This window comes from Phyllobacterium pellucidum (genome assembly GCF_013327855.1).
GTDB classification, from domain to species: domain Bacteria; phylum Pseudomonadota; class Alphaproteobacteria; order Rhizobiales; family Rhizobiaceae; genus Phyllobacterium; species Phyllobacterium pellucidum.
Genome location: NZ_JABUMX010000001.1, coordinates 619906 through 735248 on the forward strand (window position 1 = coordinate 619906; position 115343 = coordinate 735248).

At 59.6% G+C, this 115343-nt stretch carries 96 protein-coding genes, 2 tRNA genes and 1 riboswitch (2 of these 99 only partly in view); of the genes, 37 read left to right on the forward strand and 61 right to left on the reverse strand.

Going from position 1 to position 115343, the window contains the following annotated elements:
- Positions 1-441, forward strand: partial view of an ATP-binding protein gene (locus HQ945_RS03070; RefSeq protein WP_113282048.1) — the 3' portion only. Its footprint begins 801 nt before the window's first position; 441 of the gene's 1242 nt are visible here — the last part of the coding sequence; its start codon lies beyond the left edge, outside the window; the stop codon is at positions 439-441.
- Between the two features lie 128 nt (positions 442-569).
- Here the strand turns inward: HQ945_RS03070 and HQ945_RS03075 are convergent, their stop codons facing one another.
- Positions 570-1169, reverse strand: coding sequence for a superoxide dismutase (locus HQ945_RS03075; RefSeq protein ID WP_027229990.1), 600 nt, complete (start codon positions 1167-1169; stop codon positions 570-572).
- 165 nt (positions 1170-1334) lie between these two features.
- Positions 1335-2213, reverse strand: a complete 879-nt coding sequence (locus HQ945_RS03080) for a branched-chain amino acid aminotransferase (RefSeq protein ID WP_153667904.1) — start codon at positions 2211-2213, stop codon at positions 1335-1337.
- A gap of 481 nt (positions 2214-2694) precedes the next feature.
- On the opposite strand from HQ945_RS03080, the gene HQ945_RS03085 reads away from it, so the two are divergent.
- A complete protein-coding gene (locus HQ945_RS03085; RefSeq protein ID WP_027229992.1) occupies positions 2695-3408 on the forward strand; it encodes a L,D-transpeptidase in 714 nt (237 codons plus the stop codon).
- Positions 3409-3480: 72 nt separating this feature from the next.
- On the opposite strand, the gene HQ945_RS03090 is transcribed toward HQ945_RS03085, so the two are convergent.
- Positions 3481-5013 (reverse strand): helicase HerA-like C-terminal domain-containing protein, encoded by a 1533-nt coding sequence (locus tag HQ945_RS03090; RefSeq protein ID WP_113282050.1) that lies wholly within the window; start codon positions 5011-5013, stop codon positions 3481-3483.
- A gap of 307 nt (positions 5014-5320) precedes the next feature.
- Here HQ945_RS03090 and HQ945_RS03095 point away from each other — a divergent pair, with 307 nt between their 5' ends.
- Positions 5321-5686: a DUF2267 domain-containing protein gene (locus tag HQ945_RS03095; protein ID WP_174207642.1), complete on the forward strand. Its 366-nt coding sequence runs from the start codon at positions 5321-5323 to the stop codon at positions 5684-5686.
- A 53-nt stretch (positions 5687-5739) separates the two neighbouring features.
- Here HQ945_RS03095 and HQ945_RS03100 read toward each other — a convergent pair whose 3' ends face one another.
- Positions 5740-6504, reverse strand: coding sequence for an SDR family oxidoreductase (locus HQ945_RS03100; RefSeq protein ID WP_113282051.1), 765 nt, complete (start codon positions 6502-6504; stop codon positions 5740-5742).
- A gap of 211 nt (positions 6505-6715) precedes the next feature.
- Here HQ945_RS03100 and HQ945_RS03105 point away from each other — a divergent pair, with 211 nt between their 5' ends.
- The 5 genes from HQ945_RS03105 to HQ945_RS03125 all read left to right on the forward strand — a co-directional run bounded on the left by HQ945_RS03105 (position 6716) and on the right by HQ945_RS03125 (position 11970).
- Positions 6716-8158 (forward strand): methylmalonyl-CoA mutase subunit beta, encoded by a 1443-nt coding sequence (locus HQ945_RS03105; RefSeq protein WP_113282052.1) that lies wholly within the window; start codon positions 6716-6718, stop codon positions 8156-8158.
- Position 8159: 1 nt separating this feature from the next.
- A complete protein-coding gene (gene scpA / locus HQ945_RS03110) occupies positions 8160-10292 on the forward strand; it encodes a methylmalonyl-CoA mutase (RefSeq protein WP_174207643.1) in 2133 nt (710 codons plus the stop codon).
- A 1-nt stretch (position 10293) separates the two neighbouring features.
- The gene (locus tag HQ945_RS03115) at positions 10294-11286 is read left to right on the forward strand and encodes a magnesium transporter CorA family protein (protein ID WP_113282054.1); all 993 of its coding nucleotides are present in this window, start codon (positions 10294-10296) and stop codon (positions 11284-11286) included.
- 76 nt (positions 11287-11362) lie between these two features.
- Positions 11363-11593: an AbrB/MazE/SpoVT family DNA-binding domain-containing protein gene (locus HQ945_RS03120; RefSeq protein WP_027229999.1), complete on the forward strand. Its 231-nt coding sequence runs from the start codon at positions 11363-11365 to the stop codon at positions 11591-11593.
- Positions 11590-11970, forward strand: coding sequence for a type II toxin-antitoxin system death-on-curing family toxin (locus tag HQ945_RS03125; RefSeq protein ID WP_113282055.1), 381 nt, complete (start codon positions 11590-11592; stop codon positions 11968-11970). The genes HQ945_RS03120 and HQ945_RS03125 overlap by 4 nt, the downstream gene beginning before the upstream one ends.
- A 52-nt stretch (positions 11971-12022) precedes the next feature.
- Here HQ945_RS03125 and HQ945_RS03130 read toward each other — a convergent pair whose 3' ends face one another.
- Positions 12023-12496, reverse strand: coding sequence for a GreA/GreB family elongation factor (locus HQ945_RS03130; protein ID WP_027230001.1), 474 nt, complete (start codon positions 12494-12496; stop codon positions 12023-12025).
- 97 nt (positions 12497-12593) lie between these two features.
- Between HQ945_RS03130 and HQ945_RS03135 the strand changes: the two genes are divergently transcribed.
- Positions 12594-13937, forward strand: coding sequence for a TIGR03808 family TAT-translocated repetitive protein (locus HQ945_RS03135; RefSeq protein WP_174207644.1), 1344 nt, complete (start codon positions 12594-12596; stop codon positions 13935-13937).
- On the opposite strand, the gene HQ945_RS03140 is transcribed toward HQ945_RS03135, so the two are convergent.
- Positions 13930-14949: an asparaginase gene (locus tag HQ945_RS03140; RefSeq protein ID WP_174207645.1), complete on the reverse strand. Its 1020-nt coding sequence runs from the start codon at positions 14947-14949 to the stop codon at positions 13930-13932. The two genes, HQ945_RS03135 and HQ945_RS03140, sit on opposite strands and share 8 nt — an antisense overlap.
- A 165-nt stretch (positions 14950-15114) precedes the next feature.
- The gene (locus tag HQ945_RS03145; protein ID WP_174207646.1) at positions 15115-16281 is read right to left on the reverse strand and encodes an acetyl-CoA acetyltransferase; all 1167 of its coding nucleotides are present in this window, start codon (positions 16279-16281) and stop codon (positions 15115-15117) included.
- A 197-nt stretch (positions 16282-16478) separates the two neighbouring features.
- Here HQ945_RS03145 and betI point away from each other — a divergent pair, with 197 nt between their 5' ends.
- Genes betI through betB form a run of 4 tightly spaced genes read left to right on the forward strand, consistent with a single transcriptional unit; the run spans position 16479 to position 21748 of the window.
- The gene (gene betI / locus HQ945_RS03150; RefSeq protein WP_174207647.1) at positions 16479-17072 is read left to right on the forward strand and encodes a transcriptional regulator BetI; all 594 of its coding nucleotides are present in this window, start codon (positions 16479-16481) and stop codon (positions 17070-17072) included.
- On the forward strand, positions 17069-18595 hold the full coding sequence (gene betC, locus HQ945_RS03155) for a choline-sulfatase (RefSeq protein ID WP_174207648.1): 1527 nt from the start codon (positions 17069-17071) through the stop codon (positions 18593-18595). The genes betI and betC overlap by 4 nt, the downstream gene beginning before the upstream one ends.
- 8 nt (positions 18596-18603) lie before the next feature.
- A complete protein-coding gene (gene betA / locus HQ945_RS03160) occupies positions 18604-20253 on the forward strand; it encodes a choline dehydrogenase (protein WP_113282063.1) in 1650 nt (549 codons plus the stop codon).
- A 31-nt stretch (positions 20254-20284) separates the two neighbouring features.
- Entirely contained in the window at positions 20285-21748 is a 1464-nt protein-coding gene (betB, locus tag HQ945_RS03165) for a betaine-aldehyde dehydrogenase (protein WP_113282064.1), read from the forward strand.
- 15 nt (positions 21749-21763) lie between these two features.
- On the opposite strand, the gene HQ945_RS03170 is transcribed toward betB, so the two are convergent.
- Positions 21764-24007 carry an AGE family epimerase/isomerase gene (locus HQ945_RS03170; RefSeq protein WP_246272477.1) on the reverse strand — a complete coding sequence of 748 codons (2244 nt, stop codon included), beginning with the start codon at positions 24005-24007 and terminating at the stop codon, positions 21764-21766.
- Positions 24008-24197: 190 nt separating this feature from the next.
- Here HQ945_RS03170 and HQ945_RS03175 point away from each other — a divergent pair.
- Positions 24198-24274, forward strand: a tRNA-Pro gene (locus HQ945_RS03175).
- A 37-nt stretch (positions 24275-24311) separates the two neighbouring features.
- Here the strand turns inward: HQ945_RS03175 and HQ945_RS03180 are convergent.
- The 7 genes from HQ945_RS03180 to ppaT all read right to left on the reverse strand — a co-directional run bounded on the left by HQ945_RS03180 (position 24312) and on the right by ppaT (position 31672).
- Positions 24312-25151: a hypothetical protein gene (locus tag HQ945_RS03180; protein ID WP_174207649.1), complete on the reverse strand. Its 840-nt coding sequence runs from the start codon at positions 25149-25151 to the stop codon at positions 24312-24314.
- A gap of 322 nt (positions 25152-25473) precedes the next feature.
- On the reverse strand, positions 25474-26247 hold the full coding sequence (locus tag HQ945_RS03185; RefSeq protein WP_228018895.1) for an ABC transporter ATP-binding protein: 774 nt from the start codon (positions 26245-26247) through the stop codon (positions 25474-25476).
- Positions 26244-27044 (reverse strand): ABC transporter ATP-binding protein, encoded by an 801-nt coding sequence (locus tag HQ945_RS03190; protein WP_174207650.1) that lies wholly within the window; start codon positions 27042-27044, stop codon positions 26244-26246. Before HQ945_RS03190 ends, HQ945_RS03185 begins: the two co-directional genes overlap by 4 nt.
- Entirely contained in the window at positions 27041-27856 is an 816-nt protein-coding gene (locus tag HQ945_RS03195; RefSeq protein ID WP_174207651.1) for an ABC transporter permease, read from the reverse strand. The genes HQ945_RS03190 and HQ945_RS03195 overlap by 4 nt, the downstream gene beginning before the upstream one ends.
- The gene (locus HQ945_RS03200; RefSeq protein WP_174207652.1) at positions 27853-28833 is read right to left on the reverse strand and encodes an ABC transporter permease; all 981 of its coding nucleotides are present in this window, start codon (positions 28831-28833) and stop codon (positions 27853-27855) included. The genes HQ945_RS03195 and HQ945_RS03200 overlap by 4 nt, the downstream gene beginning before the upstream one ends.
- Before the next feature lie 87 nt (positions 28834-28920).
- Entirely contained in the window at positions 28921-30534 is a 1614-nt protein-coding gene (locus HQ945_RS03205) for an ABC transporter substrate-binding protein (protein WP_174207653.1), read from the reverse strand.
- A 16-nt stretch (positions 30535-30550) separates the two neighbouring features.
- The gene (gene ppaT, locus HQ945_RS03210; protein WP_343051167.1) at positions 30551-31672 is read right to left on the reverse strand and encodes a pyridoxamine--pyruvate transaminase; all 1122 of its coding nucleotides are present in this window, start codon (positions 31670-31672) and stop codon (positions 30551-30553) included.
- Between the two features lie 222 nt (positions 31673-31894).
- On the opposite strand from ppaT, the gene HQ945_RS03215 reads away from it, so the two are divergent.
- Positions 31895-32527, forward strand: a complete 633-nt coding sequence (locus HQ945_RS03215; RefSeq protein ID WP_113280940.1) for a glutathione S-transferase family protein — start codon at positions 31895-31897, stop codon at positions 32525-32527.
- A gap of 12 nt (positions 32528-32539) precedes the next feature.
- Here HQ945_RS03215 and xth read toward each other — a convergent pair whose 3' ends face one another.
- Positions 32540-33313, reverse strand: coding sequence for an exodeoxyribonuclease III (gene xth, locus HQ945_RS03220; protein WP_027230017.1), 774 nt, complete (start codon positions 33311-33313; stop codon positions 32540-32542).
- A 235-nt stretch (positions 33314-33548) separates the two neighbouring features.
- On the opposite strand from xth, the gene HQ945_RS03225 reads away from it, so the two are divergent.
- The 3 genes from HQ945_RS03225 (at position 33549) to HQ945_RS03235 (ending at position 40265) form a co-directional block, all read left to right on the forward strand.
- On the forward strand, positions 33549-36887 hold the full coding sequence (locus tag HQ945_RS03225; RefSeq protein ID WP_113280941.1) for a transglutaminase family protein: 3339 nt from the start codon (positions 33549-33551) through the stop codon (positions 36885-36887).
- Positions 36888-36978: 91 nt separating this feature from the next.
- Complete coding sequence (locus tag HQ945_RS03230) at positions 36979-39375, forward strand: circularly permuted type 2 ATP-grasp protein (RefSeq protein ID WP_113280942.1); 2397 nt, start codon at positions 36979-36981, stop codon at positions 39373-39375.
- An 8-nt stretch (positions 39376-39383) separates the two neighbouring features.
- The gene (locus HQ945_RS03235) at positions 39384-40265 is read left to right on the forward strand and encodes a transglutaminase family protein (RefSeq protein ID WP_027230021.1); all 882 of its coding nucleotides are present in this window, start codon (positions 39384-39386) and stop codon (positions 40263-40265) included.
- 3 nt (positions 40266-40268) lie between these two features.
- Here the strand turns inward: HQ945_RS03235 and HQ945_RS03240 are convergent, their stop codons facing one another.
- The 3 genes from HQ945_RS03240 to HQ945_RS03250 form a co-directional block, all read right to left on the reverse strand.
- Positions 40269-40976, reverse strand: a complete 708-nt coding sequence (locus HQ945_RS03240) for an MgtC/SapB family protein (RefSeq protein WP_174207654.1) — start codon at positions 40974-40976, stop codon at positions 40269-40271.
- A gap of 238 nt (positions 40977-41214) precedes the next feature.
- Positions 41215-43311, reverse strand: a complete 2097-nt coding sequence (locus HQ945_RS03245) for a catalase (RefSeq protein ID WP_174207655.1) — start codon at positions 43309-43311, stop codon at positions 41215-41217.
- Positions 43312-43380: 69 nt separating this feature from the next.
- Positions 43381-43716: a DUF427 domain-containing protein gene (locus HQ945_RS03250; protein WP_091919366.1), complete on the reverse strand. Its 336-nt coding sequence runs from the start codon at positions 43714-43716 to the stop codon at positions 43381-43383.
- A 63-nt stretch (positions 43717-43779) separates the two neighbouring features.
- A riboswitch (cobalamin riboswitch) is annotated at positions 43780-43983 on the forward strand.
- 285 nt (positions 43984-44268) lie between these two features.
- Between HQ945_RS03250 and HQ945_RS03255 the strand changes: the two genes are divergently transcribed.
- From HQ945_RS03255 to HQ945_RS03265, 3 genes are all read left to right on the forward strand, one after another.
- A complete protein-coding gene (locus HQ945_RS03255) occupies positions 44269-45072 on the forward strand; it encodes an ABC transporter ATP-binding protein (protein ID WP_113280945.1) in 804 nt (267 codons plus the stop codon).
- Positions 45069-46016 (forward strand): ABC transporter substrate-binding protein, encoded by a 948-nt coding sequence (locus tag HQ945_RS03260; RefSeq protein WP_113280946.1) that lies wholly within the window; start codon positions 45069-45071, stop codon positions 46014-46016. Before HQ945_RS03255 ends, HQ945_RS03260 begins: the two co-directional genes overlap by 4 nt.
- Before the next feature lie 1045 nt (positions 46017-47061).
- A complete protein-coding gene (locus HQ945_RS03265) occupies positions 47062-48081 on the forward strand; it encodes a FecCD family ABC transporter permease (RefSeq protein ID WP_246272480.1) in 1020 nt (339 codons plus the stop codon).
- Here HQ945_RS03265 and cysQ read toward each other — a convergent pair.
- The 9 genes from cysQ to HQ945_RS03310 all read right to left on the reverse strand — a co-directional run bounded on the left by cysQ (position 48078) and on the right by HQ945_RS03310 (position 58199).
- On the reverse strand, positions 48078-48872 hold the full coding sequence (cysQ, locus tag HQ945_RS03270; RefSeq protein ID WP_113281685.1) for a 3'(2'),5'-bisphosphate nucleotidase CysQ: 795 nt from the start codon (positions 48870-48872) through the stop codon (positions 48078-48080). The genes HQ945_RS03265 and cysQ overlap by 4 nt on opposite strands.
- A gap of 173 nt (positions 48873-49045) precedes the next feature.
- A complete protein-coding gene (gene nodQ, locus HQ945_RS03275; protein ID WP_174207656.1) occupies positions 49046-50995 on the reverse strand; it encodes a bifunctional sulfate adenylyltransferase/adenylyl-sulfate kinase NodQ in 1950 nt (649 codons plus the stop codon).
- A complete protein-coding gene (gene cysD, locus HQ945_RS03280; protein WP_113281689.1) occupies positions 50995-51900 on the reverse strand; it encodes a sulfate adenylyltransferase subunit CysD in 906 nt (301 codons plus the stop codon). The genes nodQ and cysD overlap by 1 nt, the downstream gene beginning before the upstream one ends.
- Before the next feature lie 252 nt (positions 51901-52152).
- The gene (gene rbsK, locus HQ945_RS03285; RefSeq protein ID WP_113281691.1) at positions 52153-53094 is read right to left on the reverse strand and encodes a ribokinase; all 942 of its coding nucleotides are present in this window, start codon (positions 53092-53094) and stop codon (positions 52153-52155) included.
- A gap of 73 nt (positions 53095-53167) precedes the next feature.
- Positions 53168-54166: an ABC transporter permease gene (locus tag HQ945_RS03290; protein WP_174207657.1), complete on the reverse strand. Its 999-nt coding sequence runs from the start codon at positions 54164-54166 to the stop codon at positions 53168-53170.
- 8 nt (positions 54167-54174) lie between these two features.
- Positions 54175-55152 (reverse strand): ABC transporter permease, encoded by a 978-nt coding sequence (locus tag HQ945_RS03295; protein WP_027230032.1) that lies wholly within the window; start codon positions 55150-55152, stop codon positions 54175-54177.
- Positions 55149-56648: a sugar ABC transporter ATP-binding protein gene (locus tag HQ945_RS03300; protein ID WP_113281693.1), complete on the reverse strand. Its 1500-nt coding sequence runs from the start codon at positions 56646-56648 to the stop codon at positions 55149-55151. Before HQ945_RS03300 ends, HQ945_RS03295 begins: the two co-directional genes overlap by 4 nt.
- Positions 56649-56712: 64 nt before the next feature.
- Entirely contained in the window at positions 56713-57756 is a 1044-nt protein-coding gene (locus tag HQ945_RS03305; RefSeq protein ID WP_027230034.1) for an autoinducer 2 ABC transporter substrate-binding protein, read from the reverse strand.
- Positions 57757-58124: 368 nt separating this feature from the next.
- Positions 58125-58199, reverse strand: a tRNA-Gln gene (locus HQ945_RS03310).
- Positions 58200-58369: 170 nt separating this feature from the next.
- Between HQ945_RS03310 and HQ945_RS03315 the strand changes: the two genes are divergently transcribed.
- Positions 58370-59377, forward strand: coding sequence for an MraY family glycosyltransferase (locus HQ945_RS03315; RefSeq protein ID WP_174207658.1), 1008 nt, complete (start codon positions 58370-58372; stop codon positions 59375-59377).
- Here HQ945_RS03315 and HQ945_RS03320 read toward each other — a convergent pair.
- Positions 59374-61242 carry a polysaccharide biosynthesis protein gene (locus HQ945_RS03320; protein WP_113281697.1) on the reverse strand — a complete coding sequence of 623 codons (1869 nt, stop codon included), beginning with the start codon at positions 61240-61242 and terminating at the stop codon, positions 59374-59376. The genes HQ945_RS03315 and HQ945_RS03320 overlap by 4 nt on opposite strands.
- A 260-nt stretch (positions 61243-61502) precedes the next feature.
- On the opposite strand from HQ945_RS03320, the gene HQ945_RS03325 reads away from it, so the two are divergent.
- Complete coding sequence (locus tag HQ945_RS03325; RefSeq protein ID WP_162737260.1) at positions 61503-62705, forward strand: DUF2793 domain-containing protein; 1203 nt, start codon at positions 61503-61505, stop codon at positions 62703-62705.
- On the opposite strand, the gene uraH is transcribed toward HQ945_RS03325, so the two are convergent.
- From uraH to HQ945_RS03360, 7 genes are all read right to left on the reverse strand, one after another.
- Positions 62706-63059, reverse strand: coding sequence for a hydroxyisourate hydrolase (gene uraH / locus HQ945_RS22765; RefSeq protein ID WP_113281701.1), 354 nt, complete (start codon positions 63057-63059; stop codon positions 62706-62708).
- Between the two features lie 9 nt (positions 63060-63068).
- The gene (uraD, locus tag HQ945_RS22770) at positions 63069-63572 is read right to left on the reverse strand and encodes a 2-oxo-4-hydroxy-4-carboxy-5-ureidoimidazoline decarboxylase (RefSeq protein ID WP_027230038.1); all 504 of its coding nucleotides are present in this window, start codon (positions 63570-63572) and stop codon (positions 63069-63071) included.
- Positions 63573-63584: 12 nt separating this feature from the next.
- Complete coding sequence (gene xdhB / locus HQ945_RS03340; RefSeq protein ID WP_174207659.1) at positions 63585-65903, reverse strand: xanthine dehydrogenase molybdopterin binding subunit; 2319 nt, start codon at positions 65901-65903, stop codon at positions 63585-63587.
- Positions 65900-67327: a xanthine dehydrogenase small subunit gene (xdhA, locus tag HQ945_RS03345; protein WP_113281705.1), complete on the reverse strand. Its 1428-nt coding sequence runs from the start codon at positions 67325-67327 to the stop codon at positions 65900-65902. The genes xdhB and xdhA overlap by 4 nt, the downstream gene beginning before the upstream one ends.
- 67 nt (positions 67328-67394) lie before the next feature.
- Positions 67395-67895 (reverse strand): ureidoglycolate lyase, encoded by a 501-nt coding sequence (locus HQ945_RS03350; protein WP_113281707.1) that lies wholly within the window; start codon positions 67893-67895, stop codon positions 67395-67397.
- A 1-nt stretch (position 67896) separates the two neighbouring features.
- Complete coding sequence (puuE, locus tag HQ945_RS03355; RefSeq protein WP_113281709.1) at positions 67897-68814, reverse strand: allantoinase PuuE; 918 nt, start codon at positions 68812-68814, stop codon at positions 67897-67899.
- A gap of 126 nt (positions 68815-68940) precedes the next feature.
- Entirely contained in the window at positions 68941-69528 is a 588-nt protein-coding gene (locus HQ945_RS03360; protein WP_113281867.1) for a biotin transporter BioY, read from the reverse strand.
- A gap of 122 nt (positions 69529-69650) precedes the next feature.
- Between HQ945_RS03360 and HQ945_RS03365 the strand changes: the two genes are divergently transcribed.
- Positions 69651-70550: an MBL fold metallo-hydrolase gene (locus HQ945_RS03365; protein ID WP_113281868.1), complete on the forward strand. Its 900-nt coding sequence runs from the start codon at positions 69651-69653 to the stop codon at positions 70548-70550.
- Between the two features lie 7 nt (positions 70551-70557).
- On the opposite strand, the gene HQ945_RS03370 is transcribed toward HQ945_RS03365, so the two are convergent.
- The 4 genes from HQ945_RS03370 to HQ945_RS03385 form a co-directional block, all read right to left on the reverse strand.
- Positions 70558-71358 (reverse strand): DUF1499 domain-containing protein, encoded by an 801-nt coding sequence (locus tag HQ945_RS03370; RefSeq protein WP_113281711.1) that lies wholly within the window; start codon positions 71356-71358, stop codon positions 70558-70560.
- 189 nt (positions 71359-71547) lie between these two features.
- Entirely contained in the window at positions 71548-73818 is a 2271-nt protein-coding gene (locus HQ945_RS03375) for a phosphocholine-specific phospholipase C (RefSeq protein WP_113281713.1), read from the reverse strand.
- 95 nt (positions 73819-73913) lie between these two features.
- Entirely contained in the window at positions 73914-76253 is a 2340-nt protein-coding gene (locus HQ945_RS03380; protein ID WP_113281714.1) for an alkaline phosphatase family protein, read from the reverse strand.
- Between the two features lie 57 nt (positions 76254-76310).
- A complete protein-coding gene (locus HQ945_RS03385) occupies positions 76311-77558 on the reverse strand; it encodes a coiled-coil domain-containing protein (protein ID WP_091919410.1) in 1248 nt (415 codons plus the stop codon).
- Positions 77559-77923: 365 nt separating this feature from the next.
- Here HQ945_RS03385 and HQ945_RS03390 point away from each other — a divergent pair, with 365 nt between their 5' ends.
- Both HQ945_RS03390 and HQ945_RS03395 read left to right on the forward strand, forming a co-directional pair.
- Positions 77924-78265: a hypothetical protein gene (locus tag HQ945_RS03390; protein ID WP_051614512.1), complete on the forward strand. Its 342-nt coding sequence runs from the start codon at positions 77924-77926 to the stop codon at positions 78263-78265.
- Between the two features lie 80 nt (positions 78266-78345).
- Positions 78346-79743: an aminotransferase gene (locus HQ945_RS03395; RefSeq protein WP_174207660.1), complete on the forward strand. Its 1398-nt coding sequence runs from the start codon at positions 78346-78348 to the stop codon at positions 79741-79743.
- A 49-nt stretch (positions 79744-79792) separates the two neighbouring features.
- Here the strand turns inward: HQ945_RS03395 and HQ945_RS03400 are convergent, their stop codons facing one another.
- The 7 genes from HQ945_RS03400 to HQ945_RS03430 form a co-directional block, all read right to left on the reverse strand.
- The gene (locus HQ945_RS03400) at positions 79793-80494 is read right to left on the reverse strand and encodes a polysaccharide deacetylase family protein (protein WP_113281869.1); all 702 of its coding nucleotides are present in this window, start codon (positions 80492-80494) and stop codon (positions 79793-79795) included.
- A 122-nt stretch (positions 80495-80616) separates the two neighbouring features.
- A complete protein-coding gene (gene ppdK, locus HQ945_RS03405) occupies positions 80617-83283 on the reverse strand; it encodes a pyruvate, phosphate dikinase (RefSeq protein WP_113281718.1) in 2667 nt (888 codons plus the stop codon).
- Between the two features lie 147 nt (positions 83284-83430).
- Positions 83431-86889, reverse strand: coding sequence for a chromosome segregation SMC family protein (locus tag HQ945_RS03410; protein WP_113281720.1), 3459 nt, complete (start codon positions 86887-86889; stop codon positions 83431-83433).
- An 81-nt stretch (positions 86890-86970) separates the two neighbouring features.
- Positions 86971-87666: a DsbA family protein gene (locus HQ945_RS03415; protein ID WP_113281722.1), complete on the reverse strand. Its 696-nt coding sequence runs from the start codon at positions 87664-87666 to the stop codon at positions 86971-86973.
- Between the two features lie 129 nt (positions 87667-87795).
- Positions 87796-88296: a DUF721 domain-containing protein gene (locus HQ945_RS03420; protein WP_113281724.1), complete on the reverse strand. Its 501-nt coding sequence runs from the start codon at positions 88294-88296 to the stop codon at positions 87796-87798.
- 18 nt (positions 88297-88314) lie between these two features.
- Positions 88315-89289, reverse strand: coding sequence for an SDR family NAD(P)-dependent oxidoreductase (locus HQ945_RS03425; RefSeq protein ID WP_113281726.1), 975 nt, complete (start codon positions 89287-89289; stop codon positions 88315-88317).
- Between the two features lie 34 nt (positions 89290-89323).
- Positions 89324-90640 carry an O-antigen ligase family protein gene (locus HQ945_RS03430; RefSeq protein ID WP_113281728.1) on the reverse strand — a complete coding sequence of 439 codons (1317 nt, stop codon included), beginning with the start codon at positions 90638-90640 and terminating at the stop codon, positions 89324-89326.
- A gap of 82 nt (positions 90641-90722) precedes the next feature.
- On the opposite strand from HQ945_RS03430, the gene mutY reads away from it, so the two are divergent.
- Together mutY and HQ945_RS03440 are read left to right on the forward strand one after the other, a co-directional pair.
- Positions 90723-91802, forward strand: coding sequence for an A/G-specific adenine glycosylase (gene mutY, locus HQ945_RS03435; RefSeq protein WP_113281730.1), 1080 nt, complete (start codon positions 90723-90725; stop codon positions 91800-91802).
- Complete coding sequence (locus HQ945_RS03440; protein ID WP_027230056.1) at positions 91799-92410, forward strand: HAD family hydrolase; 612 nt, start codon at positions 91799-91801, stop codon at positions 92408-92410. Before mutY ends, HQ945_RS03440 begins: the two co-directional genes overlap by 4 nt.
- Positions 92411-92491: 81 nt before the next feature.
- On the opposite strand, the gene HQ945_RS03445 is transcribed toward HQ945_RS03440, so the two are convergent.
- Positions 92492-93625: a site-specific DNA-methyltransferase gene (locus tag HQ945_RS03445; RefSeq protein WP_027230057.1), complete on the reverse strand. Its 1134-nt coding sequence runs from the start codon at positions 93623-93625 to the stop codon at positions 92492-92494.
- A gap of 281 nt (positions 93626-93906) precedes the next feature.
- Between HQ945_RS03445 and HQ945_RS03450 the strand changes: the two genes are divergently transcribed.
- Positions 93907-94593, forward strand: coding sequence for an HAD family hydrolase (locus HQ945_RS03450; RefSeq protein WP_027230058.1), 687 nt, complete (start codon positions 93907-93909; stop codon positions 94591-94593).
- A gap of 59 nt (positions 94594-94652) precedes the next feature.
- Here HQ945_RS03450 and HQ945_RS03455 read toward each other — a convergent pair whose 3' ends face one another.
- The gene (locus HQ945_RS03455) at positions 94653-95267 is read right to left on the reverse strand and encodes a hypothetical protein (protein WP_091949968.1); all 615 of its coding nucleotides are present in this window, start codon (positions 95265-95267) and stop codon (positions 94653-94655) included.
- Between the two features lie 135 nt (positions 95268-95402).
- Here HQ945_RS03455 and thrC point away from each other — a divergent pair, with 135 nt between their 5' ends.
- From thrC to HQ945_RS03475, 4 genes are read left to right on the forward strand one after another with little or no spacing between them, the layout of a single operon-like run.
- A complete protein-coding gene (gene thrC / locus HQ945_RS03460; protein ID WP_113281732.1) occupies positions 95403-96800 on the forward strand; it encodes a threonine synthase in 1398 nt (465 codons plus the stop codon).
- A gap of 10 nt (positions 96801-96810) precedes the next feature.
- Positions 96811-98106, forward strand: coding sequence for a M16 family metallopeptidase (locus HQ945_RS03465; protein ID WP_174207661.1), 1296 nt, complete (start codon positions 96811-96813; stop codon positions 98104-98106).
- An 18-nt stretch (positions 98107-98124) separates the two neighbouring features.
- The gene (locus tag HQ945_RS03470) at positions 98125-98712 is read left to right on the forward strand and encodes a GNAT family N-acetyltransferase (RefSeq protein WP_027230062.1); all 588 of its coding nucleotides are present in this window, start codon (positions 98125-98127) and stop codon (positions 98710-98712) included.
- A gap of 31 nt (positions 98713-98743) precedes the next feature.
- Complete coding sequence (locus HQ945_RS03475; protein WP_091919427.1) at positions 98744-101626, forward strand: EAL domain-containing protein; 2883 nt, start codon at positions 98744-98746, stop codon at positions 101624-101626.
- A 381-nt stretch (positions 101627-102007) separates the two neighbouring features.
- Here the strand turns inward: HQ945_RS03475 and HQ945_RS03480 are convergent, their stop codons facing one another.
- Complete coding sequence (locus HQ945_RS03480) at positions 102008-102610, reverse strand: YqgE/AlgH family protein (protein ID WP_027230064.1); 603 nt, start codon at positions 102608-102610, stop codon at positions 102008-102010.
- Positions 102611-102784: 174 nt separating this feature from the next.
- On the opposite strand from HQ945_RS03480, the gene HQ945_RS03485 reads away from it, so the two are divergent.
- Together HQ945_RS03485 and HQ945_RS03490 are read left to right on the forward strand one after the other, a co-directional pair.
- Positions 102785-103582 carry a protein-disulfide reductase DsbD domain-containing protein gene (locus HQ945_RS03485; protein WP_162737261.1) on the forward strand — a complete coding sequence of 266 codons (798 nt, stop codon included), beginning with the start codon at positions 102785-102787 and terminating at the stop codon, positions 103580-103582.
- 66 nt (positions 103583-103648) lie between these two features.
- Positions 103649-104134 carry a peroxiredoxin gene (locus HQ945_RS03490; protein WP_113281735.1) on the forward strand — a complete coding sequence of 162 codons (486 nt, stop codon included), beginning with the start codon at positions 103649-103651 and terminating at the stop codon, positions 104132-104134.
- Between the two features lie 19 nt (positions 104135-104153).
- Here the strand turns inward: HQ945_RS03490 and rnhA are convergent, their stop codons facing one another.
- The 11 genes from rnhA to coxB form a co-directional block, all read right to left on the reverse strand.
- Complete coding sequence (gene rnhA, locus HQ945_RS03495) at positions 104154-104621, reverse strand: ribonuclease HI (protein WP_027230067.1); 468 nt, start codon at positions 104619-104621, stop codon at positions 104154-104156.
- The gene (locus HQ945_RS03500; RefSeq protein ID WP_027230068.1) at positions 104618-105598 is read right to left on the reverse strand and encodes a homoserine kinase; all 981 of its coding nucleotides are present in this window, start codon (positions 105596-105598) and stop codon (positions 104618-104620) included. The genes rnhA and HQ945_RS03500 overlap by 4 nt, the downstream gene beginning before the upstream one ends.
- A 2-nt stretch (positions 105599-105600) precedes the next feature.
- Entirely contained in the window at positions 105601-106602 is a 1002-nt protein-coding gene (gene ispH, locus HQ945_RS03505; protein ID WP_113281737.1) for a 4-hydroxy-3-methylbut-2-enyl diphosphate reductase, read from the reverse strand.
- A 51-nt stretch (positions 106603-106653) separates the two neighbouring features.
- Complete coding sequence (locus tag HQ945_RS03510) at positions 106654-107454, reverse strand: SURF1 family protein (protein WP_113281739.1); 801 nt, start codon at positions 107452-107454, stop codon at positions 106654-106656.
- Complete coding sequence (locus HQ945_RS03515; protein WP_113281741.1) at positions 107447-107842, reverse strand: DUF983 domain-containing protein; 396 nt, start codon at positions 107840-107842, stop codon at positions 107447-107449. Before HQ945_RS03515 ends, HQ945_RS03510 begins: the two co-directional genes overlap by 8 nt.
- 184 nt (positions 107843-108026) lie before the next feature.
- On the reverse strand, positions 108027-108905 hold the full coding sequence (locus HQ945_RS03520; RefSeq protein ID WP_091949950.1) for a cytochrome c oxidase subunit 3: 879 nt from the start codon (positions 108903-108905) through the stop codon (positions 108027-108029).
- Between the two features lie 56 nt (positions 108906-108961).
- Positions 108962-109591 carry a cytochrome c oxidase assembly protein gene (locus HQ945_RS03525; RefSeq protein WP_228018977.1) on the reverse strand — a complete coding sequence of 210 codons (630 nt, stop codon included), beginning with the start codon at positions 109589-109591 and terminating at the stop codon, positions 108962-108964.
- A gap of 11 nt (positions 109592-109602) precedes the next feature.
- The gene (locus HQ945_RS03530) at positions 109603-109758 is read right to left on the reverse strand and encodes a hypothetical protein (RefSeq protein WP_027230073.1); all 156 of its coding nucleotides are present in this window, start codon (positions 109756-109758) and stop codon (positions 109603-109605) included.
- Positions 109755-110702, reverse strand: a complete 948-nt coding sequence (locus tag HQ945_RS03535; RefSeq protein WP_113281870.1) for a heme o synthase — start codon at positions 110700-110702, stop codon at positions 109755-109757. Before HQ945_RS03535 ends, HQ945_RS03530 begins: the two co-directional genes overlap by 4 nt.
- Before the next feature lie 82 nt (positions 110703-110784).
- A complete protein-coding gene (gene ctaD, locus HQ945_RS03540; protein ID WP_027230075.1) occupies positions 110785-112437 on the reverse strand; it encodes a cytochrome c oxidase subunit I in 1653 nt (550 codons plus the stop codon).
- A 38-nt stretch (positions 112438-112475) separates the two neighbouring features.
- A complete protein-coding gene (coxB, locus tag HQ945_RS03545) occupies positions 112476-113324 on the reverse strand; it encodes a cytochrome c oxidase subunit II (protein ID WP_036813808.1) in 849 nt (282 codons plus the stop codon).
- 382 nt (positions 113325-113706) lie between these two features.
- On the opposite strand from coxB, the gene HQ945_RS03550 reads away from it, so the two are divergent.
- Both HQ945_RS03550 and tldD read left to right on the forward strand, forming a co-directional pair.
- Positions 113707-114225, forward strand: a complete 519-nt coding sequence (locus HQ945_RS03550) for an invasion associated locus B family protein (RefSeq protein WP_027230076.1) — start codon at positions 113707-113709, stop codon at positions 114223-114225.
- A 95-nt stretch (positions 114226-114320) separates the two neighbouring features.
- Positions 114321-115343 carry the 5' portion of a metalloprotease TldD gene (gene tldD / locus HQ945_RS03555; RefSeq protein WP_091919438.1) on the forward strand. Its footprint extends 390 nt past the window's final position, so only the first 1023 of its 1413 coding nucleotides appear in the window; its start codon is at positions 114321-114323; its stop codon lies beyond the right edge, outside the window.

The window sequence follows — 115343 nt, forward strand, 5'->3', positions numbered from 1 at the left end:
GCGCGCTCAATGCCGCTTGGCGATGTCGTTGCCGAGATCGCCGGCAAAAACAAGCAGACTCTGATAATTCGAGCCAGCGAAGAAGCCTTAGCCATCCGCGTTCCTGCAGCGCAATTTCATCTGCTTATCGATGAGCTGGTTCGCAACGCTATCAACGCGATACCAGCATCCAAGCAGCCTCAGATCACGATAGGGGCCGATATCCATCGCACCTTCATGGGAGCGGCTCGCCTTGTCCTTGCTGTCAAGGACAACGGCAAGGGTATGAGCGCCGGCCTGCTTGCCAAAGCGCGCGAACCATTCTTCTCGACCAAGGCTGGGGTCCATGTCGGGCTTGGGCTGACCAATTCAGTTGAATTGGTCAAGTCAATGGGTGGGAAGCTTCAGATACAATCGACGCCGTGTGTCGGAACGGAAGTTCGTATATTCTACCCGATCTGAGCGCCGGGCGAGATCATTGCTATTATGCGAGGGGGCGAAATGTCGGCGTGGCGGGCATTGCTTGGGGCTAAGCTCCAAACAAAAACGGCCCCGCAAGGACGAGGCCGCTTTACTTCGAGAAACAGCCCCTACTTGGCCTTTTCGTAGAGCTCGAGCACATAATCCCAGTTGATGAGATTGTCGACGAACGCTTCGAGGTACTTGGGACGGGCGTTACGATAGTCGATGTAATAGGAGTGCTCCCACACGTCGACGCCGAGGATCGGCGTGCCGCCGTGAACGAGCGGATTCTCGCCATTCGGCGTCTTCGTGATTTCGAGTTTGCCGTCCTTTACAGACAACCAGGCCCAGCCTGAACCGAACTGCGTGGTGCCGGCGTTGATGAAATCCGTGCGGAACTTGTCGTAGCCGCCAAGATCGGATTCCACGGCCTTTTCGAGCGCGCCCGGCAGTTTCTTGCCGCCGCCGCCCTTCTTGAGCCAGTGCCAGAAATGCAGATGGTTGTAATGCTGGCCGGCATTGTTGAAGAGGCCGGGATTCTTGCCGAAGGACTGCTTGACGATCTCTTCAAGCGAAAGATTTTCGAGACCAGCTTCGGCAGCCAGTTTGTTGCCGTTGTCAACGTAAGCCTTGTGGTGCTTGTCGTGATGGTATTCGAGCGTTTCACGCGACATAAAGGGCGCAAGCGCATCGTAATCATACGGCAGTGCGGGCAATTCGAAAGCCATGGAAGTCTCCTCTTCGATTAATTCTGTGACCGGATTGGCCGCCCGGCTGGGTACCGGTGCGTTGGTCGCCAATCCTGACAAAACCTGCCTTCGTTACATAGGTCCCAATTACTTCAGGAGCAATGCGAAACGGATCAATATTTCTGGCCATTACCTTTCGGCGGGTTAAATTTTCGGCGTGGAATGCGCAAACTCCCAATAAAGCTCCCGCGCCTTCTTGGCGATCGGACCCGGTTGAAGGTCGCGATCCTCGATGCGGGTAACGGGAACGACCTTCGAATGGTTCCCCGTCGAGAAAATCTCGTCGGCGCTGAGGAAATCATGAACGCTCAACGTCGCCTGCGTCGTGCGGAAACCGTAGTCGGCAAGCACATCGATCGTGCGGGCGCGCGTGATTCCGGAAAGGAACGTCCCGTTGGGCGCAGGCGTGAAGATATGACCGTCCTTGACGAGGAAGATATTGGAGGTGCCGGTTTCCGCGACGTTGCCGAGCATGTCGAGGACGAGCGCGTTGTCGAAGCCACGGGATTTCGCTTCCGTGATCGCCCGTGCATTGTTGGGATAAAGGCACCCTGCCTTGGCGTTGGTCGGCATCGTCTCGAAGGTCGGGCGCCGGAATGGCGAGACAGTGACCGAGAAACCGCTCGGCGCAATCATCGGCGCCTCATAGAGGCACAGGCAAAACCGCGTCGATTCCGGATCCGCGGGTACGCCCATATAGCCGCCATGCTCGGCCCAATACATCGGCCGGATATAAACGGCGGTATTGCCGTCGAACTTCTTTAATCCATCATGGGTCAGCCCGATGATTTCATCGACGCTCATCGTCGGATTGAGCCCGAGCGCAACCGCTGAGGCATTCACGCGCGCCGCATGACGGTCGAGATCGGGGGCAACGCCCTCGAACCAGCGCGCTCCATCGAAGACCGATGATCCCAGCCACATCACATGGCTGCGCGGACCGATGAGTGGCACATTTCCTTCATACCAGTCGCCATCGACATAGGTCCATGTCAATGTCTGGGCTTGCGTACTGACGGCCATGATGCTGCTTCCATTCCCTGTGATCTGCTTTTCCTATCGAACGGCCAATTGCCTTCAAAATCAATGGCAGTTTCGGCTTCAAACGCCAAGTACCTATTGGCTCTTCATGTTCTTAGACGAAGGTCTAATTGCCAAAATGCGCGGACTCCAGGATTATAAAATCACAGTGTTCCTGCTCCTCGCCGTTTCTCCCCTTTGGCGAGGGTATCTTAACAGACCCGCCAAGGGTCTGTTTTTTTATGTCGATCCGATCGAACAATTTGGCTCGTTGGCAGCGAGCAAAACGATCTTTCACGAAGTGTTTATCCGCCGGTGAACGCGCTTTCAGTCGTTCCCGCGCCGTTTTGTTGCTTGGCAGCAACAGTGGCGCCGCCGCCTTCATTGCGCCCTATTGTAATCGGCTCGCGGCCATAATCATTGTGCGTCTAGAGCAACCACAAGCGTTTGTTCAAACCCATCCTTCCACGAATTTGGTTCAATCATGCAAAATACAATATCACGTCGCGGCTTTCTTGCGGCGTTGACTGCGACGGCCGCCGCCGGCCTCTCCGGTTGCGCAACAATCCGCGACGATCTTCCCGTCATCCAAGTGGACGACGCCGGCAATCCGCTCATGCAACCGCAAATGGATGTGGACCCGGCATTTGCCTCGTACGCGGAAATGTACTCCGCCCGGGAAGACGGCGGACATTCTCTGCCGGCCATACCGATCGCCAAGATGGACAAGCGCTATCTGCGCCAGATCGTCCCCGATCCGACAGGTGAGCGCCCCGGAACGCTTGTTGTCGATACCAACGACAAGTTCCTCTATCTCGTACGCGAAGACGGCCAGGCTGTTCGCTACGGCGTCGGCATCGGCAAGCAGGGCTTTTCATGGTCCGGCCGCGCGGTGGTCCAGTGGAAGCGCCATTGGCCGACCTGGACGCCGCCAGACGAAATGATCGCCCGCCAGCCGGACCTCGTAAAGTACAGCGCCCGGAATGGCGGCATGGAGCCCGGTCTCAAGAACCCGCTCGGCGCACGCGCGCTTTACCTATTCCAGAACGGTGTCGATACGCTTTATCGAATACACGGCTCGCCGGAATGGTGGTCGATCGGCAAGGCGGTCTCGTCCGGCTGCGTCCGACTCATCAATCAGGATGTGATCGATCTGTACGATCGCGTTCCGAACAAGACGCCGGTGCTGGTGATCTAGCGAACTGACGAAAAGGGCCGGCAGCAACCCGCCGGCCTTTCGCAATGCTAATCAATGCTAAAATAACGGTGCCTATCGCCGGCTCAGGCTTCCGAGGATGCCCCGCACCAGGGCACGCCCGAGCGAGCTTCCGACCGAACGGACGACGGACTTCATCGCCGCCTCGGCTACCGTCTGCCGGCCGCGTGGCTGGCCACCGCGCGGGCCGGGCTTGCTGCTGCCGCCGAGGATATCCGGAAGCGTCCAGCCACTCGTGCTGTCCGCTTCCTCGACCTGTTTGGCTGCGTCGGCTTCGGTCTTGGCCTGTTCGGCCTTCTTTTGCAGGAGTTCGTAGGCGGATTCGCGATCGACCATCTCGTCATACTGACCCGCAACGGGGCTGGCATTGATCAGGCGCTGGCGTTCGTCGCTGGTCAGCGGTCCAATGCGGCCGGATGGCGGCCGGATCAGCGTGCGCTGAACCATGGATGGCACCCCCTTGTCAGCGAGCGTCGAAACCAGCGCCTCGCCCGTGGCGAGGTTGGTGATTGCCGCGAATGTATTGAAGTCGGGGTTCGGCCGAAACGTATCGGCGGCCGTTTTCACCGCATTCTGCTCACGCGGCGTATAGGCGCGCAGTGCATGCTGCAGCCTGTTTCCGAGTTGCGAAAGTACGGTCTCCGGTACATCCAGCGGATTTTGCGAAATGAAGTAGACGCCAACGCCCTTCGAACGAATGAGGCGAACGACCTGCTCGACACGGGTGAGCAGCGCCTTCGGCGCTTCGTTGAAAAGCAGATGTGCCTCATCGAAAAAGAACACCAGACGCGGCTTTTCCGGATCGCCCACTTCCGGCAATTCCTCGAAAAGCTCCGACAGGAGCCAGAGCAGGAATGTCGAATAGAGGCGCGGATTGTTCATCAGCTTGTCAGCGGCAAGAACGCTGACAACGCCGCGCCCATCCGTGCCGGTGCGCATGATGTCGGAGATCTTCAGGGCCGGTTCGCCAAAGAACTTCGTGCCGCCTTGCTGCTCGAGGACGAGCAGCGAGCGCTGGATCGCTCCGACTGACGGCTTGGTGACGTTGCCATATTTGGTAGAAAGCTCTTCGGCCCGCTCGGCGACGTTGACCAGCAAGGCCTGCAGGTCCTTCATGTCAAGGAGCAGCAATCCGTCCTCGTCTGCAATCTTGAAGGCGATGTTCAGCACCCCCTCCTGAGCGTCGGTCAGGTTCATCAGGCGTGAGAGCAGCAAGGGGCCCATTTCCGAGATGGTGGCGCGAATGGGATGTCCCTGCTCGCCGAATATATCCCAGAATATAACCGGCGATGCGCTGAGCTCATAGGGATCGAGCTTCACATCGGCGGCGCGCTTGACGAGAAAATCCTTCGCCTCGCCTTTGGCTGCGATGCCGGAAAGATCGCCCTTGATGTCGGCGCAGAACACCGGGACGCCCGCCTGGGAGAAACCCTCTGCCAGCACCTGCAGTGTCACCGTTTTGCCGGTGCCTGTCGCGCCGGTGATGAGGCCGTGCCGGTTGCCGAATTTCAGCAGCAGCGATTCTGCCTGCTGGTAGCTGTCGTCGGGTTTGCGGCTTGCACCAAGAAAAATGCTGTCAGCGGCCATGTCGTTCGATCCTCGCAGGAAGTCACTCATTACACGGTATAGACAGCCAATCTGGATGCGACAATGGTTGCTTGGGAATAATGGCGAGGGCAAGCCAGCTTGAGCGTATGTGACGGGACCCGTTCACGCAGATTTGCGTGATTTTTATTGCCTGCGTCGCAAGGCCCAGCGGTAATTTTCCGCCCTTCTACGATAATTTGCCGAGGTGCGTTTTAGAGGTGTCATCCAAGCTGAAATAGACTTGTGCGGCGCGGATTTCGCGCATATTACGTAAACGTAATTCATAACGAGACGGGAGATTAGCCTCATGGAAGAACTCATCGCGCGGATTTCCGCCAATGTCGGAACCGATCCGGCAACCGCCACCAAGGCCGTCGGCCTGATCCTCGCTTTCCTGCAGAAAGAAGGTCCCGCGGACAAGGTCGGCGAACTCATTTCAGGCTTTCCCGGTGCCGAAGCCGCCATTGCTGAGGCGCAGTCAGGCGGCGGCCTACTTTCCGGCCTGATGCCGGGCGTTATGGGCCTCGGCTCGAAGCTCATGGGGATCGGGCTCGGCATGGGCGAAATCAGCGGCATTTCCAAGGAAACCATCGCTTTTGCCCGCGAAAAGGCCGGCAGCGGCCCGGTTGACGAAGTGGTCAATTCGATACCCGGCCTCAGCCAGTTCGTCTGATTTTATGCCATTTTTATAAAAGCGCGCGCCGCCTGGCGCGCGCTTTACCTTTTTCAGGTGCGATTGATCGAAACACCACCATCCACGAGCATGGCCGATCCTGTCGTGAAGCTTGCTTCATCCGAGGCGAGGTAGAGCACCGACTGGGCAATCTCGTCCGGGGTCGCAATCCGCTTCAGCGCGTGCATTCCCTCGACGAATGCGCGCTTCTCGGGAGTATCGGTCCAGGCATCCGCCAAGCGTGTCGCAGTACCGCCCGGCAGGATCGCATTCACTCTTATGCCGCTCGGCCCCAACTCGGCCGCGAGCGTTTTCATGAGGCCGATGATGCCCGCCTTGCTCGCTGCATAGGCAGCAGCGCCCGGCATTCCAGCCGTGTAGCCAACGAAAGTGGACGTAAATATCAGTGAACCACCACCGCGACGCTGCAAAGCCGGTATCTGATGTTTTGCACCCAGAAAAGCGCCCGTCAGATTGACATCGAGTGCGTTGCGCCAGCCTTCGAGTGATATTGCGGCGCTCGGCCCCATTTCGCCGTTTATCCCGGCGTTGTTGAAGGCGATGGCGAGCCCCCCGAAACGGCTCTCCGCCAATGCCACCGACGCAGCAGCAAATTCTTCGTCCGTGACATCTCCCGCAAGTGCGGCCGCCCTGCCCCCGTTGCTTTCGATGGCATCGACAAGATCGTCGAGTTCATCTTGACGCCGTGCCGTCACGACCACGTTTGCACCCTCGTTCGCAAATAGCAGCGCCGTTACACGACCTATCCCGGAACTTGCACCGACGATGAGTGCCGTCTTGCCTTTAAGTCTGTCCATTTTCGCTGCCTTTCAGCTTTCGATCCTGATGCAGAAATTTCACAACCGCGCAGCGCCAGCCACCCGAAACCTGCGCGTTGTCCAACACTTAGCAAACGTGGCAAAAAAGCCCGCTTTCTCAATATGTTGGCCAAACGGCACTTTGCTTTGTTGCGAAGCAGCATGAGTCCTCCTAAAGTCGCCGACAAAAATGCGCCGACCGGGAGTAAGCATGGACTCGTCACTGATCATGGAAACGGAATTTGCGGCAATTGACCGGGATATATGGGTCAAGCTTGCGCAAAAGGCCTTGAAAGGCGCCGATTTCGATGAATCCCTGACATCCAGGACCGACGATAACATCAAGATCGAGCCGCTTTACGAGCGCCGGCGCAAGGCGCAGCTCACGCCGCGCAAGAACCCTGCGCAGCCGTGGCGTATCGTCCAGCGCATCGACGATCCGGATCCGGCGCGCGCCAACAAACAGCTGCTTGAGGATCTTGAGAACGGCGCTACCGGCATCGCACTCGTCTTCGAAGGCGCGCCGAACGCCTTCGGCTACGGCCTTCCCTCGACCCGCGAGGCTGTCGACGAAGTGCTCTACGGCGTTCATCTCGACATGATCCACCTGCGCATGGATGTGCACCCGCGCAGCCGCGCCTGTGCCGACTGGTTCGTCGACTATATGCGCCCGCGCGACGTCAACCCCAAGACGCTGAGCTTTTCGCTCGGCATCGATCCGGCGGCGACGCTTGCCGGTACGGGCCGGCTTCGCATGACGCTTGCAGCGTTGAAAGCATCGCTGCCGCAGTCCCTCTCGGGTTTCTTTTCGCCTGACCTGCCCGGCATCGTTCTCGAAGCCGATGGCCGCGTCTATCACAACGCCGGCGCTACGGAGGCGCAGGAACTCGGCGCCATGCTGTCGATCGCCGCCGGGCATTTCCGGCTGTTTGAAGAAGCACGCCAGCCCATCGTCTATGCGGCGCCGCATCTCGGTTTTGCGCTTTCGCTCGACCAGGACCAGTTTCTGTCTATCGCCAAGATCAGGGCGTTGCGCCGACTGTGGGCGCGGCTCCAGCAGATCTGCGGCAGCGTTCGCCCTGCTCCCGCTGTGATCCATGCCGAAACTTCCATGCGCATGATGACGAAGCGCGACCCGGAAACCAACATCCTGCGCACGACGATTGCCGCTTTCGCCGGCGCTGTCGGCGGCGCCGACTCGATCGCAATCCTGCCGCATACGATCACCCATGGCCTGCCTGATCCGTTTGCCCGCCGCCTCGCCCGTAACACGCAGCTTATTCTCGCCGACGAAAGCAATCTCGCCTTCGTCGCCGATCCCGGGTGCGGGTCCGGGGCTGTCGAGGGGCTCACCGAAGCGCTGTGCAAGGCGGCATGGAAGGAGTTCCAGGCGCTTGAGTGCGACGGCGGTATTCTGCAAAGCCTCGTCGACGGCAAATTCCAGGCGCGCATCGTTGAGGCCCGCAACCGGCGCGCCGCCGAATATGCGACGGGCAAACGGGCCATCGTCGGCACCACCATCTTTCCGCCGAAAAAGGAAAGGCCGGTACAGGTAATCGACGCACCGCACATGCCGCTGCCGACCGACGGCGTTGTACATTGCGAACCGCTGAGCTTTCCGCGCATAGACGAAACCTTCCAGGCCGCCGAGTAAAATGAGAATTCCGGATTTCACCACCATCGATTGGCAAGAGCCGAAACCGCTGCCATCCAGGCTCGACAGGTCAAGTTGGAAGACGCCTGAAGGGATCAAGGTCAAGCGCAGCTATGGCGACGCCGCCGTGAAAAATCTTCCGCATCTCGACAGCTATCCCGGCGCAGCGCCCTTTATTCGCGGGCCCTACCCGACCATGTATGTGCAGCAGCCCTGGACGATTCGCCAATATGCGGGCTTCTCGACGGCCGAAGAATCCAATGCATTCTACCGGCGCAATCTTGGTGCTGGCCAGAAGGGCTTGTCCGTTGCGTTCGACCTTGCAACGCATCGCGGCTATGACAGCGACCATCCGCGCGTTGCCGGCGATGTCGGCATGGCCGGCGTCGCTATCGACTCCATTCTCGACATGCAGCAATTGTTCGACGGCATCCCGCTCGGCGAGATGACGGTTTCGATGACCATGAACGGCGCCGTCTTGCCGATCCTTGCGCTCTATATCGTTGCGGCCGAGGAGCAGGGGGTCGCGCAGAAGCAGCTGGCGGGAACCATTCAGAACGACATTCTGAAGGAGTTCATGGTTCGCAACACCTATATTTATCCGCCGCAACCATCGATGCGGATCGTCTCCGACATCTTCTCCTACACGTCGGAGAACATGCCGAAGTTCAACTCGATCTCGATCTCCGGCTATCATATGCAGGAGGCCGGTGCGACCGCCGATCTCGAACTTGCCTATACGATTGCCGATGGCATCGAATATGCCCGCGCCGGTGTTGCGGCTGGCCAGGACATCGACAGTTTTGCGCCCCGCCTCTCCTTCTTCTGGGCGATCGGCATGAACTTCTTCATGGAAGTCGCCAAGCTGCGCGCGGCACGCCTGCTCTGGGCGGCGCTGATGAAGAAGAACTTCAATCCGAAGGACGAGCGCTCCCTGTCGCTGCGCACCCATTCCCAGACGTCTGGGTGGTCGCTGACCGCGCAGGATCCGCACAATAACATCATGCGCACGATGATCGAGGCGATGGCGTCAACGCAGGGGCACACCCAGTCGTTGCACACCAACTCCTTCGATGAAGCGCTGGCCTTGCCGACCGATCACTCGGCCCGTATTGCACGCAATACGCAGCTGATCCTGCAAAAAGAATCCGGCACCACGCGGATCATCGATCCCTGGGGTGGATCGGCCTATGTCGAGCGCCTGACGCACGATCTTGCGGCGCGGGCCCTGGCGCATATCGAGGAAATCGAAGCGCTCGGCGGCATGGCGAAGGCAATCGAAAAAGGCATTCCGAAAATGCGCATTGAGGCTGCGGCGGCGCGCACGCAGGCCCGGATCGACAGCGGCCAGCAGCCCGTCGTCGGTGTCAATTCCTATCGCCCGACGCAGGACGTCGAAGTGGACGTCCTCAAGGTCGATAATGCGGAGGTCCGCGCTCGCCAGCTTGCCAAGCTCCAGCAACTCAAGGGCACGCGCGATGTTGCTGCGGTCGACGCCGCACTTTCCGCGCTGACAAGCGCCGCGAAGGCTGGAACCGGCAATCTCCTTGATTTTGCCATCAAGGCTGCGCGCGCCCGCGCGACGGTGGGCGAGATATCCCTGGCACTCGAAAAGGCTTACGGCCGTCACGTGGCGGAGATTCACACGATCTCCGGCGTCTATCGCAAGGAGATCGGCAAGAGCGATGCGGTCGACCGGGTGCAGGCGAAGGCAGCCGCCTTCGAGAAGCGCACCGGAGAGAAGCCGCGCATTCTCGTTGCCAAGATGGGTCAGGACGGCCATGACCGCGGCCAGAAGGTCATCGCAACTGCATTCGGCGATCTCGGCTTCGAGGTCATCGTTGGCGCCATGTTCCAGACACCTGAGGAGGTTGCCGATCTTGCCGTTGAAAGCAACGTGCGCATCGTCGGCGTATCATCGCTTGCGGCAGGCCACCTTACCCTGGTGCCGGAACTCAAGGCAGCTTTGAAACGTCACGGCCGCAATGCCATCCTGATCATCGTCGGCGGTGTCATCCCGCCGCAGGATTTCAACGCGGTTCTCGAGGCCGGCGCGACCGCGATCTTTCCGCCCGGCACCGTCATTGGTGAGGCCGCCGAAAAGTTGATCGATAAATTGCTGGATTCATTGTGACATGATCTTTGTCTATACGCTCGAAGAAGATTACCTGATGGCGAGCGCCGCACTTGCGGGCGCTGAACTGCCGGCAAACACCGTTTGGGTTGACCTCCTCAACCCGACGCACGAGGAAGATCATCACGTCGAAAGCTGGATGAAGGCGTCGATCCCGACCCGTGACGACATGCATGAGATCGAGGAATCGAGCCGCTTCTACGCCGAGAACGGTGCGCAATATCTGACAGCTCCAGTCCTGTACTCCACAGGCGAAAACAGCCATGGCATCGGCCCGATTTCCTTCATCCTGACGGGTCAGCGCCTGGTTACGGTACGGTATACCGAGCCGAAATCGTTCAACCTCTATATCAGCCGCGCGACGAAGCCCGGCAACGGCTTAATCAACAACAAATGCACGGGCGTCAGCATCCTTCTCGGTCTTATCGAAGCGGTGACCGATCGTCTCGCCGACATCCTCGAAGACGTTGCTGGCCGAATTGATCTGAACTCGCACGCAATCTTCCGGCGCTCGGAAACCGACAAGCCGATGACCACCAAGAATTTCAGGGACAGCCTCAACCAGATCGGCATAACGGGTGCGTTCCTTTCGAAAGTACGTGAAAGCATCACGGGCGTCAGCCGCCTTCTCGTCTATATGACTGCCTTCACCAACCAGGAGCCGTACAAGAAGGATACGCGCGGCTGGATCAAGTCCCTGGAGCGCGACACGCAATCGCTGAGCACCTATGTTGACTTCCTTTCAAACAAGGTGACGTTCCTGCTCGACACCGTGGTCGGCCTGATCTCGATCGAACAAAACGCCATCATCAAGATTTTCTCGGTCGCGGCCGTTGCCTTCATGCCACCCACCCTTGTCGCCTCGATCTACGGCATGAACTTCCATCTGATGCCGGAACTCGACTATCGCTGGGGCTATCCAATGGCCCTTTGCATTATGATTGCTTCGGCGGTGGTTCCGCTGCTGATCTTCCGCAAGAAGGGCTGGCTGTAGCGCACCCTACGAAGGTCTACTTGAAGATTGGCGATTTTCTGTGTTATAATTTTTGTTATAACATTGGAGCTGAGCCATGAATGTCACGTTAAGAAAGATCGGCAATTCCGAAGGCGTGATCCTGCCAAAGGACGTTCTCGACCGCCACAACCTCAAGGCAGGCGATCAACTCGTTCTGACTGAAGACGCCGATGGCCTTACTCTTCGGGCTTTGCACGATGATCCCGAAGCGTTTGAGAAAAAAATGCAGATCGCACGCGAGCGTATGAAAAAGTACGAGACCGCCTATCGCGCTCTCGCCAAATGATCGAGTTCCATTCTCGCGAGTTCGTGGAGTCGCTTCACGCGGAGCAACTGCGCCTGCACGGCGGCGCTCCGGGTGTACGCGAAGTCGGAATGCTTGAATCAGCTCTAAATCGGCCGCTGCAGAAGGAAGCTTACGGCGACCCCGATCTTTGCGAGCTTGCCGCAGCCTATCTCTATGGCATCGTCAAAAATCATCCGTTCATCGACGGCAACAAACGCACCGGATTTGCGGCAGCCGATCTTTTTCTCGTTTTTAATGGGTTCAGCATCGAAGCACCGGCTGAGGACATCATCCAACTGGTTTTAAGTGTCGCCGCCGGCGAAATCGACGAGACCGGCGCGGCAATGTTTTTCCGCGACCACATAGAAGCGATCTAAAGTCCAATGATTTGAGTCGGCTGGCTCAGTTGTCTTCAGTTGTGATTCAACTTCAAGGCGAGACGGCTATTTTCGTGATTTCCCATTCGTGACCGTTTAACTCGAACGTATCGCCGACTGACTTTCCGAACATCACCTTCGCCATCGGCGCCACGTGCGAGATCTTGCCGTGGCTGGCGTCGACCTCATCCTCACCGACAATCTGCCAGGTCTGGGTCTTTCCCGCATCATCGGCGATGGTTACGCTCATGCCGAAACGCACAACATCACTCTTCGGATCGGGATGCGAGACTTCGGCCGTTTCGCGGCGCGCCGTCCAATAGCGCAGGTCGCGCGACGCCCGGGCGATCAACTCGCGATCCGCCTCCGCGTTGCCCTTGGCCAATTCCTCGTGCAGCGCGGCGATCTCGGCATCGATCATGGCGAGCCCGCGTTCGGTTACGAGATTGCGATGCGGACTGATCGGACGTTCGCCAAAATCAATCGAGGCATTGCTGTCGTCCTGTTTGGTAAAAGCACTGCTCATTACTCCAAAGTAGGGATTGCCCGCCCCAACAGCAAGTGCAATCCTTTGATGTATCCAGACCCTCGCTCTATTCTGCCTGCAACGCCAAGGAACAATCATGATCAGCAGACGACTTGTCCTCGCCGGTCTGACCGGGGTCGCCTTCAACCACGACTTCCAGCAGGTTGCGCAAGCAGCATCCAACGCGTCTGAGCCGCTCAACGCCGTCGATTACGGTCTTCAACCGGGATCGACACAGGATCAAACGGCGAAATTCAACGCGCTTCTCGAGAGCGCCAGCGCCAAAGGCAATCAGGTTTTCCTCCCGGCCGGGAGCTATATCGTTTCCGCCATCCTATGCCCGTCCTATGTCAATATTCTCGGCGTGACCGGCCAAAGCCGCATCGTCTATGCGGGCACAAGCGGCTTTGTCCAGGCAAACGACTCCAAGCTGATCCAGTTCACCGGACTCGTTTTTGACGGCAACGGAAAAGAGCTCGGCGACAAGGCGAAGGGGCTCATCGAGGCCAACAATGTCAGGACCTTGTTGATCCGCGATTGCACAATCGTTGGATCGGCGCAGAACGGGCTTTCGCTCTTTCAATCGGGCGGCGCAATCGACGGCAACCGGATTTCGGGCGTAGCCGACGCCGCGATATTTGCCGCCAATTCTGCGGACCTTGCGATCACCCGCAACACGATCAGCGATTGCGGCAATGGCGGCATCCTTGTTCATCGTTACGACAAGGGCCGCGACGGAACCATCATCAGCGGCAATCGCGTGCAAAAGATCCGGGCCGATTCCGGCGGAACGGGCCAGAACGGCAATGGCATCAATATCTACAAGGCCGATAATGTCATCGTCGCAGACAATGTCGTCAGCAACTGCGCCTTCACGGCCGTGCGCGGCAACAGCGCTGGAAACATCCAGATCACCGGCAACAATTGCACGGGCAGCGGCGAGACGGCGATTTACTCCGAGTTTGCGTTCGAGGGCGCCATCATCGCCAACAATATCGTCGACGGCGCCGCCAATGGCATATCGATCGTGAACTTCGACGATGGCGGGCGCCTCGGTACCTGCACCGGCAATATCGTACGCAATCTGTCGGTGAAGGGCCCATATGCAGGCACATTCGGCATCGGGATTTCGGCGGAAGCGGATAGTACCATTACCGGAAATCTTGTTGAGGGCGCACCGACATACGGCCTCCAGCTCGGTTGGGGACCTTACATGCGCAATCTCGTTGCCAGCAGCAACATCATCCGCAATTCCGGCGAAGGCATCTATGTAACGGTCGTCGATGGGGTTGGACCGGCCATCATCACCGACAATATCATTCAGGGTGCAACCAAAGGCGCGATTGTCGGCCACAAGTGGGAAGAGGTTGCGATAAAGGATCTTACCCAGAAGGGCTCGGCCTATCCCAACCTCGTCGTCGAGCGAAATATCGTCAGTTGATTCCCGCCTCGGTCAGCTCTTCCGTCGGGCTGATAACCCCATAGGTGATGCCGTTCCAGTTGCGCATTTCGCGATCGGCAAACCTGTCGAGCTTCGACTCAAGCTCCGCTTCATTGCGGAAAATACGCGCCAAGACCGTCGCAATCATTGCCTCGGCAGCGCGCGTCGCGCCATCGTCGCACTTGACGGCGATGCCGAGCCCAAGCTCGGGGACGGCTCCGACAAAGACACCCTCGGCGCCCGTCTTCACGAATAGCCGGCCGGGAGCCATTTCCATGAGTTCGGTGCAGGCGCGGTGTGTGCCGGCCACATAGAAGGGAGCAGCCATCGCCGCGTCCATCAAGCGCCGCGCCGCCTTCGCGCGCGCTGGCGCAAGGTCGGTCCCCGTCGCCATGCGCGCAAAGCCATGCGCAAGGTTCTTGAGGGGAATAGCATAGGTCGGTATGGAGCAGCCGTCGGTGCCGCAATAGTCCAGCGTGTGGGGAGCGCCGGTAACGCTTTCCATCGCTTCGCGCACCATATCCTGTTCAGGCGAGCCCAGCGCCGAGTAGCCGCGCGTCTCGACGCCAAGGTGCCGGCAGGTGCAAAGAAACCCCGCATGCTTGCCCGAGCAATTGTTGTGGAGCGCCGTCGGCTCCTGCCCGCTCTTGGCCAGCGCAATGAGTACCGGCTGCTGTGTCGGCCAATGGGCGCCGCATTCGAGCGCCGAAACATCAAGGCCGGCTCGTGCCAACATGTCGGCTGCCCGGCTCACATGCTGGGGCTCGCCGGAATGCGATGCGCATGCCATAGCAAGCTCCTCATTGCCGAAACCATAAGCATCGGCTGCGCCGCTTTCGACAAGCGGCAGCGCCTGGATCGCCTTGATCGCAGAGCGCGGAAATGTCGGGCGCTCGATATCTCCGAGCGAATAGACGATTTTGCCGTCGCCATCGGTAACAACCACCGAGCCGCGATGACGGCTTTCGACCGTTTCACCGCGGAAAACCTCAACGAGAACCGGATTAGTCATGGGAGATCATCTTTCAATTGGGTCGAAAATCTTGCGCCTCGCCGATTTATAGGCCGTCCCGCCATTGATACCAAGCTCGGCCAATCGGAATCATTTCATGGGGTTGGCGCGCGAAGCTGAAAGGTTGAATCAGCGCCTTCAAGCCGATTCAACCTGTGGCCGAACCTATTTGATCCGTTCGAGAACGGAAACGTAGTTGGCGACCGCCGCGCCGCCCATGTTGAAGATGCCGCCAAGCTTTGCGCCGGGGACCTGGATGCCGCCTGCCTCACCGGTAAGCTGCATCGCCGACAAAACGTGCATCGACACCCCACTTGCACCAATCGGATGCCCCTTCGCCTTGAGTCCCCCTGACGGATTGACCGGAAGGCGACCATCCATGGCGGTCTGGCCCTCGAGCGCGACCTTGGCGCCCTCGCCCGGTTTCGCCAGACCCATCGCCTCATATTCGATAAGTTCGGCAATCGTGAAGCAGTCATGAGTCTCGACGAAGGAGAGATCGTCGATTGTAACCCCGGCCTGCGCCAAGGCGCGCTTCCACCCTAATGCGCATCCTTCAAATGAGAGGATGTCACGCTTCGAGATGGGCAGGAAATCCTGAACATGCTGGGCGGCACGGAATGCGACGGCGCGCTTCATTTTGAGCGCGGTTTCTGTATCGGTTAGGATAAGCGCCGCAGCGCCGTCGGAGACGAGGGAACAATCGGTGCGCTTGAGCGGGCCGGCCACGAATGGGTTCTTTTCGCTCTCCTGCCGGCAGAATTCATAGCCGAGATCCTTGCGCATCTGCGCATAGGGATTGCCGACGCCGTTCTTGTGATTCTTCGCGGCGATCATGGCCAGCGCATCGGACTGGTCGCCATATTTCTGGAAATAGGCGGCGGCGATCTGGCCGAAAACGCCGGCAAAACCCGCCGGAATATCGCCTTCCTCGGGAAGGTAAGATGCTTTCAGCAGATTCTTGCCGATCTCCGGGCCAGGTGTAGAGGTCATTTTCTCGACGCCGACGACGAGTACAACCTTGGCCGCGCCCGCCCGAATGGTCTTGATCCCCTGATGAACCGCCGCCGAACCCGTGGCGCAGGCATTCTCCACGCGGGTCGCGGGCTTGAAACGCAGCGCATCGCTGGCTTGGAGGACGAGGCTGGCCGTGAAATCCTGCGGCGAGAACCCCGCGTTGAAATGCCCGAGCACGATCTCGTCGACATCCTCGGGACCGATCCCCGCATGTTCGAGCGCTCCGATCGCGGCCTTGACGATCAGGCTTTCGACCGTTTCACCCTCGAGTTTTCCAAACGGCAAATGCGCCCATCCGACGATGCAGGCTGTCATCTTGTTTCCTCCACAAATGTCATGGCCATTGACCTAACCACGATCAGACTTTTGTTCAAGGTGCATGCCCGTCGTGGCGAACAAGACCGCCCAAACTCGTGCTCTTAATCCTACTCCTTTCCACACACCGGCGCAGAGATTTTTATTGATTGACCAGTCAATCAAGAATAGATTTGCGGGAAACAGGATGCCGGGCAATGCCGAAATTAGGAATGGAACCGTTGCGTAAACGCGAGTTGATCGATGCTGCGATCCGCACCATCGGCCAACGCGGCTCGCTTGATGTGACTGTTGCGGAGATCGCCCACGAAGCCGGTGTTTCGGCGGCGCTGGCGCATCACTATTTCGGCGGCAAGGAACAGTTGATCCTGGCAACCATGCGGCATCTCCTGAAGGAACTCGGCAACGATCTCCGCAATGCGCTGCACAAAGCGCCAACAGCCGCTGAGCGCGTTGCGGCGGTCATCGCAGTCAACTTTTCGGCCTCGCAATTCGCGCCGGAGACGGTGGCAGCGTGGCTGACATTCTATGTCCATGCACAAAAATCCGATGAAACGCGCCGTCTCCTGCGCATCTATGCGAGGCGCACCCATTCGAACCTGGCCTATGCGCTCGGACAAATGACCGATCGGGCGGCGGCAGCGCAGATCGCCGAAGGGGCAGGCGCAATGATCGACGGCCTCTATATCCGCCATGCGCTGCGCAATGGCGCACATGAGGCGGCGTCGGCTATCGCCCTCGTCGAAGACTACGTGAATATCAAACTCGCAGCCGCCGGAGCACTGCAATGACAAGGCCCAACATTCTCATCATCGTCGTCGATCAATTGAACGGCACGCTTTTTCCGGATGGCCCGGCGCCTTTCATCCACGCGCCGCATCTGAAGGCGCTTGCCAAGCGTTCAGCCCGATTTGCAAAAACCTATACGGCCTCGCCGCTCTGCGCCCCGGCGCGGGCATCGCTTATGTCGGGCCAATTGCCTTCGCGCACGCGGGTTTACGACAACGCTGCCGAATTCGCTTCGGACATTCCGACCTACGCGCATCATTTGCGCCGTGCCGGCTACTACACCGGCCTTTCCGGAAAGATGCATTTTGTTGGACCGGACCAACTCCACGGTTTCGAAGAGCGGCTGACAACCGATATTTATCCTGCCGATTTCGGCTGGACGCCTGACTATCGCAAGCCCGGCGAGCGGATCGACTGGTGGTATCACAATCTCGGATCGGTGACCGGCGCCGGCGTTGCCGAGATCACCAACCAGATGGAATATGACGACGAGGTTGCGTTTCACGCCCGGCAGAAGCTCTACCAGCTTTCGCGCGAAGCCGATGATCATGCACGGCGCCCCTGGTGCCTGACCGTTTCCTTCACGCATCCGCACGACCCCTATGTCGCCCGCCGCAAATATTGGGATCTCTACGAAGGTTCGGAAGCCCTCGACCCCGCTGTCGACGAGATTGGTTTTGCCGATCAGGATCCGCATTCGCAGCGTCTGCTCAAGGCCTGCGACTACGAGGCCTTCGACATTACGGCCGATCAGGTACGCAAGGCGCGCCAGGGCTACCTCGCCAACATTTCCTATATCGATGACAAGGTCGGCGAGATTCTCGATGTTCTTCAGACGACCCGGATGCTTGACGATACGATCATCGTCTTCACCTCGGATCACGGCGACATGCTCGGCGAGCGCGGCCTGTGGTTCAAGATGAACTTCTTCGAAGGCTCGGCACGCGTGCCGCTCATGATCGCTGGCAAGGGCATCGACGCGCAGCTTGTCGAGGCGCCCGTATCGACGCTGGATATCACGCCGACACTGGCAGCACTTGGCGGTGTGGATATTGCCGAAGTACTGCCATGGACCGATGGTGAGGACCTTGGCCCGCTCATGCGCGGCGATGTGGCGCGCAAATCACCCGTGCTTTTGGAATATGCGGCTGAAGGCTCCAATGCACCGCTCGTTGCGCTGCGCGACGGTAAATACAAGTTCGTGCACTGCGAGATCGACCCGCCGCAACTCTTTGATCTTGAATCGGATCCGCACGAACTCAACAATCTTGCGGGCGATCCCGGTCACGCGGGGGCAGTCGCGGATTTCACGGAAAAGGCTCGTGCGCGCTGGGATATGGCCGCCTTCGATGCAGCAGTGCGCGAGAGTCAGGCGCGGCGCTGGGTGGTCTACGAAGCATTGCGCAACGGTTCGTACTACCCCTGGGACTATCAGCCGCTGCAAAAAGCCTCCGAGCGCTACATGCGCAATCATATGGATTTGAACGTTCTGGAAGAGAATGCCCGCTATCCGCGTGGCGAGTGAGACCGGGCATGGAAGCAGATTTCGTCATTATCGGTTCGGGTTCCGCCGGCTCCGCCATGGCCTACCGCCTGTCGGAAGACGGCAAGCATTCGGTGATTGTCATCGAATATGGCGGCACCGATATCGGGCCCTTCATCCAGATGCCGGCCGCGCTTTCCTTCCCGATGAACATGAGCACCTATGATTGGGGTTTCAGCTCCGAACCCGAGCCGCACCTCGGCGGTCGCAGGCTGGTCACGCCGCGTGGCAAGGTCATCGGTGGATCGTCGTCGATCAACGGTATGGTCTATGTGCGCGGCCACGCCCACGACTTCGATCACTGGGCCGAGACCGGCGCCGCCGGCTGGTCCTATGCCGATGTGCTGCCCTATTTCAAGCGGATGGAAAATTCGCATGGCGGCGAGGCGGGATGGCGCGGCACGGACGGCCCGCTCAACGTGCAGCGCGGGCGCCGCGACAATCCCCTGTTTCACGCCTTCGTCGAGGCAGGCAAGGAAGCAGGCTTCGAAGTCACCGACGACTATAACGGCTCGAAGCAGGAAGGCTTCGGAGCGATGGAGCAGACCATCTACAAGGGGCGGCGCTGGTCGACGGCGAACGCCTATCTGCGCCCTGCCCTCAAGCGCCAGAATGTCAGCCTCGTCAATGGGTTCGCGCGCCGTGTGATCATCGAGAATCAGCGCGCGACCGGCGTCGAGATAGCGCGGCGCGGCAAAACCGAAATTGTCCGGGCGCGGCGCGAAGTGATCATTGCCGCCTCTTCCATCAACTCCCCCAAGCTGCTCATGCTGTCCGGCATCGGTCCGGCCGCGCACCTCAAGGCGCACGGCATCGATGTTGTCGCTGATCGGGCAGGTGTCGGCCAGAACCTGCAGGACCACCTCGAAGTCTATATTCAGCAGGAAAGCCTCAAGCCGATAACGCTCAATTCCAAACTCGGGCTTGTTTCCAAGGCGATGATCGGGGCCGAGTGGCTGTTCTTCAAAAGCGGGCATGGTGCCACAAACCATTTCGAATCCGCAGCCTTCGTGCGGTCGAAACCCGGTATCGATTATCCGGACATCCAGTACCATTTCCTGCCCGCCGCGATCCGCTACGACGGCAAGGCGGCTGCCAAGGGCCATGGCTTCCAGGCCCACGTCGGACCAATGCGCTCGAAGTCGCGCGGCAGCGTAACGCTGGCCTCATCGGATCCGTTCGAAAAGCCGAAGATCGTCTTCAACTACATGTCGCATCCGGACGACTGGAGCGACTTCCGCCATGCCGTGCGCCTGACCCGCGAGATTTTCGGCCAGTCCGCACTTACCCCTTATCGCGGCCGCGAAATTTCCCCGGGCTCGCACGTGCAATCGGATGATGAAATCGACGATTTCCTGCGCGAACATGCCGAGAGCGCCTTTCATCCCTGCGGTACCTGCAAGATGGGCGCGACCAGTGACCCGACCGCCGTGGTCGATCCGCAATGTCGTGTCATCGGGGTGGAGGGACTTCGCGTTGCCGATTCGTCGATTTTTCCGCGCGTGACCAACGGCAATCTCAACGGTCCATCGATCATGACCGGCGAAAAGGCTTCGGACCATATTCTCGGTCGCGATCCACTGCCGCGTTCCAACCAGGAGCCCTGGATCAATCCGCGCTGGCAGGTGAGTGACCGGTAAGGTATCCATACGCATTCAAAGGAGAGCACCCATGCGCGCGCAGCCGAAGGCATCGCATTTCATCAACGGCCGGTTTGTCGAGGACAAGGCGGGCAAGCCGCTTGATGTGATCTACCCGGCTACCGGCGAGACCATCGCCAGGCTTTTCGGCGCAACGCCTGCCCTCATCGACGAGGCGGTTCAGGCGGCAGCCGCGGCGCAACCCGCCTGGGCGGCGCTGAAACCGGTAGAGCGTGGCCGCATCCTGCGCCGCGCCGCCGATATCCTGCGCGCCCGCAATGCCGAGATCGCTGAACTTGAAACGCTCGATACCGGTAAGGCCATTCAGGAAACGCTCGTCGCCGATCCAGCCTCGGCCGCCGATGCACTCGAATTCTACGGCGGCATCATTGCCGGGTTTAATGGCGAGATGATCGAGCTTGGCGGCTCCTACGCCTATACGAGGCGCGAAGCTCTCGGCGTCTGCGTCGGCATCGGCGCCTGGAACTATCCGATCCAGGGCGCCGGCTGGAAATCGGCACCGGCTCTCGCAGCGGGCAATGCCATGATCTTCAAGCCTTCGGAAAACACGCCGCTTTCTGCTCTGGCGCTCGCGGAAATCTACAAGGAAGCCGGCCTGCCTGACGGCTTGTTCAACGTTGTCCAGGGTTTTGGCGATGTCGGCTCCCAGCTCGTCGACCATCCGCTCGTCGCCAAGGTATCGTTGACCGGCTCCGTGCCGACCGGCAAGCGGGTCCTTGCCCAGGCGGGCTCGCACATGAAGCATGCGACAATGGAACTCGGCGGCAAGTCCCCGCTCATCATCTTTGACGATGCCGACGTGGAGAATGCGGTCGGCGGTGCGCTTCTCGGCAATTTCTATTCGACCGGCCAGGTCTGCTCCAACGGTACACGTGTTTTCGTCCAGGGTGGTATCAAGGATCGCTTCCTGGAGCGCCTGACGACCCGCACGAAAGCCATCCGCCTCGGCGACCCGCTCGACCCTGACATCCACCTTGGACCGCTCGTCAACGCGGCGCAGCGCGACAAGGTCGTGTCCTACATCGAGAAGGGCAAGGAAGAGGGGGCGACTCTCCATTACGGCGGCGGCGTACCGCAGATGCAGGGATTTGAAGGCGGCTGCTTCGTCGAGCCGACCATCTTTACCAATGTGACCGACAATATGATCATTGCCCGTGAGGAGATATTCGGGCCGGTCATGGCCGTTCTCGATTTCAAGGACGAGGACGAGGTCATCGAGCGCGCCAACGACACGGAATTTGGACTGTCGGCTGGCGTGTTCACGCAGGATCTTGCGCGAGCGCATCGGGTCATCAGCCAGATGAAGGCCGGCACCTGCTGGATCAACACGTACAATCTTGCGCCGGTGGAAATGCCTTTCGGAGGGTTCAAACAGTCTGGCGTCGGGCGTGAGAATGGCCTCGCCGCGCTTTACCACTATAGCCAGATAAAATCGGTCTATGTGGAGACAGGGAAGGTCGAAAGCCCTTACTGATCGACCAAGTGCCCGTTACTTGCCGACATAATCCACGTATTGCGTGAGCGCGCAGACGAGGTGATAGAAGATCGAGGCGGGAACGTCTTCCGCCTTGGCGCGGCCGGTCTCGTCGATGAGATCGATCCACAGCCCCCTCGGCGCCGGTTCGATGTGCCAGCGAAACAGCCGGCCCACACGCGCCTCGATCTCCGGCTTCAAATTCGGGCCGCCATTGCCGTCAAGCGCGATAGCCGCCTTAACGGCTTCAGTCTGCGGCCAACTGCGTGAATTGGTGTCGAGCGGCAGGCCATGGCGCGACACGGCGCCATAGGCAAGGCCCGTCGCCCGGTTGAGGCCGTTGGCAATGGCCGAGGAATAGAGCTTGCGCGCAAAGCGGACGAGATCCTTTTGCCCGGATGCGGCGGCGAAATTGACGAGCAACGAAGCCCATTCGAAGTGATGGCCGGGTTCGGTCCACTCGCCTTCCTCGCCGGGCGCCCGCTCCCAATCATTGGTAAAGTACTCGCCCAGCGTCCAAGTTTCCGCATCGAACATGTGGTGGCGGAAAAGATCGACGATGCGCGCCGCCCGTTGCAGATAGTCGCGATTGCCGGTGGCGTTATACCAGGCCAGAAACGCTTCGAGCAGGTGCATGTGCGGGTTGGAGCGGCGCAGGCCCTTGCCGTCCGGGGTTTCCAGAAAGCCGGTCAGGCGCGCATCGGCGAGATACTCGTCGATGAAGGCAAATGTTTCGGTGCCGAGCGCGAGCGCTCCCGAATGGCCAGCCTTATGCGCATGGGCAAGCGCCAGCAGGACGAAGGACTGGTCATAAGCATCTTCCGTGGCGTCGAGCACGCTGCCGTCTGGGTTGAAGGTCTTGACCCAGCCGCCGCGGTCGGTACGGCCGTTCCTGGTGATAAAATCGATCCCGTGATCGATCAGCGCCGCTGCCGGGCCGTCCCAGCCCATTTCGTGGGCGACGGCAAAGGCATAGATCTGCCTGCCGATGGTGCGCATGCGTTTCGGCTTGGCAACCGGCGTCGACTCGAAGGACAGCGCCTCGTGAAATCCGCCGAAACGCTCATCAACGCCGACGGTCGACCACAGCGGCAGCGTCTCACTGAACAGCCAGTGGCGCACGCGGTTGGCATAGGCGCCGACCTGCGGGAGCCTGTCTTGCGAAGGGGTGAACTTGGTTTCGAGCCGTCCCGACTTTTCCAGTTGCTCGACGATCTTGCGCACGTTCTGGCTTTCGCTGACCGGGGCGACGAAGGTTGCATCCGCCGTCGCTACAACAGCGGTGTCGCGCAGGCCTACGACAGAAAGCAGCCCGCCTTCGCTGCGCAGATAGCTGTGCTCGCAGTCGATGGCGACGACATCGCCAACTATGACGTTGCCGTTGGCGTCGACCGAACCTACATCGAGCAGCGACTGCCAGGAGCCGAGGTCGTTCCAGCGGAAGGTCGCCGGGACGAGCGCGATACCCGAAGCCCGTTCCATGATGGCGTAGTCGACGGAAATCGAGGGCACTTCGGCATAAAGCTCATAGGGAAGATAGGTGCCGGAAACATTGGTGTCGGCAGCGTCGAGTGCGGCGACGGCCTTGTCCCATATTTCCGCAGCGTGCGTTTTGAAGGCTGCGCGCATGGCGCTGGCACGGAAAAGAAAAATGCCGGCATTCCACAAAAAATTGCCCGATTCCAGATAGTCCTTGGCCTTGGCTTCGTTCGGCTTTTCGACAAAGCGCACGACATCGCGCGTGCCCTCGCCCGTCGCCCCGACCTCGATATAGCCGAAGCCGGTCTCGGGACGGTCCGGCTTGATGCCAAAGACAACGATCCGCCCGGCCTTTGCCGCGGCAACGCCGGCTTCAACGGTGTTCCAGAAATCGCGATCGGTGGTGATCTCATGGTCGGAAGGCACGACGAGCACAAGGTCGTCGCCATGCTCCCGCAAGGTCACTTCGGTGGCAAGCACCACGGCCGAGGCAGTGTTGCGGCCCATCGGCTCGAGGATCGGCCGCCCACCCGCGAGGTCGACGCCGGCAAGATCATGCTGGATGCGCGCGGCGTGTCGTTCCGAGGCGAGAAGATAGACAGGTACAGCCGTGTCGTCTGCCCGCGCGCTCATGCGCCGGACCGTTCGTAACAACATCGAACCTTGACCGGAAAGATTGTGGAACTGCTTCGGAAAATCCTCGCGCGACAGCGGCCATAGCCGCGAACCAACACCGCCGCTCATGACGAAGCTGATGATCTTCTGCTTTTCCGCCGCCATCGAATGCAGCCCCGCACTTTCTAAGTATTGAAGACTTGATGCCAATCGATACAGGAGTTTGGAGGGCGATCACAGAGGAAAATAAGGCGTAGGACGCTCGGAAAAAGGTTTCCAGAGCATTATCAAAAAGTGGATAGAAACGACTTGCAGGTACCGAGACCGGACGGTATATACCGCGCGTCACTGGTTACGGAGTGTAGCGCAGCCTGGTAGCGCACCTGCTTCGGGAGCAGGGGGTCGGAGGTTCGAATCCTCTCACTCCGACCAGTTGAATCAGGCCAAGCCACGGCAATACGCTTTTTAGTCAGCAACGCTTGAAAATATCCTCAAGATATACAGCGGCCTTCGCTTGAGGCGTTGTCTTCATTCGTGTCGGCGCAAAAACAAAACGCCGATCGAAACGGGCTTGGTTTACGGGGCTCATGGCCAAGACGTCGATTTGCCGATCGAGTTCTGCTCCATCAGCGAAGCGCTTGTATGCCGTTCCAACATCCTCGCGGACATTGGCGTTTTGAACAGCAGGAACTCCGGGAATGGACAACCCTACGGTTCTGCAAAAATCGTCAATCGTATCATTCAAGGGATATGGCCGAATAATCGTCTCGATTTGCTTCTTTGAGAGGCCGTCGCTCACTCGCTCGTAATCGAACCAAAATATCCAAGACTCATATTGAAGAAACCCTAGGTCGAGTATCTCTTCAAGATATTCGGAAAAACTCCGCCGGAACCCGTGCTTTAGCAATTCCAGATAAAGACTTTCGGCGTAGTCAGCCGGCCTACGCAGATAGATTACGATCTTGGGCTTAATCGCAAGCCACTGAAGATCGTCAAGAAAATCGTAAAAACCATCATTCTCTACGAGACAGCCTTCGAAGTCTTCACTCGACAGCAGGATATTTCGAAGCGGCGTATCCAGCATTTCAGCGACGAGATCGGCCGGTCGAGAGGCCGTACCCACCGCACGGGGATCATTCATAAAGACCCATGCGGCCAGATGATGACCACTCATCGCGCGGCAAGCGCGAGGATAAAGAAATCCTGCGGCTTCGATGGCCGATTGCTGAAGCTGCAAGAAGTTTTGGAGCGCCGTAGTTCCCGTTTTATGCAATCCAACATGAACGTAGCAACTTTTCTCGATCAGCATCTTGCGTTCTCTCAGGGCCAGAAAACGTTTATACTGGGCTATCGAGTTTAGGCAACTTGTACGCGTATAAGATTGTAGTGAAAACACGCGCTTCAAGCGAAGATGGATTCTGACCATCGTCTTTAACCCCATGAGGTTAGCCCACAGTGGTGTAAATCCATTGCGGTGCAGCTTTGCTAGAATGGCGTGATCAATAAGGGGTTATTGATGTGAACGACGCTACACTTATCCTGCTTTCCATCTTTACGGTCATCGGTGCATATCTGTTCTACGTGCCTCCACTGTAGACCAAGCGGCCGGCATCCGCGAATGTTTGCGCGCTCTAAAATATGAGCCGCGGAACAGCCTCGATCAACGCACGCGTGGTCTCGGTTTTTGGCGCTTTGAGCACCGTCTCCGTATCGCCGCTTTCGACGATTCGCCCTTCGTCCAGCACGATCAAGCGCTCGGCGAAAGCGCGGACGACGGCAAGGTCGTGCGATATGAAGATGTAGGCAACGCCGGTTTGCTCCTTCAGATCGAGGAGCAGGTTAAGGATCTGGGCACGCACCGAAACATCGAGCGCGGATATGGGCTCGTCCAAAACGATCAGTTCCGGCTTGGTCATGATCGCCCTTGCTATCGCCACTCTTTGCCGCTGGCCGCCTGAAAGCTGACGTGGCGGACGATCGATCAAATCTGTGCCGAGTCCGACGCGCTCGAGTGCGGCACCGATCGTCGCGCCATAGTCGCCGGGGTTGGCAAGTCCATGCAGGCGCAACGGGTCCTCAAGAACATCGCGGACGGTGGCGCGTGGATTGAAAGCCGCGAGCGGATCCTGGAATACCATCTGGAATCGGCTGCGACGCCGGCGAAGACGCTCGCCGCTCAAGGCGGTGATATCCTGCCCGGCCAGATGGATGGACCCCTTGTCCGGCTCGGCAAGGCGCATGATCAGGCGCGCGAGCGTGGTCTTGCCTGAACCCGAAGCCCCAGCCACGGCCAGCGTTTCGCCCGGAGCGAGCACAAAACTGATATCCCGCAGGCCAGCCCCGCCCCGATCGCCGAAGCGTTTGCTGATATTTTTGACTTCGAGGATCGGAGTGGGCGACATCATTCGAGACCTGCCGTATCGATTTCGGCAAGGCGCTTTCTACGGGGTGTATCGAGCGAAATGTGCGTGTCGACAAGCGCACGCGTATAGGGGTGCCGGGGCGCGCCGAGCACGTCTGCCGCAGGACCGAACTCCACGAGCCTTCCCCGATAGAGCACGCCGATCTTGTCGGTGCGCTCCGATGCAAGCGCAATATCGTGCGTGACGAAGATGAGCGTCAGCCCATTGTCCCTGACGAGCCGATCGAGCAGATTGACAATGTGTCGCTGTACGACGGTATCAAGCGCGCTCGTCGGCTCATCGGCGATGAGCAGCGAAGGGTTGCCCGCAAGCGCGATTGCAAGGGCGATACGCTGCTTCTGGCCTCCAGAAAATTCGTGCGGATAGCTGTTAAGCCGAGTGAGAGGTCGTGGAATCTGGACCGCGCCCAGCAATTCGGCGGCGCGGACCCGGGCCGCAGTCCAGCCAATCCCCTGGTGGATCATCGCGACTTCAGCGATCTGGTCACCCACATTCATCACCGGGTCAAGACTGCCATTGGGATCCTGGAACAGAACACCAATATCCTTGCCCGGTCTTGGCTTGTAGCCAAGCGTGGGAAAATCAACCGACCCTGTCGCCTTTGCCCCCTCGGGTAGAAGCCCGGCGACCGCCATTGCCAGCGTGGATTTCCCGGAACCGCTTTCGCCGATGAGCGCGAGCCTTTCACCTTGGCCAACCTCAAGCGAGATATCTTCAAGAGCAACGGCCGCGCCATAACGCACGCCGAGGCCTGCTATATGCAAATAGGGCTTGCTCATGGCTGCAGCCTTTCTGAGCGCGACAAGCCACGACCGAGCAAATGAACGGCAAGAACAGTAACGACAAGCGCAATCCCCGGGACGATGGAAAGGTATGGCGCGGAGCGAAGAACGGTGCGCCCTTCCGCAATCATGCTCCCCCAGGTCACCCGATTGGGGTCGCCGAAGCCGAGGAATGACAGGGCCGCCTCGATGAGGATGGCGGCGGCGACGGAAATAGCGGCAAGCGATGCTGCCGGCCCGAATGCATTGGGCAGAATTTCACGAAAGGCAATCTCGAGCGGATGCATGCCAAGCGTGCGCGCCGCCGCGACAAAGTCGCGTTCGCGCAGCGACAGAACCTCGGCACGGGTGACGCGAGCCGCTTGCGTCCAGGTGCCGACGCTGATTGCAAAGATGAGCGTCGGCACGCTGGGCCCGGTAACACTGATGGCGGCAAGTGCCAGAAGAAAGCCGGGAACGGTCTGGAAAGCCTCGGTGATCCGCATCAGGATCGCATCGGCGATGCCGCCGAGAAAACCCGCCAGCGTGCCGACGACGCTGCCGACGATGAGTGCCGCGGCGGCCGAAAAGAACGCAACAAGCAGCGTGGTGCGGGTCCCGTGCAAGAGACCAGCGAGCACGTCGCGTCCGAGCCGATCGGTCCCGAGCGGATGCGCTGCGTCGGCGAAGGGGCGAAGCAATGGTTCGCCGCTGATCGCCAAGGGATCTCCTGGCGCGAGGATGGGGGCCAGCAGCGCCATGAGGATGAGCGCCGTCAGGATTACCGCGCCCATCCGCCCTTCGCCGTTAAGATTGCGCCAGGCATTCATCGGCCGGTTCTCACGCGCGGATCGAGCTTGCCATAGGCGAGATCGACGAGAAGATTGGCAACTATGACGGTTATGGCGCTGCAAAGAATAATCCCGAGGAGCAGCGGTGTATCGCGCCGCGCCACCGCTTCGGCGGCGAGGCGGCCAAAGCCTGGAATGGCGAAGACGCTTTCGACGACGACGCTGCCGCCGAGCATGGCCGCCGCCTGAAGCCCAAGCATGGTAACGACCGGCAGCACCGCGTTGCGCGCGACATGGCGCCAGACGATACGCCAATGGCCGATGCCGCGCGCCCGCAGCGACTGCACAAATGGCTCATGCCAGATTTCGCCCATGCGATCGCGCATGAGACGCAAATAGAGGGCGAGGTAGACCATGGCGAGCGAGGTGACGGGCAGGATCAGGTGCGCGCCAATATCGCCGAGACGGGCGAACCCCGACTTGCCGGAAGCAATCGACTCGATGCCGCCGACAGGCAACCAGCGTAGGTCGACCGCGAAAATTACGATCAGCACCAAGCCCAACCAGAAACCCGGAACGGCATAAATCGCCAGCGAGGTGACCGAAAGAAATCGGTCGCGTAGCGAACCGGGACTGGCGCCGGCAATCACGCCCAGCAAGGATCCAATGAAAAATGCCAGCGTCGTTGCAAGGGTCATCAACAGCAGCGTAATGGGCAGCCGCTCGGGGATCACCGCGCCGACCGGACGCTGATATGCGGTGGACCAGCCGAGATCTCCCTGGGCCAGTGCGGTGGCGTAGGCCTTGAAACGGTAGGCGGGGCCCTTGTCGAGCCCCCACTCCTGGCGCAATTGCGCCAACTGCTCGGCGTCGAGCGTGCCCGAGCGCGCGACGTAAGAATCAACCGCATCGCCCGATGCCGCTTCAAGCAGCAGGAAACTGCCGACGAGAACGATCGCCAGGACAGGAAGAGCGCCGAGCAGACGTTTCAGCAACAGGGAAACGAGAGGCGGCAAGATTACTCCGGTCGGGCGACGTGTGCGATTGATTCCAGCGCTAGGCTAGAGGGTTTCCCGTTGAAATTGAAGCGGTTCCTGTGGCTGTTATGGCTTCACCCAGACGTTCGACCAGTTGGAGACGGCCCAGCGCGGATTGTCCGACACGTTTTGCACCGAGTCGCGCGCAACCGTGATGAACGAGAATTCGGCGACATTGATCAACGGCAGATCGTGGGCAGCTTTCTTCTGCAGTTCCTTGTAGAGCCCTGCCCGCTTGTCTGCATCGATGGTCGAGGCAGCATCCTTGATCAGCTTGTCGATTTCGGCATTGGCATAGCCGTACTGGTTGGAAAAGGGAACGCCGGCCGGCAGACCGCTCTCAAACAGGATCGTCGTCGAGATTGCGGGATCTGAGCGGTAGACGGGCGTCGCCACCGTAATGTCGAAGTCATGGTCGGTATAGACCGCCTTCAGGTGGGCTGGCGTGTCGTTGCTGACAATCTGGGCGTCGATGCCGATCTTGGCCAAAGCCTGGCGAAGATAATTGCCGAACTGTTTGGTTTCATTGAAGAACGGCGCCGGCAACAGTTTGAGGGTGAAGCGGTTTCCGTCAGCGCCGCGCTTGTAGCCGGCTTCATCAAGCAGCGCCTCCGCCTTCGCCGGATCGAAAGCATATTTTGTGACATCGGGTTCAAAGAACGTCTTGTCATAGGCGGGTACGGGGCCCGATGACGATTTCGCATAGCCAAGAAAGATCGTCTTCACCACAAAGTCGTGGTCGATGGCATGGGCGATCGCCTGGCGTACCTTGAGGTCGGCGAGTTCCTTGCGGCGATGGTTTATTTCCACGATGAGCTGATAAGTCAGGCCTTCATAGCCGTTGGCATAGACCTTGAGGCCCGGCACCTTCGAAATCCGGTCGAGGTCGGCAAGCGGAACCGCGGAAAAAGCTGCAAGCTGAATCTGTTCCGCCTCGAGCGCATTGCCGGCGGCAGCGCGATCGGGAAGGAACTGATAGACGATTTCGTCGAGCAGCGGCTCGTCCTTCTGCCAATATGCGTCATTGCGCTTGAGGAGATAATACTCGCCCGGCTTGTACTCGCCGAACTTAAACGGTCCCGTGCCGACCAATTGCTGATTGGCGGGATTCTTGGCGATGTCAGTACCTTCATAGATGTGCTTCGGCACCACGGAGGTCACGACCGGCAAGGCATTGCGAATGAGCTGGAACGGTGTCGGCTGCGAAAACTTCAGTATGGCCGTGTGGTCATCAGGCGTATCGACGCTGTCGAGGTTCTTGAACACCACGCGGCCGAGATTCTGCAATTTCTTCCAGACTTCGAGCGCGGAGAATGCGACGTCGGCGGAGGTAAACGACTTGCCATCATGCCAGGTCACGCCTTCGCGCAGTTTGAATGTCGCCGACAATCCGTCGGGTGACCCCTCCCATGACGTCGCGAGGCGCGGCGAAAGCCCGTCCTTGCCCTCGTAGGATTGCTCGGCGAGCGGCTCGATGACCTTGCTGGCAACGAAGAACACGCCGTTCGACGCGACGATAGCCGGGTTGAGATTGGCCGGTTCGCTATCACCGGCGACGATCAGACGGCCGCCCTTGACCGGCTGCTCCGCCGCCCAGCCCTTGCCGCCAAGAGCGGCGATTGCACCGGCACTGGCGGTCGCAGCAAGAAATGCGCGTCGATTGAGGATGATACGGGACATTGGTAACCTCTCGGGCTCAAGTGGAAGTACGATTTGACAGGATTTCGTCGAGGGCCTTGACGGCGGCGCGGGCAAAAGAAGGTTCGGCGGAGGAGCCCATATGGCCGACGCGCAGCACCTTGCCGGCGGTTTCGCCGCGGCCGAGCGAAACTAGAATACCGTGATCATCGAGCAGCCGGTCGCGCAGGGCGGCATCGCTCCAGCCCTCGGGCACGCGAAATGCGGTCGTCGTCGGCGCGCACCATTCTTCGCGCTTAGGCCAAAGCTGGACACCAATTTGCCTTAAGCCATCGCGCATAATCGCCGCCGTTTGTGCGTGGCGGGCCCAGACATTTTCGGCGCCTTCGCTGAAATAGCGATCGAGCGCGGCGTCGAGGCCGTATATCTCCGAGATCGACGGCGTCACGGGGAAGCTTCGCCCGGGCTCCGACGCGTCCTTCCAGCCAAGGAGACTGAGGAACGAGCCGCGCGGCGCGTCCCCGTTAGCTTCGATCTTTTGCCAGGCACGCTCGCTTACTGAAATGAGGCTGAGGCCCGGCGAAGCGCCGAGACACTTCGACGGCGAGGTGATGAAAATATCCGCGTCTACGGCGTCGGGATGGACATCAAGGCCGGCAAAGGAAGAAACGGCATCGACAATGAGGTAAGCCCCGTGTTCAGCGACGACCTTGCCGATCTCGGCCAAGGGATTGAGCGTCCCGGATGGCGTATCGTGGTGACAGACCGAAACGACCGTGATCTCCGGCCGGCGCCGCAGTACCTGGCGAACCGCCTCCGTATCGATCACTTCGTCAAATGGAACGGCAAGCTCGACGACCTCCTTGCCATAACGCGCCGCCCAGGCGGCAAAGCCTTTGCCGTAGACGCCGGATACGAGGTTGAGGACGATGTCGCTCTTTCCGATCAGCGCCGCGGCGGCCGCCTCGATACCGAGGATCGCCTCGCCCTGCATGATGACCGGCGCGAGCCGGGTACGCATGGCCAAGCGCAGTTTATCGATGACATTGGCATAATAGGTCTGGAACGCGGGGTGATAATCGTAAATCACCGGCCGACCCATTGCCTGGAGCACTTCGGGGTAAACCGGGACCGGCCCGGTCGTCAGCATCATTGGCGGAAGGGGAAGCCTGGATTGCACTGCCGAACTCGTCCCGTCCTCATCGATGCTCTGTCGCCGACGCAGACCATATTCTGCCGAATGCCGGAAACCAAGGAAAACCCTTTCAATCCTTGGCCGTTCGGCAATGCGAATATTTCGAAGCTTCGAACCCGCGCCGCGGGTCTCAAGGAACTTTCTGGCGCAGGCTTCATTTGTTCGCCATAGTAAATCCCTGGCCCAGGCAAGAGACAGGACGGCATCATGAGCAAATATGTCTTGATCGGTTCGGAAGGATGTGGATCGGTGATCGTCGAACTCGCCATGCGCGAAGTCCAGGCAGAGTTCGAACTCGAAGAAATCCCCTACCTCGAACCTGGACCGGACCGGGACCGTCTGCTCGAACTCAACCCGCTGGGGCAGGTTCCGACGCTTATCATGCCAGATGGCAGCGTTATGACCGAGAGCGCGGCGATTATCCTCCACCTCGCGGATGCCTTCCCCGACCAGCGCTTCGTGCCCTCATCCAGCGATCCGCAACGTCCGGGGTTCCTCCGCTGGCTGCTTTATATCAACAGCGAGATTTATCCGACGACAACGTTCGCCGACGATCCCGACCGCTGGAAAATATCCGAGACAAGAAGCCAGGAATACAAGGATGCCATCGATCAATACCGGATGGAGTTGTGGGCAAATGTCGAGCAGGTCGCCGACGACCCCTATTTTCTTGGCGAGAGGCTTTCGGCTGTCGATTTTTACATTGCAGTCATGCGGCATTGGCGGCCGGGCAAGAAAGCCTTCGCCAAGGCGTTGCCCAAGCTCAACACCATTGCCGACAATGTCTCCCGCCTTCCCCAGTTCGAATCGATCCTGAAGCGGAATTTCCCTGATTCCTGACAAGGGAAAGTTTCAATCCTCGAATTCGGCCCAGGTAGGCGCGTGGTCGCTTGCATTGGCCAAGCTCCGCGCGTCGCGGTTGACGCCCGCATCCGTCACCCGTTCATAGGCCGCAGGCGATGCCATCAGCATATCCAGCCGCAGACCCGCATCGCGATCCCATGCATTGCGCATATAGTGCCAGAATGAGTACATTGGCTCGTCCGGATAAAGCGTGCGCACGACGTCGACCCACCCTTGCGCCGACAGCTTGGCGAATGCCTCCCTGCTCTCCGGTTGCAGCAAGGCATTGTCCATCCACGAGCGCGTATTGTAGATATCGAAATCGGTCGGTACCACGTTGAAGTCACCCGCGAGGATGACCGGTATGTCCATTTCGAGAAGTTCCGCCGCGTATTGGTGCAGCCGCTTGAACCAGGCGAGCTTGTACTGAAATTTCGGCCCGGGTTGCGGGTTCCCGTTCGGCAAATAGATCGACGCGATCAGAACGCCGTTCACCGCTGCCTCGATGTAGCGGCTTTGCACATCCTCGGGGTCACCCGGCAGCCTGTCGCGCGTGAGGATCGGCTTGGCGCCGCGCGCAAGGATCGCAACACCGTTCCATGATTTCTGGCCTTTCCAGACCGCTTCATATCCGGCATCGCGCAGCGCCTCTGCCGGGAAGCTCGCATCCTCGCACTTCAACTCCTGCAGGCAGACGACATCCGGCGCGGACGTTTCCAACCAATGCAGAAGATTCGACAGTCGCTTGTTGATATTGTTGATATTGTATGTGGCGATCTTCACTGGCGATCCTGGTTGCCCGCCGTGTTCCCTTTTCATCTCCGGTGTTGTCATCCCGGAGAAACCATCGGCGCGGATGCTATGCGGGGATTTCTCCGCTGGCAAGCACGTTTATACGGCAAAATTCTCAAGTGCTAAAATAATTGGCAACGGCACATTTTAGGACGTGCCCTATGAAAGAGAGTAGTTTAGGTTTCAGTTTGTTTCGCGCGATGCGCGGCTAGTTATTTGAGGCGATATGGCAATTCACGCTGCGGTCTACCATCTGACGCACTATAAATATGACCGTCCGATCATGCTCGGACCTCAGGTCATTCGCCTGCAGCCTGCGCCGCATTCGCGTACGAAGGTTCTCAGCCACTCCCTTAAAGTCAGTCCTTCCAATCACTTCGTCAACCTGCAGCAGGATCCCTACGGGAATTTTCTCGCCCGCTTTGTGTTTCCCGAGCCCGTCACCGAACTGAAGATCGAGGTCGACCTCGTTGCGGACATGACGGTCTACAATCCCTTCGATTTCTTCGTCGAGCCGATCGCGGAGACGTGGCCCTTCGCCTATCCTGAGGATATCCGGGACGACCTCTCGATCTATCTGAAGCCGGAGCCAACGGGTCCGCTGCTGAGCGAGTTTCTTGCAACGATCGACCGCAACCCGACCAATACGGTGAATTTCGTCGTCGACCTCAATGCGCGTATCCAGCGCGAGGTTGGCTATGTCATTCGCATGGAAACCGGCGTGCAGGACCCCGATACGACGCTCGGCGTCGCGACCGGTTCCTGCCGCGATTCCAGTTGGCTGCTTGTTCAGACGCTTCGCCATCTCGGCATCGCGGCCCGGTTCGTCTCCGGCTATCTGATCCAGTTGAAACCCGATCTCGTTGCTCTCGATGGCCCGGCGGGGACGAACAAGGATTTCACCGACCTTCACGCGTGGTGCGAGGTTTATCTGCCGGGTGCGGGCTGGATCGGACTTGATCCGACCTCGGGCCTTCTGACCGGCGAAAGCCATGTTCCGCTCGCCGCAACGCCGCACTACAGGAATGCCGCCCCGATTTCCGGCATGGCCGAACCCGCCAATGTCGAGTTCAATTTCGACATGCATGTGACACGGGTCTCCGAACACCCGCGCATAACCAAACCGTTCTCGGACGAATCCTGGGCAGCGCTCGATGCTTTGGGCGACAAGGTCGATGCGATGCTGCAGCAGCGCGACGTGCGGCTGACCATGGGCGGTGAGCCCACCTTCGTGTCGATCGACGATTTCGAATCCGGCGAATGGAATACCGATGCGGTCGGCCCGACCAAGCGCGAAAAGGCCGACATGCTGATCCGCCGACTGCGCGATCGCTTTGCGCCCGGCGGCTTCCTGCATTATGGGCAGGGCAAATGGTATCCGGGCGAAAGCCTGCCGCGCTGGACGTTCTCGCTCTACTGGCGCAAGGACGGCAAGCCGATCTGGGTCGATCCGAACCTCATCGCTGCCGAAAACAGCAAGGGCGAGATCAAGCCGGCGGACGCGGAAAAGCTCTTGACCGGCATGGCGAATGTTCTCGGCGTCGAAACGGAGATGGTCGCGCCGGCCTATGAGGATCCGGCCGAGTGGCTGGTCAAGGAAGGCAACCTGCCGGCCAATGTCGATCCCTCCAATTCGAAACTCAAAGACCCGGAAGAGCGCAGCCGCATGTCCCGCGTCTTCGAACGTGGCCTGACTGAACCGACGGGTTATGTGCTTCCGGTACAGCGCTGGAACAGCCAGGCTGTTGCCGGCCCGCGCTGGCGCAGCGAAAAGTGGACGACACGCCGTGGCAGGCTCTTTCTGGTGCCGGGAGATTCGCCGGTCGGATACCGCCTGCCGCTCGGAGCGCTGCCGCACGTCCCGCCTTCGGAATATCCTTATATCGTGCCCGTGGACCCCTCCGTGGAACGCGGACCGCTTGCCGACTCGATTGCTCAGGCAGATCCGGCGGGCCGGGACACGCCGCAGGCCGTCGCGTCATTCACAGCCGCCGAAGGGGGCCAGCAGGAGCGGGTCGAACAGGAACTCGGCGATATCAGCGGTGCCGTGCGCACCGCGATCTCGGTTGAGCCGCGCGAGGGCCGCCTCAGCGTATTCATGCCGCCGGTTGAAGCGCTGGAGGACTATCTCGAACTTGTCGGCGCCGCCGAGGCTGCCGCGGCGAAGCTCGGACTGCCGGTTCATATCGAGGGCTACAGTCCGCCGCAGGACCCGCGCATCAACGTCATTCGCGTAGCGCCGGACCCAGGTGTCATCGAGGTCAACGTCCATCCTGCCGCCAACTGGCGTGAGTGCGTCGAAACGACAACGGCGATCTATGAGGAAGCGCGCCAGTCGCGCCTCGGCGCCGACAAATTCATGGTCGACGGCAGGCACACCGGCACGGGCGGCGGCAATCATGTCGTTGTCGGCGGCGAAACGCCAAATGACAGCCCGTTTCTGCGGCGGCCGGATCTCTTGAAGAGCCTTGTTCTTCACTGGCAGCGGCATCCATCCTTGTCCTACCTGTTTTCCGGCCTCTTTATCGGCCCGACAAGCCAGGCCCCGCGCATCGACGAGGCGCGCCATGACAGTCTCTATGAGCTCGAAATCGCCATGGCGCAGGTGCCGATGCCGGGTCGCGGCGCACCGCCTCTGCCCTGGCTGGTCGACCGGCTTTTCCGCAACCTTTTGATCGACGTTACTGGAAACACCCACCGGGCGGAAATCTGCATAGACAAGCTGTTCTCGCCCGACGGACCAACGGGACGGCTTGGCCTCGTCGAGTTCCGCGGCTTTGAAATGCCGCCCAATGCCCGCATGAGCCTCGCGCAGCAATTGCTGGTTCGGGCGCTGGTAGCACGCTTCTGGAACAAGCCCATCGAGGGCGGGTTCGTCCGCTGGGGCACGTCGCTCCACGATCGCTTCATGCTGCCTGCCTTTGTCTGGGCGGATTTTCTCGATGTTCTCGCCGATCTGCGGGAGAACGGCTTCGAGTTCCGGCCGGAATGGTTCGAGGCACAACTCGAATTCCGCTTTCCGTTCTGCGGCGAGATCGAGCGCGAGGGGGTCAAGCTGGAACTGCGCCAGGCGCTGGAGCCATGGCATGTCATGGGCGAGCAGGGCGCAATCGGCGGGACGGTGCGCTTCGTCGACAGTTCGGTCGAAAGATTGCAAGTGAAGATGGAGAACTTCAATCCTGCGCGCCACAGCGTTGCCTGCAACGGGCGCGAAGTCCCGCTGCGGATGACCGAAACGCAGGGTACAGCCGTCGCAGGCGTGCGCTACAAGGCGTGGCAGCCGCGCAGCGGGCTCCATCCGATGATCCCGGTCAATACGCCGCTTGTCTTCGATATTTACGATCAATGGTCGGGCAGGGCGATCGGCGGCTGCGTCTATCATGTCGCACATCCGGGTGGGCGCAGCTATGATACTTTTCCCGTGAATTCGAACGAAGCGGAGGCGCGCCGCCTTGCCAGGTTCGAAGCGCGGGGACACACGGCGGGGGCCTATGAACTCAGGAAGGAGCAGCCTTCCGGCGAGTTTCCGATGACCCTCGACCTCAGGCGGCCACGGCCAAGTTGATGCGACGAATGCGAGATCGGATGGGTCTGAGTTTTACCCCGGCTCTGTCTGGCCAGATGCCCCGCCACCACGGCCCGGGGGGTGTGCAACCATGCCATCGCCCGTGAGAGCGCCAAATGTATCAGGGCTGCTCGCGGGTTATCAACCGCTGCCCAATGTTGCCGACGAGATGATCGACCCATCCGGCGCAGTGCGTCCGGGTTGGGAATCCCTCCTTCGCAAACTCGATCAAATCGGTCCTGAAAAGCTCGCGACCCGCTTTGCCAAGGCCAGCCAATATCTGCACGATGCGGGCGTTTATTACCGGGTCTACGACGAAACCGGCACACAGGAACGAGAATGGCCGCTGGCGCATATCCCGCTTCTGATTGACGAGCATGACTGGCAGTCTATCACGCGCGGTCTTGCCGAGCGCGCGGATCTCCTGGAAGACATCGTCGCCGACATTTATGGCGAGAACCGGCTGATCGGCCAGGGCCTGCTGCCCCCCGATCTGATTGCTTCGAATTCCGAATATTTGCATGCGGTGGCAGGCGTGAAGCCGGCGAGCGGGCATTTCCTGCATTTTTGCGCCTTCGAACTCGGCCGGGCACCCAACGGCAGGTGGTGGGTTCTCGGCGACCGCACGCAGGCGCCGTCGGGTGCAGGTTTTGCCCTTGAGAACCGCGTCGCAAGTACGCGGGCCCTCGCGGATGTTTCCGCGTCCATGAACGTTCACCGGCTTGCGGGGTTCTTCAAGGAGTTTCGCGATTCGCTTCAGGCGCAGGTCAAGAACCCGCAGGGACGTGCGGCAATTCTCACGCCCGGACCCAACAACGAAACCTATTTCGAACACGCCTATATCGCGCGCTATCTCGGCTTCATGCTGCTGGAGGGTGATGATCTCACCGTCAGCAAGGGCAAGGTCATGGTGCGCACCGTTTCGGGCCTCAAGCCCGTGGATGTGCTGTGGCGACGCATGGACGCCGCCTATATGGACCCGCTTGAACTGAAGGCGGATTCCTGGATCGGCACCCCCGGCATGGTGGGGGCTCTCCGGCAACGTTCTGTCTCGCTCGTCAACGCACTTGGCTCAGGCATCCTGGAGACGCGGGCCTTGCTGGCGTTTCTCCCGGCCATTTCCAACGCGATGCATGGGCGCGACCTTGCACTGCCCAGCATCGCCACATGGTGGTGCGGCCAGGACAAGGAGCGCCGGCACGTCATGGACCACCTTGACCAGATGATGGTCGGGCCGGCCATGTCGAGACAATTGCCGTTCGAGGACATGGGCGCGACCGCGCTCGGCGCCGGCCTTGACGATGGCGCACGCAGCGAACTGCTTGCACGGCTGAAGGATGACGGGCGCAGCCTTGTCGGGCAGGAGGCGGTCAAGCTTTCGACGACGCCGGTCTATGTCGACGGCAAGCTGGAACCGCGCCCCTTCGTATTGCGGGTCTTCGCCGCACGGACGAAGCATGGCTGGAGCTTTCTGCCCGGTGGCTTTGCGCGCGTGGGCCTTACCCTCGACACTGCTGCGATCGCCATGCAGCGTGGCGGGCAGGCCGCCGACGTGTGGATCACGAGCAGCGGACCGGTCGGCAAGGACACGCTGCTGCCGCGCGAGGATGACGCTTTCCGGCGCAACGTGCCGGGAACGCTCCCGAGCCGTGCCGCTGAAAATCTGATGTGGATGGGACGCTATATCGAGCGGGCGGAAGGAACCGCGCGCATCCTCCGGGCCTGCCACGCGCGTCATGCGGAGGCGGCCAACAGGGAACTGCCGCTGCTCGCGGAAATGCGCACCTATCTGAAGCCTCTCGGCGTCGATCTCGACAGCGCCATTCCAAAGGGCCTCTCGCGCTCGATCGACGGAGCAATGCTCAGCGCCAGCCGTATTCGCGATCGCTTTTCGCCGGATGGCTGGCTGGCGTTGCGTGACCTTTCAAAGACGATCCATCGTTTTCATGATGTGGTGGCTGCGGGCGACGACACAACCCGGGCAATGACAATCGTTCTGCGCAAGCTTGCGGGCTTTTCCGGCCTCGTGCACGAGAACATGTACCGGTTTACTGGCTGGCGCTTCCTTGAAATCGGACGCCGCATCGAACGCAGCATCGGCATGGCGCGCATCCTTGCGACGCTATCGCGTCCGGACGCAGCAGATGGGGCGCTCGAAATGCTGCTGGAGATCGGCGACAGCGTCATGACCCACCGGCGCCAATACAGCGTTTATTCCGGGCGCCTCAGCGTGCTCGATCTTCTGGCGCTCGATCCGCTCAACCCGCGCTCCATTCTTTTCCAGCTGGAGGCCCTGAAGACGGAGTTCGGGCTTCTGCCGGCGCGCGATTCGAGCACCGAGATGCCGGTACTTATGAAGAAGGTGCTTCGGCTCCACACCGACCTTGCCATTATGGAAGCGTCGGAGCTCACGCCGGACAAGCTCCATGGACTTGCCTATGAAATCGGAGTGCTCTCCGATACGATCTCCGACACCTATTTCGCCTGAGGCGACCGATGCTCTACAATATCCGCCTGCATCTCCACTATGATTATGAGCGCTCCGCCGCCGGTGGACGTCATCATATTCGCGTCATGCCGCAGACGATGCCGGGCATCCAGCGGGTGATCGCCTCAAGCCTGTCCTTCGACCCGTCTGCAGCCGAGCGATCCGAGTTTACCGATTTCTTCGCCAACACCGTAACATCGATAGCCTACCGCAATCCGCACGAGACGCTCGATGTGACAATGACGGCGCGGGTAAATGTCACGCGTCCGCCGACAATGCTCGATGTATCGCCGGACATGGCTGGCCTTCAGAAGGAAATACGCAGTGTTCGGTCGATAGCAGCGGACGCACCGCATCACTTTCTGAACTCCACCGATTATGCCGCAATCGATCCGCAGATCACCGCCTATGCGGCGGAGAGCCTTGCCCAGGCGCGCACGGTGATGGAGGTCGTGAACAGCCTCAACCACCGCATTTACAAGGACTTCACCTATGACGGCGAGGCGACAGACGTGCGCACGTCGGCGCGGCAGGCATTCGATCTCAAGGCCGGGGTCTGCCAGGATTTCAGCCATGTGATGATCGCCGGATTGCGCGGACTCGGCATCCCGGCCGGCTATGTCAGCGGTTTCTTGCGCACGATACCGGCACCGGGCGAGGAGCGGCTCGAGGGCGCCGACGCGATGCACGCTTGGGTACGGGCCTGGTGCGGCCGCGAAGCCGGCTGGCAGGAGTTCGACCCGACCAACAACATGGTTGCCGGCAATGACCACATCACCATCGGTTATGGTCGCGACTACGCCGATGTGTCGCCGATCGTCGGCATCTTGAAGACAAGCGGTTCACAGGAAGGGAAGCAGTCCGTCGATGTCATCCCGCTTGAGCCCTAGCGCTCAGCCGCGATCGGAGTCGAGGATCGTGTCGAACAGTTCGATCGTGTACTTTTTCTCGACGAACTCGATCAGATCGAGCGGCGGTCCGGCTATCTCCTGCCTGTGCCAGCGCACCTCATAGGTAACCGTCACGTGGTTACTGTCAGGCCGGCGATATTGTTTCATGAAGCGCGCCCGATAGCCGATGGATGCGAGTTCCTGCTCGAATGCGCGCGACGTTTCGCTGTCCTCGCGCACGATCGTAAGAAATGCCTTTCGCTCACGGGAAATCCGGATATCGATAAGTTTCATCGCCCAAAGAATCAAATAGACAAGGGTGGTCGCAACGCATGCCAGTTCGATGAGACCGCTGCCGAAAGCGAGCCCGATCGCCGTCATGATCCACAACGTCGCCGCCGTCGTCACCCCGCTGACGAGGTCGCCGCGCTTGAAGATCGCGCCGCCGCCGATGAAGCCGACGCCGGTGAGTATCCCGAGCGGCAAGCGCATCACGTCGATATTGACGAAGGAATCAGGCGGTTTGCCGACTGTTGTCAGAAGCAGGTTGGCCTGGATCATCGCGATGCAGGCGGCAAGGCCCACCAGGAGCGTCGTCCGCAGGCCGGCAGCGTGCCCACTCGCCTCCCGGTTGAACCCGATGATCGCACCCGCCACAACAGTCAGGCCGAGGCGAATGGCGATGTCTTCCCATGTCAGATAAAGGTCCACCGTTGCACCTTGAGGCTTGTTTCTCGCCACGGATAGGGGGACGTCAGCGCCATGGCCCCTATCCACCCCACCGTCATTCTTGGCCTATGTCCCGATTGACCCACAGGTAGGTGTGGCATGTACAACCAAGGAGCGCGCACGGGTAATCTATCCGGGACCTAGCCAGAGCATGACGGTGGAGAGGATCGTGCAGAGGGGAAACAATTGTCAATGCGCTTCCGTCTCCACTGGCTTTCGCCTAGGCGAGCATCCTCAGTTTCGTCTCCCGGTCCCAATAACGCTTGGTCGCGGCATCGGCGAAGCCTTTTTCAACTGGCACGACGCCTGCATCGTCCTTGATACCGGCGGCGTCGAGCAAAGCCCTGGACGAGGCCGTATAACCGATCGCCTTGAGATGGCCGAAGGCGTCCATTACCCACTGTTTTGCCGCTCCCTCATTTGCCAGCCTGCCGGCAGCATCGGCGGAGACGATAACCGCGACAGCGTCGAACAATTGCGACGGCGTACCGAGCAATTGACCATCGGCTTTCATTGTATCGCCATTGGCTAGTTTGGCGCCACCGATCTTTGGCGCGACGATGACGGGTTTGCCGCCTGCCTGCTTGACTGCATTGGTAAGCGCGCCGAGCGCCGCGGCATCGCTGCCGTCATCGATCAGGATACCGACCGAACGTCCGTCAAGCGTGGGTTTCATGTTTCCGTGGATGCTGAGAGCAGGTGAGGGCTCTATGTCGAGCGGCGCGCGCGCGGCCTCCGACTTTTCCGGCAATTCGATGCCAAGCCCGTTTGCCACGCGCTTGGCGAGATCTTCGTCAACGTTGCGCAAGTTTGCGACCATGCGGGGGGGCACCTGCGCAAGGGTTACTTTCGAGAGCTCGAACACGAAGGACGAGGCAATGTGCGCCTGTTCGGAAGGCTGCTGCGAGCGCCAGAACAATCTTGCCTGGCTGTAGTGATCGGCGAAGAGTTCAGCACGTATCCGCAATTTGCCCCCGGTTTCCGCTTGACCGGTCCGGCCTTCTGCAGTCGTGAACCCGGTGACCGGACATTCGCGCGGCCCTCCTTCCTCACCATGCGCGGCAAGGCTGTTTGGTTCGTAGTTAGCGCGTCCTTTCGGAACATTCATCTGCATCTGGCCGTCGCGCTGGAAATTCATCACCGGGCATTTCGGCGCATTGATCGGAAGCTGATGGAAGTTGGCTGTGCCAAGCCGTGATTTTTGCGTGTCGAGATAGCTGAAGAGCCTGCCCTGAAGCAGCGGATCGTTGGTAAAATCGACACCCGGGACGATGTTCGCCGGGCAATAGGCGACCTGTTCGGTCTCGGCGAAGAAGTTGTCAGGGTTGCGATCGAGGACGAGCCGTCCGACCCTGCGCACCGGAATGACTTCTTCGGGAATGATCTTGGTCGGGTCAAGCACATCGTAGGGCTGGGCATCGGCAAACTTCTCATCGAAAAGCTGCAGGCCAAGTTCCCATTCGGGGAAATTGCCGGATTCGATTGCTTCCCAGAGATCCCGCCGGTGATAGTCATTGTCCGCCGCTTGCAGCTTAAGCGCCTCGTCCCACACGGTCGATTGCAGACCAAGCTTGGGCTTCCAATGGAATTTGACAAAGGTGGATTCGCCCTTGGCATTGACGAGACGGAAGGTGTGGATGCCGAAGCCCTCGATGGTGCGGAAGGACCGGGGGATGGTCCGGTCAGACATGGCCCACATCAGCATGTGCGTCGTTTCGGGCATGAGCGAGGCCCAGTCCCAGAATGTATCGTGGGCGCTGCCTGCTTGCGGGAATGCGCGATCGGCTTCCATCTTCACCGCGTGAACGAGGTCGGGAAACTTGATCGCGTCCTGGATGAAGAAGATCGGGATGTTGTTGCCAACGAGGTCCCAGTTGCCTTCCTTGGTATAGAACTTGACCGCGAACCCGCGCACGTCACGCGGTGTATCGACCGATCCCGCACCTCCAGCCACAGTGGAGAAACGGGTAAACACCGGCGTCTTCTCGCCCTTGCGCTGAAAGAGGTCGGCTTTGGTGATGTCGGCAAGGGATTCGTAGAGCTCGAAATAGCCATGTGCCGCCGATCCGCGCGCGTGGACAATGCGCTCGGGGATGCGCTCGTGGTCGAAGTGGAAAATCTTCTCGCGCAGGACGAAGTCTTCGAGCAGGGTCGGTCCGCGTTCCCCGGATCGCAAGCTGTTCTGGTTGTCGCTGACGTGAATGCCCTGGTTGGTAGTGAGGTGCCCCTCGGCTCCATGCGGGCCTTTTTCGGGCACGTGCTGATGGGTTTCACCGCCATTACCCCGGTCGGTGACGAAATTGTTTTCCGTGGCCATGGTACCATCCTCGTTTTCGGTGGGAATACTTCCTAACGAAGGGTAGGCGCCAAGGTTCCAAACGGCGTCCTATTCGAACCTGACTTTCCTCTGATCGAACGCGCCATAACCGCGGATGGCCGCGACCTCCGGCTTCGGCTCCTCATAGGACCACATGGCATCGTCCGAGGCCTCGCCCTGACCGAGCACACGCCAATAGGACGCGGTGCCTTTCCATGGGCACTCCGTGTGCGTTTCGGTCTTTTCGAGATGGACGAAATAGATGTCGTCGAAGGGGAAATAGAGGACCGGCTCATGTCCGGGCTCGTGCAGTTCGACTGCGTGATCGCTCGACGCTATCACGACGTCGTGGAACCGGACCGTTACCGGCTCCGGATGCGGATTGATGGTGATGCCGCGATTCATATCCTGCTCCTCGGTTGATTTCGTCCACATCTTTCAATGCAAAAGCAAAAAGCTGCACTGAAGGTTCCGCATTCGCTTGGCGGCGCTCCGAAATGATGTAGAAATCATATGGGAGTGAGGCGTACCCAATAGGGACCGAGACCGTGGCTGCCCCCGCAACTGTAAGCGGCGAGCGTTGCCTGACGATGCCACTGATCGAACGATCGGGAAGGCCGGGCAAAGCTGAGACCCGCGAGCCAGGAGACCTGCCATCAAGCAAATGATTCGAACCGGACGGGGTGTGCCGGGAGCGATGCGATGTTGCCGTTTACGGATGACCTTGAGCAACTGCTGAGGCGTGCCGTGATCGGAATGTCCACGTTCCCTGTTCCTGTCCCCATGAAGGACAGGCATGCACATCGACCCTCATCATCATCATCGCTTGTGCGCGCACCCTGGCTGGGGCCTGCCGGTTGACATTGCTCCGAGTTTGTTGTCATACGATATAACATTACATCAGCTGATCGAAGTTTCCTGCGTGCGAAAATCTTCGATTGCCGGAAAACGCCAGCCATGAGTTCCATCCTTCTCAGCGCCGACATGGTCAGCTATCGAATCGGCGGCAAGTGCCTGGTTGAGGCTGCATCGCTGCAAATTTCACGCGGATCGCGGCTCGCCATCATCGGTCCGAACGGCGCCGGCAAATCCACGCTGCTGCGGATGCTGGCGGGGCTTGCGGCGCCGACAAGCGGGGCCATTCACATTGAAGGCGAGAATATTAACCGCTTGACCCCGCTGGATCGGGCACGCCGCTTCGCCCTCGTCGGCCAGACGGATACGCCGGACCGCCAGTTGCGCGCCATCGACTATGTAGCGCTTGGCCGTATTCCGCATGGCGGGCGCTACAGCGCCGCGACGGACCGCGAGATTGTTGGGGAAGCCATGGATCGTGCCGGCGTAGAGTCATTTGCGGCGCGGACGGTTGGTTCGCTGTCCGGCGGCGAGCGGCAGAGGCTGCAGCTGGCGCGCGCTCTCGCCCAGCAACCGGCGATCCTGTTTCTCGACGAGCCGACCAATCACCTCGATCCGAAGGCACGCAGCGCCCTGCTTTCGCTCGTTTCCGGGCTCGGCATCACCACCGTCGCCGTCCTGCACGACCTGCCGCTCGTCGCGCCGTTCGCCAGCCATGTCGCCGTCATGCATGCCGGCAAGATCGTCGCCACCGGCACGCCCAACGAGACATTGACCCCGCGGATCGTCAGCGACGTGTTCGACCTCGACGTCCTGCGCCTGCGCCACCCGCATCAGGACCGCGAACTCATGGTGTTCGACGTTCCCGGCCCCGTTCAATCTGATAAGTCACGGAGACTCCCATGAAAAAATCACTCATCGCGCTCGCGCTCACGCTGCTATCCGCGCCGGCATATGCCTTTCCGGTCACTGTCGACAATTGCGGCACGCCGCTGACCTTCGACGCAGCGCCGAATCGCGCCGTCATCCAGGATATCAACATGAGCGAGATGGCTTTTGCGCTCGGCCTCCAGCCCTCGATTGTCGGCGTGACCGGCATCACCGGCTGGTACAAGCTCGATGAGGCGTTCAAGAGGCAGCAAGGATCGATCCCCGAGCTTGCACCTAAATATCCGACCATCGAGAACCTCGTCGCCGCCAATCCCGATTTCTTCTTTGCCGGCTGGTACTACGGCATGAAGCCGGGCGGCGACGTTACACCGGACACGCTCGCCCCCTACGGTATCAAGACGCTCGTCCTGACGGAGAGCTGCGTTCATCTCGACAAGAATCGTCCCGCCGCCTCGATGGATCTGCTGTATGGCGATATTGAAAAGCTCGGCAAGATTTTCGGCAGGGACGCCGAGGCCGACAAGCTGGTGTCTGGCTGGAAGGCGGAGCTTGCCGCGATCAAGGGCAAGATCGGCGGGAACGGCGACACCCGCGTCTTCCTGTATGACTCCGGTGAGGACAAGCCGTTCACGGCCGGCAAGTTCGCCATGCCGTCGGCATTGATCCGCGAAGCCGGTGGCGTCAACATCATGGACGACATGGAGACGAGCTGGGGCACGACGTCGTGGGAAACGGTCGCCGCGCGCAACCCCCAATTCCTCGTCCTTCTCGATTATCAGGATGATGCCGGCTATCAGAAGCTTTTGAACTTCCTCAAATCACACCCGGCGATGAAGGAGACGGATGCGGTGAAGAACGAACGCTTCGTCGCTCTGCGCTACGCCGAGATCACGCCCGGCCCTGCCAATATCGAGGCTATCGGCAAGATAGCTCGTGCGATGCACCCGGAAGCGTTTTGAGGGGTGACCAGCAACGCCCCTCCCGGCTGCTGCGCAGCCACCCTCCCCACAAGGGGGAGGGAAAAGGCGGGCGCACATATCTGGTGGCTTTTTTGGATGATGAATGTTCCTAACCAACTGCGACCTCTGTGGGTTCGCGCCTTTTCCCCCCCTTGTGGGGAGGGTCGGACCGAGGTCCGGGGCGGGGTCTTTACGACCGCGAAGCCCTTCGAGGCATCACAGGCACGCCCCTCCCGGCTGCTGTGCAGCCGCCCTCCCCACAAGGGGGAGGGAAAGGCGGCAATGCATACGAAAGTCATCGACGAAATGATCCACTCACCCCCCTCTGCCCTGCCGGGCATCTCTCCCACAAGGGGGGAGATCGATTGGCGGTTTCGCACATTCGCTACTCGAAAGAGGCGTTGGCCTTTGCGGGCTGGCGCCTTTCCCTCCCCGTTGTGGGGAGGGTCGGACCGAAGGTCCGGGGCGGGGTTCTTGCAACCGCGACGCACTTCGAGGCATCCCAGGCACGCCCCTCCCGGCCGCTGCGCAGCCACCCTCCCCACAAGGGGGAGGGAAAGGCGGCGCGATCCATTCGAAAGTCATTGACGAAATGATCCACTTACCCCCCTCTGCCCTGCCGGGCATCTCCCCCACAAGGGGGAGACCGATTGGCGGCTTCGCACACTCGCTACTCGAACGAGGCGTTGGCCTGTGCGGGTTCGCGCCTTTCCCTCCCCCTTGTGGGGAGGGTCGGACCGAAGGTCCGGGGCGGGGTTCTTGCGACCGCGAAGCCCTTCGAGGCATCCCAGGCATGCCCCTCCCGGCTGCTGCGCAGCCACCCTCCCCACAAGGGGGAGGGAAAGGCGGCAACGCATTCGAAAATCATTGACGAAATGATCCACTCGCCCCCCTCTGCCCTGCCGGGCATCTCCCCCACAAGGGGGGAGATCGATTGGCTTCCGGCGATTAGTTCAGTCGCCACCGGCAGGGTATTGCGCCGAGATGACTGCAGGCTTTTCTCCCCCCTTGTGGGGGAGATGGGCGGCAGCCCAGAGGGGGGTGAATGAGCTTCGCCCCCGCGCAACGACGCATGCTTATCGGCGCAAGCGTGGCGATGCTCGCCCTTGCCCTTGCCTCAATTGCCTATGGCTCGACACTCATCCCGCTCGACGACGTCATGCGTGCACTTGCAAATGCCGCCGGTCTCAGCGACACGTCCGTCGCCGCGCCGGTGCAACGCATCATCATCGACCTTCGCCTGCCCCGCGTCATCCTTGCGCTCTGCGTCGGTGCAGGCCTTGGCGTCATCGGCGCGATGCTGCAGACCGTCACGCGCAACGACCTCGCCGACCCGTTCCTCTTCGGCCTCTCCTCGGGTGCGGCCGCCGGCGCCGTCTCGGTGATCAGCATCTTCGGCGATCGCTTCGGCATCTGGACCTTGCCGATTGCCGCGTTTTCGGGCGGCATGCTCGCGGCCCTGCTGGTGCTGGTGCTCGTTCGGCGCATCGAAGGCCAGGGACCCGAACGGCTGATCCTCGCGGGTCTTGCCGTCTCGTTCCTTTTTGCCGCACTCACCAACTATATCGTCTTCCTCGGCGACCAGCGCGCCGCCCACTCCGTGCTGTTCTGGACACTCGGCGGTCTCGGCCTAGCGCGGTGGGATAATCTGCCGCTGGCGATCACCGGCCTTGCCGCGATCCTCGCCTTTGCGCTCTTCAACCACCGCCGGCTCGATGCGTTTCTCGCCGGAGAAAGCACCGCCGAAAGCTTCGGCGTGCGTGTAGCGCGCACGCGCAGTGTCGTTTTTATCGTATGCGCCTTTTCGACCGCGATTTTCGTCTCGGTTGCCGGCGTCATCGGATTTGTCGGCTTGATGATCCCGCACATGGCCCGCCGCTTCGCCGGCCAGCTTCACGCCGGACTGATCGTTGCCAGCGCCATTTTCGGCGCCATCCTGATCCTGCTCAGCGACCTTGCCGCGCGCCTGCTGCTCGCGCCGCAGGAATTGCCGATCGGAATCGTGACGAGTTCGGTCGGGGCGTTCTTCGTGGTAACGATGCTCTTGCGAAAACCGCGAGGCTAAAGCCGGCCCCGAGCCACGAAATGCGGGTTGGCGAAATCCGCGTCATGCGCCTGGTTGCGCCGCCCGTAAGTCAGCGGCCGGCCGTCGAGCGTCAAGGTGATGCCGCCGGCGGCGCGCAATACGGCATCGCCCGCCGCCGTATCCCATTCCATGGTGCGGCTCAGCCGTGGATAGATGTCGGCCTCGCCGCGCGCGAGCAGGCCGAATTTCAGCGATGAACCAACCGAAACGCAATCGGCGATGGCGAACTGGTCGAGATAGGCGTCGGTTTCCGGCGTCCGGTGCGAGCGGCTCGCAACCGCGACCAGAACGTCGGGAGCCGAACGGCAGGCAATGGCCTGACGTTCGATCACGCTGCCGTTGCGATCGATCGTCACTTGTTGCGCCCTCTCGGGACTGCCGGTGAAGAGGAGGCCGCGCACGGGAGCGTAGACGAGGCCGAGCAACGGTACGCCGTTTTCGATGAGTGCGATGTTGACGGTGAAGTCGCCATTGCGGCTGACGAACTCCCGGGTACCATCGAGCGGGTCCACCAGATAAAAGCGGGTGCCAAGATCGCCGGGGATATGGCCGCCTGCGATCTCTTCCTCGGCAACAATGGGTATGCCCGGTGTCGCACCCCGCAACGCCTGAAGGATGATCGCCTCGGCGGCGTGGTCGGCTGCAGTCACGGGTGATTTGTCGTCCTTGAGTTCGACAGCGCAGCCTTCCTCGTAGATACGCAGGATCTCTTGACCGGCAACGATCGCGGCTTCTTCGAAGAGGGTGAGTAGATCAGTGTGGAATGTCATGCAACGCTCTCTGGTCTGCCGGGTATTTCATCCCAAGGGGGGGACCAATGCGAAGGTTCTGTCACGCTCAACGACATTCGAAGTGCCGGCGGACATGCCTATGCGACCTCCCCCATTGTGGGGGAGATGGGCGGCAACCCATAGGGACGTAAGTGCGAATTGCATGACTTGCTCTAGATGGACCACGAACTCTGGTCGTAATTAAAGATGATGCCACGCTCAGCAAGCAGGTTTTCGACCTCGGAGGCAAGCTCTTCCGTCGTTCGCCCGACGGTTTTCAGATGAAGTTCCGGGTTCTCCGGCGCCTCATAGGGCGAATCCACGCCGGTGAAGTTCTTGATCTCACCGCGCAGCGCCTTGGCGTAAAGACCCTTCGGATCGCGGCGGGCGCATTCCTCGAAGGGCGTATCGACGAAGATCTCCATGAACTCGCCGTCGCCAAGCAATTCACGCGCCATGCGCCGCTCGGAGCGGAAGGGCGAAATGAAGGAGACCAGCACGATCAGCCCCGCATCCACCATAAGCTTTGCCACCTCGCCGACGCGTCGGATATTCTCCACGCGATCTTCCTCGGTGAAACCGAGATCGCGATTGAGGCCGTGGCGGACATTGTCGCCGTCAAGGATATAGGTGTGCTTGCCCAGTGATGAGAGACGCTTTTCGACAAGGTTCGCAACCGTGGATTTGCCCGAACCGGAGAGCCCGGTGAACCACAGCACGGCCGGCTTTTGATCCTTCAGTGCCGCACGCGATGCCTTATCGACGTCGAGCGCCTGCCAGTGCACGTTCGATGCGCGGCGAAGCGCAAAATCGATCATGCCGGCGCCAACCGTGGCATTGGTCAGACGATCGATGAGGATAAACGACCCGGTCGAACGGTTCGACTTGTAGGAATCAAAGGCGATCGGTTCCTGCGTCGAAATATTGCAGACCCCGACCTCATTCAAATCGAGCGATTTGGCAGCAACTTCGGCGAAGCTGTTGATATCGATTCGATGTTTGAGATCGGTGATCGTGGCGGTGACCTGGTCGGTTTCGGTGCGCAGGATATAGGAACGGCCCGGAATGAGCGCATGCTCGGCGAACCAGACAAGATGGGCCGCGAACTGGTCCGCGACTTCAGGGCGCGCGCCCGGCGCAACCAGCATGTTGCCGCGCGAAACCTCGACCTCATCTTCCAGCACGATGGTAACCGCCTCGCCCTCGCCGGCGCGATCGAGATCGCCATCCCAGGTGACGATGCGCTTGACGCGCGATGTCTTGCCGGACTTCGCCACGACGACCTCGTCGCCGGGCGCTACGGAACCCGAGGCAATAGTTCCGGCGAACCCGCGAAAATCGAGATTGGGGCGATTGACGAATTGGACCGGAAACCGGAAAGGGCGTTCTTCGGCGGTGCGATCAAGCGGCACGGTTTCGAGATGTTCGAGCAGCGAGGGACCCTTATACCAGGGCAACTTATCGGATGCGCCGATGACATTGTCGCCATAGCGAGCCGAAAGCGGGATCGACTGTATCGAATTGAATCCAAGCTTGCCCGCAAACGCCTGATATTCCTCGACGATCCTGTCGAAAATCTCCTCAGAGTAGTCGACGAGATCGATCTTGTTGACGGCCAGAACGATATTGCGGATGCCAAGAAGGGAGGCGATGAAGCTGTGACGCCGCGTCTGCTGCAGCACGCCTTGCCGCGCATCGACGAGCACAATGGCGAGATCCGCCGTCGAAGCGCCGGTCGCCATGTTGCGGGTATATTGCTCGTGCCCGGGCGTATCTGCGACGATGAACTTGCGTTTCGGTGTCGAGAAGAAGCGATAAGCCACATCGATGGTGATGCCCTGCTCGCGCTCGGCCTCAAGGCCATCGACAAGCAAGGCGAAGTCGATATCCTCTCCATTCGTTCCGTGCTTGCGGCTGTCGTTGGTCAGGGCGGCAAGCTGATCCTCGAAGATCAGCTTTGTGTCGTAGAGCAGCCGGCCGATCAGCGTCGACTTGCCGTCATCGACGGAGCCGCAGGTCAGGAAGCGCAAGAGCGACTTCTTTTCCTGTTCGGCCATATAGGCGTTGATTTCCTCGGCGGCTGCTTCGGCTGCGGACAACTCGATCTGGGCTGGTTTACTCATCAGAAATAGCCCTCACGCTTTTTCTTTTCCATGGAGCCGGCTTCGTCCTTGTCGATCATGCGGCCCTGCCGCTCCGACGTGCGGGAAACTAGCATTTCGCCGACGATCTCCGGAAGCGTCGTGGCGCTCGATTCAACAGCGCCGGTCAGCGGGTAGCAGCCAAGGGTCCTGAACCGAACCATCTTGTCCTGCAACACCTCGCCCGGCAGCATCTGCATCCGTTCGTCATCGCGCATGATCAGCATGCCATCGCGCTCCACGATGGGCCGCTTGGCGGCGAAATACAGGGGAACGATCGGAATCTCCTCCTGCATAATGTACTGCCAGATGTCGAGTTCGGTCCAATTGGAAATTGGAAAGACGCGGATCGATTCACCCTTGGCGACGCGGGTATTGTAGATCTTCCACATTTCCGGACGCTGGTTCTTCGGGTCCCAGGAATGCTGGGCATTGCGGAAGGAAAAGATGCGTTCCTTGGCGCGTGACTTCTCTTCGTCGCGGCGCGCGCCGCCAAAGGCAGCATCGAAGCCATATTTGTCGAGTGCCTGGCGCAGCGCCACCGTCTTCATAATGTGGGTATGCGTGTTCGAACCATGAACGAAGGGGCTGATGCCCTGCTCGATGCCTTCCTGGTTGCTGTGGACAAGAAGATCGAACCCAAGCCGCTTAGCTTCTGAATCACGAAACGCGATCATCTCCTTGAATTTCCACGTGCTGTCGACATGGAGAAACGGAAATGGCGGTTTTGCCGGATAGAACGCCTTCATCGCCAGATGCAGCATGACGGACGAATCCTTGCCGATGGAATAGAGCATCACCGGCTTGGCGAAGGTTGCCGCAACTTCACGGAAAATGTGGATTGCCTCGGCTTCAAGACGCTGAAGATGCGTCAGGTTCTTGGTCATCAAAATCACTATCCACTTGTGCCGGACGCGTTATCGACGCCAGCAAAAATCATTCAGGACACCGGCGTCCTTCGACTGCCGGAACGTGCCGCAAACATAGTGGAACAGTCGCGGTTTAGAAAAGGATGGTTTCACGCCTCGCGCAAAATCGACGCCAATTTATTGCCGTTGCGGGCGAAATCTAAGAACGCCATGCTCCTGTCGAGTGGCGTCCAACCACAACCGTTTTAAAAACCTTCTATCGTGGAAAATTCATCCGGCCTTGCTGTCGCCAAGACCAGCAATGAATTTATCGAACGCCTTCACATCGGCATAGGACTTCTGCGTGCCTTCGCGGGTGATCGAATCGGCGGCATAGAGCGCAGCCCTGCGCAGCGAGGCTTCGACGTCGCGGCCTTCCACGTAGAACCGGGCAAAGCTGCCGATGAAGGCGTCGCCAGCTCCCGTCGTATCCTTGGGCTGGACCTTCAGCGGCTCGATCAGCGTCGCCTTGTCAGCAGTGATCAGCCGCGCGCCACGCGAGCCAAGGGTGACGATGACGGTGCGAATGCCCTTGGCGATCAATGAGCGGGCCGCAGTCTCGATTTCGGCATCGGTACCGGTCGGCATGCCGGTCAGCAATGCGAGCTCCGTTTCGTTCGGCACAAGAAACGTCGCTTTGGTGACCTTGCCGGCATCGAGATCCGGCGCGGCCGGCGCCGGATTGAGAATGGTCTCGATGCCGTGCTGGTCGGCAAAGGCGATCGTGTAGTAGACCGTCTCCAACGGGACTTCCAGCTGCATGAGAATGAGATCGCATCGCTTTAGGTCTTCTGCCGCGGCATCGATATCCGCCGGCTTCAACTCGTTGTTGGCGCCCTTGATGATCAGGATGGAATTTTCGCCATGCTCGTCGACGAAGATCGGCGCAACGCCGCTTGACTGGCCGGCAGCCGTATCGACATGGGTGATGTCGATGCCATTGTCCTGCAAATTGCGGATCGTACTCTGGCCGAAGACATCGTCGCCCACCTTGGTCACCATCATGACGTCGGCGCCGAGTCTTGCGGCCGCGACCGCCTGATTGGCGCCCTTGCCGCCGAACCCCATCGCGAACGCCGGCGCTTCGACTGTCTCGCCGGGTGCGGGCATGCGGACGATCGAAGTAACCAGATCCGTCATGTTGCTGCCGACAACGGCGATACGGTGGGGCATGTGCGTATTCCTTGTGTAGTCCAGTCGTTTGGAATTTTTCTATATCAGCGATCTTGCGGAAAGAAACGGTGCCTTATCGATCGGTGTTGCGAAATGCGTTGAGAGCAATGACCAAAAGCAGGAAGCCGCCCCATATGAAATCGATGAGGTGATTGGAGAAGCGCAGGATCTGGAAGCCGGATGAGAGTAGCATCAGCGCAACCAGCGCGATGGACACGCCAAGCACCCTGCCCTTGCCGCCAGCCGGGTTTGTGCCGCCAAGAACAGCGATCAGGATGGCTTGCAAGAGGTAGGATGCGCCATAATCCGATTTCGCGGCATTGGTGCGCCCCGAAAGAATGATGCCGGCAATGGCGGCGAGAAACCCGGTTAGCATATAGGAATAGAAGATCATCCGATCCTTGCGCAGGCCGGCAAAGACGGCGGCGCGCGGGTTGGTGCCGATGAGCATGAGATTGACACCGAGTGTGGTGCGCGTGAGCAGAACGGCGACCGCACCGGCAACGACGACGAACAGGATGAACGGCGTTGCGAGGCCCAGGATCTTGCCGTTGCCGATATAGTTCCAGCCATCCGGGAATCCGACGATCGCCGGGCCGCCAGTGAGGACGACAGCGAGACCGGTGAAGATCTGGCCGGTGCCGAGCGTCGCCAAAATAGGCGTAATGCGCAGTTTGGCGATGAGAAAGCCGTTGAGGACACCCGCCAAGAGACCGATCGCCAGCGCCATCAATATGCCGATGCCCGTATAAAGCATGATCATGCCGGTGGACTGGTCAGTTCCGGTGATGACATGGTGGAAGAACACGCCGGCGAGAATTCCGGCGAGGTTGGCGATGCCGACGACCGAAAGATCAATACCGCCGGTCAGCATCGCGATCATCATGGCGATCGCGAGAATGCCGAGTTCCGGCATGATGTACGTGATGGATTCGAAATTGTAGTAGCGCAGGAACTTGTCGGGGTTGAGATAGGACATCAGCGCGAAGACCAGCACGGTGATCACGAGAAGCTGCAGGATATTGCGGTCCTGCCCGAAAAAAATGCGCTTGGCGATAGAGCTGTTCTGCATGTCCTGTCTCACACCAGTTTCTTGCGATCGCGCCAGGCGGTGAGCGCCGTGGCGATGATGATGATGAGGCCCACGACCACCCGCTGCCAGGTGGTATCGACCTTCATTATGATGAGGCTGTTCTTGACCATAACCAGCATGAACACCCCAAGCAGCGTGCCGATGACGCTGCCGCGCCCACCGAAGATGGACGCTCCGCCGAGGACCACAGCCGCGATCACATCAAGCTCCAGCCCGACGAAATCGCGCGGATTGGCGAGCCAGATCATCGAGCCGTGTAACAGCCCGGCAAATCCGGCCAGCGCACCGGCGAAACAGTAGACGACGAACAGCGTGTTGCGAGTATTGAAGCCGACCCGGCTTGCGGCCTCCGGCGCACCGCCGAGAGCGAACACCGAGCGCCCCATCATGGTGTAGCGCAGGAACAAATGCGTGAGGAGCGCGAGGCCGAAATAGATGAGGATCATCGCGGTCAGGCCGAAATTGGTGCCGCTTGCAGACGTCAGGCTGATGAGGTCCGTCTTGGCGAAGGCGATCAACTGCTGAGGCATCTTGTCGATGTTGATCATGCTGGTGCCAACGAGGCCAAGCAGCAGGCCGCGCACGACGCTGCCCGTGCCGAGGGTGACGATCAGCGGGATCATGCGGAAGCTATGGATGAAGAAGGCGTTGAAAGCCCCGAGAAAAGTGCCGATCAGCGTTGCGGCGACGAAGGGCAGGAGCACACCGCCATAGCCATAATAGATCATGACCTTGATCGTAAGGTACATGGCGGCGACGGCAAAAGCTGTGAAGGAAACGTCGATGCCGCCAGAAATCATCACAACAAGGACGCCAAGCGCCAGGATGCCGATGATCACATTGGCCCGCAAGAGTCCGAACAGGTTGTCCAGCGACCAAAAGGCCGGGTTGATCAGTCCGATGATGATCATCGCAGCAACAAGAATGCAGGCGATGATGAATTCCGATCGACGAAACAGAGTCATTTCAAGGCCTTCAGCCGGTCGTTTAAAGCGTCTTCATGCAAGGAATCAGGTCCGATTTCATCGACGAAACGCCCCCTATGCATGATGATGATGCGGTTGCAGTTTTGGACAAGTTCCGGCACGTCGTCGGAGATCATCAACACGGCCAGACCGTTCTCGACGGCCAGTTCCCGAATCTTGCGATGGATCTGCGCCTTGGAGCCGACGTCCACGCCGACAGTCGGGCCATTGAGAATGAGCACCCTTGCACCCGTCAGCAACCAGCGCGCCAGCACGACACGCTGCTGATTGCCGCCGGACAGATGGTTGACTGGCGTTTGCGGACCTGGCGCAGCAATCTGCATCGCACCGAACATGCCCGACGTTGCCGCAGCCGTTCGCTTTCGATCGATGAAGATGCCGCGCACGAAATTATTCAGCGATGTCGCCAGCATGTTGCGTTCGATCGATTGCGGCAAAAACAGACCCTCGCTGAGCCGATCCTCCGGAACGTAGGCGATGCCGGATCCGATGGCCTCCTGCACTGTCGCCGGATGTACTTCCCTGCCGTCGACCGTCACTGTCCCGGTAAATTTTGGGTTCATGCCGAAGAGCGCCAGCGCAAGCTCGGTGCGGCCGGCGCCGATCAATCCGGACAGGCCGACGATTTCGCCGGCATGGAGCGTCAGGTTGATATCCTCGATACTCCCCGGCACAGAGAGATTGCGCACCTCTAGCCGCGGCGGGCTGTCTCCGGCGGCTGGCTCCCAAACGTAGCTCTGATCGGTGAGATCATGCCCGGTCATGGCGCGGGTGATCTTCGGCTCGTTGAAATCGGTAATCGGGCCTTCGGCCACCTTCTTGCCGTTGCGCAAGACGGTCAGCCGTTCGCTGATTTCGAGCATTTCGCGCATCTTGTGGCTCACGAACAGGACGGCGATGCCCTGCGCCTGGATATCGCGCACGATACGGAAGAGCGCATCGACCTCTGGCCGCGTCAGCGCCGTCGTCGGCTCGTCCATGATGATGAGCCGGGCATTGACCATGACGGCGCGGGCAATTGCGATGATCTGCTTGCCGGACGTCGGTAAGGTTTCGACATCGGCGTCAAGGTCCATCGTAACGCCGAGACGTGCGAGTGCCTGTTCGGCAAGGTTGCGGGCACGCGTCCAGTCGACGACGCGGCGTTTTTCGAGAAGCATCGTATTGAGCGCGAGGTTTTCGAGAACGCTGAGGTTCCCGAAGAGAGAAAAATCCTGGTAGATGACCTGAATGCCATGCTGTACCGAATGCGCGGGCGTCATGCCGGTTACCGGGACGCCGTCGATGCGTATTTCGCCCTCGGTCGGCTGGTAGACGCCAGCCATGATCTTGATGATCGTGGATTTGCCGGAACCGTTCTCACCGGCAAGGCAGTGAATTTCACCGGGCTTGATCGCCAGCGAAACCGCGTCCAGCGCCACGAGGCCGCCGAAACGTTTGCTGATATTATTCAGCTCCAGAAGATACTCGCTCATGCTTGCTCCGGCCATTCGAAATGTCCGGGCGACAACGCTGCCGCCGCCCGGACAAAAAGGCAAATCAGAAGTTATAAGGGGCCATGTTATCGACCGTGACGCCAACCCAACCAGCGCCGTAGAGCAGGTTTGGCTTGGAAGCGTCGGGCGCTGTGAGGCTCGTATAGCCGGGAAGGCCGAGGTCGAGGCCGGGCTTGATCTCGGCATTCTTCTTTTCGAGCGCCATGACGGCAAGCTCGTTCATGGCATAGCCGGCAACGGCGGGATCCCAGAACTGGATATACTGGATGTCGCCATTCTTCAGGTATTCACCGGCAACCGAAACCAGACCTGTTCCCGCGAAGAAGACCTTGCCCTTCAGACCGCCCTCTGCGATCAGGCGCCCTGCCCCGGCCGAAGTCGGCATCGGCGCGCCAAGAATGCCGGTAACGTCCGGATAAGTGGTCATCGCCTCTTTCAGCTTGTTGTAGTCCTGATTGGCGTCGTCATAGGTCTCGAGACGTTCGGTCGCCAGCGACATTTCAGGAAAGTTCTTCTTCTGATATTCGATGGCGCCGTCGATCCAGTCCATCTGCGACTTCGAGGTCAGGCTACCGACCGTCGCAAGATACTTGCCCTTGCCGCCCATGTTCTTGGCAAGCACTTCCATGAGCTTGGCGCCATAGGCCTTGTTGTCGAAGGCTTCGAGCTCGTAATCGACATTGACGATGTTGGAGGCTTCATGGGCGATGACGACGATCCCGCGGTCGCGGGCCTTCTTCAGCACCGGCTCCACCGCCTCGACCGAGAACGGCACGATGCAGATGGCATCTACGCCCTGTGCGATCAGGTTTTCAACGATCTGGACCTGCGCAGCAGCGTCGGCCTGGCTCGGCCCGACCATCCAGGTATCCATCCCGGTATCCGATTTGAACTGTTCAACGCCGGCGCGCATGCGGTCGAACCAGGCAATGCCGTCGACCTTGACCACGGTGGCGATGGAATAGGTCTTGCCGCTAGCCGACGTGACATATTCCTTTTTGACTTTGGATGTATCGATCGGCCCTTCGGCCTTTGCCGGCGCGACAAGAGCCGCGACAATGGCGAGTGATGCGAGCAGTTTCTTCACAGGCATATCCTCCTTGGTTGTTGCCCAAACCGTGCGGAATAGCATAGCCACCCGCCGACCTTTCGAAGTGTCAGGAAGAAAACTGGAGGCAAACGATCAAACCACGCGGCATTGCGCGCCGCGACCTTGGTTCTGCCTTGCCGATCTTCGCGCCGGACCACTCCCGTCCAGATGCGAATGCTCACTCCCTGCGATTCATACTTACGTGATGAAACGTTTCATTCAACATTCAAGATGATGCGGCAGTTGTCAATATGGAAGCGACGCATGGAACAAATGTTATTTGAAATGTTAAAGTGTATGCAATTCAGGGGTGCAGAACGGTCGATGTTCGCGTACCGAGGCCAAGATTTCCGTGATGTCCGCGATGGCTGGGGCGCCTGGATTCGAACCAGGGAATGGCGGTACCAAAAACCGCTGCCTTACCACTTGGCTACGCCCCAAAATCTTGCTGTCTATCCAGGCGAAGCGCCCGACCGCGCGGCCTTATAACCTCTGGCTCGGGGTTGCGCAACGTGAATGATCGGCCATTTGTCGCTCTTCGCAATTGTTTCCATATAATTTTCGTGACAAGGGTGACTTCGAATTCACGCCGTTCCGAACGAGGCCCGGATTGCCCTTTGCTGTATTGCTTGCGCCATTCATCGCCACCGCCATCGGCGCTGCCATACTGCTTGCGGCCATCATAAGGCTCCTGCCGAGCAATTTCCTCGGCGCTACCATTACGGAGCGGTCCAACCATACGCAGCCGGCGCGCCAGCTTGGCGGCCTTGCCATTATCCCGGCAGTCCTCCTGGCGCTGTGGATATTCGGCCCGGCAGCCGGTCTCGACTGGCGATTTCTTGCCTTGAGCAGCGCCGCCGCCCTTATCCTTTGGGTCACCGGGTTTTTCGACGACCGCCATCATCTGCCCGAAAGCGTCCGGCTGATCGCACAATTTCTCGCGGCCGGAATAGCCGTCTATGGCCTCGGCAGTGAATTCCGGCTGCTGCCCGACCTCCTGCCGTTCGCCGTCGAGAGGCTGCTCCTTGCCTTTGCGCTCGTCTATTTCATCAACCTCACCAACTTCATGGACGGTCTCGACCTGATGGTCGTCTCCGGGCTTGGCATACCGCTGGCGCTGGCTGCGGTTCTTGCGGCGATCGGCCTCGTGGCTTCGGGTACGGGCGTGCTTGCCGCCTGCCTCGCAGGAGGCCTCTTGGGATTTGCCCTGTTTAACCGCCCGAAAGCGCTGGTTTTTCTCGGCGATTCCGGCAGCCTGCCGATCGGGCTTTTGAGCGGGCTTGCCTTCTTCCTGGTTGCCCGCGACCTTTCAATCGCCGCCGGCCTGCTTTTGCCGCTGTTCTTTATCGCCGACGCCACATCGACGCTGTTCATGCGGCTTGCGGCGCGCGAGAACATTCTCGCTGCCCACTCCAAGCATGCCTATCAGATCGCCAAGCGGTCGGGCTGGTCGGTCTGGCAAATCGTTACCTGCGTCGGCGCACTGAATTTCATCCTCGGCATCTGCGCCTTCCTGACATTCGATGGCGGGCTTGTTGCGGCCGGCGCAATTTGCGCCGGGCTGCTGGGGGTGACGTTCCTGCTGTCGCGCTTTCGCCGTGCTGGACCACGTATTTAAGACGTTGCGCGCTCGTAGAGCAGCTTGCGGACGCCTTCCGTATCGCGCCGCTCGATCAGAAGCTGTAGTTCTGCCACGGCATCCGGCAGGTGGTCGGCGGCATTGGACCGACGCTGGGCGCGCAGGATTTTAGTGTGGCTCGTCGACCCGACGCCGGTGGGATCGTAGAACAGTTCCTCATGCAGCTTTTCACCGTCGCGAATGCCCACCGTGACGATCTCGATGTCGCCATCGGGGTTGCTGCTGTCCTTCACCGACAGTCCGGCGAGCAGGATCATGTTTTCGGCAAGATCGCGGATACGCACCGGTTCGCCCATTTCCAGCAGCAATATGTCGCCGCCCTCAGAAAGCGCGCCGGCCTGGATGATGAGCTCGGCAGCTTCGCGCACGGACATGAAATAGCGGGTCATGTCGTCATGGGTAACCGTCAGCGGCCCGCCCTGCGCGATCTGCTCGCGAAAGAGCGGCACCACCGACCCGCTTGAACCGATGACATTGCCGAAACGGACCGAAGCAAATATCTGCCCGGTCCCCTGCTCCCTGGCGATATCGCCCTGATGCCGTACGATAAGTTCCGCCCAGCGCTTGGTTGCTCCCATGACATTGGAAGGCCGAACGGCCTTGTCGGACGAGATCAGCACGAAGTTTCGCACTCCGGCCTGTTGTGACATTGCGGCCAGCACATCGGTGCCGATGACATTGTTGCGCGCGCCCTCGACGACGTTCTCTTCGACAAGCGGCACATGCTTGTAGGCGGCGCAATGGTAGACATTTTCAACCTTGTGCTCGGCGAGTAGCGCGCGGATCAGCGAAGCATCGCTGATCGAACCAAGCGCCGGAACGATCACGCAATCGGTCATGCCCGCCAGCTCGCGCTGGAGCTGGTAGATGCTGTGCTCGTTGACATCGAAGACAATGAGCTTGGCGGGCGCAAGCTTGACGATGGTGCGGCAAAGCTCCGAGCCGATCGAGCCGCCGGCGCCGGTAACAAGGATTACCCGGCCTTCCACGGTCTTGTCGAGCAGCGTCGGGTCGGCCGGAACGGGCGAGCGGCCGAGGAGGTCGTCAATGTCGATATCACGCAGGTGGCTGACCAGATACTTGCCGGCCGTGAGGTCGGAGATGGCCGGGAGAATACGAACCTTGACGTCCAGAGCCTTCAATCGACCGATCAGCCGGCGACGCTCGATGCCGCTCAGCGATGATGTCGTGACGATCAGTTCGCTGATACCGAAATTATCGATCAGCGTTTCAAGGTGCTGCGTGGGGTAGACGCGGATACCGAGGATATCCATGCCGTGCAGGCTCCGGTCGTCGTCGATGAAACCGGCAACGGATACTTCGTTCTGGCTGCGCAGCGCATTGGCAAGCTGGCGTCCCGCATCGCCCGCACCGAAAATCAGACATTGCCGCGCCATGAGCTTGTCGCGCAGTGCACTCCACAGCAGCCATTTGGCGCCGAAGCGGCTGCCGCAGATGATGCCAATGCTCAGCACCCAATAGAGGAAGGGAATAGCGCGCGGCACGCCCTCTGCGCCGGTCATGAGCGTCAGGAACGCCAGGCAGACCCAGAGAATGACAGAGATGGTCACGGCCTGGATCATTGTCCAGATGGCCTTGTCCGGCAGGTAGCGGATGACGGCGCGATAGAGTCCGAAGCGGATGAACACCGGCAGCCCGATCAGCGGCGCGGCAACCATCAAAAGTGCCTGTTCGCTGTTGGGGATGAAGAACGTGCCAAATCGCAGCAGATAGCTGAGCCAAACGGCAAAGGTCAGCGCGATCACGTCGAATACGACCAGGATCAGTTGCTTGTAACGACGCGGCATCATCGAGACGCCCTGCCGAAAATTTTCCAGTGTCATTGATCCTCGATGTTCACGACATGCAGACGGGCTTGATAAGGGACAGACGTTCAAAAGCACCTTTGCGCAAGGGATGAGCCGGCCAGGCGTCTCGCCCTACAACGGAACCCCAAACGGACGCAAGACCAGTAACATAGGGCTACATAAATGCAATGACCGGCAGCTCGTCAATCAATCACCATGTGCATCGCCGGTTTATCCAACACAATCACAACGGCTATACTGTCCCGGCAATGGCGAAGCGCGGAAAGGACAGCCACATGGATCAGACGTCGAACCTCAAATTGCCCTACATCGCCCCCTCGCAGGCGCAAAAGCATGTAACGCACAACGAGGCGATACGCGCGCTCGATGCTCTGGTGCAATTATCGGTGTTGAATAGCAATGCGCAGGCGGCGCCATCCAATCCCGCTGAAGGCGACCGCTACATTATCGGATCCGGGGCAAGCGGGGCCTGGGCCGGCAAGGATCAGCAGGTCGCCGCCTTTCAGGATGGTGCATGGGCGTTCTTTCAGCCCCTTGAGGGCTGGTCCGCATGGATCGCCAAGACCGCGAACTTCCTTGTGTTTACGAATGGCGCTTGGAAGGCCGCTGCAAGCGGTGGTACCAATCCCGTGAATGCGGTCGGCATCCAGACTGTCGCGGATGATACGAACCGCCTCGCCGTGAAAAGTCCGGCATCACTGTTCGACCACGCGGGCACGAGCCATCAAATCAAGATCAACAAGTCCGACGACAACCAGGCAGCGTCGCTCCTCTTCCAGTCGAACTATCAGGGCCGCGCCGAAATGGGCACGTTGTGGGGCCGCGACTTCCGTATCAAGACCAGTGCGGACGGCAGTAGCTGGCGCGATGTCATGATCGCCGACAATGCGACCGGCGTCGTGCGCTTCCCCAATGGCATTGCCAGCGCTGCCACCGGTAAACGCCTTTCCGGGCTTGTATTTTTGCCGGCCGGGCCCGATGCGACGATCTATCAAATGCCGGGCAGCGCCACGCCGGCCGCCGCCAAGGTCGCCTCGATCGCCGCCGACATCATCACGCTCGCTGCCAATAGCGCCGTGAGCTTGTTTGGAACGGCCATGCGCGACGTCGCGATGGTCCGGCTCTGGAATGTCACCAAATCGCCAGCCCAGTCGGCCTGGGTCAAATGGGACACGGCCCTCAACGGACTTCAGGTCGTAAACGCCGATCATATCAAGCAATGGGCCTCCGGCGATGCGCTGCAGATCGTCGATCCGGTCAAAAAGACAATCGCTATCGATATCTCGCCGCTGATGCAAAAGCGGCTCGGCGGCGTGTTCGCACAGGACGGTGTGCTGCTAACGATCGTCAATTCGGGCAATTCCGTCGGCAGCCTCGTTCTGCCAAGTTCCGATCCGTCACCTCAGTCCGGAGCGAACCTCGTCTATTTCCGCGGCGATGAGGCGCGCGTGTTCAACATCGCCGGTGTCTATGGCTGATCAACTGCCCCGATAGGTCGAATAGGACCAGGGAGTGACCAGAAGCGGCACGTGATAATTTGCGTTCGTGTCGGCAATCGCGAAGCGTATCGGCACATCGTCGAGAAAAGCCGGGGTGTCGAGCGCAACGAGCTTGTGCTTGAAATATTCCTCGACGAAAAACGTCAGTTCGTAGCGGCCGACCGCTATCTCGTCCGCGGAAAGGAGGGGCTTGTCGGTGCGGCCATCCGCGTTGGTAACGGCGGTTTTGAGCAGGACAGGCCCGCCCTCCTCGATACGATGGAGTGTCAGGGCCATCCCGTCCGCGGGCTTTCCGGCGGAATTATCGAGAACATGCGTGGATAACTTTCCCATGTGAGGTCCTTAAGTGATCAAATCGTGCAAGCGAAACCGCGCAATCAGCGCGATCTGCCGTAAAGCTTCGGCGACTTCCTCGCCGGCATTGTGATCGAGGCGCTGGCGAAACGCCGCCATGATCGAGTGCTTGTTATGGCCGCGCACGGCAAGGATAAATGGAAAACCGAACCTGCTCTGATACGCGTTGTTGAGACGATGGAACTCCTCGAATTCCTCGTCGGTCAGCCGGTCAAGTCCGGCTCCGCGCTGTTCGCTGGTTGATTCGACGGTAAGACTGCCCTGGCGCGCCGCCTTCCCTGCCAAATCCGGATGCGCACGGATCAAGCCCAATTGTGCCGCCTGACCGGCCTTTTCGACGGCGACGACCATGGCGCCGTGCAGGATCTCGACGCTGGTGAATGGCCGCTGGCCGGCGACCGCCTCGGCGACCCACGGCGAATGTTCGAAGACACCGCCGAGCGCGCCAACGAATTCCTCCGTGCTGGCACTGTTCAGTTGTTCAAGCCTCATGTCCCCTCCCTCTCAAGCTGTTCGGTTGGCTTTGGCCTCCCCTACTGACCGTAGAACATTTTCCGGCGTTGCCGGAGAATCGAGATACGGAACGCCTCCGTGGATCGAGGCGATAGCGTCGCGGATCGCCAGCCAGACCGAAATGCCGAGCATCAATGGTGGTTCGCCAATCGCCTTGGAGCGAAATACCGTCTCCTCCTGGTTCGGCATATTGTCGAGAATGCGGACGTTGAATTCGGGCGGAACGTCGCGCGATCCCGGTATCTTGTAGGTCGAAGGTCCGACGGTGCGCAATTTGCCGGCCTTGTCCCACCACAGTTCCTCGCAGGTAACCCAGCCCATGCCCTGCACGAAAGCGCCCTCGATCTGGCCAAGGTCGATGGCGGGATTGAGCGGCGAGCCGACGTCCTGAAGGATATCGGCCCTGAGGCAACGGGTCTCGCCGGTCAGCGTGTCGATCGCAACTTCAGCAACCGCTGCTCCGTAGCTGAAATAGAAGAACGGGCGGCCCTTCATCGTTTTGCCGTCCCAATGGATCTTGGGCGTCGCATAATGGCCGGCCTCGGAAAGCTGAACGCGCTTGGCCCAGGACACTTTTGCAAGTTCGCCGAACGAAATCGATTCATTGCCGGCATGAACGCGGCCCTCGCGGTAGACGATCACGTCTTCCTCGACGTCGAAATGTTCGGCGGCCACCCGCGTCATGCGCGCCTTAATCGCGGTCGCCGCCTTGAAGGCTGCCATGCCGTTGAGGTCTGAGCCGGTCGAAGCGGCCGTCGCGCTGGTGTTCGGCACCTTGCCGGTCGCAGTGGAGGATATCCGCACCATGTCGAGCTCGACCTGGAACACTTCGGCGACAACTTGCGCGACTTTGACGAACAGCCCCTGCCCCATCTCGGTGCCGCCGTGATTGAGGAAGATCGAGCCGTCGAGATAGACATGGACGAGCGCGCCGGCCTGATTGAGCGAGGTCAAATTGAAGGAAATGCCGAATTTGATCGGCATCATGGCGAGGCCGCGCCTTATGACAGGACTGGTCGCATTATGCGCATCGATCTCGGCACGACGGCGGCTCCAGTCGGCTGAGGCAAGCACGGCTTCGGTGACCTCGACCAGGCGGTTGTCTTCTACCTTCTGGCCATACGGCGTCATATCCCCGGTTTCATCGCCATAATAATTGATGGCGCGGACGTTGTTGGGCTCGAGCTTCAGCTCGCGTGCGATCGTATCGATGATGCACTCGATGGCGATAATGCCCTGGGGCCCGCCAAAGCCGCGAAATGCGGTGTTCGAAACGGTATTCGTCTTGCAGGCATGACCGACAAAGCGGGCATTGGGGATGAAATAGGAATTGTCCGAATGGGTCAGGGTGCGCGTGATCACCGGCCCCGTGAGGTCGGGGAGATTGCCGGCCCGGGCAAGGTACTCGATGTCGAGCCCAACTATGCGGCCCGTGTTGTCGACGCCCGCCTTCCAGTTGACGACATAATCATGCCGCTTGCCGGTGGCGACCATGTCGTCGCGTCGCTTTAGGCGCATCTTGCACGGCTTGCCCGTCTGGGCCGCGATCAGCGCCGCCGCGCAGGCGATGATGGTCGGCTGGCTCTCCTTGCCGCCGAAACCGCCGCCCATGCGCCTCACCTGGCATTCGACCGCATTGGCATGAACGCCAAGGACGAGCGCCACATGGTGCTGGACTTCGGTCGGATGCTGGGTCGAAGAATGGACCAGCATTTCGCCGTTCTCGCCGGGAATGGCATAGGCGATATGGGTTTCAAGGTAGAAATGATCCTGTCCGCCCATGCGCAACTTGCCGGAGATGACATGGGGCGCGCCGGAGAGCGCCGTATCTACATCCCCTTCGACGACCTGCTGCGCAGGAAGAACATAGCTCTTCTTGTGATGGGCCTCCTCGATGTCCAAAACTGGTTCGAGCTTTTCGATGTTTAGTTTGACGCGTTTGGCGGCGCGATAGGCTGTCTCGAAATTCGACGCGGCAACTGCGGCGACCACCCGCCCCTCGTAATCGACGATATCTTCGGCAAACAGCGTTTCGCCGTGGAGGATAGGGCCAACTTCGTTGTGACCGGGTATGTCCTTCGCCGACCAGATGCCGGCGACGCCCGGCATCGCCAACGCTTCCGAAGCGTCGATACCAAGAAGCCTGCCGTGCGCCACCGGCGCAAGAACGAAGGCCGCATGCAATGTCCCAGGCAGTTCCGGCATATCGTCGATATAGGCGGCTTCGCCAGCGACGTGCCTTGCCGCAGAGTCATGGGCGATACCCTTGCCGACGATACTGCGGTGAACGATCTTGGCATCGATATTCATAGCGCCATCACCTCCACCGTCTCGCCTGCCACATCGCGCCAGAAGCGCTCGGCAAGGTTTGCAGCGACCTCAAGGCGATAATCGGCGCTACCACGCCAATCGGTCAACGGCTTGAACTCGGTTGCAATCGCTGCGGCGCAGGCTGCAACTGCCTTTCTGTCAAAACTGGTTCCGACGAGAGCGCGTTCAGCTTCAGGAGAGCGGCGCGGTGTTGCCGCCATGCCGCCAAAAGCGATGCGGGCGCTGCGAACCTGACCTTCCTCTCGCACGATCGAAAACGCAGCGCAGACGGTGGATATATCCTGGTCGTAGCGCTTCGATATCTTGTAGACGCGAAAATCCTGACCTTCCCTGGGCTTGGGGATCGAGACAGAAGCGATCACCTCGTCGGCACGCAGTTCCGTCTTGCGGTAATCGAGGAAGAAATCTTCAAGCGATAGGAAACGGTGGCCGCTCTGGGAGGCAAGCTCGATTTCGGCGCCGAGGGCAATCAGCGCGGGCGGTCCATCACCGATGGGGCTCGCGGTGCCGATATTGCCGCCGATCGTGCCCATGGACCGGATTTGCGTCGAACCGAAGCGCCGGATCAGCGTAGCGAAGGATGGATAAATCGGCGTGACCGCAGCCAGCACTTCCTCCCACGTCACCGCCGCGCCGAAACTCAGATGATTGTCGGTCTCGCGAATCGCCCGCAATTCGCTGACCCGAGCCAGCGAAATCACATCGTCCCAATCGCTGTGATAATCGGCCAATGCCACGCCGAGGTCGGTGCCGCCGCCAAGTAAAATCGCCTGCGGTCTCTCCTTGCGCAGTTGCAGAAGCGCATTGAGCGTCGCTGGCTGATCGAACGACGCACCGCCGGCCGAAACCGATCGGCGCGGCTCAATCTTCGCAAAAGCCGTAACTGCGGGGCCGCTGATGCCGGCGCCACCGGCACCGATTACCTTGCGTGCTGCTTCGACTATGGGCCTGTAGCCGGTGCACCGGCACAGATTGCCGGCAAGGGCATCGTGAATATCCTGTTCGCCGGATTCCGGGTTGGCCGCGGCGAGACCCGCGATCGAAATGACGATGCCGGGCGTGCAGAAGCCGCATTGGGAAGAGCCGTTTTCCGCCATCGCAAGCTGGACCGGGTGCAGGTGTTCGCCCTTCAAGCCCTCAACCGTAACCAGCGCACGGCCGTCGATCTGGCCCATCGCAAGGACACAGCTGTTGGCGGCGTGATAGTGCACGCGGGGTTCGGCGCCCTCTACCGAAGGATCGCCGACGAGGACAGAGCACGCCCCGCAATCGCCTTCCGCACACCCTTCCTTGGTACCTGTCAGGCGCGCCGGACCGCGCAACCAATCCAGCACCGTCATATCGGGTCGAACTGCAGCTTCCTGCAATTGACCATTGAGAAAAAACCGCATCGTCGTAGCCATTTGAGCAGCTTCGACCGGCTGGGCGTGGGCGTCAAGTGGCGAGATTGCGCAATGACCCTGGGGGCGATCAGATGGAGCCAATCCGGTAAAGACGGTCTTCAAAGAAGAATTCTTCGAGATTGGTGCCCTCGCCGCCGCGGTCGACGACCACGAAGTCCGATTCGGCCTCGAGCGATATCAGCGGATGATGCCAGGCGTTGCGGGCATAGTTGACGCCCTGGTTGCCCTGGCACAGGAACGCGACCGGCGATCCCGGCCGCCCGCCTTCATCTTCGGCCACCACCGCAAGGTAGCGCCGGTTCTGCAGCGGCATGAAAGCCTGGCTGCCGAAGGGATGACGTTCCAGCATCTTGATGTCGATCGGGGGCGCGAAACTCTGGCCGCGAAATATGTTGACCAGCACGCGCGCTCGCGGCCCCGTCACATCGACCTTTGCAAGGTCGTGGAAGCGCTGCGTCGTGCCGCCGTTGATAAGGCGTATCTGCGCGCCTGCGGTTTCGATGACGTCGCCATAGGGTGTGAATGCCGCCCGCGTCAGCGGCGTGACATTGAGGCTGAGGATTTCCATCTTAGTTTTCGTCTGCCGGGCGGTGATGTTCGTGCCAATGATTGGCGATATCGATGCGCCGCGTAATCCAGGCGCCTTCCTGATGCTGGACATAATCGAGGAAGCGCTCCAGCGCCGCCGCGCGTCCCGGGCGCCCGACCAGCCGGCAATGCAGGCCGATCGACATCATCTTCGGCGCGCCTTCCCTGCCCTCGGCATAAAGCACATCGAACGTATCCTTGAGATAGGTATAGAACTGATCGCCTGAGTTGAACCCTTGCGGCGTCGCAAAGCGCATGTCGTTGGCATCGAGCGTGTAGGGCACGATCAGATGCGGGCCCTTTGGACCCTTGACCCAATAGGGCAACTCGTCGGCATAGCTATCGGCGGAATAGACGAAGCCGCCCTCCTCCATGACGATCTTCAGCGTATTATCCGACGGTTTACCCTGGTAGATCCCGAGCGGCCGCGACCCGGTAATCTCGGTATGCAGGCGTACCGCTTCAAGAATGTGCTGTCGCTCAGTGTCCTCGGGACAGTCCTTGTATTCGAGCCAACGCAGGCCGTGGCTCGCAATTTCCCAATCGGCCTCCTTCATGGCGGCGACAGCTTCGGGGTTGCGCGCCATGGCAAGGGTAACCCCATAGACCGTGACCGGCATCTTGCGCCGGGTAAACATGCGCCACAGCCGCCAGAAACCGGCCCGTGCGCCATACTCATAGATCGATTCCATGTTAAGGTTGCGCTGGCCCGGCCAGGGCTGCGCACCGACGATCTCCGACAGAAGGCACTCCGACGCCGGATCATTATCGAGGATCGAGCTTTCGCCGCCTTCCTCATAGTTGACAACGAACTGCACGGCGATGCGTGCGCCGCCCGGCCATTTCGGTTCGGGCGTGTTTCGGCCATAGCCGATCAAATCCCGCGGATAATCTGACAAGACGTGCCTCTTATTTTTGAACGAGTATCATGAGAAACTGCGAAGGCCGGGTCGCAAAGTCAATGGCCGGCGCAAAAACAAAGGCCGCGGACGATGCCGCGGCCCAATAATGTTTGCGGCAAGCTCTTAACGGCGCTTGAGCAACGAGCCAATGGCCGGAACGATGGCAGCCGCCAGAGCGAGCTTCAAAATGTCAGCGACAATGAACGGACCAACGCCGAAGGTGAACGCCTTCTCGAAGCCGAAGAGATAGGCCATCCACAGGAAGCCGAGGCCGAGAATCGCAACCTCCGCGGCTAGCATCGCCGCGCCGAGAACGATCGGGTTGCGGGCATAACCCTTGTCGGCGGCGGTGCCGACGATCCATGCAGCAACGAGATAGGAGACAAGGTAGCCGCCCGTCGGTCCGACCATATAGGCAAGGCCAACGCCTTTTTCTGGCGTGCCGGTGAAAATTGGCATGCCAAGCGCGCCTTCAAGCAGATAGAGCGCCATGGTAGCGACGGCAAGGCGCGAGCCGTAGGCGGCCGAGATGGCGAATACGGCGAAAGTCTGCATCGTCACATTGACGAAGACCATGTCTACCTTGGTCTTGGCGGCAAGTGTCATCAGCGCGGTGCCGATCAGGGCGAGCGTGACATACCAGACCGCTTTGGCGAGTTGACCTTCAGGCTGGAATTCTTGGGCAAGGGAACGGGTTTGCGCAGCGATCATGTCGATATCCTCTGTATAGCCTTCGCCGTGGGGCGGTATTTCCACCGTTTGTGAAAACGGTATATTGGGGATTATGCCGCGCCGCAATATGTCGAAAGGCTTTGAAAGGTCCGCTTGCGTTCATGTCTCTAGTTTTCGACACCAGTTTTGCGCCGCGCTACGGTGAAGCGGTCGACATTGCCCCGAAGGTTCAGCGGATAACCGTCAACAATCCAAGCCCGTTCACCTTTCACGGCACGAACTCCTATCTCGTGGGCCACGATACGCTGGCGTTGATCGATCCTGGACCGCTGGATGACGCCCATCACGCAGCGCTCATCCGCGCCATCGCCGGGCGCCCGGTCAGCCACATCTTCGTCAGCCATACCCACCGCGACCACTCACCGCTCGCCGCGCGCTTGCGCGATGAACTGGGCGCCGTCGTCGTCGCCGAAGGGCCGCATCGTCCGGCGCGGCCGCTGCATGTCGGTGAAGTCAACCTTCTCGACGCCAGCGGCGATACGGACTTCGTTCCTGACCTCGCGGCCAGCGACGGGTCGGTAATCGAGGGCGATGGCTGGGCGCTGCGTTCGATCCATACGCCCGGTCACACCGCCAATCATATGGTTTTCGCACTTGAGGAGATCGGCGTGCTGTTTTCCGCCGACCACGTCATGGCCTGGGCGACATCGATCGTAGCGCCGCCGGATGGCGCAATGTCAGACTATATGCGCTCACTCGACCTGCTGCTTCACCGCCAGGACCGCATCTATTTCCCCGGGCACGGCGGACCTGTCACCAAGCCAAAGACCTTTGTGCGCGGCCTGAAGGCGCACCGCAAAATGCGCGAACGCGCCATCGTCGAGCGCGTGCGGGAAGGCGACCGCACGATTCCTGCCATGGTCGGCGTCATTTACCGGGAAACCGATCCACGCCTGCATGGCGCCGCCGGCCTTTCGGTTCTTGCCCATCTCGAAGATCTCGTCGCGCGCGGCGTCGTCCACACCGACGGCAATCCAGCCATCGACGGCGTCTACTGGTAGCGATAGGCTAGGGCTGCTCCGGCTGCGTGGTTTCCTCATCGGGCTGGGTGCCCTGCACCTCGGTGTCGAGCGCCGTCATGAACGCAGTGATGCGGTCGGCATTCTCGCCTAGATCATGAATGCCGTAGCGGGAGACGGAGCGCATATCGACATAGGTAGTCTCGCCTTCGTCGGTGAGGCGGACGACGACGTCGCTGGTAAAGCCGAGCAGCCAGGTGCGGGCCACGACTTCGAGAAGGATTTCCTCGTCGTCGCCGGGTTCCCCCTTCTGGCTCAGCACCGTCCATCCATTGTTGGAGACAACGGTATTCACCGCCGTCAGGATCCGATCAGGCGAACCGTCATAGCGCCGGCCGGTGACCTGCGGATAGGCGCTCGATTGCAGTCCGCGGCTTTCCTCATCATTGACGAGCGGGTTCATCCGCTCGCTGCGCTGGCCGGCGGCGAAAAGCTCAGGCGGGTCGGCTATATCGGTGGAAACGTCGTAGAGTGTCGGCAGCGCCAGCGCCTGGTAGAGGGTCATCGCGAAGGGCGCTAGAACGACGAGCGCTATGACCCCACCCCAGAATGCACTCGGTCCGCCGCGATCTCCCCGGCGCCAAAGGCTGGTGAAGCCCTTGAAGCTCAAAAGCAATGCAAGCAGCGCCAGCCCGGCGACGACCGCAAGCAGCCAGAGAAATTCCGGCGTCTCGATGCGCTCGAAGCGATGCCCGAGCCCGGACAGCACGAAGAGGATTGCGGCCAGAAAAGCCACGCGCACCGACCACTTGGCTGAAATCGACTGACGACGGCGAAAATGATGGCGCATGGTATCCCGGCGATGCACAAAACGTCTCGCCAAGAGCTAATCGCATAATCGACACGTGGCAAGCGCGCGTGACAAATCACGTGCTTTAGTTTCCAGCACCATCCATCCATCCATTCACTTGCCGTTCCTGAACTCTCCCGCCCCGGCACGAGAGCCGGCACGGAAGAGTTTTACTTATTCTCGATCAGGTTAGACGGCGTAATCCTTGTAGACGCGCGTAGCCTCGTCATACTGCATGCCGATGGCCGGATCGCTCTTGCCGATCCTGCCATTTTCGAGCCGGCCCGCGTAACGACGCAGATAAGTGCCGTCATCGAAGAAAGCCACGTCGTACCAGCCGTCCGCCGTTGCAGTTTCCAAAGCGGTCGTTCCCTCGGCGATGGACTTGGTCTCACCCGTATAGGCATTTACCATGGTGAGCTTGCCGTTCGGGTTCCACTTGCCGAAGCTGAACTCGATCTTCGCGGCATCGGCTTTCGACTTGATATCGACGATTTCGGCGACCAGCTGTTGCGTCGCAGTCTGGAAATTACCGCGCAGTTCAAGAAGATAGCCATTTGGGCCATGGATCGCATAGGAATACAGACCATCCGCACTCGTGGGTGTCAGGACATCCGAAAGCTCGCTTCGCAAGCCGTCTTTCTTTGCGCCTTCAACGCTATAGAGTTTTACCTTGTCCTTGGTGGTATAGGGAATAACGGTAAAAGCCGTACCGAGCGGCCCCGGATTCCGGAATGTCAGCCGCACGGATTTCGATTCGACCGCTGTGATTACGTGGAAGTCATAAGCGATGGGCAATTTTTCGCAGCGTGCGCGGTCTTGTTTGAGCGCGGTTTTGGTGTGAAGGGGATCAGCCTTCATATCACCCACCTCAGCTGTAGCTCCTTGAAGCCACCCGACGGGCACTATTTTTTTTTCTTCACTGGACATGATCCGGGCTTTAGTCGCGGCCGGTACAACCTGCTCGAGGGCGGTTGTTTCCGACCGTTTGAAATCCAGTGTGCTGGTAAGGTCACCTGCGATCGCCAGCCGCCACGACGAGAGATTTTCGAATGCCGGCGCGTCCGGCTTTTGAAGGCCGCGAGCGACAAGCCATTTATCAAGAAAGCGGATGGCCGAGGTGTGATCGAAAACTTCCGAATTGACGCGGCCGCCCGTGCTCCAGGGCGAAATGATCAACGCGGGAACGCGAGCCCCCATCCCGATGGGGTTTTTGTGTTGGATCGAGGTTTCAGAGTTAGCAGTGCCAGGGACGTCGAATGTTATGCCGGGCGTGGTCTTGCCGTTGACGGGATCGATGGGTGGGACCGGCTGCGGGACATGATCAAAGAACCCGCCATTTTCATCATAATTGATGATGAACAGCGTTTTCTTCCACACTTCCTTGTTGGTCGTGAAGGCACGCAGGATCTCGTGCACGTAATATTCGCCGAAATGTGGCGGGAAGTGCGGGTGTTCGGTGAACGCCTCGGGCGCGACAATCCATGAAACAGCCGGAAGCTTGTTATCTCTTACGTCCTGTTCAAATTGCGACGGCACGTCGACGCTGGTTCGCAGAACCGGATTGACCGTCTGATTCTTCTTGTAGATCGCTGTGGACTTGTCCTGAAATTGCTTGAAGGCGTCGAGAACATTGTCACCGTAATTGCCGGTGAACGTATTTCCGTCCAGGCCCTCCTGATAGAATTTCCAGCTTACCCCCAGTAACTCCAGTTTCTCGGGATAGCTTGTCCAGTCCAGCTTATCCCGATCTGCAGGGTTGGCATGGCTGAAATAGTCGTTCTCCGTTCTGCCCTTGCACGTCCCGGTAAAGAATATGCTCCGGTTGGCGTCGGTGCCGCCATTATGCGCACAATGGTACGCATCGCAAAGGGTGAAGGCTCGTGCCAGCTTGAAGTACAGCGGAATATCGATTTCGGTGTAATGGGACATGGTGACGATTTTTTTCTTCTCGATCCACTGGTCCATAAGACCACCGTTCCAGGCGCCCAGGCTGTCACCAAACCTGTGCGCTGGATCCTCGATATAGGTACCGCCGGCGCTCGAGGGGTCGACCGGCTCCAGCAGAGTTGGTACGGCGCGCGATTCTTTGAACATGCGATAGGGCGTCGAATCCGGTATGATGCCGGTGACGGGGTCAGGCTTTCTGGGCCAGGCCGCCGATTGCTGCCAGACCGATTTGCCGTTCCTCAATTTCATCGGACGCGGGTCGCCAAAGCCGCGAACACCGCGCAGCGTGCCAAAATAGTGATCGAAGGACCGGTTTTCCTGCATCAGGAAAACGACGTGCTCAATATCGGCGAGCGAACCTTCCTTGCACTCACCTTCCACCGTTAGCAATTCATCAATGGTTGAAGCCGACTGTGCGAGTGCCTCCGCCATGTAGGCCGAGCATGCCGCATAGGCGGCGGCGCTGGTGCCGGCAAGGCCGAGCAACTTGATAAAATCACGTCGTTGCATAAAAAGTCCTCTTAAATGAATTCATTAATCCAGTGACCGGACGACGAAATCGTCATCCGGCATCAAAATAGTAAGTCGGTGCAGGCTAAATCCGATCAGGCGGCGAGCGGCTTGTAGACCCTTTCCTTTTCGTCATATTGCAGGCCGATAGCGGGATCGCTTTTGCCGATCTTGCCGTTCTCCAGATGTCCGGCATAGCGGCGCAGATAACGCGACGGCGCATTAACCGCGTCCACGAACGAGACATCGTACCAACCATCGGAGGTCGGAATATCGACCGTGGTGGTACCGGCTTCAACCAGTACGATATTGCCGGTATAGGCGTTGGTAACCTTCAGGCGGCCGTTGACACCGGGCCATTTCAGCGTGAAGCGGATGGTTTTTGCCTCGTCGATGGAAACAGCGTCGGTAATGTCGGGGAGTTGCAATTCCGTCGGATTGGCGCCCGGCGCCCCCATGAACTCAAAGAGATAGCCATTGGGGCCATGCACGGCATAGGAGTAATTTTTGGTGGTAGCGTTTTTCGCGCCGAAGTTTGCATAGGCCTGATCCTTCAGCGTAACCGGCGTTCCTTTCGAGCCTTCGACGGAAAAATACCACGGACCGTCGCCCGGCCACGTGCCCGGCCTGTCATAGGGGATGACATAGAATGAGGCGGCGAGCTTGCCGCGATTGGTAATCGGATATTTTACGTCGTTGGCGGTAACGGTGGCGCCAACAAAGAAATCATAGTCGAGCGGCATGATCTCGCAACGCGTCCGATCCTGCTTCAGGAGCGTCGGCTTGGCGATGTCGGGATCGCTCTTGTAGACGGTCAGGTCAGGGTTGAGGCCCGGCGTCTTCTTGGCATTGCTTTGTTGCGCGGCGGTAAAGACGACGCCCAGCTTGGTCGTATCGGCCACAGCTTCTGGTTTGGTAAGCACCTTGCGCTTGAAATCGAGCGCACTCGTGAAATCGCCGGCGATGGCCCGGCGCCAGGACGAAATGGGATAGAAGTCGTCCTTAAGTTTCTTGCCTTTTGCCATGAGCCAGGCGTCGACGAACTGGATGGCCGATGTATGATCGAAGATTTCCGAGCACACCCTTCCGCCGACGCTCCATGGAGAAATCACGAGCGTCGGGACCCGTACACCCATGCCCATCATATTCATAAGCTTTGAGTTGCTTGTTACGGCTGCTTCTGAATCAATATCGCGCTGCGGAGTGCTGGTGGCGGTAATCAGGCCCGTCACCTTGATACCGGGCGAGGCTTCGCCGTAGGTGCTGCTAAATGGAGGGGTCGGCGCGGGAACATGGTCGAAAAAGCCGCCATTTTCATCATAGGTGATGATGAATACAGTTTTTTTCCACACTTCGACGTTGGCTGTAAATGCGCGAAGAATTTCGTGGACGTAGTACTCACCAAGATGCGGAGACCATTTCGGATGCTCGCAGAAGGCTTCAGGCGCGGCGATCCAGGAAACAGCCGGCAGCTTGTCGTCGATGATGTCTTGCTCGAACTGCGAAGGCTTGTTGGGATCGGTTCGTAAGATCGAATTTACCGTCTGGTTCTTCTTGTAGATCGGCGTGGTGTTGTCGCGGTATTGCTGGAAATATTCGAGCGTGTTGTCGCCGTAGTTGCCCGCAAAGGGATCGCTCGTCCAAGTAAGGCCGTCCTGGTAGAATTTCCAGTCCACGCCGATTTCTTCCAGCCGCTCGGGGTAACTCTTCCAGTTCGGCCTTGCGCCGTCCTTGGAGCCGCTGAACGAATCGTTGCCGATCTTTCCGTTGCTGTGCCCGGTGTAGAAATAGCTGCGGTTGGGATCGGTGTAGCCGTGAACGGAGCAAAAATACGCATCGCACAAGGTAAATGCCTTAGCCAACTTGAAATAGAGTGGAATATCCGCTTCCACATAATGCGCCATGGTGACGATCTGCTTCTTCGGGATCCAGTTGTCCATGCGCCCGTAGTTCCACGCACCGACACCGCTGCCGTAGTCATGCGCAGGGTCCGTAATGAACACCCCGCCCACGGTTCCTTCCGGGCTTGTATCGTCCGAAGGCTTGTTGGCGGCAATATTCGGCATGCGGTACGGCTTTATCCGCTGCGCATCCGGAGCCGGGGGCTCCTTTGTCGGATCGAATCCGGCCTGCAATTGCTCCCACACGGGACGTCCGTCACGCATGCGCAGCGGACGCGGATCACCGAAACCGCGCACGCCGCGCAGCGTGCCGAAATAGTGGTCGAACGACCGGTTTTCCTGCATCAGGAATACGACGTGCTCGATATCGTTTAGCGAGCCGTTGTTGATGCAGTCGTTCGATGCGACCAGCAGATCTTCGATGGTGGCGGGCGCGTCGGCAAGAGCCTCCATCATGTAACTAGAGCACGCCGCGTAGGCTGCTGCGCTGGTTCCGGCAAGACCCAGCATTTTGATAAAATCGCGTCTATCCATGGATAAACTCCCTGAAAACCAGTTCGTTAATGAAAAATCAAAACGGCATGAAAAAACTTACTGGCAAACGCTCTTGGCGATCTTCAGAAGCTTGTCATTGGAAGCATCACGTTCCTTGATGGCCTTGTCCTTGGCGGCAAACGCTGCATCACGCTCGGTCTGCGCGGCCTTGATATCCGCTTCCTTCTTGGCGATTTCGGTCTTCTGGCTGTCGATCTGCGCTTGTGCCTGATCGCTTTGCTTTTGCAACTCGTTCCGCTTGGCGGTCATGGCGGTCAGATCCTTAGCGGACTGCTCAAGCTGTTTGGTCAGATCGCCTTTGTCGGTCGTCGCCTGATCGAAGCTCTTTTGCAACTCGTCCCGCTTAGCGGCCATCGCCGCCAGATCCGAGCTGGCTGTCTCGAGCTGCTTGGCAAGCGCGGCTTTTTCGGTCGTCGCCTGATCGAAGCTCTTTTGCAGATCGTCGCGCTTGGCGGTCATCGCGGTCAGGTCCTTGCCGGACTGCTCAAGCTGTTTGGCTAGCTCGGCCTTGCCGGCAGTTGCCTCATCGAAGCTCTTTTGCAGTTCGTTGCGCTTGGCGGTCATCGCCGTCAAATCCGAGCTGGCCGTCTCAAGCTGCTTGGCAAGAGCGGCCTTGTCGGTCGTCGCCTGATCGAAGCTCTTCTGCAGATCGTCCCGCTTGGTGGTCACGGCAGCCAGATCCGCACCAGCCGTCTCAAGCTTCTTGGTCAGAATGGCCTTCTCCGCCGTCGCCGTGTCTACGCTCTTTTGCAGATCGTCGCGCTTGGCGGTTATGGCAGCGAGATCCTTGCCGGACTGCTCGAGCTTTTTGGTCAGGTCCGCTTTGTCACCGGTAGTCGTGGCAAGCTGGGTTTTGAGCGCCGTGAGTTCCGTGGTTTTCTCCACGACGGATTTGTCGAGTACGGCAATCTTCGCCAGATTGGCCTCAATCTCCGTGAGCTTCTGGTCGCGTTCGGCGGCGATCTTGTCCTTGTCGGCAACCATCTGCGACAGTTGCGTGGAAATGCTTTCCTTCTCGGCCGAGACTTGTTTGAGCTCGGCAGCAAGCTTGTCCTTGTCGGCCGCAACGGTTTGAAATGTGGTGGTGATGGACGCTTTTTCGCTGCTGACCACTTCGATGGTCTTCTTGAGTTCCGCGTTCTCTTTCTTGGCGCTTTCAAGTTCTACGGACTGGGCGTCGAACGTCGATTGCGCAACGGAATTGGGCGCCGGTTGCGACGAGTCCGAACCATCGCAGGCAGAAATGAGGACGAGCGGAATGAGAGCGAAAAGATTGTTCTTCAAAATAATTTCTCCAAATAAATAGCCGGCCAATTAACTGGCGGGTCGCTGCGAAAATCGTTTTCTTAAAAAGATGGCGCACAACCCCTTACATGAGAAAGCACGCGTCAAAATCCTGAAGTGGGGTAACCGAATACGGGGCAAATGTAATAGCTGGATGACACGCCCCGACATTCCGGAACCTGCATCATCTTGCCGCACGACCGACCGCACGTTTTGCGCGTTTACATTTCGTGAGTGGATGGTTCGTCGCTCTGCTGACATCATCGCAGTGGTGATTTGGGCTGCATCCACGGCGCAGAAAAAGCGGCAGTCGGCGGGCCAGTTAAGTAATAAAAATAAATAGATAGAGAATGTGAGGCTGGGGCATGATGCCAGACGTTGAAAAGCCGGTGTCACTAGAGGTTGTGGAGATCGAGCTTGCGCTCGGTGCGCAGGATATCGTGGCAGACGGCTTCGAAGGCGCACTGCAAAAGGCTGCGGAACTCGTCAATGGCGAGGTGATCTTCAACATCCGGGCTCCCGAAGATAGCGACGAGCAACGTATTGGCGCCATCTCGATTTCCGACGGTACAACGGACCAGACCGTTTTTATCATGCTCGGCAAGGACGGGACCACGCTAAGCGTCACGCCCGAACAGGACCAGACGACGCTTTTCGACAAGCTCGGGCCGGATTTCGCCGCTGTCATGAAAGGCCTGCGGCGCTAACGCCTTTTCACGCGCGTCGCCTTTCGCTTGCCGACAACTCTCGCTAAGATTGAACCTTCCTCTCAAGCCGGAGTCCTGAAATGGCGAATAGCCGTCCCCTCACCAATGTCCAGCAGCGCGACGTCAACGCAATCCTTCATCCCTATACCCCGATCCACAAGCTCCAGGAGATGGGGCCGCTCGTTATGGGCCAGGGCAAGGGCGTCTATCTCTACGATACGCAGGGCAAGGAGTATATCGAGGGCATGTCGGGGCTTTGGTGCGCTGGGCTCGGCTTCGGCGACGAGGAAATGATCGAGGCGGCAACCGAGCAGATGCGCACGCTGCCCTATTATCACCTCTTCGGCGGCAAGGGCATGGAGCCCGCCATCGAGCTTGCCGAAAAACTCAAGGAACTGGCGCCCGTGCCGATCTCGAAGGTGTTTTATACGTCGTCGGGTTCGGAGGCCAACGATACGCAGGTCAAGCTTGCCTGGTATTATAACAATGCGCTTGGCCGGCCGAACAAAAAGAAGATCATCTCGCGCGTCAAAGCCTATCACGGCGTCACAGTCATGTCGGCTTCGCTTACCGGACTTCCGGGCAACCACAAGGGTTGGGACCTGCCGGTTCCCGGCATCCTGCACACCGATTGCCCGCATTATTATCGTTTCGGGCTTGAAGGCGAGAGCGAAGCGGAGTTCGTCGCGCGCCTCGCACAATCGTTGAAGGACATGATCGAGCGCGAAGGTCCGGAGACGATTGCCGCCTTCATCGCCGAGCCGATCATGGGCGCGGGAGGCGTCATCGTGCCGCCGGCGAACTACTTCGCGGCAATTGAACCCGTCCTGCGCGAGCACGACATCCTCATCATCTCCGACGAGGTGATCAACGGTTTCGGTCGCACCGGCAACTGGTGGGGGAGCCAGAGCGTCGGCATGACGCCGACGACGATTTCGGCTGCCAAACAGCTTACCGCCGCCTATTCGCCGCTGGGTGCCGTGCTGGTGCCCGAAGACGTCTACCAGGCCTATATCGATCACAGCGCCCAACTCGGCACGTTCGGCCATGGCTTCACCTATGGCGGACATCCTGTCGGTTGCGCGCTCGGCATCAAGGCGATCGAGATTTACCAGCGTCGCAATATTGTCGAGGAGGTCCGCCGCCTGACGCCGACCTTCGAAGCGCGGCTTGCCAAGGTGAAGGATCATCCGCTCGTCGGCGATGTGCGCAATTGCGGACTGATGGGCGCGGTCGAACTCGTCGCAGACAAGGCCACCAAGCGCTCCTTCGATCCGGCGCATGGGGTTGCGGCGCAGCTCGCCCGCTTCCTCGAAGGCCACGGCGCCGTCCTGCGCGCCATCGGCGATTCCATCGCATTCTGCCCGCCGATGATTATCACCGAGGCCGAGCTCAACGAGCTCTTCAATCGCTTCGAACTCGCGCTTGCCGATACAGAAGCGCATGTATCCAGCAACAGCCTGCGCGCTGCTGCCTGATCAGAGCATTCACAGAAATGAAAATGGCCGCCTTGCGCGGCCGTTTTTTCTAGACGCCCGACTGCACCGGCTTTTCGCTCTCCGTCACGTCTTCGAGACGAACGAAATGGAAGCCTTTTTGCTTGAGGGCAAAGACGCCCTTGACAACGCCAGCACCGGCAACGCGCGACGGCTGGTTGATGTGAGCGATGATGACATCGCCATCCTTGGCTCCGGCGATACGCTTTTCAACCTGGGCCGACATCAACGATGCACCCATATCGGCATTGAGCGAATAGCCCGCGACGCGATAGCCCATCGAATGGATCAGTGTGATGGCGTCGTCGCTGTAGCGGGCCGTTGCATCGCGATACCATACGGGCTTTACCTTGGCTGATGCCTCCATCGCGAGCGCTCCGCCGGCGATCTCGGCCTGGATCGCCTCCTGCGAGCCTGCCGTCTTCAGCCCGAACATCTCCTGCTGGTTGTCGATCGCCGGTACGTGATTGAGGCCATGGTTTTCGAGTTCGAACAGATCGCGGTGTGCCTGCAGGATTGCGACGGCTTCCGGATTACGCTTGAGCCAACGACCGGTAACGAAGATCGTCGCCGGAATGCGATTGTCCACAAGGGCATTAAGGATGCGCATGTCGGTTTGGCCGGCGCAGGCATCTAAAGTCAGGGCAACTTGCGGCGCGGCGTGACCGCCCTTCGCAATGTAGAGTTTCGGCTCAACGAAATGCGGCTTATCGCCAGCCACGGCATTCGCCATGGGCAGCGCCAGCAGGAGGGCGGTGAGGGCTGGCAAGGCTTTGCGCACGGTATTCGCCGTTCTTGGAGGAATCTCGCGCGCAGATAGGCCAAGCAAACCGAGCGGATTTAAGGCAGAACCGCTCAGCCTTTCTTTGGCTTTGCCGATGCCTGCGCCGCTGCGAGCCTAGCGATGGGCACACGGAACGGCGAACAGGACACATAGTCGAGCCCGGTTTCGTCGCAAAACTTTATCGAGGCCGGATCGCCGCCATGTTCGCCGCAAATGCCGAGCTTGATACCCGGGCGTGTCGCCCTGCCCTTTTCCACGGCGATGCGGACGAGTTCGCCGACCCCGTCGACGTCGATCGAGACGAACGGATCCTGCTCGATAATGCCCTTCGCCTGGTAGGTCGTCAGGAAGGAGGACGCATCATCGCGCGAGATGCCGAACGTGGTCTGGGTCAAATCGTTGGTACCGAAGGAGAAAAACTCGGCGACCTCGGCGATCGAATGCGCCCGCACGGCGGCGCGCGGCAATTCGATCATGGTGCCGACAAGGTAATTGATCTCGATATCGGCTTCCTTCATCACATCGGCAGCCACCGCATCGATGCGCGCCTTGACGAAATCGAGTTCGGCCCGAAGCCCTACTAGCGGCACCATGATTTCCGGTTCGACCGGCGCACCGGTCGACTTGGCCGCGGCAACGGCTGCCTCGAAAATGGCACGCGCCTGCATTTCCGCGATCTCCGGATAGGAGATTGCGAGGCGGCAACCACGGTGGCCAAGCATCGGGTTGAATTCGTGCAAACTGTCAGTGCGCTCGCGCAACTTGTCGGCGCTGACATTCATCGCAGCGGCAACCTCGGCGATTTCTTCCTCGGTCTTCGGCAGGAATTCATGCAAGGGCGGGTCGAGCAGACGGATCGTGACCGGCAGACCGTTCATGATCTCGAACAATTCGACGAAATCCGATCGCTGCATCGGCAGCAGCTTCTCAAGCGCGATCCTGCGGCCCTTTTCGTTGTCGGCGAGGATCATCTCGCGCATGGCGACGATGCGCTCGCCCTCGAAGAACATGTGTTCAGTGCGGCAAAGGCCGATGCCCTCGGCGCCGAAGGAGCGCGCCGTGCGCGCATCGGTCGGGGTTTCGGCATTGGCGCGCACCTTCATGCGCCGCGTCTTGTCGGCCCATTCCATGATCTGGCCGAAATCGCCCGAAAGCTCCGGCTGCAGCATGGGCACGGAGCCCTTCAGCACTTGGCCCGTGCCGCCATCGACGGTGATGATATCGCCTTTCTTCAGAACGACGCCCATGGCGAGCAGCGTCTCATTGCGATAGTCGACCCGCAATGAACCAGCGCCGGAGACGCAAGGCTTGCCCATGCCGCGCGCAACCACAGCCGCGTGGCTGGTCATGCCGCCGCGCGTCGTCAGGATGCCTTCTGCCGCATGCATGCCATGGATGTCTTCCGGGCTCGTCTCGATACGCACGAGAATGACCTTGCGGCCTTCGGCCTTCGCCTGTTCGGCATCTTCGGAAGAGAAGACAAGTTCACCCGTGGCAGCGCCCGGAGATGCAGGCAGGCCGGTCCCGATCACGTCGCGCTTGGCTTTCGGATCGATGGTCGGGTGCAGCAACTGGTCGAGCGAGGACGGATCGATGCGCAACACGGCTTCTTCGCGGGTAATCAGCCCCTCGTTGGCCATGTCGACAGCGATCCTCAGCGCAGCTTTGGCCGTGCGCTTGCCGGCCCGCGTCTGCAGCATCCACAATTTGCCGTCCTCGATGGTGAATTCGAGATCCTGCATATCGGTATAATGCTTCTCAAGCCGGTCCGAGACGGCGCAGAACTCGGCAAAAGCCTGGGGCATGACTTTCTCGAGCGACGGCTTGTCGGACCCGGCGGCGATCCGCGCATCCTCGGTGATGTTCTGCGGCGTGCGAATGCCGGCAACGACATCCTCGCCCTGGGCATTGACCAGGAACTCACCGTAAAGCTTCTTTTCGCCGGTTGATGGATTGCGCGTGAAGGCGACGCCTGTCGCCGAGCGATCGCCCATATTGCCGAAGACCATCGCCTGGATGTTGACGGCCGTGCCCCAGTTTTCCGGAATGCCGTGCAGGCGGCGATAGGTAATCGCACGCGTGTTCATCCAGCTCGAAAATACAGCGCCGATCGCGCCCCAAAGTTGCTCCTCGGGATCCTGCGGGAATGGTTTTTCCAGCTCTTCCTCGATTTTTTCCTTGTAGAGCTCGATGATGTTTTTCCAATCGTCGGCGCTGAGCGCCGTATCGACCTCGTGGCCAAGATTGGCCTTGGTGTCTTCGAGGATTTCCTCGAAAACCGAGTGGTCGAGGCCCATGACGACATCGGAATACATCTGGATGAAGCGGCGATAGCTATCATAGGCGAAACGGGGATCGCCCGATTCCTCAGCAATTGCTTCCACGGTTTCGTCATTCAGGCCGAGATTGAGGACCGTATCCATCATCCCGGGCATCGATGCTCGCGAACCCGAGCGCACCGAAACGAGAAGCGGCTTTGCCTTGTCGCCGAAGGTTCGGCCAGTCACGGCAGCAATATGCTCCAGCGACTTCTTGACGTCGGCGCTGAGCGCTTCAGGGTATTTGCGGCCGTTCTCGTAGAACCAGCTGCACACATCGGTGGTAATCGTAAAGCCCGGAGGAACCGGCAGGCCGAGTGCGCACATCTCGGCGAGGTTGGCGCCTTTGCCTCCCAGGAGATTTCGATCATTGGCAGAACCCTCTGCCTTGCCGTCACCGAACGTGTAGACCCATTTCATTCTAGCAGCCTCCCTTGGCACAAGAGAGGTCTACGCGATCGATCCGTCAAGCACCACCGAAAAATGCTGCATTGCACCATTCAAATCGATTAGCAGAGTAAAACAGCATTAAGCTTTGAAAAGCTTCGTCATTTCAGCGGCTGGAACTCAGCTCGCTTCGCGCAATTGCTCCGCGGTCTGGAGATCGACGGAAACAAGCTGGCTTACACCCTGCTCGCCCATGGTGACGCCGAACAGCCGGTTCATCCGCGCCATGGTGATGGGGTTGTGGGTAATGACCACGAACCGCGTATCCGTGGAGGAAGCCATCTCGTCCATCAAATTGCAGAAGCGCTCGACATTGTGATCGTCGAGCGGCGCATCGACTTCGTCGAGCACGCAGATAGGTGCGGGATTGGTGAGGAACACGGCAAAGATCAGCGCCATGGCCGTCAGCGCCTGTTCGCCGCCGGAGAGCAGCGTCATGGTCTGTGGTTTCTTGCCCGGCGGCCGCGCAAGGATTTCGAGCCCTGCCTCGAGCGGATCGTCGGATTCGATCAGTTGCAGTTCCGCCGTGCCACCGCCGAAGAGATGGGTGAACAGGCGCTGGAACTGGACGTTCACCACCTCGAACGCCGCAAGCAAGCGCTCGCGGCCTTCGCGGTTGAGGCTCTGGATGGCCTGGCGCAGCTTTTTGACAGCCTCGATGATGTCCTCGCGCTCGCTGACGATCGCTTCGAGGCGCGCGGAAAGTTCCTCCTGCTCTTCCTCCGCGCGCAGGTTGACTGCACCGAGCCGTTCGCGCTCGATCTTCAACCGCTCAAGATTGCGTTCGGTGGCGTCCACATCCGGCAGCGGATCATTGGGTCCGAGACCTGTCAGCTTCAAGGCTTCGTGTGGTGCGCAGTGAAGGGCCTCGGTGATGCGCGCTTCGGTATCCTTGCGCCGCTCCTGCGCTGCCGCGAGGCGTTCTTCGGCGCGCGCCCTGCCCTCACGCGCTGTCGCCAGCGCCTGAATGGCTTCGGTTGCGGCCCGGTCGAGTTCATGCTGGCGGTTTTCGGCCACGGCAAGCCGGTCTGCGGCATCGCGGCGAAGCAGGTCGGCCTCGGAAAGCTGCGACAGCAAAGTACGGTTGCGATCCTCTATTTCCTCCGGCGCATCCGCCAGTTGCTCGGATTCGCGCTCGGTTTCGAGCCGCCGTTCGATCAGCGATTTGATCTGGCGGTCGGCGTTGTCGGCGCGCCCGATCCAGCTCTTGCGCTCAAATGCAATGGCTTCGAGCCGGCGCATGCGATTGTCCGCCTCGCGGCGCAGCCCGTCATGAATGGCGCGCGCTTCCGACAGTCCGGCGCGGTCCTGCGTTACCTCGCTCGTCAGGTGGGCGAGACGCAAATCGAGGTCCTGCAGGTCGATCGCATGGGCCAGCCTCGTTTCGGCGTCCACATACTGTTCGTGCGCTTCTTCGAGCGTTTCGGCGAGCCGTGTCTTGCCCTCTTCGAGCGCTGCTCGGCGGCTCGACAGTTGGCCCGCCGCCCGCTCGGCCGCTGCCAGCGCTTCGCGTGCGTCGCTCACTGCGCGTTGCGTGCCGCGGACCCGCTCGCGGGCTCCACGTTCGGCATCGACGAATTGACGGACACTGGCTTCCGCGCCGGCAATCGCGGCTTCCGCCTCACGCAGACGTTTGGTTGCCGCCACAACTTCGAGATCGAGTTCTGCCAGCCGGTTCTTCTGGGCAAGCCGCTGCGCCGCCGGCGTTGGTGCATCGGCCCTTGCGGTATAGCCATCCCAGCGCCATAGCGCACCGGAGCGGCTGACTAGCCGTTGCCCGGCCCGCAGCGACGCTTGCAGCCGAGCGCCATCGCCTTCATCGACGACGCCAATCTGCGCCAGACTGCGTGCCAATTGCTGTGGGGCGCGGACAAACTCCGAGAGCGACCGCACGCCGGACGGAAGATCCGGATCACCGCCCCCATTGTCGACTTCGCCCCAGAATACGGGCGCGCCATGATCGGTCGGTGCGTCGAGATCTTCGCCGAGCGCGGCTCCGAGCGCAACTTCGTACCCCTTGTCCACCTTGATCGATTCGACAACCGGCGGGAAAAGGTCCGTGCCTCCGGCGTTGATCATCCTGGCAAGCGTATGCGCCTCGGTTTCGATACGGCCAAGCTCAGCACGCGTCTCCTGCAAGGGTTGCCGCAGTTCGGCTTCTCGCTGGCGCGCATCTTCGACGGCAGTTTCGGCAATGATCGCGGACTCTTCGGCCTGCGCCAACTCGGCTTCGGCTGCCTCAACCAGTCCCTGCTTTTCGACCGGGTCTGCCAAGGCCGAGATCTCGCCGATCACACTGGCGAGATCGCGTTCGACATCGCCAAGCTGGCGTACCAAACGGTCGCGGCGCTCCGCGCTATCGCGCATATTGCGCTCGATCTGCGCCCGTTCGGCGGAAGCTTCGGCGCGTTCTGCCGTAAGCTTGGTAAGCGCAGCCTCACTTTCCTTCAGCTTCGCATCGGCGCGTTCGAACTCGGCCCGCGTCGCAATCTCGCGTTCGCCGGCGCCGGCATTTTCTTCGTGAAGCGCCTGTTCTTCTGCCTCGAGCCGGGAGAGAACGTCGGCATTGTCGCGCACCATCTGCTCTTCGCGGGCAATGTCCGCCGTAAACTGCACAAGTCGCTTTTCAAGTTCACCCTGACGGGCGCGGATGCGCTCTGCCTCTTCGTTAAGTTGTGCGCGGGCGATGGTGAGGCGCTGCAGGACCGCGGCGGCTTTGGCCTCTGCCTCACGCAGGTCCGGCAGCTTGTGCGCGCCGATGGCCTGTTCCTTCGCGGCATTCATCTGCAGCTGGGCCTGCTCGCCGACGCCCGATGTCGCCACCGAAAGCGCCGACTGGGCTTCGCCTTCATGCGCCTTGGCGACCGCCCACTTCAGATGCAACAGGATCGCTTCGGACCGGCGGATATCGGCGGAAAGGCTCTTGAAGCGGTTTGCCTGACGCGATTGCCGGCGCAGGCTTTCGATCTGGGTTTCGAGTTCGCCGACAACGTCTTCAAGCCGCTCGAGATTCTGCTCGGCCGCGCGCAGTCTCAGCTCCGCCTCATGCCGGCGCGTGTGCAGACCAGAAATGCCCGCAGCTTCTTCAAGCAATGCGCGGCGCGCTTGGGGCTTTGCCTGAATAAGCTCGCCGATGCGGCCCTGTCCGACCATGGAGGGAGAGCGCGCGCCTGTGGACTGGTCGGCAAACAGCAGTTGCACATCCTTGGCGCGCGCATCCTTGCCGTTGATGCGGTAGACGGACCCTGCCTCGCGTTCGATGCGGCGCGATACCTGCAGTTCATCGGCATTGTTGAATGCAGAGGGTGCAGTGCGGTCCTGATTGTCGAGAAAGAGCGTTACTTCCGCCGTATTGCGCGATGGGCGCGTTCCCGACCCGGAAAATATCACGTCATCCATGCCGGATGCGCGCATGTTCTTGTAAGAATTCTCACCCATCACCCAGCGCAGCGCTTCGACAAGGTTGGACTTGCCGCAGCCATTGGGGCCGACAACGCCGGTCAGCCCGCCTTCGATGACGAATTCAGCTGGCTCGACGAAGGATTTGAAGCCGAGGAGGCGGAGTTTGGTGAAGCGCATCAGCACCCCTTCCCGTCACCCGGCGCCCGAATGCAAACGGCGGGCGCACCGAAGCACCCGCCGACAACTGTATCGCGGGTATTAAAGCAGGCCGTCGATGATCGCCGACATTTCGTCAACCGAAAGGGCTCCCGAGTATTTCGAGCCATTGATAAAGAAAGTCGGAGTTGCATTTACTCCGAATTCATTGGCTCCGCGCTCACGCGCAGCATTCACATCATCCAGAAGTTTTTGGTTCGTCAAGCAAGCCTTGAACGACTCCTGTGTAAAACCGGCCAATTTGGAGATTTGCAGCAAAGGTTCTTCTGCATTTGCTGCGCCCGCCCACTGTTCCTGCTGTGCGAAGAGGACTTCGACCATCGGATAATAGCGATCTTCCGGTGCGCACCGGGCAAGCATGAAGGCGGCTGCGGCACGCGGATCGAACGGGAATTCGCGAAGGATGAGCTTCGCCTTGCCGGTGTCGATGTATTTTTCCTTGATCGTCGGCAGGGTCGTCGTGGCGAAATGCGCGCAGTGCGGGCAAGTCATCGACGCATATTCGACGATGGTGACAGGCGCCTCGGCCTTGCCCATCACGATGTCCTTCAAGGTGCCTGGCGCCATGAGCTTGGCTTCGTCGATCTTGCCCGCCGGTTCCGGGGCTTTCACCGGCGCCGTCCCACCCGCGGGTTTTGCTGCTTCCTGGGCCCATGCCTGGCCGGATGCAAGAGCAATTGCGGCCGTCGAGGCGGCGGCGAGCGCCAGTACGTTTCTGCGGGTGAAGAATTCAGTCATAAGTTCACCTGTCTCCGGTGTTTGATCTGTCTACTGACTCGTTAGAGCCCCATGGCAGTTTCTTTAAGGCAGAGACAGCGATCTGTCTTTGAATTTTTCGTGAAGGATCAAGGGTGGGTCCGTGGCAACTCAGCGCCCCTTACGCTCCGCATGGATGCTGTTTCCAAGCCGCTCGAGTGCCTCGCGTAATCCGTCATCCTCAATAGGCTCGACCGCATGGCTGATCTTCCGTGAGGTCTCTGCGTCGACGGGCGGCAACGAGCGCTTTTTCACGACGGGCAGCGCGACCGGCTTTTGCTCGATCTTGATGCGTCCGACCGCAGCAAAGCCCAGGAAGGCATTGACTCGGCTAATGATTTCGCCGGTCTCATGCTGAACGCGCATCGCGGTGAATCCCTGGCAAGCAATCACCAAGGTGGCCGGTTGAAACGGATCATCCTCGCGGGCGCGCCGGGGCCAGATGAGTTTCAGCGGGCGGGATAATCCGCCAAGACTCGAGCCGACGACTTCGTCCCACGCCTGGACGAGTTCGATCGTGATCCCGGCCCGTTTGCGCAACACAGGATCGAGGATGCCGGCGGCGGGATCGGCCAAGGGCCGGAATCCTTTCCGCTGTTGGCTATCGTTCATCGGATCATCGCCATCATGTCAGCGGCCATTGTAGCCGCGGAACCACTCTACGAACAAAGGTATGCCTTCTTCCAAGGAAGTCGAGGGCGAAAAACCGAGATCGCGTGCGGCAAGGTCGGTATCGGCGTAGGTGCGCGGCACATCGGCGGGCGGCATGGGTGCAAATTCCTTGGTCGCTTCGCGGCCGCATGCCTTTTCGATAATCTCGATAAAGCGCATCAGGGCGACGGGCTTGTTGTTGCCGAGATTATAGACCGGGGCCGTTGCTTCCGGACTGGTCAGGATGCGGTTCATTGCGCCAAGGACGCCATTGACGATATCGTCGATGAAGGTGAAATCCCGTTCCATCTTGCCGTGATTGTAAACCTTTATCGGCTCGCCTTTGAGGATCGCATCCGTAAACAACCAAGGCGCCATGTCAGGGCGGCCGTAGGGGCCGTAAACGGTGAAGAAACGCAGTCCCGTGGACGCAATCTTGTGCACATGCCGATAGGAATGGGCCAGGAGCTCGCCGGAACGTTTGGTCGCCGCATAGACGGAAACCGGATTGTCGACGGGATCGCTCTCGGAAAACGGCACTTTGCTGTTGGTCCCATAAACCGAAGACGAACTCGCATAGACGATGGGCGGTCGCTTTTTCATCCGCAGGGCCTGTTCGAAGACCGTGACCTGACCATGGACGTTTGCGTCGACATAGGCGGCGGGATTTTCGACCGAATAGCGAACTCCCGCCTGGGCGGCCAGGTGAATGACGACATCGGCATCGGTGTCCTCGCCGATCGCAGCGGCGAGTTCGCCGGCATTGGCAATGTTGGCACGCACGAAGCGGATGCCGGCATGTCCATCAAGAGCCGAAAGCCGCGTTTCCTTGAGCGCTACCGGATAGTAGTCATTGACATTGTCGATCGCGACAATCTGGACGCCTTCGGTTGCGAGCCTTCTTGCAACGTGAAAGCCGATAAAGCCGGCGGCTCCTGTGACAATGGCCTTCATCGTTCTCCCGTTTCACTCTGCGACGTGCCCAAGTTCATGCCCTTGCATCCAGCGCCGCAACGTCCGCCTCGGCGTATCGGGCAACCTGGGGGATCGAAAGAAATGGTGCATTGCCCGGCATCCAGCAAATCAAGATGGTTAGGTAGATGAATACGGCGTCGGTGGCATCGTGGCCGAACATGATTCCCAACATGCCGGTTATGATGTAGCTCGACAGCAAGAGCAACGCGATTGCCGTCGCAAGATCGCGGCCCGGCCCCGGCTCCTTTTGGCGCGCACCGATGATAGGGGTAGCAAGGAGGGCCAGAACACCGAGGACGCCGAGAATGCCGCCATCAACCGCAGCGTTCAAAAGTCCGTTGTGAACATGGGTAAAGGTCATCTGCTTTTCAGGCGGCAGATTCAACACCGCGTTGACCGAGGACATTCTGTTCTGCGGACCCTCGCCGAGAAGCGGCGACTGCAGGAATACCTGCGCGCCGGCCGACCAGAGCATAAGACGGGCCTTCAGCGAGTTGATGTTCTCCTGCGGCTGGTCAAGGTGAGTGATATCGCTTTCGAGCGCATGGTAGCGCTCGGTTACCTTGATCGACGCGACGGAAATGACCGCCACGATCAGGACGGTTCCCACGACCTTCGCCGCATTGGTCAGCGACGGCAACGACTGGCCGCGCAAATACCAATAGAGGATCGCAAAGTGTACCGGCATGACCAGCCAGGCCGATCTCGTCCCCGAAAGAAAAGCGCAAGCCATTCCGCAGGCAAAGCCCAGGATCGCAATCACACGCTCAGTCTTGCTATTTGAGTGGGCGTTGAGTAGCGCGATACTGCCGAAGAGCACAGCAAACAGGCCAAAGACCGCAGCATTGCCGGCGCCGGCTTCAGCGCGCGTGGCAAAGAAAGCTATCTGGACAAGGCTGTAGGCGAGCGCTCCGATCATGCCGATGCCCGCACCGGTGATCAGGAAGGGCACAAGGCGGCCGGAAACGCCGGCATGAAGCCGCGGAAGTACCGCCCAAACGGCGAGGAACGGGATCATTTTCAGAATGTAGGTGAGGCCGGCTTTCGCATTGGGATGGAGGACGACCGAGACGACCGTAACGACGATATAGAAAGTGACGCACCAGGCGACGCGTTTTTCAGTCGGTGTCAGTTTGAAGGGGAAGCGCTTGAACGCCAGCGAGATAACTGCCCATATGAAGGCAAGGACGAGCGTAACTGACGTCCCACTTGCCAAAAGGCCCGGGAAAAGCGCGAAGAGAAATGTGAAAATGCGATTATTGCGATCGATTCCAATAAAATGTCCCCTGGCGGGGAGCATCAAGGGCTTGGTCAACTGATCTGGAAACATTCATGATCCCGAATATTTTTGTTCTTGTACTCGCAGCGGTTCTGTATGAACCGTTGGCCCCGTGTAGCGCAGTTTGAGATTGATGCAACCAATAACCGCCAACCTGCTCGATTGGTATGATTCTCACCACCGGATTCTACCATGGCGCATTTCGCCGCGCGAGCAGAAGGCCGGGAAAGCTGTGGATCCCTACCGCATCTGGCTGTCCGAGATCATGTTGCAGCAGACGACGGTCGAGGCCGTGAAGCCCTATTTCAACGCCTTTGTCGAAAAGTGGCCGACCGTGAAGGACCTTGCCGCTGCCAGTCAGGATGCAGTCCTCCGCGCTTGGGCGGGGCTTGGTTACTATTCGCGGGCGCGCAATCTGAAGAAGTGCGCCGATGCCGTGTGCGCCGATCACGGCGGATCGTTCCCTTCTGATATCAACGGGTTGAAGTCATTGCCGGGGATCGGCGACTATACAGCCGCGGCGATTGCTTCGATCGCGTTCAACAGGCCTGTCGCGGTCGTCGATGGCAATGTTGAGCGTGTTATCAGCCGCCTTTACGCAATCGACACCCCTCTTCCCGCCGCCAAGTCTGAAATCCGCGCCCGCATGCAGGCGCTCACCCCTGATGAACGTCCCGGCGATTTCGCGCAGGCCATGATGGATCTCGGTGCGACAATTTGCACGCCGAAGCGGCCGGCCTGTTTTGTCTGTCCCGTGAAGGAGGGCTGCGAGGCCCTGCAAACGAGCGATCCGGAACTTTATCCCGTCAAGGCGGCCAAGAAGGAAAGGCCGATCCGCCTTGGGGCAGCGTTTGTTGCCGTCTCTGCGGACAACGAAGTTTTGCTGCGCAGCCGCACTGAAACCGGTTTGCTTGGCGGGATGGCCGAGGTGCCGACCACAGCCTGGACAGCGCGGCAGGACGGCGCGACGGATATCGCCAGCGCGCCATTTGCGGCCGACTGGATTGCTGCCGGCAACATCACGCACATTTTCACACATTTCGAGTTGCGGCTTGCCGTCTTCAAGGCAGGCAATATCCCTGCAATGCAAAACCTTGACGGTTGGTGGGTAAAAATCGAAAAACTTTCAGCCGAGGCGTTGCCTACGATCATGAAAAAAGTCATTGCAGCAGCCATCCCCCACGCTTTTGCAAAAAGAGGTAAGGACGTATGACACCCGTCAAGCATATCGTTTTCGACATTGGCCAGGTTCTCATCCACTACGAGCCCGATGCCGCTTTTCGGGAACTCATTCCGGACGCCGCCGAGCGGAAATGGTTCTTTGACAATATCTGCACGCATGAATGGAACATCGAACAGGACCGTGGCCGCAAATGGGCCGATGCCGAGGCGCTGCTGATTGCGGACTTTCCCGACCGGGAAGATCATATCCGCTCCTTTCGCAAGAACTGGCACATGATGATCACTCATTCGATCGATGGCAGCGTCACGATCCTGCGCCAGCTCATCGCCGACGGTCATGACGTCACCATGTTGACCAATTTCGCGTCTGACACGTTGCGCGAGGCCTGGGAACGCTTTCCCTTCTTGACCGAGAGCCGCGGCGTAACCGTTTCAGGTGATATCGGGCTGATCAAGCCGGACAAGGCCATCTACGATCACCATGTCGCGGCCTTCAACCTTGATCCAGCTGCAACACTGTTCATCGACGACAGCGCCAGGAACGTCGCGGGGGCACAGGAGGCTGGCTGGCAGTCCGTGCAATTCACCGGTCCAGAGGCGCTGAAGGTAGATCTCAATAATCTCGGCATTCGCGTCTGACCGCCAAAGACGAAACGCTCAGGCAGAAGCCTGAGCGTTTCGGATCAGAACGGCACTGGAGGTCCGCGTCCGATCGGAACGTCAGCCTCCGGCTGTCGTCATGCCGCTTCGCACCTGCTTGCGCAACTCGTCGATCGGCTTGAGAACGCCTGCATCTTCATAGTGCCAGAAAGTCCAGCCGTTGCAGGCATCGAGGCCTTGCGCCTTTGCGCCCATCCGGTGGATGGAGCCGGCATCGCCACCTGCCGTGACCGTGCCGTCGGCCCTGATGATGGCCGCGTGACGGCGCCGCGCATCGCTGAGGATGGCGCCGGGTTTCAACAGGCCGGACTCGACGATGCTGCCAAAGGCGACGCGCGGCTCGGCGCGCTTGCCGGTCATGACCGTGAGTTCAGCCCCAGCCAGCGGCTCCACGGCAGCGATGCGAGCCGTCGCAGCATCGATATATTTCTGCTCGCGCTCGATGCCGACGAAATGTCGCCCGAGGCGCTTTGCCACCGCGCCCGTGGTTCCCGAACCGAAGAAGGGATCGAGAATGACGTCGCCGGGTTTCGACGATGCCATGAGAATGCGGGCAAGCAGGGCTTCTGGCTTCTGTGTTGGGTGGATCTTGTCGCCATTCTCATCTTTCAGACGCTCCGCACCAGTGCAAATGGGAAAGAGCCAGTCCGACCGCATCTGCAGGTCGTCATTGGCAGCCTTCATCGCCTCATAGTTGAATGTGTAGCCCTTGGACTTCTGGTCGCGCGATGCCCAGATCATGGTCTCATGCGCATTCTGGAAGCGGCGGCCGCGAAAGTTCGGCATGGGGTTGTTCTTGCGCCAGATGATGTCGTTGAGCATCCAGAAGCCCAGATCCTGCATCATCGAGCCGACGCGGAAAATATTGTGATAGGACCCGATGACCCAGATCGTGCCGTTGGGCTTGAGAACGCGTCGGCACGCCAGCAGCCAGGCACGGGTGAAGGCATCATAGGCCTGAAAGCTTTCGAACTGGTCCCAGTGGTCATCGACCGCATCGACCTTCGACTGGTCGGGCCGATGCAGGTCACCGTCGAGCTGCAAATTGTAGGGCGGGTCGGCGAAGATGATATCGACGGAATGATCCGGCAGCCGATTGAGGGCGGCCACGCAGTCACCCTTTAAAATTGTATCGAGCCAGGAGGATTGCGGCGCTGCCTGGGGCAGTTCATTCACGAGACGAACAACGGACATGGGGTACTCGACTACTGGGGACGCATTACAGAGCCTCATGGTTACCGGACGCGGTAAATTTCGCGTTAAGAGCCGGCGTTATGCGGGAAACTGTTCGTGGTGCACAGCGCCCCAACCTTTCGGGGCGGGATGGCGGGGGTAAGTTCAGCGCCGCCCACATCGCCATAGCCTGCTTTTCTTTGACGCCCGGCCAATTAGCGTGTAGTCGATGCCGGTAAATCCCCCAAGCGACCGAAATGCTGCACGATGGCAGCGCTATTTTCACGAACAGGTATGATTTAATGGAACCACAGCTCATTATTTTCGACTGCGATGGCGTGCTCGTCGATTCCGAATTCCTTGCCGCACAGGTCGAGTCCAAACTTCTGACCGATGCAGGCTATCCGATCGAACCCGAAGACATTGCCGAGCGCTTTGCCGGCCTGACCTGGACCGACATCTTGCTTCAGGTCGAGAAGGAAGCAGGAATTCCAATTTCCGCGCAGTTGATCGAAGAATCCGCCAAGCAGATGGATTATAAGCTGCGCAACGAGCTTAACGTTATCGATGGCGTCGAGCAGGTCGTTGCCGCGCTGAAATATCCGAAATGCATCGCCTCGAACTCTATCAGTTCCTCGCTCAAGATGATGCTGGAGCAGAGCACGCTCTACGATCTGTTTGCGCCGCACATCTTTTCGGCGCGTGAGGTCGGATCGCAGAAGCCGAAGCCGGCGCCCGACGTCTATCTCTTTGCGGCGCGGCATTTCAATGTCGATCCAGCGCGGGCGATCGTCATCGAAGACTCGACACATGGTGTTCACGCGGCCCGGGCAGCCGGCATGCGTGTCATCGGCTTTACCGGCGGCGCCCACACCTATCCGGGTCATGCAGACAAATTGACGGATGCCGGGGCTGAAACAGTCATCAGCCGCCATCGCGATCTGCCGGCCGTGATCGAAGCCATGTCGGTGTGGTCGGAAGCCGTTTGATCCAGTTTCAGTCAAAAGGAAAACGGCCGGTATTTCCACCGGCCGTCTTTGTTGACGATCTAGTTCTTTTTCTTTGTTTTTGCCTTGGCGCTATCGTCCGGACCTTCGTCAAAGCCGACGAACACCTGAACGTTGCGGCTCGCCGGTTTGGGGAAGCTCACGTTCGGATCGTTGAAGATGAACTGGGTGGCCGCGCCACTGTCATTGACCGCAACCGCCTGCCTGCTCAGCTTGGAGTAGACAACATCGGAGCCCTGGATGACGGCAACACGGATTGGCACCGTTACCGTACCGGGCGTGAACTTCGCGCCGGGAACGATCTTGCCGGAAACGGCGACAGTCATGGTCATCGTCGTGTCGTCCGAATTGCAAGAGCGGGTTTCGTCCGACATGGATGCCTGATAAATCAGGTTCGCCGGGTTCTTGTCGGTGGTCTTCCCGTAATTGTTGATGACCGAGGTTCCCTCGCGGATCGTGACGGGCGGGCAGAAGGCGCGCAGTTGCGAGGCGGTGAGGCGCTTGTCGGCCTCGGCGGTGGCCTGGGCCTTGGGGGAGTTCGTGTCCACGGTCCCGCCGCTCGTCGAACAGGCCGCAAGCCCCGCAGCAAAGACCAATGCACAAATTGGGGCGCAAAGTTGATAGAAGGGCAGAGTTTTTTGTGTTTCTGACTTCATGAACTGAACTTTCCTCGTAGAACGAACCTTGACGAACGAACGTGTTCTATATCAACGGTTCGATGAGAATGCGACGGGGCTGCGAAAGCTTTTTGCCAAGGCGGCGCGTGCATCCAAAGGCAAGGGATATTTGAGATGAAATACGTTAGTACACGCGGCGAAGCGCCGGTTTTAGGATTTTCCGATGCCCTTCTCGCCGGCCTTGCGCGCGATGGCGGGCTCTATCTGCCCGAGGAATTTCCACAATTTTCTGCAGACGAGATCCGTTCGCTGCGGGGCAAGACCTACGCCGAGATCGCGATTCACGTGCTGACGCCATTCATTGCCGGCGATATCCACCAGGCCGATTTCGAGGCGATGGTACACGAAGCCTACGCCACCTTCCGCCATGAGGCGGTCTGCCCCTTGGTCCAGACCGGACATAATGAATTCGTGCTCGAGCTTTTCCATGGTCCGACGCTCGCATTCAAGGATGTGGCGATGCAGCTTCTGGCGCGGCTGATGGACTACAGTCTTGCCAGGCGGGGCGAGCGGGCGACCATCGTCGGTGCAACGTCCGGCGACACGGGCGGCGCGGCTATCGAGGCCTTTGCCAACCGCGACCGGACCGACATGTTCATTCTGTTTCCGCACAACCGCGTCTCGCCAGTGCAGCAACGGCAAATGACGACGTCGGCAGCGTCCAATGTTCATGCGCTCGCCATCGATGGCAATTTCGACGATTGCCAATCGCTCGTTAAAGGCATGTTCAACGATCTCAACTTCCGCGACGCGCTCTCGCTCTCTGGTGTCAATTCGATCAACTGGGCGCGGATTATGCCGCAGATCGTCTATTACTTCACGTCGGCGCTCAGCCTCGGCGCTCCCAACCGGCCAGTTTCGTTCTCTGTGCCAACCGGCAATTTCGGTGATATTTTCGCAGGTTACGTTGCAAAGCGCATGGGCCTTCCGATCGAGCGCCTCGCCATTGCTACCAACGACAACGATATACTTGCCCGGACGCTGGAGACCGGCAATTACGAAACGCGCGGCGTGGTACATACGACCTCGCCGTCGATGGACATCCAGGTTTCGTCGAACTTCGAACGCTTGCTCTTTGAAGCGCACGGCCGTGACGCGGCCTCGGTGCGGCGCCTCATGGACGGCCTCAAACAATCCGGAAGCTTCTCGATCGCCGAAAAGGCACTCGGCTTCATCCGCTCCGAATTCGATGCCGGCCGCTCCAGCAAGGCGGAGACAACCGGGGTTATCGCGAGCGTCCTGAAGCAGTCCGGTTATCTGCTCGATCCGCATTCGGCCATCGGCCTGAAGGTAGCACGCGAAGTTCTGCGGTCGACGGCGCCAAGCGTTGTCCTTGCCACGGCTCATCCGGCCAAGTTCCCGGATGCCGTGAAGGAGGCAAGCGGCGTCCATCCAGACCTGCCGCTCTGGCTGGGTGATCTCATGCAACGAAAAGAACAGTACACGGTACTTCCCAACGACCTTAAAAATGTGGAAGAGTATGTGAGCCGGCATTCAAGAGCGGCAAAGTAAGGAGCATTGCATGGGCGTTGAAATCAGTCGCCTCTCCAACGGTTTGACGATTGCGACAGAGACAATGCCGCATGTGGAGAGCGTAGCCCTTGGCATTTGGGTCAAGGCAGGGTCACGGAACGAGGCAAGCAACCAGCACGGTATAGCCCATCTTCTCGAACACATGGCCTTCAAGGGCACCGAGAACCGCTCCGCCTGGAAGATCGCCGCCGATATCGAGGATGTGGGCGGTGAAATCAACGCCGCGACCAGCGTCGAGACCACTTCGTATTATTCTCGCGTCCTGCGCGATGACATGCCGCTCGCGATCGACATTCTCGCCGACATCATGACGAGTTCGAAATTCGACGCCGAGGAACTCGAGCGCGAAAAGAACGTCGTCATGCAGGAGATCGGTGCTGCGCACGATACGCCCGACGATGTGGTTTTCGATCGCTTCACCGAAGCGGCCTTTCAGAACCAGACCATCGGACGTACCATCCTTGGCACGCCGGAGACCGTCCAATCCTTCTCGTCGGCCAACCTTCGCCGCTATATGGACGAGCAATACAGCGCCGAGCGCATGGTCGTCGTCGCCACCGGCGGCGTCAAGCACGACGAATTCGTCCGAGAGGTCGAAAAGCGCCTCGGTTCGTTCCGGCCGAAATCGACGGCCCCGGAACCCGAAATCTCCCACTATGTCGGCGGCGATTTCCGCGAACAGCGCGAATTGATGGACGCCCAGGTGGTGATCGGTTTTGAGGGCCGCGCCTATCATGTGCGCGATTTCTATGCCTCGCAGCTTTTGGCGATGATCCTCGGTGGCGGCATGTCTTCGCGCCTCTTCCAGGAAGTGCGGGAAAAGCGGGGCCTGTGCTACTCGGTCTATGCGTTCCATTGGGGGTTCTCCGAGACCGGCGTTTTCGGGGTCCATGCTGCAACCGGGCGCAATCATTTGAAAAAGCTCGTACCCGTGATCATAGACGAGCTGCACGCTGCTGCCCGCAATATCAGCCAGGAGGAATTGAACCGGGCACGGGCGCAATATCGGGCGAGCCTGCTGATGTCGCATGAAAGCGCAGCAAGCCGCGCCGGACAGATCGCACGCCAGATGCTTCTCTACGGCAATCCGATATCGACCGACGAACTGGTGGAACGTCTCTCGAAGATCACTGTTGAACGTTTGACCGACCTTGCCGGACGCCTGTTCCTCGACACGACGCCTACAGTCGCCGCCGTTGGCCCGATCGGTTCCCTGATGAAGTTCGCCGATATCCGTCATGGACTGACTGCCCCAGCGTCGAGCCCGAGAAAGATAGCGGTCTGACGGCGATCCGGAGCGGCAATGATCGCCCTGCCCTTTCTCAAAAGCGTGGCCCCGCCCTTGCAGGGCAAGCGCATTTACCTGCGTCCGCCGACGCTTTCCGACTATCGCGCCTGGGCATCGCTGCGCGCCGAAAGCCGCGAATTTCTCGCGCCATGGGAGCCGCTCTGGGCGGTCGATGATCTGGAGCGCGGCGCATTCCGCCATCGCATTCGCCATTATGACGACGAGGCGGCGGCAGGCACGGCCCATCCGTTCTTTCTCTTCCGCAATACCGACCAGCGCTTGCTCGGCGGCATCACACTTGGCAACATCCGCCGCGGTGTCGGCCAGAATGGCATGATCGGCTACTGGATCGGCGCACCCTTCGCCGGACAGGGATTCATGCACGAAGCATTGAGCCTGCTCATCCCCTATGCTTTCACCAAGGTGAGGTTGCACCGCCTGGAAGCTGCCTGTATTCCAAGCAATGAAAGATCGATCCGCCTTCTCGAAAAAGCCGGATTTCAGAGAGAAGGACTGCTCCGTTCTTACCTAAAGATAAACGGAATGTGGCAAGATCATCTTCTCTTCGCGCTGATTGAGGATGATGCAAGGGCTGGCAAATGAAAAAGTATCGGTGGCTTTGTTGGGACGACAGATGCTGAAAGGCTTATCGCGGGCTCTGGTCCTCATATTCATGCTGCTCGCGGCCCATACGGCCGCCAATGCCTTCGAAACCATCAAGATCACCAAGGAAAGCACGGCGCTCGACCTGTCGAAGGCCGTCGAGGTCTATCGCAACCAGGGTGAGACGTTCCAGATTTCAACCGCTCCCGGTACGGACGGCATCGTTCGGCGTATCGAGGTGCAGGCAAACGACAAGCGTTCGACCGGCGACTGGGCGGCATTCTCGCTCGCCAATCCGACCGACGAACAGATCGACCGTCTGATCGTCGCGCCGCATTTCCGTCTTGTCGGATCGCGCTTCATCTGGCCCGACCTCGGTTCGACACGCATCACGTCGATTACCCCCAGCGAAGGCTTCGCCCTCGACCGGCAGGCAAGCGACGACGCGGATATTTTCCTGATCACGCTCAACCCGGGTTCGGTCATCACCCTTGTCGCGGAGCTTGCTTCTCCCAACCTGCCACAGGTTTATGTGTGGGAGCCGAATGCCTATAAGGATACGGTCAATTCCTATACGCTCTACCGCGGCATTCTGCTTGGTATTGCCGGCTTGCTCGCGCTGTTCCTGACGATCCTTTTCGTCGTCAAGGGTACCTCGCTGTTCCCGGCGACGGCAGCCCTCGCCTGGGCGGTTCTTGCCTATATCTGCGTCGATTTCGGCTTCTGGAGCAAGCTTATCGAAATTGCGCCGGGCAACGAACAAATGTGGCGGGCGGGCACCGAAGTGGCGCTGGCCGCGACGCTCGTGATCTTCCTTTTCACATATCTCAACCTCAATCGCTGGCACGATAATTTCAGCTATGGCGCGCTGACCTGGATTCTCGGTCTCGGCATCGTCTCCGGCGTCGCGATCTTCGATCCGCCGATTGCAGCCGGCATTGCCCGCTTTTCCTTCGCGCTGACCATCATAGCCGGCACGATCCTGATCGGATTCTTCTCGTTCCGCAGCTATGACCGGGCGATCATGCTCATCCCGACGTGGATCCTGCTCCTGGTCTGGCTGATGGGCAGCTGGCTTACCGTTGCCGGCATTCTTGCCAACGACATCATCCAGCCCGCCCTCGCAGGCGGCCTTGTCCTCATCGTTCTCCTGATCGGCTTTACGGTCATGCAGCACGCTTTTTCCGGAGGCGCGTTGCAGCAGGGGCTCTTCTCAGACGTCGAGCGGCAGGCGCTCGCCATCATCGGTTCGGGCGACATCGTCTGGGATTGGGACGTGCCGCGCGACCGCGTTGTCACGACGCCTGACCTGACCAATTTCCTCGGAGCGTCGGCAAGTTCCTTGCACGGGGCCGTGCGCAATTGGCTGCCGATGCTGCATTCCGACGACCGCGACCGTTTCCGGACTACGCTCGACGTCATTCTCGAGAACCGTCGCGGTCGCATCTCCCAGACCTTCCGCCTGCGCGCCAACGACGGTCATTACTACTGGTATTCCTTGAAGGCGCGCCCGGTCATCGGTTCGGATGGTGAGATCGTACGCTGCGTCGGCACCCTGATTGACGTTACCGAACAGAAGAAGGCGGAGGAGCGGCTGCTCCACGATGCCGTCCACGATAATCTGACCGGCCTTCCCAACCGCGAACTTTTCCTGGATCGCCTCGGCTCGGTGATCACCATGGCGCAAACGGAAAGCAAAATCCGCCCGACTGTGTTCATCATCGACATCGACCGCTTTAAGCAGGTCAATGACGGGCTCGGCCTGTCTGCCGGCGACACCTTCCTGCTGACCATATCGCGCCGCCTGCACCGCCTGCTGCGCCCGCAGGATACGCTGAGCCGCCTCTCGGCTGACCAGTTCGGCCTGATCCTCGTATCGGAAAGCGAGCCCGCCAAGATTGCCGCCTTCGCGGATGCGGTGAAACAGGCGATCCGCGCGCCCATCGCCTTTGCCAAGCGCGAGATTGTTCTCACCGCATCGCTCGGCCTCATCACATGGACGAGCGGCAGCGCCGCCTCGCCGGAGGATCTGGTGAAGGATGCCGAGCTGGCGATGTACCAGGCGAAACGCTTTGGCGGCGACCGCATCGAGCCCTTCCGCCCGGCCTTCCGTGCGGTCGGCAGCGATCGCCTTCAGCTTGAATCGGACCTGCGGCGCGCGCTGGAACGCCGTGAAATCCATATGGCCTATCAGCCGATCGTGCGCCTCGATGACAACAGCATCGCCGGCTTTGAAGCGCTCATGCGCTGGGATCATCCGCGCCGCGGATCGATCCCGCCGTCAGAATTCATTCCCGTCGCCGAAAGTTCCGGCCTCATCGTCCAGCTCGGCCTCTTTGCGATGCAAAAAGCCGCCGAAGATCTCGTCAATTGGCGCCGTACCCTCGGAGCGACACCGCTCTTCGTCTCGGTCAATATTTCGAGCAGCCAGTTGATCCGCCAGGATCTCATCGATGATGTCCGATCGGTCCTGCTGCAGACGCAGATCGAGCCGAGCAGCCTGAAGCTCGAACTGACGGAATCTCTGATGATGGAAAATCCGGAGCGCTCCGGCTATGTGCTTTCCAGCATCAAGGCAATGGGCGTCGGCGTCTCGCTCGACGATTTCGGCACGGGCTATTCCTCGCTTTCCTATCTGACGTCGTTCCCGTTCGATATGATCAAGATCGACCGTTCGTTCCTCAAGGCCGATCAGCCGCAAAAGGTGACCCTGCTGCGCTCGATGATCAGTATGGCGCATGACCTTGGCCTTGCTGTCGTGTCGGAAGGCATCGAAAATGAAAGCGATGCGCTGCAACTGCGCCAGATGGGCTGCGAATATGCGCAGAGCTTCATGTTCAGCCCGCCTTTGACGCTGGACGTCGCCACCAAGCTTCTGCGCGAACAGTTCCAGCAGTCGAAGGCTGCATCGTAAGACTAAAAGCGGGCTTGGAATTGGCGAAGAGACTGCTATTATTTGTAACTGGAGCGTGGGGCGAGCTTTCGCCGCCCCACCTTTACCTTAGGTAATCAATCGAACCCGGATGCAGACTTGCCAGCCCGTCCGGGTTCTTTTGATTTCAAAGGTAATAGTCAGTGGCAAAAGCCACATGCCTATTCTCCGAGTTTGAGAGCAAGGCCGTTGCCACGGTCGGGAGGCCCATCGTCCCGATGCACCAGCTGGCTTGATGCTGCTACTTGGCTCTCGCTTTATTGATTGCTTGGATTTGGATTCCCAACAAGAAATGCAGGGTTGAATCCCTTGCTGTATCGCGTTGCAGGGCGACAGACGAAATGTCAAAACCGGTAGGTGAACTTAGGCGTGGCCCGCGACCGTGGCGAGGCGCGACGGGTCGATACCCATATAGGCGAGCAGCCGATCATAGGTGCTGTCAATGTTCGGATCGAAGAGCAGATCGTGCGGCGCCTGGCAAGTAAGCCAGCCATTATTGGCGATCTCGTTTTCGAGCTGGCCGGAGGCCCATCCCGAATAACCCAAGGTCATCAATGCCTTGCGCGGACCACGTCCGCCTGAGATGGCGCGCAGGATGTCGACCGTTCCCGTCAGGCAGAGTTCCTCGGCAACGGGCATGGTGGAATCCGTCAGATAATCGTCGGAATGGAGGACAAAGCCGCGCCGCACTTCGACGGGGCCGCCGTTGCGGACGAGGAAATCGCGCGTTCTGTCCGGCATCATGATGACTTGCTGCTCATCGAGCACGCCAAGCTGAACCAAAATTTCCGCAAATTCCATTTCCTGGGCGCGATTGATGATGAGACCCATCGCGCCATTTTCCGAATGGGCGCAGATGTAGATGACCGAGCGCGCAAAACGGCTGTCTTCCATCCCCGGCATGGCGAGAAGGAATTGTCCATTCAGAAAACCGGCTTCGTTGGTCGCGTCTCTCAAGTTTCCCATAAGAATAAGGGTACCAAGGATTCTATAAATGACAACGCCCAATGGTAACGAATTGTAAACGACAGCGTTACCGGGGAGAAAAGTTTGGCTGAACACGACTTCGTCACACAGATATGATGGGCAAATCCCCTCATCTCCTTGATCGCAACGAAAAGCATTGTAATTGTCGCCGCCATGAAAACAAAATTCCTTTGCCTCCTTGCCTCATTGCTCTTCGCTTTTCCGGCGGCCGCTGCCAGTTCAGACTGGACCAGTACGCCGGGCGGCAAGGTCCGCGTTATCGTCGACAATCCTGCGGACGGGACCCCGGAGATCCGCGGCGCCATCCAGATCAATCTCGATCCGGGCTGGAAGACCTATTGGAAGGAACCGGGTGACGCAGGCGTACCCCCGGAACTCGATCTCACCGCGAGCAGCAACATTAAAGCCTATGCGCTTGCCTTCCCGACGCCGCACCGCTTCGCCGATGGAGGCACGCAGTGGGCCGGGTACAAGAAGCCCGTGTCGCTCCCGTTCACGCTGACGCTGGAAGACCCCGCCAAGCCAGCCCATCTCAAGGGGCACGCCTTCCTCGGCATATGCGAAACAATTTGCATTCCCGTCACGGCCGAGTTCGATATTGCCATCGACGGTACGCCGAGCGACGCGCTGACCAAGGCGGAGATTTCGACCGCATTTGATCAATTGCCGGCACCAGCATCGGCGGAATTCGGCGTTCGAGCCGTCACGCGCGACAATGACCATCTTGATTTCACGGCTGATCTTGCGGCGGGCAGCGAAGAGATCGACCTCTTCGTGGCCGCGGAAGGCGGGGCAAATTTCGGCATGTCGAAATTGAAGAGCCGCGACGGCAAAAGCGCCGTCTTCGCCGTGCCGCTCGTTTCCGGCGCACAGGCAAAGCCTAGCCTCCTGTACTATACGCTGGTGCAGGGCGACAAGTCCGTATCCGGAACAATTCCCTTCAAAGAATAGCTCGACTTTTCACCATCCGCACCCTATCTGCGAAAGGCCTTTGCGCAATCTCAAGAGGAGCGATTCATGACTATCAAGGTAGGCGAACGTTTGCCCGATGCCACATTCAAGACCAAGACCGATGAGGGCGTCAGCGAAGTACGCTCCGACAGCCTGTTCAAGGGCAAGAAGGTCGTTCTCTTTGCCGTTCCAGGTGCGTTCACGCCCACATGCAGCATGAACCACCTCCCCGGTTATCTCGAAAACCGCGACGCTATTCTCGCGAAGGGCGTCGATAGCATCGTCGTCGTCGCCGTGAACGATCCGCACGTCATGGGTGCCTGGGCCAAAGCGACCAACGGCGAAGGCAAGATCCAGTATCTGTCGGATGGAAATGCGACCTTCACCAAGGCCGTGGGCCTCGAAATCGATCTTGCCGCCGGCAATATGGGCGTGCGCTCGAAGCGCTATTCCATGCTCGTCGAGGACGGCGTCGTCAAGGAACTAAACATCGAGGAAGCGCCGGGACAGGCCGTTACATCGAGCGCTGCAACCCTGCTCGGCCAGCTCTGATCTTATGGCTGCGAGGGCTTTACCGGCCCTCGCCGCCTTGGACCACCGGCTTGCGCTTGAATGGAGCCATGCCCGCCCGCGCAAGTTCATCGGCGCGCTCGTTTTCCGGGTGGCCGGCGTGCCCCTTCACCCAATGCCACACGACCTTGTGTCGCTTGCGCGCTTCATCAAGCTGTTGCCAAAGCTCGGCATTCTTCACCGGCTTCTTGGCCGCCGTCTTCCAGCCATTGCGCTTCCAGCCTTCGATCCAGCCTGAAATACCGTCGCGTACATAGACGGAGTCCGTATAGAGATCGACGTGGCAAGGCTCCTTCAGCGCGCTCAGGGCCGCAATTGCCGCCATGAGTTCCATGCGGTTGTTGGTTGTGTCGGCCTCGCCGCCGGAGAGTTCTTTTTCGTTGCCGTTCCAACGCAGGACAGCGCCCCAGCCACCCGGGCCAGGATTGCCGGAACAAGCGCCGTCGGTGAACGCTTCGATATCCTTCATGCGCGTCGTCCTTCGAGGACCAGCCCATATTCCTCAGCAGACTTGATCTGGCGATGAAACCGCATGCGGCGCAGATACTCCATCGGGTCCTTCTTCACGACGAGGCTGCCCTCAGGCGTGTTCAGCCAGTCATAGAGGCGGGTCAGCATGAAGCGGAGGGCCGAGCCACGCGCAAGGATCGGCAGGCTTGCCGCCTCGTCGGCCGAAAGCGGCCGGATGGAATTATAGCCGCGCAGCAGCGCAGTACCCTTGGTGAGGTTGAACGCATTGTCCTTTTCGAAGCACCAGGCGTTGAGACACACCGCAACGTCGTAGGCGAGAAGGTCGGTGCAGGCGAAATAGAAGTCGATGAGGCCGGAAAGCTTGTTGCCGAGGAAGAAGACATTGTCCGGAAACAGATCCGCGTGAATGACACCATGCGGCAGGTGCGATGGCCAGTTCGCCTCGAAAAACGCGAGATCGGCTTCGGTTTCGCTGGCAAGGCCAGGTTCCACTCCGTCCGCGCCTGCCCTGGAATTCTCCCAGAGCGGCCGCCAGCCTTCGACCGAGAGCGCGTTCTTCCGCCGCATGGGGAAATCCTCGCCCGCAATGTGCATCCGCGCTAGCGCCTCGCCAAGCGCGAAGCAATGCTGCACCGTCGGGCGGCGCATCCACATGCCTTCAAGGAAGGTAACGATCGCGGCGGGGCGGCCGGCAAGCTCGCCAATGCTTGAACCGGATTTCTGGTTCACCGGCAATGGACAACTGATCCCCTTGCCCGCGAGATGGCGCATGAGACCGAGAAAGAACGGCAGGTCGTTGCTATTCACCCGCTTCTCGTAAAGGGTCAGAATGAACGAGCCTGCACTTGTGTGCAGGAGATAGTTCGAATTCTCGACACCTTCGGCAATGCCCTTATAGGAGAGCAGCTCGCCGATCTCATAGTCCTTGAGAAAATGCGCCAGGTCGATTTCGTTGATGTCGGTGTAGACGGCCATGATCAGCGGCTTCCGTTGACGAAGGCCATGTCGAGGCTTGTCAGTTCCACGTCACGCAGATCGCGCATGACGTGGAAGTTTTCGGTCTCGATGGTCGTTTCAGCAAGTTCGATGGACACGGTGTAGCGTTCCGAAAAGAATTGAATGATTTCGTCGACGATGATTTCCGGAGCCGAGGCGCCGGCGGAAAGTCCAACCACGGATATGTCGCCGACCTGGTCCCACTCGATATCCGACGCGCGCTGCACCAGCATCGAGTGGCTTGCGCCCGAACGCTCCGCGACTTCGACGAGCCGCTTCGAATTGGACGAATTGGGCGCGCCGACAACGAGGAAGAGGTCGCATCCCGGCGCCGCCGCTTTCACGGCGTCCTGGCGGTTGGTGGTTGCATAGCAGATGGATTCGGCGGCCGGTGCCATCAAGGCTGGAAAACGCTGATGCAGGGTAGCAATAATTCCGGCGGTGTCGTCCACCGACAGCGTTGTCTGCGTCACGAAGCCGAGATTGTCCGGATCGACGGGCATGTAAGCCTCGGCGTCCTCGATCGTTTCGATCAGCGTAACGGCGCCTTCCGGCAGTTGGCCCATCGTTCCGATAACCTCCGGATGGCCGGAGTGACCGACCAGGATCACGTGCCGGCCGAGGCGCTGATGCCGCATCGCCTGCTTGTGCACCTTGGAGACCAGTGGACAGGTGGCGTCGAGATAAAAGAGGTTCTTGTTCTGCGCATCGGCGGGAACAGATTTAGGCACGCCGTGGGCGGAAAAGACCACGGGCTGGTCGCGATGTTCCGCTGGGATTTCGTCGAGTTCCTCGACGAATACGGCGCCCCGGGCCTGCAGGCCCTCGACCACATAGCGGTTGTGCACGATTTCGTGGCGCACATAGACCGGCGCGCCGTATTTTTTCAGAGCCAGAACCACGATCTGGATCGCCCTGTCCACCCCGGCGCAAAATCCGCGCGGACCGCAAAGGCGGATTGTCAGCGGTCTCTTCTCAGGCATCTTTATCGTCTCGCGGAACCGGTTGAAATGCTACTTGGACTTGGGCGGCAATCAGCGGGAAGTCAAGTCGGAAGACGATGCTGCATCGACGGCCGTCTTGTTTTCCGCTGGGAGTTTATAGCGTCGCCGCAGCGAGATTGCCAAAATTACGACCAGGGTTGCCGCAAGGCCATACCAGGTGACGGCATATTGCAAGTGGCTGTTGGGCAGATCGATGATCGTGACCCCGCCGACCGGCGCACCACCCGGGTTGGGCGTCTTGTCGGCGTCGATGAAGAAGGGCACGAGCTTTTCCTTGCCGATCCCCGACTGCGAGGCCATAGTCGCGAGGTCTTTCCAGTAATAGATATTGGCGGAAAGATCATTGTCCGGAACAAGCGAGGACGGCTTGGCATCCAGCGGGTTGCGGGCAAGGCCGGTTATCGTCACCCGACCCTCGACCTCGCCCGCTGGGCGCGTTGCCGGTTCCTTCCGGTCGTAGGGCACGAAGCCGCGATTGACGAAAACCGTGCGGCCATCATCAAGCAGCAGCGGCGTATAAACGTAAAAGCCGGAATAACCCTCGTAGGTCGCGAAGAAATGCCGCTCCTTGTCGTTCAGCAGCCGGCCGGCAACCTTGACGGTGCGGTAATCCACATCCTGACCTTCGTTCCAGATCTTTTCGATTTCGGCGAGCGGAACTGGTGCGGCATGGGTCCGCGCTTCGATCTCCGCAAGGAGACCTTCCTTCCAGTAGAGCCGTTCGACCTGCCACGTGCCGAGCGCCATGAGAATTGCGAAGAGCACTGCGCCAAGGATAAGCGTGATCCAGGGAAATCTTGGGCGGTCCGCCGTTACGTATATCTTACTCATGAGCGGCCGGGCGGTCGAGCCGTCCCTCGGCAGCCTTGTGCTTGTACTGGAGGGCGATGAGAATGCCCTTCATCCAGCGGAGCGTGGCGAGACAAAGCACGAGTGCGAGCGGTATCCATAGGATGAAATGGACCCAGAGCGGCGGGTCGATATTGACCTCCATCCATAGGGCAAGGCCAACCACGATGAAGCCGATCAGCAGCATGACCAGCACGGCCGGCCCCTCGCCCGTATCGATGAACGAATAATCGAGACCGCAATTGGTGCATCGCGGCGCGGGCTTCACAAATCCATCGAACAATTTGCCCTGGCCGCAGCGCGGGCATTTGGCCTTGATGCCGGCCACGATCGGATCGACGGGCGGGTAAAGGGCTGTGTCTTCGTTCATTGAAATCTGCGCTCGAAGGATTGTTTCAGTTGGCGTTGTGATCGGGACAAGCGTCGAGATTAAGGCCGCGTGCGATTAGTGACGCCGTTTGGTTGATCTGTCCAGCAGCCAAGTTGAAGCACATCCCAAAGAAAAGGGCGGGCCATGTCACCATGCCCGCCCTTCACGTCTCGATAGATGCCGCTTATTCGACGGCCATCGGTGCGCCCCAACCGGCCCATACATAGATGGAGAAGAAGAGGAACAGCCAGACGACGTCAACGAAGTGCCAATACCAGGCTGCAGCTTCGAAGCCGAAATGCTTCTGCGGGGTGAAGTCGCCGCGGATCGAGCGCAACAGGCAGACCGCCAGGAAGATGGTGCCGATGATCACGTGGAAACCATGGAAGCCGGTCGCCATGAAGAAGGTCGCGCCGTAGATCGAATCCTTGAAGGCGAACGGTGCGTGCACATACTCGTAGCCCTGCACGAAGGTGAACAGCATGCCGAGCAGAACTGTCAGGGTGAGGCCCGTGATGAGGCCCTTGCGGTCATTGTGGATGAGCGCGTGGTGCGCCCAGGTAACGGTCGTTCCCGAGAGCAGCAGGATGATCGTGTTGTAGAGCGGCAGATGCAGCGGATCGATCACCTCGATGCCCTTGGGCGGCCAGATGCCACCGGTAAAGGCGGTACGGGCAACCTGCTCGACCTCGCCCGGGAACAGGCTTGCGTCGAAGAAAGCCCAGAACCAGGCAACGAAGAACATCACCTCCGAGGCGATGAACATGATCATGCCGTAGCGCAGGTGCAGCTGGACAACGCGGGTATGATGGCCCTGCTTGCTCTCCTTGATCGTGTCCGACCACCAGCCGTACATCGTGTAAAGGATGATCACCAGACCGATGAGGAAAATCCAGGGGCTTGTCAGGTTGGCCCTGAACAGCACGAGTTCACCGCCGGCGTGGTAGCGCATGAATGCGATACCGCCGAGGGCCAGGACGAAGGCACCGACCGATCCGAGGAACGGCCACGGACTTGGATCGATGATGTGGTAGTCGTGATGTTTCTGGTGTGCTTCGGCCATTCTAACCCCCGCAATTTCTGTTCATCTGTAAGACACCGGCCAGAGCCGGCGCAAGTTCAAAGCTGTCCTGACCCGTTCTCTTTCTTGACATCGGTGTTGGCGGCAAGCGGGGCCGGCATTGCGATGGGGAAGAACGTGTAGGACAGGGTGATGGTATTGACGCCCTTCAGTTCGGGCGCGTTGACAATGTCCGGATCGACGAAGAAGACGACCGGCATTTCAAGGTCTTCGCCAGGCTTGAGCACCGTATCGGTGAAGCAGAAGCACTCGACCTTGTTGAAATAGGCGCCGGCGGCCTGCGGCGTAACGTTGAAAGCCGCGCGTCCGGCCGTCGGCTTGTCCGCGATGCTCTTTGCCTCGTACTTGATCAACGAAGTCTCACCGATCTTCATCGTGACTTCGCGCTGCACGGGCTCAAATTTCCACGGCAGGGCGCCGGAGGTGTTCGCATCGAAGCGGACCGTGATCGTCTTGTCGAGAATCGTGTCGGACATCTGTTCGACTCGTTGCGTCGTCCCGCCATAGCCGGTCACCTGGCAAAACATGGCGTAGAGCGGAACCGCTGCAAAGGCCATGCCAACCATGCCGAAGAAGAAAGCAAGGCACGAAATCGCGATCGTGCGATCCGAAACCTTTCGCTTCCGCCCGGTTGGCGCATCTGCGCTCTTTACGGTTTCCTCAGACATTGAACCACTCATTACATCGGCCGAATCAGGATGTTGGCGCCGAGCTTCGCCCAGGTGCCGACATAGACGATGATGACAAAAGCAGCGAGCGCCAGCGCAAGTGCGATAGAACGGCTGCGCTGCGCTTTCTTCTGCTTGTCGGTTAGGGTCACGCGATCGTTGCTCATATCAGGCCTGCCAATAGTAGTGCTTTGCGCACGAGAATTTCGCCGAGAAGGACAGCATAGATTCCGAAGAGATAGAGGATGGAGAAGGCGAACATCTTCTTTGCCGGCTTGATCATGTCCTTGCCCACCGGCGCCCGCCATACCCGCCAGGCATAGACGATGAAAGCGACGCCCATGGCCGCGGCGAAAAGGCCGTAGGCCGGGCCGGCGAAGCCCATGATCCATGGCAGAACCGCAACGGGCGCAACGAGGAGCGTATAGAGAAAAATCTGGAACTTGGTCGATGCCGGACCCATCACATTCGGCATCATCGGGATCTTCGCTTTTTCATAGTCGTCCGACATGAACAGCGACAGCGCCCAGAAATGCGGCGGCGTCCACAAAAAGATGATCATGAACAGCACGATGCTTTCCATGCTCACCGAATTGGTAACGCAAGCCCAGCCGATCATGGGCGGGAATGAACCGGCGGCGCCGCCGATAACGATGTTCTGCGGCGTCGAACGCTTCAGCCACATCGTATAGACGACCGCATAGAAGAATATCGTAAAGGCCAGCAGGAGTGCCGAAAGCACATTGACGAAAAGGCCGAGCGTGACGACCGAAAATGCGGAGAGCAACAGGCCGAAGGTCAGCACTTCCTCGCGGCTGATACGCCCGGCGGGAATCGGCCGCTTGGCCGTGCGCTTCATCATGGCATCGATATCAGCGTCGTACCACATGTTGAGCGCGCCCGAGGCGCCTGCCCCGACGGCGATACAAAGAATGGCTATGCCCGCAAGGACCGGATTGATATGTCCCGGCGCCGCCAGCAAGCCGACAAGCGCGGTGAAGACCACGAGCGACATAACCCGCGGCTTGAGCAGCACGACATAATCCGACGCACTGGCCTCCGAAAGGCCGATGCTCGTATCCATGCTCGCGTTTTTCTCAACCAATGCCATTTGTTCGTTCTTGCTGCAGTCCGATAGATTGTCGTCAGGGCCATCCGGACCACTACCATGAATGGTCCGGACAGCCATTGTCTTACTTGATACGCGGGAGCTGTTCCCACTGATGGAACGGCGGCGGCGAAGAAAGCTGCCATTCCAGCGTGGTCGCACCGACGCCCCAAGGGTTTGCCCCTGCCTCACGCTTCTTGGCAAAAGCCTCGAAGACACCGAAGAGGAAGATCAGCACGGCAACACCGGAAATGTACGAACCGATCGACGATACTTCGTTCCAGCCGGCAAAGGCGACCGGATAGTCGATGTAGCGGCGCGGCATGCCGGCAAGGCCGAGGAAGTGCTGCGGGAAGAACACGAGGTTGACGCCGATGAACATCACCCAGAAGTGCGTGTTGGCGATCGCGTGGTTGTACATGTAGCCCGTCATCTTCGGGAACCAGTAGTACCAGCCGGCGAAGATACCGAACACGGCGCCGAGCGAAAGCACGTAGTGGAAGTGTGCGATCACGTAGTAGGTGTCGTGCATGGCGCGGTCGAGACCGGCATTGGCGAGCTGGACGCCCGTCACGCCGCCAATGGTGAAGAGGAAGATGAACCCGATCGCCCAGATCATCGGCGGCTTGAATTCGATCGAGCCGCCCCACATCGTTGCGATCCACGAGAAGATCTTCACGCCCGTCGGCACGGCGATGACCATCGTCGCGAAGACGAAGTAACGCTGGGTCTCGAGCGAGAGACCCACGGTGTACATGTGGTGCGCCCAGACGATGAAGCCGACGACGCCGATGGCAACCATTGCGTAGGCCATGCCGAGGTAGCCGAAGATAGGCTTCTTCGAGAAGGTCGAGACAATGTGGCTGATGATGCCGAAGGCCGGCAGGATCATGATGTAAACTTCCGGATGACCGAAGAACCAGAACAGATGCTGGAACAGCAGCGGATCGCCGCCGCCTTCAGGCGAGAAGAAGGTCGTGCCGAAATTGCGGTCGGTCAGAAGCATGGTGATGCCGCCAGCCAGAACCGGCAGAGCCAGGAGCAGCAGGAAGGCGGTAATCAGCACCGACCAGGCAAAGAGCGGCATCTTGTGCAACGTCATGCCCGGAGCGCGCATGTTAAAGATCGTGGTGATGAAATTGATCGCGCCGAGGATCGACGACGCACCGGCGATATGCAGCGAAAGGATCGCGAAATCCATCGCCGGCCCGGGCTGTCCCGTGGTCGAATAGGGCGGATAGATCGTCCAGCCGCCACCGGTGCCGTAGCCGCCGGCAGGACCCGGAACGAACATCGACAGGATGAGGAGCAGGAGCGCTGGCGGGAGCAGCCAGAACGAGATGTTGTTCATGCGCGGGAACGCCATGTCCGGCGCACCGATCATGATCGGCACCATCCAGTTGGCAAAGCCGCCGATGAGCGCCGGCATGACCATGAAGAAGATCATGATAAGGCCGTGCGCCGTCGAGAAGACGTTGTACATCTGCTTGGCGCCATCGATGGCGGCGTCGCCTTCATAGCCATAGACCATGGACGCAAGGCCATGGAAAATCTGGATGCCGGGCTGTTGCAGCTCGGCGCGCATGGCGATCGAAAGAGAACCGCCAATGAGACCGGCCACGATCGCGAAGATCAGATACAGCGTACCGATATCCTTGTGGTTGGTCGAATAAACCCAACGCGTCCAGCCTGTCGGCTTGTGAGCGTCGTGGGCTTCGTGAGCTGCAGAACCTGCCATCAAAGTGCTCCCGTTCCTAATCTAGTGCGTCAGCCAGCTCAGTTGCCGGCGACGTTCACGTTCTTGTCTGCATCGATTTTCGCGGTCAACGCCTTGTATGCGCCCGGAAGATCCTTTCCGGCAGCGGCGAACCACGTATCGTATTGTTGCTGCGAGACCACATGGATCGCAATCGGCATGTAGGCATGGTCCTTGCCGCAAATCTGCGAGCATTGACCGTAGTAGAGGCCTTCCTTTTCCGCCTTGAACCAGGTCTCGTTGCTGCGGCCGGTGACGGCATCCATCTTCACGCCGAAGGCCGGCATGGAGAAGGAATGGATCACGTCGGCGCCGGTGACGAGAAGGCGGACCGTGGTATTGACCGGCACGACCATCTCGTTGTCGACGGCGAGGAGATATGGGAAAGCTTCGCGATCTTCCTTGCCGAGGGTAGGGCGGTCGGCATCCTTCAGAAGCACCGAATCGAACGAAACCGGCGCCTCACCGGCCTGATATTCATAGCCCCAATACCACTGGTAGCCGGTCGCCTTGATCGTCAGCTTGGGCTCTTCTGGAGAATATTGGGCTGTCAGGAGCTGGAAAGAGGGAATTGCCAGGAAAAGCAGGATGACGACTGGTCCAACCGTCCACACGATCTCGACGGCCGTGTTGTGGCTGGTCTTCGAGGGAACCGGATTGGCGCTCGCACGATAGCGAATCATGACCCAGGCCAGAAGCACCATCACGAACAGCGTAATCGGGACGATAAACCATAAAGTATAGCGCTCGAACCAGACGATCTGCTCCATGATGCCGGTAGCAGCGGGTTGGAACGTCATCTGCCAGGGCTCGGGCTTTGCTGCATGAGCAGCTGTTCCAGCACCGAGCAGGCCACCCAGGACACCCATCAGCGTGACAAAATTCTTCTTCACCTAGAAATCTCCCGAATGAAGCTTTGATTCCATACGATAACACCGGGCGCAGGAAGGCCCGGTCATATGCCGCGTTCAAACCACACATTAGCTTACATCGCAAGGAAGGCGAACGTGATCTCATGCGGCATTTTTGCGCGCAGCTTTCCATTGCGGAGGCACACGGCGGCTTGAACGGGCATGTTTTTTCGCATCCGCCGCGTTTTTGCTGCCCAAGGCATAAAAGGGCTCACAATCCGGCCATTATTGCATTACACGACACATTGATGGCCGCTCTATGCTGGGGAGTGTTGGTGCGGCATTCTTTTCATCTTCGACGGGTAGGTTTAACGTCTGGATGATTCGTTTTGGAGCCTATATGTCGTTTTTTCCGCTACGCAGCATCGCCATCGGCCTGCTTACCCTGTCGTTGACCGCCCTTGCGGGCACTGCCATGGCAGCGCAGCAGAGCGGTACGGTCAAATCCACGCACGGAGCATGGTCGATCCTTTGCGATACGCCCGCAGGCGCCAAATCCGAACAGTGCGCTCTCATACAGAATGTCGTCGCCGCCGACCGGCCCGAAATGGGCCTCTCCGTCGTCGTGCTGAAGACTGCGGACAACAAGGCTAAAATCCTGCGGGTGCTCGCGCCCCTCGGCGTCCTCTTGCCCAACGGGCTCGGCCTCAATGTCGATGGCAAGGACATCGGCCGCGCCTATTTCGTGCGCTGCTTCGAAGATGGCTGTTATGCGGAAGTCATACTCGAAGACCAACTGGTCCAGACATTGAAGACCGGCAAGGCCGCAACCTTCATTGTATTCCAGACGCCCGAGGAAGGCATCGGCATTCCCGTCGAGCTCAACGGGTTTGGCGAAGGCTTCGACGCCCTTCCATAGACGGCTCATATCAACAAACACGCGCGTCTTGTACTTGTCGTGGGCCGATGAATGGCCTACATGCCGTTCATGTATTTTGAAACGGACGTTTTATTATGAAAAGCCTTATCGACAGTTTTGATGTGCCCCGTGAAAAAGTCCTTGAAACGGTCAAGAAAAGCCTTGCCGGCGCCGACGATGGCGAACTGTTTCTCGAGTACAGAGAATCGGAAGGCCTTGTCTTCGACAATGGCCGCCTGAAGAACGGGTCTTTCAATCAGGATCAGGGCTTTGGCCTGCGCGCCGTTGCTGGTGAAGGCGTCGGCTATGCTCACGCGGGCGAGTTGTCGCTTGGTGCCCTGAAGCGCGCCGCGGATGCCGCATCCGCGATCCGTACCGGCTATGCCGGCACCTATACCGCTGCCCCACCCGGAACCAATCGCAGCCTCTATAGCGACGAAAATCCGCTCGGGTCGCCGACATTCGAGGCGAAAGTCAAGTTGCTGCAGGAGATCGACGCCTACCTTCGCGACAAGGATCCCAAGGTTCGACAGGTCTCGGTCTCGCTCGCTGGGTCGTGGCAGCAGGTCGAGATTTTGCGCGCCGACGGCCATTTCGTGCGCGACATACGCCCGATGGTCCGCCTCAACGTCAGTGTCGTCGTCGGTGAAGGTGACCGCCAGGAAAGCGGATCGTTCGGCACCGGCGGCCGCAAAGGTTTTGGCGAGTTCATCGCGACCGACAAATGGCATCACGCCGCGGACGAAGCACTGCGACAGGCGCTCGTTAATCTCGAAGCCATCCCCGCCCCCGCCGGCACCATGGATATCGTGCTTTCGAGTGGTTGGCCCGGCGTCATGCTGCATGAAGCTGTCGGCCATGGCCTTGAAGGCGATTTCAATCGCAAGAAGACGTCCGCCTTTGCCGGACTGCTCGGACAGCGGGTCGCCTCCAAGGGCGTCACCGTGGTCGATGACGGGACCATTGCGGAACGGCGCGGATCGTTGACGATCGACGACGAGGGCATGCCGACCAACAAGACGGTGCTGATCGAAGACGGCATTCTCGTCGGCTACATGCAGGACCGGCAGAACGCCCGTCTCATGGGCATGCAACCGACCGGCAATGGCCGGCGCGAA

Coding starts and splice junctions, on each gene's coding strand:
- HQ945_RS03100 (WP_113282051.1), bottom strand. CDS start 6,504: ATGGACAGACTTAAAGGCAAGACGGCACTCATCGTCGGTGCAAGTTCC.
- HQ945_RS03265 (WP_246272480.1), top strand. CDS start 47,062: ATGAGCTTCGCCCCCGCGCAACGACGCATGCTTATCGGCGCAAGCGTG.
- HQ945_RS03390 (WP_051614512.1), top strand. CDS start 77,924: ATGATGCCAGACGTTGAAAAGCCGGTGTCACTAGAGGTTGTGGAGATC.
- HQ945_RS03325 (WP_162737260.1), top strand. CDS start 61,503: ATGGATCAGACGTCGAACCTCAAATTGCCCTACATCGCCCCCTCGCAG.
- HQ945_RS03115 (WP_113282054.1), top strand. CDS start 10,294: ATGATCTTTGTCTATACGCTCGAAGAAGATTACCTGATGGCGAGCGCC.
- HQ945_RS03105 (WP_113282052.1), top strand. CDS start 6,716: ATGGACTCGTCACTGATCATGGAAACGGAATTTGCGGCAATTGACCGG.
- nodQ (WP_174207656.1), bottom strand. CDS start 50,995: ATGAGTAAACCAGCCCAGATCGAGTTGTCCGCAGCCGAAGCAGCCGCC.
- mutY (WP_113281730.1), top strand. CDS start 90,723: ATGCAACCAATAACCGCCAACCTGCTCGATTGGTATGATTCTCACCAC.
- cysD (WP_113281689.1), bottom strand. CDS start 51,900: ATGACCAAGAACCTGACGCATCTTCAGCGTCTTGAAGCCGAGGCAATC.
- HQ945_RS03190 (WP_174207650.1), bottom strand. CDS start 27,044: ATGAGCAAGCCCTATTTGCATATAGCAGGCCTCGGCGTGCGTTATGGC.
- HQ945_RS03455 (WP_091949968.1), bottom strand. CDS start 95,267: ATGAAGTCAGAAACACAAAAAACTCTGCCCTTCTATCAACTTTGCGCC.
- scpA (WP_174207643.1), top strand. CDS start 8,160: ATGAGAATTCCGGATTTCACCACCATCGATTGGCAAGAGCCGAAACCG.
- HQ945_RS03075 (WP_027229990.1), bottom strand. CDS start 1,169: ATGGCTTTCGAATTGCCCGCACTGCCGTATGATTACGATGCGCTTGCG.
- HQ945_RS03230 (WP_113280942.1), top strand. CDS start 36,979: ATGCCATCGCCCGTGAGAGCGCCAAATGTATCAGGGCTGCTCGCGGGT.
- HQ945_RS03205 (WP_174207653.1), bottom strand. CDS start 30,534: ATGTCCCGTATCATCCTCAATCGACGCGCATTTCTTGCTGCGACCGCC.
- HQ945_RS03080 (WP_153667904.1), bottom strand. CDS start 2,213: ATGGCCGTCAGTACGCAAGCCCAGACATTGACATGGACCTATGTCGAT.
- HQ945_RS03535 (WP_113281870.1), bottom strand. CDS start 110,702: ATGGCATTGGTTGAGAAAAACGCGAGCATGGATACGAGCATCGGCCTT.
- HQ945_RS03440 (WP_027230056.1), top strand. CDS start 91,799: ATGACACCCGTCAAGCATATCGTTTTCGACATTGGCCAGGTTCTCATC.
- HQ945_RS03350 (WP_113281707.1), bottom strand. CDS start 67,895: ATGGAAATCCTCAGCCTCAATGTCACGCCGCTGACGCGGGCGGCATTC.
- ispH (WP_113281737.1), bottom strand. CDS start 106,602: ATGCCTGAGAAGAGACCGCTGACAATCCGCCTTTGCGGTCCGCGCGGA.
- HQ945_RS03400 (WP_113281869.1), bottom strand. CDS start 80,494: ATGGCGAATGCCGTGGCTGGCGATAAGCCGCATTTCGTTGAGCCGAAA.
- HQ945_RS03300 (WP_113281693.1), bottom strand. CDS start 56,648: ATGAGCGAGTATCTTCTGGAGCTGAATAATATCAGCAAACGTTTCGGC.
- xdhB (WP_174207659.1), bottom strand. CDS start 65,903: ATGAATATCGATGCCAAGATCGTTCACCGCAGTATCGTCGGCAAGGGT.
- HQ945_RS03225 (WP_113280941.1), top strand. CDS start 33,549: ATGGCAATTCACGCTGCGGTCTACCATCTGACGCACTATAAATATGAC.
- HQ945_RS03295 (WP_027230032.1), bottom strand. CDS start 55,152: ATGACTCTGTTTCGTCGATCGGAATTCATCATCGCCTGCATTCTTGTT.
- HQ945_RS03215 (WP_113280940.1), top strand. CDS start 31,895: ATGAGCAAATATGTCTTGATCGGTTCGGAAGGATGTGGATCGGTGATC.
- HQ945_RS03125 (WP_113282055.1), top strand. CDS start 11,590: ATGATCGAGTTCCATTCTCGCGAGTTCGTGGAGTCGCTTCACGCGGAG.
- HQ945_RS03425 (WP_113281726.1), bottom strand. CDS start 89,289: ATGAAGGCCATTGTCACAGGAGCCGCCGGCTTTATCGGCTTTCACGTT.
- HQ945_RS03120 (WP_027229999.1), top strand. CDS start 11,363: ATGAATGTCACGTTAAGAAAGATCGGCAATTCCGAAGGCGTGATCCTG.
- HQ945_RS03480 (WP_027230064.1), bottom strand. CDS start 102,610: ATGGGAAACTTGAGAGACGCGACCAACGAAGCCGGTTTTCTGAATGGA.
- HQ945_RS03370 (WP_113281711.1), bottom strand. CDS start 71,358: ATGCGCCATCATTTTCGCCGTCGTCAGTCGATTTCAGCCAAGTGGTCG.
- xdhA (WP_113281705.1), bottom strand. CDS start 67,327: ATGGCTACGACGATGCGGTTTTTTCTCAATGGTCAATTGCAGGAAGCT.
- uraD (WP_027230038.1), bottom strand. CDS start 63,572: ATGAGGCTTGAACAACTGAACAGTGCCAGCACGGAGGAATTCGTTGGC.
- HQ945_RS03320 (WP_113281697.1), bottom strand. CDS start 61,242: ATGACACTGGAAAATTTTCGGCAGGGCGTCTCGATGATGCCGCGTCGT.
- HQ945_RS03430 (WP_113281728.1), bottom strand. CDS start 90,640: ATGTTTCCAGATCAGTTGACCAAGCCCTTGATGCTCCCCGCCAGGGGA.
- HQ945_RS03180 (WP_174207649.1), bottom strand. CDS start 25,151: ATGCTGATCGAGAAAAGTTGCTACGTTCATGTTGGATTGCATAAAACG.
- HQ945_RS03170 (WP_246272477.1), bottom strand. CDS start 24,007: ATGGCGGCGGAAAAGCAGAAGATCATCAGCTTCGTCATGAGCGGCGGT.
- HQ945_RS03135 (WP_174207644.1), top strand. CDS start 12,594: ATGATCAGCAGACGACTTGTCCTCGCCGGTCTGACCGGGGTCGCCTTC.
- HQ945_RS03245 (WP_174207655.1), bottom strand. CDS start 43,311: ATGGCCACGGAAAACAATTTCGTCACCGACCGGGGTAATGGCGGTGAA.
- HQ945_RS03360 (WP_113281867.1), bottom strand. CDS start 69,528: ATGATCGCTGCGCAAACCCGTTCCCTTGCCCAAGAATTCCAGCCTGAA.
- HQ945_RS03290 (WP_174207657.1), bottom strand. CDS start 54,166: ATGCAGAACAGCTCTATCGCCAAGCGCATTTTTTTCGGGCAGGACCGC.
- thrC (WP_113281732.1), top strand. CDS start 95,403: ATGAAATACGTTAGTACACGCGGCGAAGCGCCGGTTTTAGGATTTTCC.
- ppdK (WP_113281718.1), bottom strand. CDS start 83,283: ATGAAATGGGTCTACACGTTCGGTGACGGCAAGGCAGAGGGTTCTGCC.
- betB (WP_113282064.1), top strand. CDS start 20,285: ATGCGCGCGCAGCCGAAGGCATCGCATTTCATCAACGGCCGGTTTGTC.
- HQ945_RS03485 (WP_162737261.1), top strand. CDS start 102,785: ATGAAAACAAAATTCCTTTGCCTCCTTGCCTCATTGCTCTTCGCTTTT.
- HQ945_RS03090 (WP_113282050.1), bottom strand. CDS start 5,013: ATGGCCGCTGACAGCATTTTTCTTGGTGCAAGCCGCAAACCCGACGAC.
- HQ945_RS03185 (WP_228018895.1), bottom strand. CDS start 26,247: ATGATGTCGCCCACTCCGATCCTCGAAGTCAAAAATATCAGCAAACGC.
- HQ945_RS03085 (WP_027229992.1), top strand. CDS start 2,695: ATGCAAAATACAATATCACGTCGCGGCTTTCTTGCGGCGTTGACTGCG.
- HQ945_RS03420 (WP_113281724.1), bottom strand. CDS start 88,296: ATGAACGATAGCCAACAGCGGAAAGGATTCCGGCCCTTGGCCGATCCC.
- HQ945_RS03395 (WP_174207660.1), top strand. CDS start 78,346: ATGGCGAATAGCCGTCCCCTCACCAATGTCCAGCAGCGCGACGTCAAC.
- HQ945_RS03140 (WP_174207645.1), bottom strand. CDS start 14,949: ATGACTAATCCGGTTCTCGTTGAGGTTTTCCGCGGTGAAACGGTCGAA.
- HQ945_RS03520 (WP_091949950.1), bottom strand. CDS start 108,905: ATGGCCGAAGCACACCAGAAACATCACGACTACCACATCATCGATCCA.
- HQ945_RS03490 (WP_113281735.1), top strand. CDS start 103,649: ATGACTATCAAGGTAGGCGAACGTTTGCCCGATGCCACATTCAAGACC.
- HQ945_RS03255 (WP_113280945.1), top strand. CDS start 44,269: ATGAGTTCCATCCTTCTCAGCGCCGACATGGTCAGCTATCGAATCGGC.
- HQ945_RS03410 (WP_113281720.1), bottom strand. CDS start 86,889: ATGCGCTTCACCAAACTCCGCCTCCTCGGCTTCAAATCCTTCGTCGAG.
- HQ945_RS03550 (WP_027230076.1), top strand. CDS start 113,707: ATGTCGTTTTTTCCGCTACGCAGCATCGCCATCGGCCTGCTTACCCTG.
- HQ945_RS03500 (WP_027230068.1), bottom strand. CDS start 105,598: ATGGCCGTCTACACCGACATCAACGAAATCGACCTGGCGCATTTTCTC.
- ctaD (WP_027230075.1), bottom strand. CDS start 112,437: ATGGCAGGTTCTGCAGCTCACGAAGCCCACGACGCTCACAAGCCGACA.
- HQ945_RS03510 (WP_113281739.1), bottom strand. CDS start 107,454: ATGAGTAAGATATACGTAACGGCGGACCGCCCAAGATTTCCCTGGATC.
- HQ945_RS03145 (WP_174207646.1), bottom strand. CDS start 16,281: ATGACAGCCTGCATCGTCGGATGGGCGCATTTGCCGTTTGGAAAACTC.
- HQ945_RS03365 (WP_113281868.1), top strand. CDS start 69,651: ATGTCTCTAGTTTTCGACACCAGTTTTGCGCCGCGCTACGGTGAAGCG.
- HQ945_RS03525 (WP_228018977.1), bottom strand. CDS start 109,591: ATGTCTGAGGAAACCGTAAAGAGCGCAGATGCGCCAACCGGGCGGAAG.
- HQ945_RS03260 (WP_113280946.1), top strand. CDS start 45,069: ATGAAAAAATCACTCATCGCGCTCGCGCTCACGCTGCTATCCGCGCCG.
- HQ945_RS03235 (WP_027230021.1), top strand. CDS start 39,384: ATGCTCTACAATATCCGCCTGCATCTCCACTATGATTATGAGCGCTCC.
- HQ945_RS03195 (WP_174207651.1), bottom strand. CDS start 27,856: ATGAATGCCTGGCGCAATCTTAACGGCGAAGGGCGGATGGGCGCGGTA.
- uraH (WP_113281701.1), bottom strand. CDS start 63,059: ATGGGAAAGTTATCCACGCATGTTCTCGATAATTCCGCCGGAAAGCCC.
- HQ945_RS03095 (WP_174207642.1), top strand. CDS start 5,321: ATGGAAGAACTCATCGCGCGGATTTCCGCCAATGTCGGAACCGATCCG.
- coxB (WP_036813808.1), bottom strand. CDS start 113,324: ATGGGTGTCCTGGGTGGCCTGCTCGGTGCTGGAACAGCTGCTCATGCA.
- HQ945_RS03380 (WP_113281714.1), bottom strand. CDS start 76,253: ATGGATAGACGCGATTTTATCAAAATGCTGGGTCTTGCCGGAACCAGC.
- rnhA (WP_027230067.1), bottom strand. CDS start 104,621: ATGAAGGATATCGAAGCGTTCACCGACGGCGCTTGTTCCGGCAATCCT.
- HQ945_RS03375 (WP_113281713.1), bottom strand. CDS start 73,818: ATGCAACGACGTGATTTTATCAAGTTGCTCGGCCTTGCCGGCACCAGC.
- HQ945_RS03530 (WP_027230073.1), bottom strand. CDS start 109,758: ATGAGCAACGATCGCGTGACCCTAACCGACAAGCAGAAGAAAGCGCAG.
- HQ945_RS03250 (WP_091919366.1), bottom strand. CDS start 43,716: ATGAATCGCGGCATCACCATCAATCCGCATCCGGAGCCGGTAACGGTC.
- betC (WP_174207648.1), top strand. CDS start 17,069: ATGACAAGGCCCAACATTCTCATCATCGTCGTCGATCAATTGAACGGC.
- HQ945_RS03445 (WP_027230057.1), bottom strand. CDS start 93,625: ATGTCCGTTGTTCGTCTCGTGAATGAACTGCCCCAGGCAGCGCCGCAA.
- HQ945_RS03415 (WP_113281722.1), bottom strand. CDS start 87,666: ATGACTGAATTCTTCACCCGCAGAAACGTACTGGCGCTCGCCGCCGCC.
- rbsK (WP_113281691.1), bottom strand. CDS start 53,094: ATGCCCCACCGTATCGCCGTTGTCGGCAGCAACATGACGGATCTGGTT.
- HQ945_RS03515 (WP_113281741.1), bottom strand. CDS start 107,842: ATGAACGAAGACACAGCCCTTTACCCGCCCGTCGATCCGATCGTGGCC.
- betA (WP_113282063.1), top strand. CDS start 18,604: ATGGAAGCAGATTTCGTCATTATCGGTTCGGGTTCCGCCGGCTCCGCC.
- betI (WP_174207647.1), top strand. CDS start 16,479: ATGCCGAAATTAGGAATGGAACCGTTGCGTAAACGCGAGTTGATCGAT.
- HQ945_RS03450 (WP_027230058.1), top strand. CDS start 93,907: ATGGAACCACAGCTCATTATTTTCGACTGCGATGGCGTGCTCGTCGAT.
- HQ945_RS03130 (WP_027230001.1), bottom strand. CDS start 12,496: ATGAGCAGTGCTTTTACCAAACAGGACGACAGCAATGCCTCGATTGAT.
- cysQ (WP_113281685.1), bottom strand. CDS start 48,872: ATGACATTCCACACTGATCTACTCACCCTCTTCGAAGAAGCCGCGATC.
- HQ945_RS03465 (WP_174207661.1), top strand. CDS start 96,811: ATGGGCGTTGAAATCAGTCGCCTCTCCAACGGTTTGACGATTGCGACA.
- HQ945_RS03470 (WP_027230062.1), top strand. CDS start 98,125: ATGATCGCCCTGCCCTTTCTCAAAAGCGTGGCCCCGCCCTTGCAGGGC.
- HQ945_RS03475 (WP_091919427.1), top strand. CDS start 98,744: ATGCTGAAAGGCTTATCGCGGGCTCTGGTCCTCATATTCATGCTGCTC.